The organism is Lactobacillus sp. ESL0263 (genome assembly GCF_003692845.1).
Lineage (GTDB): Bacteria > Bacillota > Bacilli > Lactobacillales > Lactobacillaceae > Lactobacillus > Lactobacillus apis.
This window is the reverse complement of sequence record NZ_REHL01000002.1, coordinates 115344-205174: the sequence shown is the minus strand read 5'-3', so window position 1 is coordinate 205174 and position 89831 is coordinate 115344. Positions and strand designations below refer to the sequence as shown.

Genomic DNA, 89831 nt, shown 5'->3' with positions numbered 1-89831 from the left:
TATTTAATCAGATCTTGTTCTCTTTGTCAAGAACTTTTTTCTGACCTTTATCGCCGGCCTGCCTTAGCAGCGTTTGTTATCTTACTAAACCTGCTAACTTTTGTCAACTGGTTTTGCTTGATTTTTTCTTTGTCCGACAGTGCTTTTGAGCACTTCGTCAAGAACAAATAATACTTTACTCCAATTGGTAGAACTCGTCAAATAATTTTTTATGTTCGGTATTCGAGGAGTACTAAATCAAAATTAGTTTAAGCTAATTACTAATATCATCATTATCTCTAATTATAATATTTACTTTAAAATAAAATATTCGTAATTTGTTCATTTTTGGGTTGGATTTTGCAATTTTATAGCAAAAAAATTTTCAATAAAAAAAGGTCGAAATCGACCTTTTAAGTTATTTAGATTAAGCTTTCTTCCTTAGTAATCTTTGTTTTACCATTCATATAAGGAACTAATACTTCAGGAACTGTTACTGTTCCATCTTCATTTTGGTAGTTTTCCAGGATAGCTGCAACTGTTCTACCTACTGCTAATCCTGAACCGTTTAATGTGTGAGCTAAGTGTAATTTGCCATCTTCATCACGATAACGAATTTGGGCACGACGTGCTTGGAAGTCAGTACAGTTTGAACAACTGGAGATTTCACGGTACTTATCTTGAGCTGGCATCCATACTTCTAGATCATAAGTTTTTGCACTAGTAAAACTTGCATCCCCAGTTGACAATGCAACTACATGGTATGGCAAGTTCAGTTTTTGTAATAAGTGTTCAGCATTCTTGGTTAATTTATCAAGTTCATTCCATGATTCTTCAGGCTTACAGATTTTAACCATTTCAACTTTTCTGAATTCATGCATTCTGATTAATCCACGAGTATCACGACCAGCTGAACCTGCTTCACTTCTAAATGCTGGTGAAAGTGCAGTTACATTAATTGGTAACCGATCTTCATGAATAATTTCGTCACGGAAGTAGTTAACTAATGGAACTTCTGCAGTTGGAATTAAAGTTAAATCAAGTGGCTTGTCAGGATCATCATTATCTACAATTGTGTAAACATCTTCACGGAATTTAGGGAATTGGCCCGTACCTTGCATTGATTCATCATTAACTAAGTAAGGTGGAATTACTTCTGTATATCCTTCTTTAGTATTTTCATCTAAGAAAAAGTTAAATACAGCACGTTCAAGTAATGCACCTGCACCTTTATAGTAAACAAAACGTGCACCAGAAACTTTTGCACCACGATCCCAGTCTAAAATGTCTAAATCAGTTCCTAATTCCCAATGTGCTTTTGGTTTAAAAGATAATTTAGTAGGTTCATGCCACTTACGTACTTCTTCATTAAAGCTTTCATCAGGGCCAATTGGGTCTGAATCATCTGGGAAGTTAGGCAATCTTAACAAAATATAATTTTGTTTTTCGGTTAAGTCAGCAACTTTTTCATCAAGTTCTTTGATTTCTTGACCAACTTCACGCATTTTTTCAATCGCAGGAGTTGCATCTTCTTTGTTTCTCTTCTTTTCAGCAATTTCCTTTGAAACTTTGTTACGCTCTGCCTTTAATTGTTCACTACGGTTTAAACCCTCACGACGATCGGCATCAATTTTTACCAATTCATCGAGTTCTTCAGGCTTAATGCCACGTCTACTAAGTTTGTCCTTAGCCCAATCAAGATTCTCGCGAATCACTTTAATATCTAACATAGTTTACCTCCACAAAAAAAGCCAATTCATCCCTCAAATTGGGACGAATTGGCTCTACATGGCTTCGCGGTACCACCCAGTTTCAACCGCGAATTTCGCAGTTGCACTTCATTAAGTTGGCGATAACGGTGCCGCATTGCCGTGTAACTATTAATTACCCACATTAATGGAATCTGGAAACGACTTCTATTCGCTTGCACCAAAATGCGAACTCTCTGAATCAGTCTTAGGACTCCGTGTTTTGAAATTATTTTAAGTCATTCCTACCCGTTTGGCAAATACTATTTTTAATTATATGAACATTTATATTTTAACCAAAATAAAACCACTATATTTATTGCAGCATCAAGTTAGCTCTTAACTGCAAAAAGGAAACCCAAGCATTTCTTGGGTTTCCTTTTATTTAACATTATTTACTACAAAAGCATTTGAGATATTTCCAAAACGAGTGGAACAACAATCACAAACAATACAGTCGAAGTTGTTACAACATTAGTTGCATATTGTACATCCCCGTGCGATTCACCTACAAGAATCGGTAAAACTGCTAAAGCAGGTGTAGCAGACTGTACTATCAAGGTTTGTTTTGCTAACCCCGTTAATGCTGGTCCCCAGCTTCCACCAGCAACAATTAAGATAATCATCAATGCTGGAACTAATACAAATCTACCAAGTAAAGCCCAAATTGTATCACGGTCGAGGTGAATAGACTTTAAACCAGCATCAGCCAAAATAATACCAATATAAATTAACGACATTGGTGTTACAATTCCACCAACCATGCCTAAGACAGCAGTAATCCAACTTGGGATTGGTACTTCAACTAGCAAGCAGAGCAAAGCAATTAAGAAACCTACTAGTGGTGCTGGAAGTAATTTCTTCCAGTTAAATTTTTGCTGTTTCTGTTTTTGTACAGTTGGATCATCACTGGAAATAAAGAAGACACCGATTGCCCAAGTTGAAACTGTATTTAATACGTAGTAAATCAAAAAATACGGCATACTTTTTTGACCAAACAGCGCAATATTTAATGGTAATCCAATAAAAATCGTATTGGCATTAGTAATCGCATTAATAAATGTCCCTCGTCTACCTTTTCGGATTCGTAAGACTTTGCACAGCAGCCAAGCAAACAAATAGCTTAAGGCAAAACAGATGATTGCATAAATCAGTCCACCAGTTAGGCCAAATAATTTTTCCCTCGTTAAATACTTTAAAACCGAAACAAAAATTGAAGCAGGTAAAGCAATATTCATAATCAAATACGAAATGTTACTTTTAAATTGGTCGCCAAGCTTGCCACTACTACGCAACCAATACCCTAATGCAATAACTAACAAAAGTTCGACAACACTAGTCAAAGATGTAAGAAAGGCTTGCATTTATTCTCACTTCCGATCGTCTGAATAAACTGGAGACCAGCGCAAAGCTTGCACTGCTTTTTCACCATCTTGATAATCGTTTTGATTAAGGTGGTCTTTAATTGCTTGGTTAGCTACAGCCTTTGCCACAGTTTGTGAAAAGACGTTTAGTTTTTCAACCGGTGGTAAAACTGCTGCTCCTGGCTTACTTGAATCAACAATTCCACCTAGAGAATGGGCAGCAACACTAATCATCTCATCACTCAAAATCTTAGCATTGACTGCTAATGCTCCTAGGCCAAGTCCAGGATATACTAATGCATTATTAGCCTGACCAATTTCATATTTTGTTCCTTGATATTCAACAGGATCAGCCGGGATACCGGTTGCCACCAAAGCCTTTCCTTTAGTCCATTGAATCAAGTCCTGGGCTTTTGCTTCAGCTAACTGTGTCGGATTAGACAATGGGAAAATAATTGGACGCTCAGTATGAGCTGCCATTTCTGTCACAATTTCTTGCGTAAAAGCACCAGATCTAGTTGAAGTTCCGACTAAAATGTCTGGATGTACTGCTTGCACAACACTCTTTAAATCTGTTAGTTGCTCCGGATGGGCAAACTCAGCCTTTTTTCTAACAAAAGGCTTCTGGGCGGGAGTTAAATCAGGGGTATCCTCAAATAGCAATCCCTGTTTATCAACCAGGTAAAAATGTTTTCGTGCTTCATCTGGTTTCATCCCCATTTGCAACATTTCAGCATATACTTGTTCAACAATCCCAGTTCCAGCAGTTCCGGCACCAAAGCAAACATATTTTTGCTCGGTTAGCTTTTGCCCACTGATTTTTAACGCGCCTAAAATTCCCGCTAAAACAATTACACCAGTTCCTTGAATATCATCGTTAAAAGTTAGGATTTGTCCGCGATAGTGTTTCAATAAATTGTCAGCATTGTCACGACCAAAATCTTCAAAGTGGAGGTATAGCCCTGGAAAAAGCTTTTCAACCGCCTGAACAAAACGATCAACAAATTGATAATATGGCTCGCCATTTATGCGCCGATGATGATTACCCAGATAAAGCGAATCACTCAGCAGCTTCTCATTGTTTGTTCCAACATCAAGTACTACTGGTAAAACACATGCTGGATCGACACCTGCCGCAGCAGTATAAACCATCAACTTACCAACAGAAATGTCGACACCTTGCGTGCCCCAATCACCTATTCCAAGAATTTCTTCACCATCGGTTACTACGATTAGTTTGATGTCTCGTCCGTCAGCCGCGTTTTTCAGGCTAGCCTCAATTTGATCAGGCTCATCAATAGAAAGAAAAGCGGCATTCTGTGGATTAACAAACAAATGACTATAATTTTCAATTGATTCCGCAATTGTCGGATCATAAACAATGGGCATAAACTCAGTTACGTGTTCACTAAAGATCTTAAAAAACAAAACACGATTTGTATTAAAAACAGTCATGAGAAAAATGCGCTTTTCCAAATTAGTCTTTTTCTCTTGGTATTGCAGATAAACTTCACGCGCTTGTTCCTCAAGCGTTTGCTGTTTTGGCGGCAGCATTCCTTCCAAATGATATTGCTCACGCTGCTCTTTAGTATAAGCAGTGCCACGATTCAAAAACGGATCATTTAATCTTGTTTGACCTATCTTATCCATTTTGGACACTCTCCCATCTGTGTAATAATATATTCATTTATTAACACTTTCAGAGTATTCCCTTTATGTAGCAAGTTCAAACAATTAGCTTACTTAAGAGAACTAACACTTTTTGCAGAATCAATTTAATGCTTTTTAGTTAGCGTAACTATTTTTATCAAAAAAAGTCTGGGAAACTGTATTTCCCAGACTTAAATTTAATGATCTTTCAGCCACTGTGCTTTTTTCAACACGTAATATTTTTCTTCGTATTTGAACAGATTACTAATCTGACTTAGGTCAACCGCATAAGCATAGTCAAAACCTAGCGTCTTGAGCAATTTTTGTGAACGCAGGTTCTGCTTAAAAGTGCCAGCCCAGATTTCTCTTTGTTGCAACTTTTTAAATGCAAAATCAAATAGTAAGGTTAACGCCTCTGTCATATAACCATGGCCTTCAAACGCACGATCAAGTAGAAAGCCAACTTCCTTGGTATCTAGCAGTTCTTTTTCGCTCGTTCCTCGTTCATATAGTTCGACCAAGCCGATTACTTCTTCTGTTTGCATTAGACAAACCGCATAACTATACTTGCGTGCAGCGTATTGACCAGCAGCAACTTCTGCTTGGGCAAAATTGTCATAGTGCTGAAAAGCGGCTAGCTGCTTGTAATAATCGTCCTGACCCCATTTTAACAATACTTCTGCATCAGTATTTTGAAAGGGTCTCAAAAACACCCGACTACTCATCACTTACCAACAATCTTGAGAAGCCAGTCCATCCCAAACATTAAGGCAAAACTATAGGCTGCAATTGTCCATGGTTTACCTAAAATAATAATCCAGAAATATGTCCAGAATTTCATGTCTGTCAATCCTGCTAATAAACACAAGACATCATCGGGAGCCATTGGCGCGACTATACAGATTGCAAAGAACCAGTTAAATTTTTTCTGATTTTTAGTCCATTTCATATACTTATCAAGGGTCTTTTCGGACACAATATGCAGAATAAAGGGCCTACCATAAAAGCGGGCTAAGAAAAAGTTGATAATTGAGCCAATGCAGACACCAACGTAGTTATAGATAAAGCCTGCTACGGGACCAAAGAACACAACCCCACCTAACAAAGACACTCCGCCTGGAATAATTGGAATAACCACTTGAATAATCTGGATTAACACAAAAATAACTGGGCCAATAATTCTTTTATCAGCCAGATATGCTTTCATTTTTGTTTGACTAGTAAAAATTCCTAAATTGTACCAGTAAATACATAATAAAATGATGATAATCCCGCTAACAACGGTCAAGATATTAATTAATTTTCGACTGGTTTTAGCTGACAGATGCATAGCTTACCTCCAATATTAGGGCTCATTTTACCAAAAAACTTAGTCTAATGATTAGTTTTTACGTCATTTAACTTAATAATTAAAATATTTTAACTTTTTTAAAGATTGCACTTAAATTTGCATCATGTAACTTAATGATAAACTAAAAAGAAGAAATTAAACGTACTAATAACTTTTATTTAAGTATAGTTCATCTAAACTATAATAAAATAGTAGCCTAAGTAATTGGGAGGAAACAGATAATGACTGAGATTTTAACTGATATCATCTACGATAAGCAAAAGCAATTAGCGACAGATATTTATTTGCCTCAAGGCAACTCAAAAACTGAAATTTTGCTATTTTGGCACGGTGGCGGTTGGTTCCGTGGCAATAAAAGTAATCTTAAAGAGTTATGCCTGATGGCAGCTGATCGTGGTTTTCTTGTTTTTGCACCTAATTATTCACTTGCTCCTCAAGCAACTTTTCCTGCTGCACATGAAGACAGCACTAATTTTGTTAAATGGCTATTAAACAGTGAGTATGTCGCAGAAGGAACACAAATCAGTCAAATTGGCGTTAGCAGCGGTGGTACGCTAGCCTTACTAGTGGCAGGAAAATATGGCTTTCCAACCGTTACGTGGTCTGCGCCCGTCTCATTCTCTAATTGGGTGAAAGATCATCCCACAGTTAAACCATCACCTCAGGCTCATAAAGATTTTGGAACAGAAGACTTGAATGAAATCAATGACTCATTTTACAAGTATTTTACTTTAACCTATGCCGGTTCACCAAAAATGAGCACGCTCAAATTAATCGATGCAGCGTCATATGATTACCACAATCTCCATCAGCTTTTAATGATTAATTCAACTGATGAATTAGCACCAACTAAATATCTGCTTGCTTTTACTAACTATTTAGCCAGTCAAAATCTTGGGATTGAACTCAAATTAATTCCTGGTAAACGTCATGCAATGGCGTATGCCAGCGAGTACATTGATTTTTCTTTGACATATCTCGAAAACAGTTTAATGCATAATCAGCAGTAATACCGGTTAATTAAAAGTTAAAATTAGTAGCTAGTGCAACTTTTTATTGAAAACGGTTTATAATAGAGTTTATCTATTTGTAACGTAGAAAAGTATCTTTTAAGGAGAATTAATATGGCTAAATATCAATCAGTCAATCCATATACCAATGAAACTTTTGCCAGTTACGATAATCCAACAGCTAGTCAAATTGAAGATGCAATCAACTTGGCAGATGCACTTTATCATAAATGGCGTCACGAGACTCCAGAAAGTCGCGCTGAAATTTTACACCAAGTTGCCGATGGCTTCCGCCAAAATGAGGAAGAAATGGCTAAAATAATGACTCTAGAAATGGGCAAAATGATCAACGAGTCCAAAGGAGAAGTTGAACTATGCGCATCAATTTGCGATTACTACGCTGATCATGGTCCACAGATGCTTAAACCACAACCGATTGAATCAAACTTGGGTAATGCTTATTATCTTAAGCAAGCTACAGGTGTAATTATGGCTTGTGAACCTTGGAACTTCCCACTTTATCAAGTCATTCGTGTTTTTGCGCCAAACTTTATTGTCGGTAATCCAATTTTATTAAAGCACGCACATAATGTTCCTGGTTCTGCCGCATTAACTGCCAAAATAATTAAACAGGCCGGTGCACCTGAAGGTAGCCTCATTAACCTTTACCCTAGTTACGATCAACTTGACCAAATTATTGCTGACCCTCGTGTACAGGGTGTTGCACTAACTGGTTCAGAGCGCGGCGGGGCCTCTGTTGCAGAAAATGCCGGAAAAAACCTAAAGAAATCAACTATGGAACTTGGCGGTAACGATGCCTTCATCGTTTTAGATGATGCAGATCCATTAGTATTAAAGAAAGCCTTAAGCTCTGCCAGAACGTATAACGATGGTCAAGTATGTACTTCATCTAAACGTATTATTGTGGTTAAATCACGCTATGATGAGGTTTTGCATGAACTAAAAAATGCTTTTTCAGTCTTAAAAGCGGGTGACCCACTCGACACTAGCACGACATTGCCACCAATGAATTCGGCTAGATCAAGGGATAAATTAAGTAAGCAAGTTGACGAAGCCATTGGCGCTGGCGCAAAAGTTTTCTACGAATATCCTAAGATTAATTCTGATGGATCATTTTTCAGACCTATTATTTTAACGGATGTTGATAAAAATAACCCAGCTTATGACCAAGAATTCTTCGGCCCAGTTGCAATTGTTTACGAAGTAGAAGATGAAGACGAGGCCATTGCACTTGCCAATGATTCAAGCTATGGTCTAGGTTCATCCGTCATCAGTGCAGATGTTAAACATGCACAAGAAGTTGCAGCTCAAATTGAGACTGGAATGACCGTTATTAACGGAACCTGGATTAGCTCTGGAGAATTACCTTTTGGTGGAATTAAAAAATCGGGTTATGGCCGCGAATTGAGTGATTTAGGTATGATGGCATTTGTCAACGAACACTTGGTAATTGATATGCCAACGGAATAATCTATTATAAATAAAAAAGCTGGACAACCATAGTGTCCAGCTTTTTTGTTACTCTTGTTTATATTTTTTGTACAGGTTATAACCCAATAAAATTGTCGTCATGACGCTTGATAAAATCAAGAAATAGGTCGAAGCACCTATCGAAACAGCATATAAAAGTAATTGACTAGTAATGTTCTTCAAGAAGCCTGTATTTGAAAGGGTGGTATTTGATAAGCGGAAAATTAGATAAATGAGGAAAAGTGACTCAATTATCGACAAAGCAAATGCAATATTGCAATTCTTTTTTGTATCCTTCAGCGTATTATAAGTAATCACAATTGGGAATAGGAAAATCAATAGCCAGATTACACAGACTTCGATTCCTGGCACCAAAGTGCTACTTGATGAAAATAAGCGTCCAGCCAGTCCAAATAAAACACGTGTAATTGACATTTTACCTGTGTATGAAATGTCAGAAACGGAAGCACCAGAACCAGTAAATAAAACAATTAGATTAATAATTGCCATTAAAATGACTAGCAGTTGGGTGTAATTAAAGTGCTTTTTGACCGTTGCAACTTCTTCTTCCACTCGCCTTTCGCCCTTGGAAGGCTCTTTGCCTTTTCTTTTAGACTTAACTTTTTCCTTAGACTCATCAACATTATTGAACATATTAGAGCCAAGCTGATTGACCTTTTCAGTTAACCGCTTATCGACTGTATAGCGCTCTATTTTGTCTGTTCGTACACATACCACATAGAGCCAGATAAATAATGCAAAAAAGCAAATCCAACCGATGCTACGAGAAAAACTCATAATCAGTAGCAATAAAATACCCAATAACAAAACAATCATACTATTGGCACGAATCCAATCGAGCATCCTTGCAACAATTATATTTTGCTTTTTAGGATAAAACTCTTGGCGGTAGTCTTCTCTTCTTGTAACAGTTCGCTCTGCTTCCTGGTTTTCTTTATTTTGAGGTTCGTGGGGGGCATCAGCAAAAAAGAGATCACGATATTTTTGCACATTGAAGTGACAATTAGGACAAATCGTATCCTCTGCTGAGATTTTCCTCCCGCAATTTGGACAAGTAGTCATAAAAAACATCCTTTGCTTGTAGTTAAATTAATACACTAATCATAAAACAAAAAAGGTGATAAAGAAAATTTCTTTATCACTCTTTTTAATGAAAAATCATTGTAAACCTTCAATTTTTGCTTTAAGTTCTTTGATTTCCGCAATTGTTGCATTAGGTGACAGCATTAAGCTATCCAATTTAAACTTAAGTAATTCAAGTTCATTTGCGATGCTTTTCTCATTTTCATTAACTGGTGGTTCAGAAACCAGCAATTTTTTACTCTTAATCTGCCACTCTTTCAGCTTAATTTGATTAACAAATGCTTGGTCATGAGATACCAAAATAATTGCAAATGGATAATTTGTGATGAATTCGGCTAATGCGTTAATTGACCCAATATCCAAAAAGTTAGTTGGCTCGTCTAATAGCAGCAAATTATATTGCCCGGTAATGATCTTAGCTAAATTAAAGCAGACCAGCTGTCCACCGCTTAAACTACTAATCTTTTGTTGTGCAAACTGCTTCAAATGCAAATCACCTAGAATCTGCATTGTTGAACTGTCATCAAACATACTGGTTTCATTAAGCGATGCAATCAATGTTTGATCAGTTTGTTTTACACAAATATTCTGATCAAAATAGCCAATTTTTAATTTGGGACTATAATACCCCACTAGTTCCCGATGCTTAATTTGTTTTAAAAAGACGGTTTTGCCTACCCCATTTTGGCCAGCCAATAACACTTTTGTTTGGAAATCTATGTTAATTTCATTGTCAATGGTAAAGAGATTACGCTTAAAAGCCTGAACTTTCTGCTTATTTAGTCTAATTGCTTTATCATCACTGATATCTGCAATAGCCTGCTTTTCTGTTCCATTTTTAAATGTAATAGAACGCCGAACCTGTGGCTTTTCGAGCTTAGCTTTCTCTCGGTTAAGTTTATTAGTCAGGTTTTTACTAGCCTTAATGACGCTGTTCTTGGCTCTTTGCTTACCCATTGATTTCGACCGCCAATCAGACGGCGACAGCCCTTTTTTATTCTTATTAAAAGTTCTTGCCTTATTGAGTTTCTGATTGGAACTAACTTGCAATTGATTAACACGTTTTTTTTGTTGTTCATACTCTTTTTCAAGAAAGTGCCGCTTATCAGCTTGAAACTGTTGAAATTCAGAATATGTTCCTGTAAAACCGCTGACTTTTTGCTTTTGAATGTACCAAATATTATTGCAAACTTGACTTAGAAAATTTTGATCATGACTAACTATTAAACACGCAATCTTGCTTTTTTGTAGTAATTGAACCAACCATTTTTGCTGTTTAACGTCCAAATTAGAAGTTGGTTCGTCCAACAATAATAAACCATTGGACATATTTTTTAATTTAGCAATTGCTAGTTCAATAGCCAATTTTTCTCGTTGTCCACCGCTCTTGTCCTTTGCATCGAGCAATTGGGGAACATAAGCAAAATTACAATTTCTGGTAATTTTGCCTTTAATTGTAAATGAATCGGTCATATCTTGTTGAGCAAGTATGTTAACTAGAGTAGTTTTGCCAACTCCGTTGTCTCCAATTAAACCGATTTTTTGACCTGAAGTAACATTTAAACTGTCAATTTCAAGTAATTTGGTAGCTGCAACGTCAATTTGTAAATGATCTATTTTAATTAATTCCACTTTAAACACCTCAATGTGTAAGTACGCTATTAATTTGCTTTTTTTGCCAAATTAATATCTTGCCTCGCCCCACATTGAGCCGATAATTAATTTTCCTGTTTGAAAAGTGATTTAATTATTTAGCTATCTGTAGAGCTTTATTGATTATTTACATCTCTTGACATTTCAGTTCTCCTCATAATTCTGTTAATAAGTTAATTAGCGTTATTCTAGCTTATCTTAAAAGTTTTGTAAAGCTAGTCTAAATATACAAAAAAAGATTGAACACTCAAAATGAGCAATTCAATCTTTTAAAATTCTATTGTTTAACTCGTTTACTCTTATTCCATTGCACGCCTTCATAAGTCAGTTTAACTGCTGCAGATAGCGTGATTGGCATAATGAAGACTAAAATAATTAGTCCGATAATTACAGTTAAAGCAACTTCAATTAAAGTTGGAATACCTGATGGAATCAATGCAGCGAAGGTACCACCTAAAATAATTGCAGCTGAAACAACAACCGTTCCGATAATACCACAAGCTTTAAGCATTCGTTCACTCGGCTTGCCTCCCTCAATTGCACGATAACGCGTCATCAAGAAGATACTATAGTCTACACCTAAGGCAATTAACAAAATAAAACCAAAGAATGGTGTATTCCAAGTTAACATGTCTTTGCCCATTGTTGCCTTAACTACCCATTCAGTAATTGATAATGAGCAGAAGTACGCAATAAGTAATGTACCCAAAATATATAGAGGTTGCAATAATGAACGAGTAACGAAAATCAATGCGATTCCGATACCAATCAACATAATTGCGGCTGTTCTGATAAAGTCCTTGTTAGCAATATCCTTAATATCAGCAATGTTTGAGCTTTCTCCACCCATTGCGATAGTTGCTTTATCAAGTCTTGTACCTGCTAAAGACTTTTTAGCCATTAAACTTAAGTCTTGCGCCTTCTTGGTTGCCTTGGTACTACTTGGGTTTGAACTAAAGACAATCATGATCATTGCTGATTTTTTATCAGGACTCAGATAGTTCTTAACCGAGGTTTGGAACATGTCATTCTTGATAAATTCCTTAGGAATATAGAAACTATCTGCTGCTGATGAACTAGCAAGTCCAGTAAGATAAGCTCCACCTTGGCCCAAGCCACTGTTAACTTCATCTAAACCGGAAGTCAACTTAGGAGTATTATCTGCCAACTGACCAGCACCGGAATTCAATTTTCCTACACTTGAGTTCAATTGACCTACGCTTGAGTTCAATTGACCAAGACTAGAATTAAGTTGACCTATTCCGCCGTTTAAAGTGGAGGCACCGCTACTTAATTGGCCTGAAGCTGAAGCCAGTCTACCAACACCTGATTGTAATTGACCCATCTGGCCAGAAACATTTGGCATTGAAGCTGAAGCTTGTGCCCATGATTTTTCAAGTGCAGCACCTGCTGCTTGCATTGCAGCCATCTTTTGTTGTGGTGTCAAGCCTGGAATGCTATTCATGCTTTGAGCCAAGTTAGCCTTGTAGCTCTTTTCCAAGGCTGCTTTAGTATTGGCTTGAGCTGAAGCAATGCCTTGAGAGCCAGCTGCTAATTGAGAATTAAGTTGGTTCAAGCCGCTAGTCATTTGTTGCGTACCACTTTGGAGTCTTCCAGCACCACCTTGCAATTGACCAGCACCACTTTGAAGTTGGCCAGTACCACTTTGGAGCTGTCCGGTACCATTTTGTAATTGACTTGTTCCACTAGCCAACTGACTTGCACCAGTTGATAATTGCTTACTTGCTTTACTTAGTTTGCTTAAACCAGCACGGGCTTGGTCGACACCCTTATTAACTGTGTTTAATTGGTTGTTAACATAAAGTTGATCAATTCGTTCTCCATATGGTTGAGTAACAGAAGTTACTAGAGAAACATCCCCAGAAGATTGAATTTGTCTAGTAAGTTGATCAAGCAGTCTTAAATCTGCTTCATTGTCTAATCTATGATCACTCTTGATATAAAGGGTTGATGGTTCTGCCATCCCCTTGGAGAAGTGCTTTTCAACTACAAGCATTCCGGCCTTTGCAGGGGTAGCATTATCAATTTCATCAGTATCATCATAATTAAGATGGCCTGAGTACATTAAAGCAAATGGTGTTACCACAACTGCTAAAACGACTAAATAAATAATTGGATGAGCCATAGTACTCTTAGAGATACCATGCCAGAGCTTATCTTCATGTTCACCAGTAAATTTCTTAACTGGCCAGAACATTTTTTCACCTAAAACAGCCATGAAGAATGGGTTCAGTGTTAACAAAACAACCAGTAGGATAGCGACACCAACTGCAACGCCAACTGCAGATTGGTAAATTGAGAATTTAGCTAAGCTAAGAGCTGAAAAACCAATTAAGATCGATGATCCTGAATACAAGATTGTCTTACCTGCTACCTTAAGTGCATCCTTCATCGCACCATAGCGATCAAGCCCATTACCCAGATTTTCTTTGAATTTATCATACAGTAAGATGTTGTAATCCGTTCCGATCCCGAACAACACAATAATCATAAAGACTTGTGTAAAGTTTGAAAATGGGAAGTTTTGATACTTAACTAGATTGGTAACAATCGAGAAAGCAGTGATAAATGAAACACCAACTGTTAACAAAGAAATTAGTGGTACGATTGGTGACTTAAAGACAATTACTAGAACAATGAAAATGAAGACAATGGTAATGACTTCAGTCTTCTTAATTCCCTCTTGAATTGAGTTCGAGAAGGCGTTCTGTAAAACATCTGCACCAGTAACATAGGTTCTGATACCTGCAGTTTTAACTGCCTTGGTCAATTCTTGCTCTACTTCATTAATTGGAGCGTGTTTTTTCGCAACGTTAACTTGTAAAATCCAAGTTGTCTTGTCTTTTGACTGTAGTTGCTTCTTGGTAGCGATATTATCGTCTGGTGCTAAGACCATCTTAATACCGTATTTATCCTGATTTTCTTTAATGCGATCAATTGTGTCATTAATTGCATTCTTATCGTCTGCAGTTAATTTGCCGTTTTTCTTATTAAAAACAACTGCAATTTGATAAGTGTTCTTTTGCTTAGGTCCCCAATCATTTTGAATTGATTGTGCAACCTCGCTTTGAACATCCTGTGGCAAGGAAATGTTTGAGTGCTCACGCGTTAACCCAGTAACGTCTGGCAGTGCCACAACAGAAATAATCAGAATTAAAACCCATGCAATAAATGAAAAAATATGATTTTTAAATAATTTTTGCACTCTGTTTTTCCTCTCTATTCTTCCAAAATATTTTCCGGCTGGACCAGTTTGATAATCATATCATGGTAGCCTTGATCAGCCTCGGTACTGGTTTCACCCTCAATCGACGCGGACACATCTAAAAAGATATAGCCCAAAACAGCGCCAATTAAGGAATGAAGCGAAACAGTGCTGTCGCTTCTTAAATTCAGTTTGTCAGCAAATGCAATTATGTTCATGATTTCCTTAGTAATTGCATCTTCCGGCTTATACTCATTGAGGTGATAAAGAATGCTAAATAATGCAGGATCGTTCAAAATAAAATTGCGAACGATATCTGCAAATTTCAATAATGCCTCCTTACCTGAAAGTCCAATCAGATTGTCAACTAACTGCTTACTTAGAATTTTAATCCTACTTGCACCAACAAGTGATAATAATTGCTTACGACCAGAAACATAGTGGTAAAGAGATTGCGAGCGAACACCAAGCTCCTTAGCTAAGCTAGGCAGCGTTGTTGCCGATAATCCTTTTTGACCAATCATTTCTGTTGCCTTAGCAATCACTTTATCAAGATCAAGGCTTCTTTTTTTAACCAACTTCATCCCTCCTTCTGACAGCATAGGAAACAATATAACACTACAAACCGCAGAATACAATCTACACACTGTAGATTAATTTAAAATTTTTTCCAATTTGACTAAAACCTTGATTTAACAGGATTTTTGCATTAAAAAAACCTCAAAAGCAAGTTAGCTCTTAAGGCATTTTTAAATTTATTTTATCTATTTAAAGAAATTGTTGACGACTTCTCCAAGTTTAGCAAACTTTTTATTTGAATTACTCCAAACGGCTACACAGTATGCTTGACCATTATTTTCAACAATAGCAACACTAGAACGATCATCACCAATCGCATATACAGTCGCGCCGTGAATCTTTTGTACTAATTTTGGCTTTTGTCCTGTTGCGTTTTGATTCAATGATCCAAGTGTCAAATTAGAATACTGACGACTTAGTGTTTTATTTTTGTACAAGTCATCCATTACAGCGACCATATCGTTTGCTGTTGTTTGAGCTAAAGGATTGGCTGTATATTTTTTACTAAATTTAGTGGAACTAGCCCCCATCTTTTTAGCCATAGCATTAACTTTTTGCGGTTTGACCTTGCGGAGTAAAACATTTCCTGCGGTTTTATTCCCCTGCATTAGTGTCTGCCTTAAAAAAGATGTTCCATAAGCTATTCCAGGTTGTAAAGCCTTTTCACCTTTAGCACGGTCCGACTTTTTGACCTTAATTGCTGAATGACTGGTAAGCTTGCCATGTTCTTCTTGATAAAAAACTGCCGCTAATAAAAATAAACGACCAGTTCCAGTAACACCATGTGCTTTAGTGGTATTTGCTACGCGTGCAAACTTGCCAGAATTAAGATCCTGAACTGCAACTTGGTAGCTCTGATCCTTTCCCATTAGCGTCTCAATCTGCTTGGACCAAGTCTGATCACTACCTGAGGCAATTTGAACATGAGTCGGATATTCTACTTCAGCAACTTTTGGTTCATGTGGCAGCTTACCCTTGCCGTGCTCTTTTTTAACACTTTGGCTTTGCCCCACAATTTCAACGCTTGTATTTTGTACCCGCCTTAAATTTAGCGAATAGAGCATAAAAGCAAGTAGCGTAGTAATTAGTGAACCAATAATGACCTTGTTTTTCATATATCTACCTCAATTAAAAGAAGTGGTGTCGTTTCATCAAGATGATCAGCCAAAGCATTAAAACAATTCCAATCAGTGAAATAAAAATCCAATCAGTTGAACTATGACCTACAGGTAAACTTACGTTCATGCCGTAAAAACCAGTTAGGATAGTGGGAATAGTTAGAACCAAAGACCAAACTGTCAAAAACTTCATCGTATCGTTCAGGTTGTTGTTCATCATATTATTGGATGTCGCAGATAAAGTTTGCGTAACCTGTTGCGAAATCTTCACCATTTCTGCGGACTGATTAGACTCAATTAGAACGTCATCTAAGCGCTCACGAGCAGGCTTGGTAAAATCAAGTTCTGAAAGTTTCAAACTGTGAAGCATCATCAAATTGGTTTGGATTGAACTAGACAGGTAAACCAAACTTTTTTCAATATTAGATAATTCAACTAAGTCCTTATTGTCGATATCGCCAGACAATTTTTGATCCAAAGTATTACGCTGAACATCTAACTGCGTAACTGCACGTTGGAAATACTGCGATAAAAACAGCAAAAATTTCATCAACAATTCTGTTACATCTTGCGCTAATGATAATTCACGCCTCATTGCACGGTCATTAAACTCGTCAAACACATAACTAGTTGATTCTGTATGGAAGGTAAAAATGTTCTCTCCGGATACTAAAAAGGTTACCGGGTGAGCTGTAAAGTGCTTGATGGTTTGCGTCGGCCAAATTGGCACATCGTAAACAAGCAAGTGAATATGGGTATGGGTATCATAATCATAGTGCGGACGTTCATGACGGTCGGAAATATAAGAGATCATATCGGGCGTGAAATTAAAATCATCTTGCAGTTTGTTACTGTCTTCTTCACTCAAATTGCTGATATCATACCACTTATATTTAGTTTCTACCGGAAATCTTTGCTCTTTGATCATTTTTCCCCATCCTTAGATTGGTAAGCTTTCTAGTTAAGCTGAAAGCTACTGATTTGCTTATATTATCTTACCATTCCTTTGCAAAACGACAACTAAAAAAGCAGGCTAAAAAGCCCACTTTTTTAATTATTTATATTTTTATTGCTTCCATGCAGCATCAAATTTTGTCTTACCAGTTTTAATTGCACTATTAACATTACGGTCCTTTTGTGCAGCAGATAAAATTGATTGCATAATTGGATTTAATTGGCTAAATACTGCATTAGAATTTTTAATTACAGGCACACTGTATAGTGAGTTAGTTGACAGAATATCCTCTAACTTAGCAGGTAACATAAACTCTTTATTGTCTTTATATTCAGCTGACTTCGTAGCGTCCTCATTAACTGGAATATAGCCAGTTTCTTTTGCCCACTTAATTTGGTTTTCCTTAGATGATAGGAATTTCATAAATTTGAATGCAGCGGCCTTTTCCATTGCGCTAGCGTGGCTAAACATATAGATGTCAGTACCTTGTTGCATTGTGTATTTACCAGGACGAGCAGCTACTTCATATTTAAAGCCCTTCTTAGCAGCTTGCTTAATCCAAGTTTCGGTTGATGATGAAGTAACAAACATTGCTAGCTTTTGGTTAGTGAATGGTACATATAGGTACTTATCAGAACCAGGCATTCTAAAGTAACCTGCTTTTTCACCTTTTACAAAGTAGTCTAAAACGCGTGAAGATTCCTTGCCAGTAAAGTCAACTTTGCTGGAGAAGTTTTGGCCTTCATTTTTCATGCCTAGTACGTAGTAGTTGTTAAGGTTATCAAAACCTGCACCTACAACCTTGTGATTACTCTTTTGGTAAATTGTTTGTGCAGCCTGCTTTAATTCAGCATTAGTTGAAGGTACCTTAGTGATACCGTACTTCTTCAACATGTCAGGATTGTAAATCAAAACTTCGATTGACTTGTTAAATGGAATACCGTATTGTGTACCGTTAATTTGGGCACCATCAAGCATACCTTGTTTAATTTCTGATGCAGCAACACTTCCCCAACCAACTTCTTTGTTATTAATGTAAGGAGTCAGGTTTACTAACATCTTGTTCTTAGCAGCACTTTGAAGCCAACCAGGATATGCCTGGGTAATTGTTGGCAAGTTCTTTGGTGACTGCATTGTAGAAGTCAACTTAGCCTGTAAATTGTCGTAATCGCCTTGTTGTTCAAGCTTAATTTTAATATTAGAATTTTTAGCTTCAAATTCTTTGGCAAGCTTCTTTAGCGTAGTTTCTTGTTGGCCTTGCATCCCGTGCCAGAAAACAACAGTCGTTTTCTTGGTTACCTTCGGTATCTTATTTGTGTCAGAAGTTGAAGATGATGACGACCCACCATTCGAACAAGCCGCAGTACCTACTAAAGCTAATCCAGCTACAGCCAATGCTGCCAGTTTTTTACCAAAATTCATTTTTGATTTTTCCTCCAAAATCGGTGTTTAATCAACAAGTTTCTTGTCAATTATTTTATTCTTGTCTATTGTATAGCAGTAAAAGAAAGATTACAACAAAAACATTCGCTTTTATCTCGATATTAATCTATTTTTGGAATTAAAGTTCGCTTTTGAAGCAATAAACTAGCTAATGACATTTTTTTGTTCTTCTTGATCAATTTTGGCAACAAAAAAAGACTCGTCCTAAAAGGACAAGTCTTGTAAATTTCTATTCTGCTGCGTATTTACCAGCTAAGCGGCCAAAAGTTAAAGCATGGCTAGCAGTTAAACCAGGAACATGATCTGGGTAGATACCCCAGAAGAACCCGCCAGAGCAGTTACCAGCTGCATACAAGCCTTCAATTACCTTGTCTTGCTTGTTGATTACTTGCATCTTAGTGTTAACTCGCAGTCCATCTAGTGTAGCTAATAATCTACCCCCAACAATCGCCCCATAATATGGTGCCTTATTAACTGGCTCTAAACGATAGCTTTCTTTACCAAAGTCACTATCTTGACCTTTGCTTACCATTTCATTGTAACGGTCAACGGTCTTTTGCAAGTTTTCTTTTGGTAAACCTAACTTTTCAGCCAGCTCTTCGATTGTGTCAGCCTTTTGAACTAAACCTTCGTTCAAACGATCATTTACTTCTTTACGTGCTTCTTCTCCAGTAAAGATTCCTGGGAAACCTAATCTTGAACAACCCAATGTATGGTATTGTTTGAGGCTTTCATCACTCATTGTTTCTTCTGTCCAGATCATTGCACTTAAGTAACCAGGCTGTTTTGAAGCAGCTGTCATTTGGAATTGATACGGTGCACTTTCGTTAAAGAAGCGTTCACCATTTAAGTTAACTTTTAGCATTGGATAGGAACCTAGCCATAAGTAACCTGGATCATCAGGAGGAGTCAAGTCAACTTCATAGAAGTCTTCCGCATTTGTTCCAACTGGAACTGCACCACGGTTGAACACAATTGAAGCAGGTTCTTCATCTTTAGCGGCGCCTACTTTCAAAGCAGCTACAATTCCTGAGCCATCGTCTCTTTGACTATCGGTATAAACGTTTGTTTTTAAGCCAAGTGGGTTCCATTTTTGCATTAGTGCTTGGTTAGAACCGTAACCACCAGTACATAGGATTACGCCTTTACGGGCTCTAAAAGTTGAAGTCTTCTTTGATTTCATGTTTTTCGCAACTAAACCGACAACCCGACCATTCTCAACAATTAGTTCTTCTAGCTTTGTATGCCAAGCAAATTTTGCGCCAAGCTCTTCTGCTTTAGCAATTACCCAATTACCATAACCCATTTGCCAGTACTTACCGTCAGGAGCAGTTGCTTCATTTCCTGTAGGAAAGGCACGGTTACGTTCAGTTTCGTAATGCGCATCTGGCGTTGCCTTAATGTAGGCACCATGGGGTTGTAAAACTTCATCATCGAGCCAATCAACCATTTCTGAACTGTTGTCTGCCCAAACGTTTAATAGACGCTGATCAACGTTTCCTTGGTTAAAAGTAGAAATAAAGTTAACTAATTCGTTACGGTCGATTTCAACACCGGCCTTCTTTTGTGCTTTACTGTGAATCGCAGCAATCGTTTCGCGGTATAAATAGCCAGCACTGCCCATTTTATCAATGACCAAAACCTTGGCACCTTTTTCGGCAGCAGCCGCAGCGGCCATCCCACCAGCGTTACTTGCACCAACAACGATTACATCATATTCTTGATTGTTCATAAAAATACTTCCTAACTACGTGATTGATCAAAGTGATTTTTAGCAATAACGGCTACTAAGGCCATAATTACTACAGTGATAATTGCAAAGAAAATGTACACTGCAACAAAGCCGCCCATTTTTTCTGCAATCAAGTTATTAACTGGCATTGCGAATGCACCAATTAAAAAGGCAATTGAGTTAATATAAGAAAATCCTTTAGCAAATGCTCTTCTACCTAAAGCCGCAGTCGCAATTGTCGTAATACCAGTTCCGAGGTATACATAGAAAACATCGTTAATCCCTGCGCTGAAGATTGCCAAGCCAGCAGAACGAGTATTGGTGGCAATGATTAGTAGTGCGTAAGAGATAACTGCTAGCAAAAGCCATGCTAAACTTGCTTTTTCGGCTCCATACTTATCACAAGTTGAACCAACTAATGGATTGAGGAAAATATCAAATAGCATTGCTGAAGTAACCATGAAGCCACCTGCAGCACCATCAAAGCCTGCAGAGACAGCGTAAGTTGGAAACATCTGATTTAAGACAGCTGGGAATTGTAACAAAATTACGATTACTAATAAAATCCAAAAAGTGGCTGACTTGAAGAGTTCATGATTAGAAACAGGTTTAACCGTTTCAGCTGAGTCGTTTTGTGCCGCCTGTTCATTAAAGCCATATGGCTTACGCCCTTCTTTTTCAGGTGAGAAGTTAACACCAAACAAAGCACAAGGTACACTTAAGACGGCTACAATCACAGCTAAAATTGTTAAGCTGCTTTGCCAACCAACCTTTTCAATTAAAACTGATAAAATTGGGCTCATGATTCCTTGGAAAACAGAAGTAATTGCCCAGCAAAGTCCAACCGCAAAACCGGCTTTTTCCGCAAACCAGTTATCAAGCAAAATACCAACTGGTGTAAACGACATAAATGAAATCGCAATCCCGATAATGATGGCAATAATGAAAAAGAGCCAAATATTGGTAAAATGCGGCATCAGAATTAAGCTGACTGCAACTGCCAAACTAGCAACTACATATAACAAGCGATTGTTTACCTTAGCCAAAATTTTGGGAACATTCGGCGTCATCACAGCCATTGTTAAAACCAAAACCGTGTAATAGTAAGATAAGGTTGAAACCTGAGTGTGTAGCGCTTGGCTTAATGGAGCTAAAAATGAACCCATTAAAACCATACTTGAGCCCAAACATGCTGCAGAAATCAAACCTATACAGCACATAACAACCCAAGGTCTAATATTCCTTTTTTGATTATTCATCAAAATCACCTCTAAATACTGATTCTTAAATATAGCTTGATATTACATCAATAATGAGGGTGTGATAAACTGAAAACCGAATGGCATAATGACAAAAAGGAATATTAGATCATGAATTCAACTCAAGTGAACTGTTTTTTAACTTTGGCTAAAACACTAAATTTCACGCAAACTGCACAAAAAATGTATCTCTCACAATCGACTGTTTCTAAAAACATCAAGAACTTAGAAAAAGAATTACAGGTAAAGCTCTTCAAACGTGGCTATCACCAAATCGCATTAACCGATAAAGGAAAGATTTTTTATAATCAAATGGTGCTTTCCACAGCTGAAATTAACGACACAATTATTAATCTGCGCCAAAGTAGCGCCATTATGCGTCCTAAAATCAAGATGGGCTACACAGATCTGCCCTTTGAAAAAAAGTGGTTACCTGTTGCACTAAGACTGATCAATACACAGACTAATCTTGAGCTAAAGCCCTTTTTCGTTGATCCTGGTCAAGAGCACAATATCAACAAGCTGATTTGCGATGGCAAAATTGATTTGATGCTTATGCAAAAAGATATTATTAACGAAAAAGATGAAACGCGTTACGTCGAAGTATTACAAAAAGGCTTTTCCGTTGTTGTTCCGCAGGGAGACAGCCTTTTTATTAAAAACAACATTGATTTTAGCGACTTGGCTAACCGCCAAATTTATTTGTGGAATGGACACGATAATTTTCCTGCAATTGAAAGTCTGAAATTTAGTTTACAAAGTAGTCCTTACGACATTAACTACCAAGAGGAAATTGACTCCTCGGTCTTAATCGCATATGTCCGAGCAAAAATGGGAATTGGCATAGTCCCTAGCATTTTATACAACAAAGACGATACCGATTTGCGCTATATTCCCTTAAAAACAGATCAAAAATTGTCTTATGGTATCTTGTCACTAGTCAACTCAGAAAAAAGAGCTAACATTAATATAGTCAACAAATACATTGCACAAGCCATTAATATTTCAAAAACGCAGTGGTAAAGCAAAAAAGGATTCGTCATCAAGACGAATCCTTTTTATAATCTTGCTATTTAGTTTTTATTGCTTCCAAGCAGCATCAAATTTTGACTTGCCTGTGTTAATTGCATTATTAACATTTTGTTTCTTTTGTGCAGCAGCGAAAATATTTTGCATAATTGGGTTTAATTGACCATATGCAGCTCCAGCGTTCTTAACAACAGGAACACTGTAGAGGTTCTTCATTGCGTCTTCCAATTTAGCTGGTAACTTAATCTTCTTGTTGTCCTTGTATTCAGAAGATTCTGCAGCAGCATTGTTAACTGGGATGTAACCAGTTGCGTTTGCCCATTTAAGTTGGCTAGTCTTTGAAACTAAGAACTTGATGTACATGAATGCAGCAGCCTTTTGATCAGCAGATGCGTGATTAAACATGTAGATATCAGTACCTTGTGACATAGTGTATTTGCCAGGACGTGGAGCAACATCATAAGTAAACTTGTTGCCTACACCTTGCTTAACAAAGCCTTCACCAGCTGAAGTACCAATGTACATTGCAACTTTTTGGTTAGCGAATGGTCCTGATAGGTAGTGTTCTGAACCAGCTACTCTGAAGTAACCGTCTTTGATACCGTCAGCATAGTAGTTGATAACTTTCTTAGAAGTTGCACCAGCAAAGTCAATCTTGCTTGAGAAGTCTACGCCTTCGTTCTTCATACCTAAAGTGTAGTAGTTTGATAATGAGTCAAAACCAGCACCAACAACTTTATGGTTACTCTTTTCATAAATTGTCTTGGCATCCTGCTTCAATTCTTCCATTGTTGTAGGAGCTTTCTTGATACCGTATTTCTTAAACATGTCAGCATTGTAAGTTAAAGTTTCAATTGACTTGTTAAATGGAATACCGTATTGAGTTCCGTTAATCTTAGCACCATCTAAAAGAGCGGTTTTAATATCAGAAGCCTTAGCACTTCCCCAACCAACTTCTTTGTTGTTAATGTATGGTGTCATATCTACCAACATCTTATTCTTGGCTGCAGTTTGTAGCCAATCTGGATAAGCCTGTGTAATTGTTGGCAAATTGTTTGGTGACTGCAAAGTTGAATTAATCTTAGCTTGCAAGTCATTGTATTGACCTTGGTTTTCTAACTTAACCTTGATCTTAGGATTATCCTTTTCGAATTCCTTTGTTAATTCCTTTAAGGTATCCTGTTGTACCCCGGTCATTCCGTGCCACAAAGTAATAGTGGTATTCTTCTTAACCTTGGTAATCTTAGATGAACTGCTAGATGATGACGAAGAAGAATTGCTTCCGCCATTAGAACAAGCTGCAGTACCTACTAGTGTCAAACTAACTGCAAAAGCAGCAGCAAGCTTTTTACTAAACTTCATTTGGTAAACCTCCCAAAAAATAAAAACTAAACAACAATTTTTTTGATTAACTAAAGCGTAATAGTTTGATTGCGCTTCGGTAAAATCCGTTCTCCAAATGGGTTCTCTTCCAGCTCCGGATGCAATGTGTGCACCGGAATTAAGTTTGCTGGTTGAACCTCCTTAATAATTTCCTTGAGTTCTTTTTCATCTGCGTGACCGGAACAACGCAAGCCTTTGAACTCAATCTTTTTATCTGATAAAGCTTGCAGGAAAGGCTGATAAGCTGGATCAAAATCACCCAGTGGCTCAGCGTTTGAGTGAATATATAATCCACCTTCCTGTAAGTCAGTATAATTACCAACTGCTTGCCAGAGGTATGCATGATTGTCATTTAGCAGTTCCTGATAAGAAACTTCTAGTCCCGGTTGCAAATCTGCAAATTTCTCTTCCCCTGGCAAGTAATAGTAATCAAATTCCTTGCCCAAGCTTTCCCTGAGCAAGTGCGCTCTTTGCGCATGCAAAACAACGCGGCGCGGTGAATCTGCAATAATGCGCAAGAGTCGCTCAACATTAGTAGGATATGTATTAAATGTAATTTGCCGCTCAGGGTTGTCTTTTTGCAATTCAACAAATTGAGCAGTCAGTTCATTTTCATTCTTTGGACCAGTGAATTCTTCACTTGATTGATCGTGTTTTTCTTCAGGCCAAGAAACACCGGTACCTTCAATAATCAGGGCATCACAGTTCTTAGCAGCTGCCAAAAATTCGTGTACCCAGTCAGGGTGATAACCGTGCAAGCGAATATCACCAGTATATGCAATTCGCTTATCTGGAGTAGTAATAATTAAACCTGTTGCACCATAAGCATCATGGTCACTCGGCCAAACTTCAAGCGTAATATTACCTACCTGAATTGGCTTGCGGTACTCCGCTGCAATAATTGGGCGAACGTAACTTGCTTCATGACCAGCAGCTGGTAATAAAAAATCACCGTGTTCGTTTAAAGCTGGCATCATCTTGGCAGTAAGTGGACCTGCATATAGCGGAATCTCAGGTGCCAAGAAATTCATTGCCTTACTATGATCAAGATGCAAGTGTGACATATAGGCAGCAGCATGTTCCCAGCGTTGATGATCAATTGGCTTTCCGGTAAGCTCAGGATCGTAAAAGTTAGGAACATCACCAATCAACTGATTTTCAATCAAAGTTTGATATTTTTCATCAGGCAAATCTAATTCAGGACGATATACTTCACCTAAATCAAACAAAACATGTGATTTGTTATAAGCCACTTCGATCATTGGTCCGCCAATAGTTGTTAGACCATTATAAAAAGTGATAGATGTCTTAGCCTTTGATGTCATTACGTACTACTCCCTTAATAATCCGTTTTCTAAAGATGAAATACAAAATTAAAATCGGTAAAACAGTCAGTGTTGCAGCTGCAAGTTGCAATTGTGTTTCGCTACCAGCATCAGAAGCAAAGGCAGACAGACCGTTGTTTAACAGTCTCATCGTGTCTTCGTTAGTAACAAGTAATGGCCATAAGAATGAGTTCCAGCCCGAAATAAAGCTCAACAAACCAACTGTAAAGAGTCCACTCTTTGACATTGGTACCAAAATTTTCCAAATGTAATCCCAGTCGCTTGCGCCATCAATCATCGCCGCTTTGTAAATCGTGGTTGAAATTGAGCCAAAATAGCTTTGTAAATAGTACATGTAGAAAATTGACGTTAGGAATGGTAAAACCAACCCAATGTAGGTGTTGAGCAAGCCGAGATGAGCAATTGTATTATAGTTAGTAAAAATAATTGCTTCACCTGGAACCATCAGGAGAGAAAGCATCACCATCTGAATAACACCTTTACCCTTGAACCGCAGGTTGACCATTGCAAAAGCACCAAGAAGTGAATTAAATAGACTGACAACAGTCGTAACTGTTGCTGTCAAAACCGTATTAAAGAAGTAACGACCAAATGGGGCTCTAGCAAAAACCTTTGCATAGTTGGACCACTCAAAATGGTGCGGAATTAATGTTGGTGGAATTGACGTTGTTTCCTGAAAGTTCATCAATCCGCCTAGTATCATGTAAATGAATGGGAAAACGGTGATGAAGGCAAAGATGAATAAGATAATATAACTGAAGACAACACCTAAACGAATCTTTTTCATTTAATTTTCTCCTATCTTCTTCATCATCTTACGTTGTAAGAACGTTGCAAATAAGATAATCAGGAACAAGACAACCGTCGCTGCCATTGCAACCCCTGGAGTACCTACAGTCTGGAACTTATTGTAAATGTAGAACACAGCAGTGGTACCAGAATTACCAACACCAGCAGCACCATTAAATAGCGCATAGACTGATGTATATATCTTGAAGGCACCAATGATATTCATTGTCAGCAAAAAGGCAATTGTTGGCACTAGTTGTGGCATTGTAATTCGCCAAAACTTGTCTTTGCCGCTAGCACCATACATATCGGCAATCGTGTAGAAGTTAGGATCAATGTTCCTAAGTGCACCCATCAAAATAACAATATTGAAGGCCAAAGAAGACCAAATACCGAAAATAATAATGGTTGTTAAAGACATTGCTGGATCATCAATCCAATCCGGTGCAGGCAAATGCACAGCCCGCAACAAAAAGTTCAACATCCCGTAATCGCCGTTGAAAATGTAACGAAAGACAATTCCGATTGCAATCGTTGACGTTACATATGGCATGAAAAAGGTGGTCTCAAACAATGCCTTATGTTTAACTTTGTCAAAAATGATCCAAGCTAGCATAATTGAAATTGCTAAACCAACTGGTACCGAAATTACGGCATAGAGTAAAGTGTTTTTAATTGCCAACCAAAACTCGGGATCATTAAAAATGTACTTATAATTATTGAGTCCAGTCCAAGTTAAATCGATTAGTGATCCACTTTGGAAACTCATGCCAAAGGCACGTAAAATAGGATAAATACTGAATAAAGTTACAAAGATAATTGTTGGTGCTAAATACAGCCACGCTTTTTTCTGATTGGTCTTCATTAGTAAACCCGCTCCCCATCAGGTGTAAATAGAAATACACGATCAAGTCTCATTTTAAGGTTAACTTGATCACCATGATTAACTGGTACTTCAAGACTAATCAAAGAGCGCGCTTGAGAGTCATCATGTGTAAATTTCAGTATACGTTCTCGACCAATTAACTCGACATCATCAACTTTCACGTTAAGGATACCGTCTGAAGCAGGAACAATGTTCTCAGGGCGAACGGATAATAAATATTCGCCATTAGGAATTGAGCGTTTAAAGCGTGATTCATCTAAATCGGCTAACTTGATAGTGAAGTCAGTTCCCTTCAATTCATCATCGGTCTTTGTTACCTTAAAGTTGTCAATTACAGGGTTACCAACAAAGTTAGCAACAAAATAATTATTAGGCTCTAAATAGAAGTTTTCACCCAAGTCATCTTGTTGAATAACTCCATCATTAAATAAAATAATTTTATCACCAATTGATAAGGCTTCTTCTTGGTCGTGAGTAACAAATAAGGTTGTAATACCAACAGATTTAACCAAAGAACGAATTTCTTCACGAATCTTCAATCTCAATCTAGCATCAAGGTTACTCAAAGGCTCATCCATCAGAAGAATCTTAGGTTCTTGCACTAACGCACGCGCAATCGCTACTCGCTGTTGCTGTCCACCGGATAAATTACCAGGCTTTTGATCAGCTAATTCAGTAATCTGCGTTAATTCCATATACTTTTCGGCAATTTTTTGCGCCTCAGGTTTAGACTTTTTGTTTTTGCCTACTATTAAAGGAAACATTACGTTTTGCAAGACTGTCATATGAGGATACAATGCGTAGTTTTGAAAAACGTAACCAATATGTCGGTCCTTGGGCTCGACATTTACTACTGACTTCCCGTCAAAAAGAATTTCACCTGAAGTTGGATTAAGCAAACCTGCTAAAATATTCAGAATGGTTGTCTTCCCACAGCCAGAAGGTCCTAAGAGACAAACCAAATCACCTTTTTTAACAGAAAAGCTGACATTTTTGATTGCTTCATGTCCATTATCATAAACTTTTCTGAGATTTTTCACTTCAACGAATTTGTTGTTATCCATTAATCTGCACCACTATATCTTGTATTGCTTAAAGTTTTTCTTCACTAATTTTATGATAAAAATCAGCTGAATACAACCAGTTTTATCTAATAAAAATTCGTACTTCAATAAAAAAGCACTTGCTTTTTCTTTCAATATTCGTTTTTATGGCTAAAACTACAAATTATTGACGCTAAATCATTCATAATGTTCTGCTTTTGTTAATCTTTCGATTCAACCTAATTGTTAACTAGACTTGCCAAGTCAACTTTGAAGCAATTTTTCCATAAAGTGCTTTTTTAATCCGAATATTAATTTTATCTTTTTTCACCTAATTCAGTTAATTAGGTATTTATATATATAAAATAAATTAAGGATAATATCATCTTTGACTGCATACAAAAAGCACACTCCCATGACTGTCGTTAGGAATGTGCTTTTATATCATGCATTTAAAAAATGCACTCAATAAACCCACTACAATATTTCATTCTATAGCTTACTAATAACTACAAAATAATCTGCTTGTCTACGATGTTATTGAAAATATAGTTTTGCATTTGCAATTTAATTAGTATGAACTATTAAATGAAGTTTAACTTACTCAATTCGGCATCATTACTTTAGAATAGTGCTGCTAAGCAGCCAAATAAGAAAATAAAGTTAGAAATCATTTTTCCCCTTCTTTCTGTGAAACCTATAAGTTTTAAAGAATACATATATTCATCATTTATTCATAAAGTGATGATAATATATCCCTTACAATTAAATAATAGTACTAACTAAAGATTAGTTTAGTGAATTGTTGGCTTATTTCACATTAACCTTATTCAGATAAGCCATTGAAAGGGGTAACTTGCAGTGAAATCTTTCGGAGAAACAATAAAAGAGATCAGAACGGCGCGCGGTATTACCCAATCTGAGTTAGCTGGCTCTTTAATTAATCGAACCACGCTCTCTAAAATCGAAAATTCATTTGAAGAACCTTCTTATGAAAATGCAACAAAATTGATCAAACGATTGGGTATCACTCAAATTGAATTTGATTACATAAGAAACGATTATCAGTTTAATGCCAAAGAACAAATTATTTTTGATCTTTTCAATATTGCCTATAATTCTGAAGTTAATAAAATAGCTTCTTTGCTTAACCGCTGTGAGCAATTTCCTAATGATCAGGAGATTCAAAAAATCAAAGTCATTCTAAAAGCATTTAATGCAAGCAGCTTACGCGAAGCACGTAGCTTAGTCATACCACTTTGGAAAACCCAGGTGTCCAAAACTGACAACTGGAATGTTCTTGATCTCTATTTACTTAACATGATTTTCTTCGTTTTTGACGATGATACAATGATTGGTATTTCAAATCGTGCTATTAAAACAATTGAAGAAAAATATCCATTTTTAAAATCGCTAGAAACCAATTTTGTTCTTAACAAAGCAGCCATATTGATGAACAGACAGAACTTTGATGATGCTGCAATGATATTAGTTAAAGCAATTACCTTGGCCAAAGCAACCTTTCGCTATGATAAATTACTAATGGCTAAAGGTCGACTCGCAATTTGCCAAAAAGATAAAAAAGAAGCACTTTATTGTTTAAAAGTGCTTAAAGAGATTGAAGCAGACGATGTCTATAATGGATTGAAAGATGAAATTGAGCAGTTTGATTCCCGCTTGTCTTAACGCGATTACAACAGACAAGACTAAAGACCGCTAATTTATTTAAGCAGTCTCTAGAAGGGTATATTTTTATTGTTTTTACAAAATAGAATTATATTTAGGAAAGCCGACTTTAATTTATCTGACTTTCCCACTGCCTAGCTAATCATCCTCCTTTACTCTAAATTCTAAGAGGGTGAATCACTACCATTTAAAAATGTTCCATTATTTCACATTTTGCGCGAAAAAAGCTTACTACATAATCAGTAGTAAGCTTTTTGATTTTCATTTTTAACTTGTATTTCGCGGTTAACCTTTGCGCGTCCATTTTGATAATTGAACGAAAAACCAGGTTGAACATTGAACAAATAAACATTAAAGTCGAGTGTGCCGTCAGTTGAAACGGCCTGCAGGTTAATTCCCCGTGCCATTAACTCCTCGCCACGAAATATTGGCGTAGCTTGGTAGATAACTCGCTTATTTTCTCTTAGTGCTTTTCGCACCCTACTTTCAAAAATAGTTTGAACCCTTTGGTTTGAATAGGCCGACTGCGTAAATAAATTTTTAGGATTATTCTGATCACCGGAAAGATTGCGTGGATTAAAATTACCCGCTTGATCAATTCCTGCGGAAACGGAATACGCAATTAGGTGCCCACGGTTATAAATTTGCGTCCCATTCCGTCGATTGTAATGCCAAGCTGTCGGTTGAACATATTGCTGAACTCGTAAACTATCATTAGCAACATTTCTTTTTTCCAAAAAGGCAGTGTTTGAGTGAGAAGTCCGATTTAAACTATCCAAGTTTGCATAAATAACGCGGTTAACGCGCCATGCATTTTTAATTAGCGTCGACTTATCATTATTCACTGTAATGTAGGCTTCATTGCCACTCTTAAAATCAAGCTTAGCTAATTTAGCGTAATCTTCTTGTGATAATCCACCATATACTTTGGCAGCTGGTTTAGCCTGATCAATTTTGTTTTTCTTAGCTGGTTCATTGCGACCAATTCGTTCGATTGTTTGGTGTCCACTAGGATCTGAACCACCTTTGGTTGAAACAAACCACAACAAAAAAAGAATGATAATGACAATTGCCCAAAAATCACTACCACTTGTTTTTCTGCTTTGCCGTCTTCGCTTGCGAGCCATTTAGTCAGTCCCTTACTTAAATAATAACTAAGTATAGCCAATCGAACTGCTGTTTGCAACAAAGGTAAATAAAAAAAGCAAAGATTGCTCTCTCTACTTTTTACTTTAAGACCTAGCCCATTCATCAAGCATATTTAAGAAGTAGCTTTCGGAAAGTCGCTTAATCTTACTACCATTCTTATTGTATTCCTGAGCTTTCTGCCATGCCTCGTTGTTTTTACTGAAAAAGTGATCATCATCAATAATCAAATAATTGGTTTCCGGAGTAACAATGGTTTGGGCTTGGCCGCCCATGTTATTAACCATTAAAGCTGCTTCATCATTATCCATGCCAATTCCATCTGCAAATGTGATCAGCTTGTTACTAATCGGATTGCGAAAGCCTAGTTCCCAGGCTTCAAGTTCTGCTTCAAGTAAATCTACGTTTTTGATTTTGCCTTGCGCCTCTGCCAAAAGTTCATCGGTAAAATGATCGCGAAAATCATCGTAAACCTTTTTGGTATCGATTGAATCAGCCAAGCCATGATGCTGCTCTTCTTCTGCAATCCCAGCACGTTGAATACAGTCTAGCAATCGGTTATGTTGGAAAGGATAGTACGCACGTGCAAGTCGCAAAACATCAACATAATCATTATTTAATGCTGGCAAATGGAATTTTTCCGTCAAATCATATAAAAAGTTCAAGTCAAAGTTAACGTTATAGCCAATAATAATATCGTCACCAATAAATTCACGAAATTCAGTCATCGCTTCTTTAACAGGCACACCTTCGCTAAGTAAAAGCTCGGTGGTAATCCCGTTTAATTTAGTTATAAAGGCAGGAACCTTATTTGATCTTGGGTAAAAGACTAGCTTATTAAATTCTGCAACAATTTCGTTATTGCGCACCTTGATCGCACCCAGCTCAGTCACATGGTCACGATAGGGATTAAGTCCGGTCGTTTCAATATCAAGCATTGTGTAATCAGAAATAAAGCTTGGTTTTTCTTCACCTTTCGCACGCAATTTATCCTGAGAACCCGTAACGTGCAAAACGCCATTTTTGACATAAATACTCATGCAATCTTCCTAATCTGTAACTAAAGCCTGCAATAAACTTGCAGTATCCGCATTTACGGCTGCACTTCTATCTTGAATGTCCAGCGGTAACATTTCTTGTTGATAATCCGCTGCTACATAAGTCCATTGTGGGAATTGTTGAACTAATCTGATGATTGGTTCAAATAATTGAGGGCTTGTTTCATCAACACCGAGCTCCAAAAAGACCACTTTTTCCTCTTCGTTCCCCGTTAAAAACCAGCGAAAACGGGTATTAGCGTCTGTATCTGGGTAAAAGTGTTCGTTTAACGGCATGTGAATCTCCATTGGTTGACCACACTGCTCACACTTCGGAACTAGCTTAGTTATGTCTTGCCCACTTTGGTAGGCTGTCAATATTTGCCGGACAACTTCTTGGTCACTTTTAGCACCATGATTAACGCCACTTGAACACTGCATCATCGTCCAGTCACCAAACGCATTGAAGATTCGATTTTTATTGAAATCAGCTTGTTCAAAAAAATGTCCAAAAGTTGAGGTAGCAATAAAAAACTTTTTTTCGCCAATTAATTCACGCAGTTTTTTCATTGCTGGACTTGGAACATAATTAAGTGAATATTTTTCAATTAATTGACTCCAAAATAACCATTGTTCAGCCCAGGAATCAAACTTGTGATCAAGAGCATCCCCAATTGAATTCACATGATATTTACTAGCAACTTCCGGAAAATCTTGCTCAAAATTTTCTGTTCCCAGTAAATCAAGTCCTTCATTTTTTGCCATTTTATTGCCTGCAGTGACAATCACAACATCCGCATCGTTAAGCAATTGCTGTGCTTTATTCAGATTTTCCATTAATTACTCTTTCTTATTTTCGGTCATACCCCGTGAAAGAGACATGACCATCTTCAAAATCAGCTAAAAAGATATCACTAGGATCATTAAAGCCAGCTTTTTTCACTTCTTCTTTCAGCCAGTTTTCATCCTCATCAATAGATTCAAGCACATCTTGATTGATTTGACCATCATTTATTAAAGGAAAACGGACATTTTTCTCATCAGTTTTAATTACAGTCAATTGCCCATTTTTTTCAAAAATACAGTTCTTTACTTTATCAACAGAATAGATTCCCTGACTACGTAATTTAAACATTAACTCATTGGCAGAAATACCAGCTTTTAAGCAGTTTTTTACTAAAACTTGTCCGTCCTTGATGATCTGAATCGGCTTACCGTCAATTAAACTGCGAATAAAATTACTGTGCTCACGCGCAAACTTCAAAATAAAGACTACTAATGTCCAAACAATTAGTACTAGTAAAAACTGTAAAACTGAAATGCTGGAATTATAGATTACACCACCGATAATCCCACCAAGAACATAGTTCTGGAGTTGATCAAGAGCAGTTGTCGGAGCGATATTGGTTTTACCAAAAACATTTATTTGAAAAATTAAAGTTAACACACCTAAAACGAATTTAATAAAGAGCTGTGTATAGTCCATCTCAATCTCCTCCTAATTCTTTATATCAACTTGATGATTAATTACATGCGCTTGTTTCAAAGAATAAGTGTTATTGTCATCATTTAGTTCTAACTGATAATCAATATCTTTTGAGTTGATCCGTACTATCAAGCCGTCTTGAAGTGTCGTCGAACTCACCAAAACATCACTATTAGGTACCCCAAAATCCTTGGCGACAGACTTAATAAACGGTGTAATTTGCTCTGATTGAGACTTAACCAGGTTGGTTTGAACGTATTTTTCATATTGTGTGCCACCAAATAACAGCAAGAACAATAACGCGATAATACCTAAATCACGGTAGCGGGTGTTAAACCGGTGCCGCAAATAGAGGACGGTAAAAGCAATCATAGCAACTGCTGCAACCGCAATTAGAATATACAAAATTGTTTTGTTAGTATTTTGATTCTGCTCAATATACTTAAGTGTATAAAAAGTCATAACATTCCCACCTTTTTTAAAAATAGCAGCTACCCAAAAGCCGGCAAGTAGTTGCGCTATAACTTCGTTTATGGCTTTATAATCAGCTTTTTTCACTAGCTAGCTGAGCAAATAAAGCCACCTAATTTAAGTATAGCAAAGACTCATCAGAAGTGATTGATTCAAGCTTGCTAGGTAAATTTAGCTCCAAAAGCATACTCTATTTCTTTTTGTCCTGTTTTGCTTTAACTCGTTATAGGCTAAAATAGAGATTGATTAATAAAAAGTAAGGAGAAAAACATGAAAACTGGATCCAAAATTATTACTTTAGACAACGGTTACCATCTTTGGACTAACACCCAAGGACAAGGCGACATTCATTTACTTTGCTTGCACGGCGGCCCTGGCGGTAACCATGAATATTGGGAAGATACTGCTGATCAACTTAAAAAGCAGGGTCTAGACGTTCAAGTAACAATGTATGACCAACTGGGATCACTTTATTCAGATCAACCTGACTATTCCGATCCCGAAATCGCTAAAAAATACCTGACTTATGAATATTTCTTAGACGAAGTTGATGAAGTTCGTGACAAGCTCGGCTTAGACAACTTTTACCTAATCGGCCAAAGTTGGGGCGGTCTTCTTGTTCAAGAATATGCTGTCAAATATGGCAACCACTTAAAAGGCGCAATTATTTCTTCTATGGTTGACGAAATCGATGAATACGTCGCTTCTGTTAACCGCCGTCGTCAACAAGTTTTGCCACAAACTGAAATTGACTTCATGCACGAATGTGAAGAAAAAAATGATTACGACAACGCTCGTTATCAAGAGGATGTCAACATTTTAAACATCAATTTTGTTGATCGTAAGCAGCCTTCTAAGCTCTACCACTTAAATGATATTGGCGGAAGCGCAGTATATAACGCTTTTCAAGGTGACAATGAGTTTGTTATCACTGGTAAATTAAAGGACTGGCACTTTAGAGATCAACTGAAGAAGATCACTGTCCCGACCTTATTAACTTTTGGCGAAGAAGAAACAATGCCAATCTCAACTGCTAAAACTATGCAAAAAGAAATTCCTAACTCACGTCTAGTAACAACTCCAGATGGTGGACACCACCACATGGTTGATAATCCAGATGTTTACTACAAGCATTTGGCTGATTTCATTCGTGAAGTAGAAAACGGCACTTTTAAAGGTGAATAACTGATTTTAGCCCAATTAAATTTAGCATTAGTAAAAGCAAGTAGTATTCTACTTGCTTTTTGTTATTTTTAGTTAGTAAATGTCATGTTATATTCACTCTATATTTTCATATACTAATTTGGTCTTAACTAATAAGTCATTTTCTTACTGATTTCTTAATAATGGTGGTAAGATAAACATGAAAAATAGTAACTGTTAAATAACAAGGAGCTGATAAAATGAGGTATTTTATAGCGGCTATGCTTATCATCAGTGGGTGTGCCTTTATTTTCGACTTGTGTTTTAGCCTTTACTTAACATTTAGTCAACATATTAAGCAAGAAAAATATCTTCGCTTTCAGCGTAAATTCAATACATTGCTTCTTTTAATCCCTGCAATGAATGAATATTCGACATTGAAGCGAGATATGCCAGGATTGCTTACATTACACGATAAATGCAAAGACTTTATTGACTTAAAACTAGTTTTTATAGACGATGCTTCGAGCGATGGCACTACAGAATTGCTAGATGAATGGGCACAATCTAATCCTGAAAATCTCTACATTATCCATCGCGTTAAGCCTAATGCACAGCAAGGTAAAGGACCGGCCCTGCAGGACGCAATTAATCATCTGCTTAAAATGAATTTTCCTGTAAAACAAACGTTAGTTGGAATTATTGATGCAGATAGTCATTTTGATAGTAACTACTTACACCAAGTAGTTACTACCTTTGAAAATTCTAATTATGACTTGGTTCAAACACGCGTAGATGTCTATAACACCGTCGACAATCTGACGATTATGCAGAACTTTGAATTATCCGTTTACAATGGTTTGTTGCAGATGGCACGTACTAATTGGGGCTCGGCTCTCGCATCAGGCAATGGACAATTTGTCACATTAACCATGGCGGAAAAAGTTGGTTGGTCTTCTTCTCTGCTTGAAGACTGTGAGTTTTCACTAAAGGGACTATTAAGAGGTTATTATGGCACCTTCTTAAATACTGCTGCAATTAGACAAGAGGGTATCACTAATCTTGGCAAGCTAATCCGTCAGCGCACAAGATGGTGTCAAGGTGGTCTGCAATGCCTAAAAATCTATGGTGGAAAAATTATCAAATCTGACCGGATGTCAGCTGGAGTTAAGGCCTTTATCCTATTATTTTTATTAGTGCCTTATATATCAGTTATCGTGGTTCCATCATCAATCGTGTCGGTTATAACGTTGATTGCTTATGCCAGATTCAATTTGGGGGCAAGCTTAGCGATTATCCTGACTCTGTTATTAACCGAATACACTATTAATGGTTTAATGATTAAAAAACAGTGGTTTGAAACTGGTTTTAGTACCGTTAACAACCCAATTGAGATTTTAAGAATTATTTTTAGTTTTGGTGTTTACCGCTGGTTATTATCATTTATCCCTTACCGATCAATTGGTAGAGAATTAATCGGCAATAATTCTTGGACCAAAACTAGTCATACTTAGACTTTATTTTAGCAAAATAAAAGCGCGCTCTATCTGGCGCGTTTTTTTCTTTATGTAATTGTACTATGTCATGGATTAATTCAATTAATTGAAGAAAGAGGCTTTTTGTTTCTAATTATCGTCTATTTAACAGCTACCTAAAGCCTTAAATACATGAAAGCACAAGCACTAGCTATCACTATATTGACAAAGCGCCGCAAGCTTGACTTCCATATAAAATAGTATATATACTGAACCCAACAAAAAACCACTTAGGGAGCGTAATAATGCACAACAGATTAGCAGAATTTAGACACTTAGCCGGAATATCACAAGAAAGTTTAGCCACTGTAACTGTGTGTATCAGTAGCTTATATTAGAAAGATAGAAAGTAATAAGTCTAAAACCAATGTAACCATTAACATTGCATACAAATTAGCAAAGTATTTTAATACAGATATTGAAACACTATTTGATTTAGATCTTGACAAATATTAATAAAAACAGCTCTAATCGCATTGATTTAACAACCATCTAAAACAGTGCCTGACGTTCAGGCGACACACATTAAGTTCTAATCATCATTTATTTAACAACCATCTAAAACTCGCAGTGGATTCCTTGACCTCATTTCTATGTTCTAATCATCATTGATTTAACAACCATCTAAAACTCTTATCCTAACTAGTCATGAGATTTGGGAGTTCTAATCATCATTGATTTAACAACCATCTAAAACGACCTCTCAATCACAATTCGTGAGTTAATCGTTCTAATCATCATTGATTTAACAACCATCTAAAACTACCGGTTTGGACGAGAACGCAGGAGACTTGTTCTAATCATCATTGATTTAACAACCATCTAAAACTGATGATTTCAATCACTATTTAAACCTTGCGTTCTAATCATCATTGATTTAACAACCATCTAAAGCGCTGATAGCCTTGATAGTATTGGTAATCGTGTTCTAATCGCATTGATTTAACAACCATCTAAAACCCAATTAATGAAGTATCTCAAAGACATGGGGTTCTAATCATCATTGGTTTAACAACCATCTAAAACTTAATGTTCATTTCTTATAAATATCACTCCGTTCTAATCATCATTGATTTAACAACCATCTAGAACCGATTTTTTATCATCAAATTTTAATATAGCAGTTAGTACCAATCGACTAGATCTTGATCTATATAATAACAAGTAATATTTTTAGATATTTTCAAATTTTGAGGATTAGTAAATTCAAGAAAAATCACACTTGAATTTACTTCCATAGCAAGATTAGCTACCTCTTGCCATTCCTGCTCATCAAAATAATGCGCTACATTACAAAAAATACAGGAATTGTCCCCAAATCATAATTCTGATGAATTTTTAGAACAGTTTCTATTGTAGCATATGGATTGGTTAATACACTCCTATCAAAATGAATTTCCAACAACTTTAATAGCTTTTTCAAATCTTTGTTAAAGTCAATGTCCATAGGAAGATCTTCTAGTAAAAGTGAATCATGCAATACAGCCCCTAGGTTATAATAAGCTTTAAAGGCTTTATTTCTGTTTTCTTCGTCTATAGTCTTTACATAATTATTAACTACAAAAGTTAAATATCTTTTTGAAATGTCTTCACTAAGCAATAGGTCACCTACAAAATCAAAAGTTTTAGTTATTTCTAGAGAATTAAAGTCTCTATCGCTACAAAGCAGCAAACTGTTTTCTTTTTTAAATCCCTGAACTAAATCACGATATGCAATTGGACTTTGTAAAGTAATAACTGTTACTCCTGAATCTGGTAAAGTCCACTTTTTGTATGTCAAATATGACAGAATCATAGAATCACCGTCCGATCAGAAGTATTGCGCACGTCTTCGACGGGCTTTCCGACTAAGAAACGCATATCATTATATTGTTTCTCTGTTACCATTAGTGATTGAATCAGCCCACCATGAGGCAAGAAATTTTCAACCCGCTTTTCTAAGAATTTTGCAGTCTGCCTAGTTACACAAACTCTTACATAAACAGAAAACTGTACCATTACGAAACTGACGGTACTCTTTTCTTTCTTGAGCAGTTTCAGTTGGTACGTCAAACATTATCATTAAGCGCATTATTCGGTACCTCATTAGTTAAACTTATCTCCATTTCTGGTAAGGCATTATTTTCATTATCACTTAGGAACTTCAAACATCCTCTTACATATGTTGTAATTGCATTAGTTAGAATCGTTTTTTTACCATTAAAAATAATTTCTAAACTTAAAAGTTCTACTAAACCATATTTTATATCTGGCGTTAATTCCTGAATCTTTTCGTGTGCCTTTACCCAATAATCGACAAACGGACGAAAAGGTTCCATTAAGTCTCAAACTAAATTAAATTGATTATCATTTGAGCAATGATGAATGCCAAAGTAAGACAGGTAACCATTTACAGCAATTTCCCGTGTAAAACTTGAAAGTAAAATAGCATAACCATAATCTAAAGCCGCGTTTACCGCACTAGTATCTCGTCTAACAAAGTCTTTATTAAATAAAAGCATGAAATATTTACGTGCAGAACTTGCCTCACGATTGGTCACGTCATTTAGTTCCAACTTATCTAACTCAGCTTGAACAGTATCTGTCTTTAATTGATAATTGCTCAAAACAGCAATTTGATTTTTAATTTTGGTGCTAACAATTTTAGTCCACAATAATTCTTTTTGACTTTGATGCCAATTAAACTGTAGTTTTAGTTTATTAGCATTACGTGCCCCAGGGTAATAATCAACCGTTTCTGTAACTGGATTATACTTTTCATCAACAAAAAAACTACTTTAGTTTGATTTTGAGCTAATTTACTAATTAATGCACTTGTAATCACTGCCTGCGTTGTTGAAACAAGTAGCAAATTAATATCTTCAATTGGAATTTGGTTAATGCCATCATGCGTTTGCACAATCATCATATTCATTGAGTAGGTTAACTTGGCATGTTGTGTGATAATGCCTGATCTCCATCCCATACAATTCTCCTTGTATTTTCCAAAATAAATGTTAAGATGAAGTTGCTGGGTAGCTCCCAGCAACTAATCATTATTGATTTAACAACCAGATTTAAAATCAAACGACATATCATTTAAGATATGAAGTTTCAACGCGGTATTATTACCGTCCTGCCTCAGCTCTATAGCGGAGGTTTTTTTGTGCATAAAATTCTGAAAACAATTTTTTAGTCCAAAAATCAGTCCTGCTTAGTTTTTATCATCAAAGAAACACTGATTACAGCAATAATCAAAAGTTCAAATGCTGACACACCTATTCCAGATCTTGAACCTAATTTTTTTGCTACAAGACCTCCAAAAAGGTAGCCCAAAGAATTCACTCCAATTAGGACGGTTTTATATATACTCGTAACTCGTCCAAGATACTTTTGCTCAACATGCTCCTGTCTATTAGTGATTATGCTAATGTTAATAATTGATTTAATGATTGAGATAAATGCAATGGCGACAGTTAATATTAGTAAATTTTTGTTTAATGCAAAAATTACTCTGAAAAGGGCAGCCATAAAAACTAGCATGGGTAGCAGTAAATTGAAGCCAACCCTTTCATTAAGTCTATTTACAATCAAAGTACCTATTAAAGCACTGACAGCCGCAATTGCTGAAATAGTACCAATACTTTCAGAAGAAAGGCCAATTTGTGCACGTAATACTATTAAACTATCGTTATCAAAATTCGCTGATGCAATATTAACTAAAGCAGTCAAAATTAGTGGATATAGTACAGAAGGAAGCTTAATTGTATAGCTCAGTCCTTCTTTTATGTCCGCAGTTACCGTTTTACCCGCTGATTTAAGAGTTGAAAATTCATTAGAAGCATTAGATACAGTTTTTACTTGTATTTCTTTTTCTAATAAAAGGCTAGTTAAGTAGAAAAATGAACAGATTGCAATCAAAAGACTGTGAGAAACAAATTTATATAGCACTCCACCAACAATCGGTAGTATAAAATTCGTCGCATACTGTATTCCATAGATCAGACTGTTTAATTCAGCAAAATCCTTTTTTTCGACTAAGAAAGAAACGAATGTAACTTCTGATACCGTATTGAACGCATTAGTAATACTGACTACCAGAGAAACTATATAGATAATTAAAATCATGAATTTTACCGGCAAATTCATTGCTAAAGCACTTGTCAGAACAAGGTAACTAATTAGTCTAACTAAATCACTAACGATAAGAACTCTTTTTACATCAAGCTTATCTATTACTGCTCCAACAGGAAGCCCTAAAACTAAAACAGGCAGTGTTTGGATTACGGAAATAATTGATAAATGGAGACCATTTTTTGTAATATCAAGTACCATCAAAGGTAATACAAATGCCATTAAAGCACTACCCAGATTGTCAGTAATCACTGATAAAAGATATAATCTATTATTCCTACTTCGTAGCATGGTTTTCATATGAACAAGCAGATGCTACTCCTTTACTTAAGATAAATAAAATTGATTTCTATGCGCAAAATAGAGGGCTAGTTAAACCTAACTCTCTATTTTTCTATAAATTCGTAATTTTTACTCTTTTTTCAAATAAGCCGGTTGGCGATTGAAAAATTAATACTGCATTAGATGAAAGAACCACACCAGCAGCTGTTTGCATTACTCCAAATGGTGTCTTAATTCCTAAGTTCTTCAAATCAGAAGCCATCAGATTATCATGTAATCCATTTAAGATATTAGTTATGGTGTGCTTCTTATCTTTAACTGTTAAGTTAATAAATTTTGTTCTACCATTATGTAACCCTAATCTAAAGTTGTTTGTATCAAATAATGGTAAATATAGGTCAACTTTAGACAAGATTTCATCATAAGCATTCACTAAGAGCTGGTCTTCGTTATCTTCTTTTTGATTCATATTATCAGTGACAATTTTCATAGTCTCTTGTGACAAGGTAAGCTGTTTTGCATTAACTTGGTAGCTAGCAGAATACAGCATGAACTTTTTATCGCCGTCCACTACAACTTGCTTAAAATGAACATGGTCTTTTATTATTCTGAATCCTTTAAGACCTCGTTTAGGCTTTCCACTTTTATCGAGCATAATTAAAGACTCAAGAATTTTATGTAGTTCATAATTATACTTTCCCTGCTTTTTAGCTTGTTGTAATCTAGCTAAAAATCGCATCGGTACTCCAACAACTCTATAAATGTCTTCCTTAGTCTTTTCAATTTTGACAATAACCATATATGCATTTGCATTACCACTATAACCACCATAAATTGTCGGATCCAAGTTTTTACCTTTCGGAATCAACTTTCTAGTCTTTTTACGATCACGTTCTTGACGTGGATAAACAGTCATATTAAACAATCCACTATTTTCGGTAGTCGTTTCGCGGGAAACCAACATATATTTATAGTTATAAGCTTTACAAAGTCTATCAAAAATATCTGGGTGTTTAAGAAAGACTACTCTATCACTATTATTTTCTAGAATTTTTTCTGGAGCCTTACGTTCGTTATTGTCTTTCTGTAGCAACGGCCATAAAAAGTTAAAACCCTTAAAATTGTTAATAGCCTCTCTTTGTAATTGAGGATCTTCACTAAACTTTTTATATTTACCGTAGACAAAAAATGGGCGGTACTTAGGATAAACTTGATATAAAAAGTTGCCACAAACAATTGATAGATAAGCATCAATTGCGTGATGATAATCATTAACTTCTCTACTTTTATACAGATTTAGTCGTTGGCGTAGTGCCGAGTTATCTCTCGCCCTAACTGTAATAATTTCTGAATCAGGATATTTATTTTGTAAAATAACTGATACTAATTTAATTATCTGACTCGTTTCCACTAATTGTCTGTTAATGAAGCCTTCTTTTTGGTATTTGCTTAGTTTATCAGGGTCCAGAATCAAATTATTAAGTTTGTACTTGCTTATTAGGCCGATTGCTTGCCATTGACGCCATAGTTCGTTGATTTTTATATTCAAATCGGCAACAACATCGTTGCCAAATCTTTTATACGGGACATCATCAGCTTTTTCTGCGTTTATTGCTTTAGCAGTCAGTACACGATTATCTAATGAATCATCCTTAATAAATGCTTGTGGCAAAATGTGGTCAATATCATATTTCGAAGATGACGATAACTCATCAACATCAATTTTCTCGCCCGTATATGCATCACGCCCTGCCTGCATGAAATACAAGAAGTATCTATCTTTCACTAGTTTTTTGCTTTTAATTGCATCCTTCAGGGCATCGGTTAAGCTCTGGTCAATAAGTTCACTGTCAGCATCTTGATAGATCTTAAGTAACTGACTGCCTCTAATTTGGGATAACTTCGGATTTTTTTGTGGTTCACGTGTATATTCAATTGTAAACTGAGCTGGTGCGGCTCCAGCAGCTTTAACTACATCTTCCACAACTTTAACAACTTGCCTAATCGCCTTTTTATTAGCTGGTGAAGTGTAAGCGTCAGCTAAAATTTCTTCTACTCCGTTTTCCTTAGTTATTTGTTGATTCTCTTGGGCAATTGCACTCTTAAAATCAGGCTCTGTGATAATTTTTGCAAAGTTCTTTTGACTATCCCAAAGCTGCTCCATGACATTTTGGCCATTTTGATCACGTAAACCAACTAATAGCTTTTTCGAAAGTCTACCCCAACCTTGCAAACGCCAATTTGATAACGCCTTAAATTGATCTTGAGATAACCAACTAATTTCATGTAGTTTTTCTTGAAAAATCTTATTATCTTCAAAGATTGAGGAATATTCAATTATCTTCTCAAAGTCCGAACTATATTTAGGATCTTCTAATTGATCAGAAAATACTTTTAAGCCTTTTAGATGATAGTAACTTGATAAACTAGAGTTGAATTTAGCTGGGTCTGCTAATCCATCAATTTTTACAATCATTATATTTTCATGTTGCTTGATATAAGTAATTAGTGCTCTAGTAGTAACCGTCCGCTTATTTTTAAATAAGTTGTTAAAAATATTCTGCTTAAGACTTACGCTTATTTTCTTTCCATTAATTCTAAGATTATTTAATTCATTTAAGACTTCAAATCGTTGATAAAGTAAACTATTTGCAGGTAAAACGTCTTCACCTAAAAGATATGTGTCTTTAATAGTCATTCGCTTAATAAAACGGTTAGCTGATTCTTGTCGATCTATTTTTTGCTCAAAATTCCAAGGCGTAATTTGTCCAGGTTCTTTTCTTACCATCCAAGCAAAATTCTTACCAGAAGTTTCCTCTTGATCCTGCGTAGTAACCATCGGGCCAACATAATACGGCACTCTAAATCTAACTAGTTCATCTAATTTGTATGGCGCCTGCTTTCGATGATCTTCAACAGGATTCTCAGTAGCTAGAAACGGATAGTACTGACTTTGGTTAGCAATAATCTTATCTAACTCAATTTGATGCAGCTGAAATGGAATAACACCGTTATCATTGGTGCGTTGCTTAGGCATAAAAGTATCAGTTTCAATTTCTTGTAAAATTTGATTAGCCGCCTTGGAATCATCAAGATTTTCTTTAACTACTTTATAAAAATCTTCTTTAGTTAAAGCACCATCTTGCTTAAATTCAGCCTTGGCTTCTAATAAGTGACCATGACGATTATTAACATACAAGTCATAAGCAAGCCGTAATGTTTTAGCCTTTTGTCGATCTGCTTGACCATCAATCACTATTTTTAGTAATTTATAATCACATCTATGCTGATTGTACTTGTTTACCATTGATGCAGATAAACTCCTACCTTCATCAACAATAGTACTCAATGTAATTGAACTAAATAACTTTTTAATTTCAACAATAATAGTTTGGTCATCTTCATCTAGTTCTGGGAGTATTGCATCCAATTTTTCATCTGCATCCGCATCACTAAGTTTAAATTCCCATCTTGCTTTATCGCTTTTATCGATTTCTTTAGCCAGGATAGTTTCAAATTGCGTTTTATAGCCCATAATGGCATTGGCAATCTGCTTAGACACATTTTTTGCATTTTTATCAGTAGAGGCCGGTAACAATAACGCAATCTTTTTGACTTTATCCTTTTTATAAGTCGTTTTGTCTGGGTCCTTACCCTTGATTACCTCTTCAACAGCATGTGCATTTTTTAAGTTTAATTCTAGCTTTTCGCAATCTTCATCCGCTTTATTATTAAAAGCATCATTAATTGAATTTAATACTGATACTACATCTATTTTAGAAGCTTCAAAGTTTTTTACAGGCGTATCCTGTAAAAAATTGCCACGGTATTTAACAATGTGGTGCATTGCCAAAAAAACTTCCCGTAAATCAAATTTACGATTTTCTGTCATTAAGGCTTGACGCAGATGGTAAATCGTCGGATATTTCTGATAAAACTTTGCATCTTCCTTGGCAGTTGGAAAAACAATTGCAGCGTATTTTTGTCGGTCTTTATCAAGGGGGGAAACCCATGATTGATGAAGACGAACAAAAAATGCCGGATCAACTTCAGCCATTGGCTCCGCAAAAATCTCTTCTAGCAATCCTAAACGCCATTTTCTTCGCTTAAGACGACGGCGTGTAGTTCTAAAGCCGCGACGATCTGCAGCGGAATGTCCCTCTTCAAATAAGTGTGAACCGATTGCAGTTTTACCACGTAATTTTAAAAGTGCATTCTTCTTATCAGCTACAGCCCACCCGCATGAGTTTGTCCCGATATCGAGACCTAATATGTAGTCACTCTTTTTTTGACTCATTTTCTTCTCCTAAACAAACTGTAATTACTATAATAATACATTAAAAAAGCGGCTTAGTCCTTGATTTTTTAAATACGAAAAATGATGGCTTAATTAGCCATCATTTAGCAAAAAATACTTATTTCGATTTTTCTTTAATTGTTTCTGCCGATTTTGCCAGCAATTTTTCTTCTTCATCAGTTAAAGCCAATTGGACTTGTTGAACTATGCCATCCCTACCAACGATTGCTGGATATGATAAGTAAGTACCGTATTTCTCTTGGTAATTTGAAACTGGAAGCTCTGTGCGTGCGTCACTTTCAATTGTTTCAACTAATCTAGTAACTGCTGCTGCAATCCCATAGTTGGTGTATTGCTTACCCTTATAAACAGTTTGACCGCCAAACTTAATTTCATCATTTAGGTCTTCAAGCTTCCACGGCTTGTCTTTAACCAACTCCGTAATTGGTTGCTCCAAAACTTTAACAGTTGACCAAGCAGTAAATTGCGAGTTGCCATGCTCACCTAAGTTAAAGCCTTCAACTGAACGAGGATCAACGTTCAACCTCGAGCCAACAGCTCTTTTCATTCTTGAAGTATCAAGAAGTGTACCCGTTCCAATGACATGCTTTTTAGGTAAACCAGTCAATTCTTGATACATATTAGTAATTGCATCAACAGGATTAGTAATTGCGACCAAAATGCCATCAAAACCACTCTTTTTGATTGAAGCAGCAATGTCCCCAATTCGTTCTCTATTATAGTTTAATTCCGCAAACCGCTCGCCACCAGCTTCTAAACTAATGTTACCAAAAGCACTAATAATAATATCGGCATCTTTTAAGGCAGAATAGTCATTAATTACAATGTTGGTGTGATGCTTCAAGTTAGCCATTGCATCTTGGAAATCAAGCTCATCCGCAGTGACTTTTGCCTCATTTACATCAATTAAAACCAAGTCATCAACCAAACCTGAAACAAGTAATTGATGTGCTACTGTGCTACCAACATGACCATCACCTATGATACCGATCTTATTACTCATGATATTTGTCCTCCTAGAAAGTAATTTAAGGTATTATCTAAAAAATTTGTTATCTCTCATTATAGCTGTTTTCTATTAAAGATGAACTTAAATTTAAAAAATAATTAGATTATATAACGAAGTTTCAGCAAAAATTAAAAAATGATTTCAACCCTTTTTATCTTTCATGAACTATACTAAGCATTAGGAGGTACATTATGAGACAAATAAAAATTGGTAACACTAACTTTAGTGCTTCTGCAATCGCATTTGGGATAATGCGGATGAACAAGCTGTCAGTTGATGAAGCTGTTAAAGCATTAGAAACTGCTCATGACACAGGAATTAACTTTATTGATTCTTCAGACATATATGGTCATGGCAAATCAGAAGAAATTTTTGGCGAAGCTTTGGAAAAGTCCTCACTTAGTCGTGATGATTTTTACATTCAATCAAAAACCGGAATTTTTGAGGATGAATCGCAAAACTACAAGACAACTCGCTATGACTTTTCAAAAGAACATATCATTAAAAGTGTTGATGGCATTCTTTCTCGCATGAAAATTGACTATTTAGACAGCCTACTTTTGCATCGTCCAGATGCATTGATGGATCCTGCCGAAATTGCAGCTGCGTTTGATGAACTGCAAAAAGATGGTAAGGTGCGTCATTTTGGTGTGTCCAACTTTAACCCAATGCAAGTCGAATTATTGCAAGCAGGTTTAAGTCAAAAATTGCTGATTAATCAATTGCAATTGAGTGTCATGCACACTGGCCCAATTGACTTTAACATCCACACTAATATGACCGATGCTCGCAGCATTGACCACGACCGCGGTGTCTTAGACTATTCACGCTTACACAATATGACAGTTCAAGCTTGGTCGCCATTCCAATATGGTCAAATTGAAGGTAACTTTATCGGCAACCCTAAGTTCCCAGAAGTTAACGACGCATTACAAAAATTAGCAGATAAAAAGGGCGTTTCCAAAAACGCAATTGCAGCTGCCTGGATACTACGTCACCCAGCAATTGGTCAGGTAATTATTGGAACAATGACACCAGAACACATTGTTGACAGTGCTAAAGGTGCAGACATCTCACTAACAGCTCAAGAATGGTACGATATTTACCTAGCTGCTGGCAATGACTTGCCTTAAATTAATAGAATAAATACTTGATAAAGCAAAAGTGTCCCCCATAATAGTTAGACTTCAAAGTCGACTATTGGAGGGCACTTTTTATGATTTAATTACTTGTACTTACAACAAAACAAATGGCATTTGAGTTATATTCGTTGTAATGTGAGACTCCTAATCCAATTCCAAAATTTCCTAGATTAGGCTTCTTCAAATGATCTCTATGGGCATTTCCAGCCTTAGCATCTTCATAAACAAACTTGCGAAAAGCATCTTGAGCCATTTTTTGAGGAGCATCATAGGAAACTATGCAGATTAATTCACCACCAGGTTTTGAACCGTCATGACTGAGCTCATTGTATTTGTCAAAGTGCTGTGCTACTTGCATACCTCTAGAAACGTTATAATCATAATACTTAGTGGTATAAGTTATCTTAGTAGATATACCTTGCTGTGTACGCCACTCATTAACTAATGATTCAAAGTACTTACCTGTATCTTCGATAGTAGTCTTATCAAGTGAGGTACCTGATGGAAACGGATTGTCTTTATTCTCTTCTTCTTCAATACTCGTATTGTCAGAAGGATTATCCCAGTTGTCAGATGTTGGTATGCCTTCATTTTCTTTTGGTTTTGACTTTTGTGTGTCACTGGCCTTAACCCAGTTATGATACTTAAGTCGGTACCATATATGTCCATCACTGTCTGTATATGTTTCATAGACGCTTTGCTTTCCAATCAGTGTATAAAGTGAATTGTCACCATTAGGCTTTGTATAAAGCTCAGCGTCATATTTCAAGTAAACTGAAAATAAAACTGGATCTTTATCTTCTTCAGGTACAATTACTGCGTTATTTGTTCTAATATAACGGCCTTTACCAATTCTATAGTATTTTTTACCCTTAATTGCCTTCTTGCTCAAAGCACGTAAATACGTCCCTCTTTTTAGAACAATTTTGCCCTTTCTTTTGCCAGATATGGAATAAACATAAGAATTCTGTCGTAATTGTAATCTAGGTGAAGTGGCTGCTGATATCGTAACTGCACTATATGACAATGCAATTAGACCTAATCCTAATGCAAATCCTGCCGAAATGGTTGTCAAAAGTTTTTTCATGGACATCTTACTCTCATCTAAAAGCTCTATATTCCATATTCTAAACAATTAATAAATAGAAGTCAGAAAAACTTTTACTTTTGTCAGTCTCTTTTACGCTGATAGCTATTGGGAATATTTAGTTTTTTACGATATTTCGCGATTACCCTCCTACTCAAAGTAACACCGTGATCCGCAAAATGTTCGACTAATTGCTGATCACTTAATGGCTGCTGAGGACTTTCTTGATCAATTAACTTTTGCAAATCATACTCAATTCGTGCCTGAGATAAATCGGTCGTAACTTTGCGTGGAAATAGAATTTTTAAACTAAAAATTTTATTCTGACACTGGATGTACTTGTCCTTTATTGCCCTACTAATCGTACTTGGAGCTAAGTTCAATGCATTAGCCGCATCCTTTAAGCCTAAAGGTTTTAATTCTTGCGTTTGCATTGTAGTTAAAAATGCTCTTTGATATTCACCAGCATATTCTCCCAAGCGAAGGATAGTTTGTTGCCGCTGGTCTATTGCATTTTTCATTTCTAAATAATCTTGACGTTGTTGCGAAAAATATTTACCTTGATCAGATTGTGTTTTTAATTCCTTGTAAGTTTTTTCATCAAATAGTAATTCGGGAATTTGTGACTTCGCTGTTTCAATTGTTAGTCGTCCATCTTCAACTTTAAAAATCAAATCAGGTAGCAAATATTGAACGTTTTGCTCAGTCACATATTCACTTGCTGGTGTCGGATTTAGTGTCTGAATGTTAGCTAGTGCCTGAGTTAATTGACTAGCCGAAAAATCTGACTGCTCCCATTTTTGTGGATCCGCAAGTAATTCCAAACTGTCAGAAAGTAAAATTTGCATTGCAGTTTCATCAAAGTTCTCTTTTTGACGAGCTTGAATTAACAGGCATTCATTTAGACTACTTGCACCAACCCCACATGGATTTAAGCTTTGTAATAGTACTTTTGCTTGCTCCAAATCTGCAAGTGAAAATTCTGATGCTTGAGCAAGTTCATTTAATTTGACGCGTAGGTATCCATCATCATCCAAATTATAAATTAGTAACCTAACAGCACTCTTTTCCCTACTACTCCAGTCACTCATCCTTACCTGTAATAAAAGATGATCGGGCAAGCTTTCACTTTCAGTATCACCAATCCATTCCAGGCTATGAGTTTCACTCTTAGATTCAGCCAATGAAACAAAGGGATTACTCTCGCTTAACTCCTTCATTGCACTAACCAAATCATAGGTGCTATAAGATAAAACAGTTAGGTTTTGCTGAAGTTTAGGTGACAAAAAAAGCCGCGTAACTAACTGCTCTTTCGGTTTTAAGACCATTTTTTGCAATCTTGTCATCGGCTTTTCTCCTTCTAATTTAGTAAATAACTATATTACTTGTATTCTAGTTATAAATAATAGCGCTTTCTATTGCAAAAAACTAAAAATATTTTGAAAAATATTTTTCCTATGCGAAAACACTAATTAATAAGCCTTTTGCACTGCCGCATATATTTAGATTCAGTTGACACATTTTTATTAATATTTTATGCTGACCATGTTAAAGGTTTGGAGGTAATTTGATGATTTCTAGTCAACAATTACAGCAGAATAACCGTTATTACTATAGCTACTATAGATAAGGTCTAAGTTCATCTAGATGAATTTAGACTGAAAAGTTTGAATTTATCTATGATGGCTATAGCTTTTTGAGTGTAATTAGTCACATAGGTTTCTAAGTGGCTAATTATTAGAGCAAAATAGTACTAATAATTAATTTACAAATCAGTTAATGATACCCACTTAGAAATAAGTGGGTATTTTTTATGGAGGATTGCAAAATGCAAATCAAAAAATTAATGGCAGGATTAAGTTTAGCTGGATTACTATTATTAGGAGGCTGCAGCAATAATAAAAAAGCTGATAATAGTTCAAATGTAAAACATGTTGGTGTTTTACAAGTCGTTCAACACCCTTCTTTAGACAAAGCATACAAGGGCTTTAAAAAGGGGTTAAAGGAAGAAGGCTATGTCGAAGGCAAAAACCTTAAGATTGATTACCAGAATGCACAGAATAATCAAGATAATCTGAAGAGTATGAGTGAAAAATTGGTTAATGAGAAATCCGATTTAATGCTTGGTATTGCAACTCCTGCTGCTCAAAGTTTGGCAAATGCTAGTCAAGATATCCCAATTGTGGTTACCGCAGTCACCGACTTAAAGGCAGCTAAGCTAGTTAAGTCCGATACTAAACCTGGGAAAAATGTTACTGGGACCACTGATATGGTTTCAATTGAGAGACAGATTAAGCTGCTTCTATCAATTGTTCCCAAGGCTAAAACAATCGGTATTATGTACAATGCCGGGGAGTCAAATTCAAAAATTCAAGCAGATCTAGCTACAGCTGTCCTAAAAAAAGCAGGAGTCAAAGTTTTAATTAAGACAGCTAATTCAACTAACGATGTTCAACAAGTAACTGAAACTTTAGCTTCAAAGGTTGACGGTATTTTCGTTCCTACCGACAATACTTTCGATTCCGCTGCAGACGTTGTTGGTAAAGTTGTTAAAGAAAAGAAAGTGCCACTAGTGGCAAGTTCAGTTGATCAGGTTAAAACTGGTGGACTTGCTTCAATCGGAATTGATTACGAATTACTTGGCGAACAAACTGGAAAAATGGCAGCTAAGATTTTAGCTGGTAAAGCTAAGCCAGCTAACATGCCAGTTGAGAAAGCTCATGACATGAAGTTAGTTGTCAACAAGAAAATGGCTAAGGCACTTGGAATTGATCCTAATTCCATTAAAGCCCCTAAATAACTGTAAGAAGTATAATTCTGGCCGCTGATATCAGCGACCTTTTTATTCGACTAAAACACTCTCCTTCCCTTTTTCCAGATACAACTATTACAAAACTTGACTTTTTCTTCTTTTTTTCCTATAATTTTTTCATCAAGGTTGGAGGTATTTGATAATGAATATTTGTCAAAATTCACAACTGAATAACCGTTATTACTTTAGCTACTTTAGATAGTGTTTGAATTCATCAAGGTGAGTTCAAACAAAACGCAAGTTTGAGTTTATCTATGATGGCTAGAGCGATTTGTTTACGGGTTAGCCACATAACTTTTAAGTGGCTAAGCGCAACTATTAAAATTACAAAATAATTTTTGTGATACCCACTTAGAAGTAAGTGGGTATTTTTTTATGGAGGATTGCAAAATGCAGATCAAAAAATTAATGGCGGGGCTAAGTTTAGCCGGATTACTCTTATTGGGTGGATGCAGCAATAATAAAAAAGCTGATAACAGTTCAGAAGTTAAGCATGTGGGGGTTTTGCAAGTTGTACAACACCCATCCCTTGACAAAGCATATGCTGGATTTAAAAAGGGTCTCAAAAAAGGTGGCTACGTTGAAGGTAAAAACCTTAAGATTGACTACCAAAATGCCCAAAATAGTCAAGACAACTTAAAGAGTATGAGTGAAAAACTTGTGAACGAGAAGTCAGACTTAATTCTTGGAATAGCAACTCCAGCAGCACAAAGTGTGGCTAACTCAACTCAAGATATCCCAGTAGTTGTAACTGCCGTAACGGATTTAAAAGCTGCTAAGTTAGTTGATTCAAACGCAAAACCAGGCAGAAATATTACTGGTACAACCGACATGGTTTCAATTGACAAGCAAATTAAATTGCTTTTATCAATTGTTCCAAAAGCTAAAACAATTGGTGTTATGTACAATGCCGGTGAATCAAATTCAAAGATTCAGGCAGATTTAGCAATCAAAGCTCTTAAAAAAGCTGGTGTAAAAGTAGTAGTTAAGACAGCTAATACAACTAATGACGTTCAACAAGTAACTGAAACTTTGACAGGAAAAGTTCAAGGCATCTATGTTCCAACTGACAATACTTTTGCTTCAGCTGCTTCAATCATTGGTAAAGTTGTTAAAGAAAAGAAAATTCCGTTGGTTGCCGGCTCAACCGACCAAGTTAAAACTGGTGGTTTAGCTTCAATCGGTATCGACTATGAATCACTTGGCGAACAAACAGGAAAAATGGCCGCTAAAATTTTAGATGGTAAAGCTAAACCTGCTGATATGCCAGTTGAAAAAGCAGAAAAATTACAATTAGTTGTTAACAAAAAGATGGCTAAAGCACTTGGAATTGATCCTAATTCCATTAAAGCCCCTAAATAAATAGCAGAAAGGTAGCGTGAATGTAGAACAATGTTAAATACTTTTTGGGAATTACTTCTCTCAGCATCCTCACAAGGATTGCTTTGGTCACTAATGGCCATTGGCGTATACTTAACTTTTCGGATTCTTGACTTGGCCGATATGACCGCAGAAGGCAGTTTTCCCTTGGGCGGAGCAATCGCCACAATGTGTCTAGTTAAAGGTGTTGACCCCTTTATAGCTACACTAGCAGCTTTTGGCGGTGGCTTAATTGCAGGACTAGTGACAGGAGTTTTAAATACTAAATTACGAATTCCATCGTTATTGGCCGGAATCATCACAATGACTGGTTTGTATTCGATTACTTCAAGAGTCATGCAAAATGCCGCTAATGTTTCTCTCTTAGGTAAAGAAACAATTTTCTCAATCGCGCAAAAATGGGGCTTATCCAGAAATAATGCAGTTATCGTTATGGGATTAATCATTGCCCTACTAGTAATAGCTTTACTTGTAATTTTCTTCAGAACTGAAATTGGTTTAGCAATGCGTGCAACTGGTGATAATCCACAAATGAGTGCCGCAAATGGTATCAAAACTGAACAAATGAAGATTTTAGGTTACATGATTTCTAACGGTTGTATTGCTCTTTCCGGTGCGTTACTTGCCCAAAATAATGGTTTTGCAGACTTAAACTCTGGTGTAGGTACCCTAGTTATCGGTTTAGCTTCAATCATTATCGCAGAAGTTCTTGTACGCAACTTGCCAATCTGGGGACGTTTACTAACTTTAGTCTTGGGTGCAATTATTTACCGCTTGATTTTAGCGCTAGTTTTCCAGATGAACGTTGAACCTGCAGATGCCAAATTGGCTTCTGCCTTAGTTCTAGTTGTTTGTCTTGTATTACCTAATTTCCATTTACCGCGTAATCTAAAGGGAGGAAAAAATCATGCCAGAAGTACTAAAGATTAAAAATTTACACCAAACTTTTGAAAGTGGCACCGTTAATGAAAACAGAGTGCTGCGCGGCGTTAATTTAGATTTAGAGGCTGGTGATTTTGTTACCATTATCGGTAGTAATGGTGCTGGTAAATCCACTTTACTAAACAGTATTGCTGGAACCATTCCGGTCCAAGAAGGACAAATCATTTTAAACGGAACTGATATTACCAAATTGCCTGTTACCAAGCGTGCTAAAAATATAAGCCGAGTTTTTCAAGACCCTAAAATGGGAACAGCAGTAAGATTGACAGTAGAAGAAAACTTAGCCTTGGCAATGAAACGTGGACAAAGACGTGGCTTTCGTCCGGGAGTTAAAAAGCAGGATCGCAAGTTCTTCAAAAAACAACTCGCTCAGTTAGGACTTAACCTTGAAAACCGTTTGGATACAGAAATTGGTTTATTATCAGGTGGTCAACGTCAAGCAATTACATTATTAATGGCCACATTGCAACGGCCAGATTTAATTTTACTTGATGAGCACACTGCTGCTCTTGATCCCAAAACTTCAATTACAGTAATGGAATTAACTGAAAAGCTAATTAATGACCAAAAGCTAACTGCTTTCATGGTTACACACAACATGGAAGACGCTATTCGTTACGGTAATCGACTAATTATGTTGCATCAAGGAAAAGTTGCAGTTAACTTAGCAGGTGAAGAAAAGCAAAGCTTAACAGTGCCTAAGTTAATGGAATTATTCCAAAAGCAAGTTGGTGCTGAAGTTGAAGACGATGCTATGTTACTAGTATAAGAATTCTAAAATAAAAGCTCTGGAATAATATTTTCAGAGCTTTTTATTTTTACTTCAAATCAAAAAATGATTAGTTAATATAAGTTATTGTGCTGAAATTACATAAATTTTATTGTCAATTTAAGCCTTTTATGCAATCTTTCTACTGCTGTCTTTTGTAGCCCAATATCAGTTTGCTTTTTGTTATTACAGACACTATGTATCTACACGACAAAATGGAGAAAAATAAATTTTAGTATTAAAAAGGCAACTAACTTTATTTAAAGCTAGTCGCCTTATGTGTTTATTTATATTTTAGAAGCTGTGATCTCATCGAATTCTGGATAAGTTATGACTTCCAAATTGTTATTTACTACTTTTGATAGTTTGAATGCAAGTAAATGAACTGGAATTGTCATAAATAGAGCTGCAAACAGTTCATTAACATTAATCTTCAGGTCTAGTACCTCGTCTTTTGGATTTAAAACCTTATTCTTAGCAATGACTGTAATATGCTCAGAGTGTAGCCTCAGGAACTTTTCTAGTTTTTGAGATCTTTCTTCCAACTTACCTTGCGGTTCAATGAAAATAAAGTGATCAGAATTGTGTAATCCAATATATGGTCCATGCATATACTCTTCAAGCTCTTTTCCTTGAGCAGTAATATGATCTGTTTCCGTCACCTTTGTTTCACCTTCACGTGCTACACCATATGCTGCTCCATAGCCAATGAAGAAGAGTCTCTCAATATCAGTATTTTGTTCTAAATATTGGTTTGTCCATTCTTCTGCAAGGTTCACAACTGAGGGTAAATTATCTGCTATTATTCCTAGTTCTTTCTTATCCTCTTCATAAAGATCCTTTGCTATAGTACCAGTTTGGTAGGATGCTTCTGCTGCAAACAGGATAAGTAACAGAATTGTGATACTATAGCCCAGTGTTACATATGGCATCTCTTCAATTCCAAATCCCATCGAAATCATTGAAGCGTTTGTTTTAGCAATTGGGCTTTCCAAATCACTTGTCAAAACAAAAACGTCTATGTTTTTATCCACTAGTTCTTTTACAACTTTAATTGTTGATGCACTGTGCCCACCCTGTGAGATAGCAATATAAAGAATATCATCCCTAAAATTGCTGTGATAGTTAGCCGCTATTGATGGTTCTTCTACATAAACAGGAATACCCAATCTTTCAGTCATATATGGTACTGCTCCATAAGCAGCGTTAGAACTTGAGCCTGTTGCAAACAAAACAATTGAACTATATTTATCTTTGTTTGCCTTGTATTTTTCAACAAGCTTGTCCAGTAATTGTTGATAATTATTCAGTATCTTACTGTAGTTCTCTGCTTCTGACTTTATATAATATTCCATACTCTTCATAACAATAAATAATCCCTTTTATATTCCGTCCGAGAAATCATCATTCTCGTTTATTTCACTTGTATCGTCATTTTCAAAAATTTGTGCAGTTTTCCTAGTAATATCAACTAAGTCCTGCATAAATTCTTCTTTATTTTTATATTCTTTGTATGTAGTTTCTAGTAACGAACTCAAATTACACCCAGAAACTACACCAACTTTTTTATTTTTATATGCTATTTCGGCAGCCTTTTTGTATGGTGTTCCACCAACTAAGTCTGTAAAAATAATAACTTCACCATCATTTATTTGTTTGCTAATCTTTTCGTAAAGATCTGCCTCGCTCATTTCTTTTGTAAAATCAATGAAATTTTCTTCTTTTTGTGTACCTACAAAAAGTTCCAATGAATTTTGAAGAGATGAGGCAAATTTACCATGACCAACAACAATAACTTTTGCTTTATTCATTTGTGCATTTCGCTCCAATTACATAATTCCTAACCATGAACATGCAATACACAGTACAAAGACTATCGCAATCAAAACAATTGGTGAAACTTCCTTTTTCTTAAGTAGCCAATATAAGAAGAAAGTAAATCCTAATGGCAAAATGTTTGGAAAGACTTTATCAAGAAAATCTTTCTGTAATGAAACACTGCCTATCTTTACCTTTAAAGACAAGGTAACGTACGAACTTATCAATGCACCAATTACTGTTAATCCCATAATTGAGGCAGATTTAGAAATGATAGTCGAGTTTTCTTGAATTACATCAATTGCTTTTGTTCCCATGTCATAACCTAAGTGGGCAAAAGGAATTCGACATAAGAAGATTGCTAAATAAACTAAGAAGAAAATAATCGGTCCTAATGGGTTGCCCTTAGAAGCAAACGAAGCACAAATTCCACCAACAATTGGCATAATAGTGAACCAGTAGATTGCATCTCCGATTCCAGCTAAGGGAGCAAATAATGCGTTTTTCAATCCACTAATCGTTTTTCGATCAACTCTTTTTTCTTCCATACTTGTTAGTAATCCCAACAAAATGGAAACAAGTGGAGGACTAGTATTGATAAAGTTCATATTGTCGACCATTGCTTCCGACATTGCTTCTTTATCATCACCAAAAATTTTCTTCCAAATTGGTATCTGACTCCATGTCCATCCTGGAGCCTGCATACGTTCATAGTTAAATCCTAGTTGGAATAAGGACGCTCTTAAGCCTAACTTGGTAATATCACTTTTGCTAACCTTGGTATATTTCTGATTTGCCTTAGATTCCATCTTCGCTACCCCCATTTTCTCTAACTTCATCTATCTGAGCTTGTAGCTTCTGGTTTTGTTTATTATTAAAGAAATCAATCATTGCGAAAACTGCTCCAATAACTGCAGCAGGCAGTACATTAGAATAGTTTATAAAGCTAGCGACTACAAAGCCTAATAGCAAATATGGAACATAATTTACTCTGAGTAAAACTTTTAATAGCATTGCAAAACCAACTGCTGGTAAAACCCCACCTGCTAATTCAAAGCCATGAATTAACCAAGTTGGCATTGCTTTGACAAGTGAAGCCATAGGTGCTTGAGCAGCATATGCTGACAAGAAAATAACTACGAAAAATGTGAGTGCCATTACTACAACAGAAAACCCAATAAAACGATTGAACTTTTTGGTGTCTGCGTTTTCTGCTGCCTTATCTAGTCCTGGCATAAAACCTGAAAACAACGAATAGTACATTAAAATGATGTATTGCATCAACATTGCAAATGGTAGCGAAAGTCCAACAGCTGTGGCCGGTGAAACACTGGTTGTATGCGCAATTACTACTGTCATAATTCCGCAAACTGCTGGGTTTGGTGGCTGTGTTCCACCTGCATTAGTTAAACCAGCAAAAGTTAATTCAGCAATTCCCCCTGCTAATAATCCTGTCATAGGGTCGCCAAGAATCACACCAGTGATGGCACAACTAATGATTGGCCTAAAGATGTAGAGAGCTTCAGTGTATGAATCGACACCTGCAATAGCACCGAACACACTAAGCAAAATCCCTTGAAGTAAAGTTATTTGCATTTTTATCTCCTATTTAAAATCAATTGGTGTTTTCTTTTCTCCAGGAACATCCTGAATATAGGTATTAACGTTAGCATGCACCAACTTCATTAAATCGTCCTTATCTTTTTGATCAACATAGACTTTGTCTGTAACTTTTTCTTTTCCAGTTGAAAAGTGCATATTACCAACGTCTATTTCTTTTATTGGCACTCCCCCTTCGACCAACTTAACTGCATCACCTGGTGTTTTGACAATAATAAAAATTTTCTGTCTAGGTGCTGCTTTTCCAATAATATTGATGGTTTTTTCAATTGTAAAAAATCTCACCTGGGCACCTGAAGACTCAGAAGTACTTTTCATTAGTTTTTGTTGTAAAGGATCATTTGCTACATCGTCATTTGCTACTAATAGTAAATTAGCTCCTAAAGAACTAGTCCAAATTACACCGACTTGTCCGTGTATAAGTCTATTATCAATTCTTGTTAATAAAATATTTGGTTCACTCATCGACTTTTCCTCCTATAATTATGGTCCGGACCAATTAACTAAATAATAATTGAAAGCGGTATCAATGTCAACATCAAGTTTTAAATAATACTATATTTTTGCTATACTTTAAGTGAATAAATATCCGTATATTGGTACGGACCTATAATTTGGAAGGAAATATGAACGAAAACACTACAGAGCCAAAATATCAAAAGTTGGTTAAGCGAATAAAAACCTATATTCAGGAAAACATGAGAGCTAATCAAAAAATATTGAGCGAGCGAGAAATTGCACAGCGTTTGAGTATTAGCAGATACACTGTACGAAAAGCCCTTGATGAACTTGAAAAGAAAGGATACATTTATAAAGTTCATGGAAAAGGAACTTTTGTATCTGAAAAATCTGTTCCAACCGCATTAAATGAAATCTATAGTTTTACCGAGCAGATGGAGCAGCTTGGTAAAAAGCCAAAGATGGAATTACTAGAGTTTAAGGTTTTTACGCCCAATCAGGAACTTGCTTCTAAACTCCATGTTGTTAGTCAAGACAAAGTAATTAAACTCAAATACCTTCGAACAGCAGATGATGTTCCAATGATGATCGAAGAAACCTATCTTCCGTATTCTAAATTTCCAACACTGACAGTTGATGCTCTCTCTAAAAATTCACTCTACTCAATTATGAAAACTGAGTTTAATCAAAGCATTCATGTTGTTAGTGAATCCATGAGAGCCAGTCTAATTTCTTCAAATGAAGCAAAACTGTTAAAAGTTGAAGATGGTTCTCCCTGCCTCAATGTGAGACGAACTTCGTTCAATAAGTTAAATGAACCAATTGAATTCACTTCCTGTATTGCCCGAGGTGACCAGTTTGTCTACAATTACAAATATATACATCAGGATTGATTTCTTTTACTGTATGCAAAAACCCTACTGCTAAATAGCGGTAGGGTTTTTATATTTCATTATTGGTCAGTATGGTTTTTCTTAATTATTAAATTTTTTACTACCTAATTTCATATGGAAGTTAGGATCTTTTGGTGAATTTGGATCAAAGCCTAAAACAGTTGGGACAATTGATGCCATTACTTGAAGCAACATTGGGAAAATAAAGGTTTCAAAATCTTGAGGTACATCTACGTCATAGCCAAAGTGATTACCGTTGTTGCTATCTGAAGTGTCAACCAAATACAAATTATTCGTCCAGTCACCAAGTACTTCAATCATTTTTTCACAACGTGGCTCAGTGCCATTGTCCAAAATTATAACCGTAGCCTTCTCATTCATTGCATTATAAATGCCATGAATAAACTCATCAAAATCATAACCAGTTACAGGGAGCCGACAAGTTTCCAATACTTTCAAAGCACCTTCCAAAACATCTCCATACAGCATGCCTGGTCCAACAACGCGTAGATTATCCATCTTCGCTAATTTTTCTTTATGTTCTTCGACCCAGTCATAAGCTCTTTGGTATGCATGAGGGAATTGATCTAACGTAGTATTCAAATCCTTTAAGTCCTGGTCAAATTGATCTTGACTTAAGTTGCCATTTGCCAAACCAATGTAGTCAGCTAAAAGCAGCAAATTGAGCTTAGTTGAGTAATAGCCCTTTGTTTTAGCCCCAGCCTTTTCTTCTCCAATATTAACTGTCAAAACTTCATCAGCAATTTGGTCAATGTAAGCATCTTTTTCTCCAGCCATTGTGCCAATAACACATCCAGCTTCTTTAGCTGTTTTCATTGCATCAAATGTACTAAAGCTACTACCACCTTGGGAAATACCAATAAGCAAAGTGTGAGAATTATCACCGACAAAGAAATCTGGAGTAAGCATGAATGGATAAAATGCTAGTACTTCAACGCCAGAACGCTTACGCATTAATGACTGCATTTGCAATCCAGAATGATAACTAGTACCTGAACCAGTAATGATAATCTTTTTAATATCTCTTTTTGCTACACTTGCAAAAAGTTCTTTACTTCCTTCGACAATCTTCTTTAATTGATCTGGTGTGCTTGAAATATATTGTTGAATTAAATTCATTTTATCTCCTTATAAAATTCCAATTACGTGTAATAAAATACCTAAAATCAAAACTCCAATAGTTAGTTTTGAAACACTGACTTTCTTTCTGATTAAGCAAAAGACAAGCAAAGTAGTTAATAGTGGCAATAATTTTGGCATAATTTGATCAAAAATGGTTTGCAGCTTGACTGTCGCACCAGTCATTGAGAACTTAAGTGGTGTAACAACTGGTAACATAGTTGCAACCATTCCACCTACTACCATCATGCCAATAATACCAACTATCTGCATTATTTGATCCATGACGCCATTTTTCTGAACTTCGTCCAAAGACTCGACGCCCCATTTATAACCGTATTTTAAGCCAAAAATTCTTATTAGAGTTGCAGGTAAGTTATAAAGAACAAAGAAGAGAATTGGTCCTAAAATACTACCTTGCTTGGCAAATGAGGCACCAATACCAGCTGCAATGACACGGAAAGTGCCGAAGAGAATTGAATCCCCGATTCCAGAAAATGGAGCCATTAAAGCTGCTTTAACAGAGTTAATTGAATCTGGGTCAATTGCTGAAGGATTGTTTGCATATTGCTCTTCCATTGCAGAAGAAATTCCCATAATCATTGGTGTCATAGCAGGCGTACAATTGAACAAAGCCAAATGACGCTTTAATGCAGCCGCTCTATCCTTTGTGTTTGAATATAGCCTTTTAATTGCTGGCTCCATTGCGTATGCATAACCAATGTTCTGCATTTTCTCGTAGTTAAATCCACCTTGCAATGCAAATCCTCGCCAGAAAATTGAACGTAAATCTTTTTTAGTTAGTTTTTTGTCAGTCAAAATCAATCGCCCCCTCAGTTAGGTTGTCTTCTGTTTTCTCAGATTTAGTTTCATCCTTGCCATTCGGCTTTTTACCATTATTACCAAACAAAACGATAATAATTGCCATACAAATTGCAAGCACTGCAATTCCTGTGATATCTAATTTTAGATATGCACATAATAAGAACCCCAAGAAAAAGAAAACAAATAGTTTCTTTGAAAATAACATATCTAGCAGTAGCGCAAATCCAACGGATGGAAGTAAGTTACCTGCTACAGTTAATCCATCTAAAATCACCTTTGGAATAGCATTAATAATCAAATTAATCTTTGATGCTCCCAATAGCATTGCTAAAAATGTTGGAATAAATGCACTGAGGAAGAACAGAACTGTTGTTGACAATAGCATTAGATTGATTCCTCTAAAGTTAGCGGTCTCGGCATATTTATCTGCTTTATGGGAAAACCATAAGTTAACTACTCTAACCAAAGTTCCTAAGTTAGCTGCTAAAACTGCCACTGGCACCGCAATAGTTAAAGCAATTCCAATTCCCTTATGAGAAATTATTGCTAGCGCAGTTCCAATTACACCACCGGTAACATAATCAGGTGGTGTTGATACACCGATCCCAGCAATTCCCATCCAAATAAGTTCTAGCTGGGCTCCAATAATAATACCTTGCTTAATATCTCCTAAAGCAAGTCCAACAAAAACACTTAGTACAATTGGTCTGCCAAATAAAGTTGCACCCAAGACACGTTCATCTAGGATACCTATTCCGGCAATTAAACCAATCAATAGAGCTTGTACCATTAGTCATCACTCCTTAAGTAAATCATCGAGATCTAGTTTCTTATCTCGAGGTAGCATTCTAAAATCTAGTTCAACGCCCAATTTCTGAATTTCTTTTAGGTCCTCAATATCTTGATCAGAAACTGCTACATAATCATTTAGTTTCTTTTTACCTTCTTCAAATTTCAAGCCACCCACATTTAATTCTTTAATTGTTCCATTTGAATTTTTTATTAATTGTAAGGCATCCTGAATATTTCTGACTAAAACCAACACCTGTGCCTTTTTAGCAGAAGCAAATTTTTCAACGATTGGTCCAGATTCAGCAACACTACGAATATATAAAGTTACTCCTGCAGGCTTGGCCAAGTTTAAAGCCATTGCCTTAACCTTATCTTTCTGTGCTTCATCGTTTGCTACCAAAATCGTATTAGCTCCTGAATTAGAAGTCCAACCGATTGCAACTTGTCCATGTAGCAAGCGCTCGTCAACTCTTACTAATTTAAGCATTATTCTCAACCCCTTCTCTTACTTTTTCACCAACATCAACTATTCCTGCTATCCCTGCATTTTTTAATTGATTGACAAGATCACTTGTACTTAAGTCAGCTGAATCTGTAGTCAGTAATGTTAAAAGCATTGGCAAATTAAGCCCTGAAAGCAAAGTAAAATGATGTCCCTGCAACAAGAGCTCCATAAAAATATTAGTTGCACTTCCACCAAACAAGTCTGTTAATACAATTAAATTCGACTCATCAACAGAGTTAATCATCGCTTCAATTTCTTCTTTAGCTTTAATCGATGATTTATCTTTAGTCATCCCAAAGCAGTTAACATTTTTAATTGGCCCAACAATTAGCTCAGCCGTTTTTTTAAATTCATAGCTCAAATTGCCATGAGTAGCTAAAATAATATCTTTCACATAAAATCCTCCCTTTTTGCTTTTAATTTCTTTCAAATATCTAAAAGCAAAAAGTGTGCCAAGTTAGTGTGCATGAAACTAGTCATGCACAATCAAGTCCCTAATATAAGCGGTTTCAGGGTCATTGATTTTAATTGCAAAACTATTTTCCAGCACACTATTATATTTTTTTAGAACACTAAAGCAGCTATCCCTAACAATTAATTTGTTATCGCCGTTATATTCTTTAATCTCATTTCCTCGAATAATTCTTTCAATCATGTTGGCAATATGAACATATAAAGATATTTGTACTCGATTTGAAATTTTCTTGTTTAAATCTTGCTGAACTTCTTGAATGTACTTACCAATAACATTCATAACTTTGTTAGGCGAAATAATCGTTAAGGAATCCAAAATTCGATCTAATGAAAAGTTCTTAATTAACTGTTTTTCCCATGCCTCAAGGTTATCTTGACTAGAATATGGTTTTAGAACAGCTTCTAAGTCTTTGATTTTTTCACCAGTCATTATTTCTTCAAGACCAAAGTAAGGTATTCCTTCAACATCAGGATTATCAATTCCTACAATCGCAACAACATTTTTCTTCTTAAGCAAATCTGAATCTTGGTAATTAACTAGCTCCTTATAGTCATATGCTTCCACTTGCATATTCACTAAACCATGAAAACTCTGGCTTAAAATGTTTTTTATTCTCTGTGCACTACCCATTCCTGTCATACATGTAGTTATGATTGTTGCAGGAATTGATAATTTTGGAACACATAGCTTACTTTCAATTGTATTTTTAGGTAAATTGTCCTGTATTGTTTGTAGATCTTTTTTCAACATTAATTGGTTACCGATTTCAAGCATAATGGACATACTGACATTATTAATTACAAGTAGTTCACAATCGCACTCATTTTGGATAGGTTCAATAATCGATTCCAGTGCACCCATGTCCATCAGAACGACCAGACCTTCTTGTGGATTAATCCTTTTAATTAAGTCTTTCAAATAACTAATCATTTCAGTTCTGGAAACGTCTGGTTTCAAATCAACTGGAGTATAAATTGCATTTTGTAAAAAGTGATTACAAGTGTCACTCATACTGCTGGCAGTGGCATAACCGTGTGCAACTAAAATAGCTGGTATCTGTGGTAAAACCGTCAAATCATTATTAGAAATCAAAATTGCCAACCAAATGCGATCACATTTTCTCAAGCTAACTTCAAAATGCATTTCGATTAATGGAGCCAATTTATCAATTATCTGTATTTCTGGGCTGAAGAGTTTATTAACTAAACTAAGATTCATGTCTTTAGTAAAATCAATACTTGCTTCATTTCGCATTAAATAGTAAATATAGATTGCTAAATCGTATAGAGATAAGTTTTTAAGATTTAAAAAATCTATCTGAGCCACATCAAAAATACTTGTTATCGCATCAGTGTAATCTGCAATAATTGATCGTTCTGTACTATAAAGCGAATACAGAATTTCGTGAGTTTCTTGTTGAACAATTTCATAATAAGGTTTCCTTTTTTTAACATTACCTAGCTGTAGTTGATCTAGCCTTTGCCACGAATATGACATTTTTGAAAAAAACTCTTTATCATCAATACAAATATGATCTTTTTCCGTATCGTCTGGATGAAAAATTAATTTGTTTTTTTCCTGTGTCATTGCAAAGTTAGTTGTACGTTGCTGTTTTAAAATACTACTTGGTAAATCACCAATCTTAATCTCAACTCGTTGCTTGCTTATAGCTTGTGCATATTTTTTAGCCACAATATTTTGAAGCAAATTCTTTAGTTCCCCAACATTAGCTTTAAAATGGCAATGATTAATCAAACCAATACACTGTTTTGAAATTTCGATATCACAATTAATTCTTTTTGCTTGCTCAATTAGTAATGTAGTCGTTAAAGCTCTTTTCTCATAGGTCCCTCTCTGATCAAGTGTAGGCAGCTTAATTTTTATTGGTATTCTGCGTAAAAATGTATTTAAGAAGTTCTTTTCTTTTTCAGTTGTTGCAAAGTATAGTCTAGTTCTACTTTCGATTTTTTTAGCGTCATTACCAACCGGAGAATATTTCCCAGTGTCTAAATATGTGAATAACTTTTCTTGTCCTTCTGGACTTAATCGATGTACTTCGTCTAAAAATAAAATCCCGTCGTTAGCTGATGCAAGTGCCCCTGCCTTATCACTGTCTGCTCCAGTAAACGATCCTTTTACGTAACCAAAAAGAACACTAGACAATAATTCTGGGTTATTAGCATACTGCGCACAGTTAATAACGATCAATTGTGCATCAGTATTTAAAACACCATATGATTTTGCGTATTGAAATAATTTTTTGATTAAAAAAGTTTTACCTGTCCCAGACTCACCAAAAATGATTGCTGGCAGACCTGCAGGCGGATATAGTAATGATGCTTTTAGTTGCTCAATTACTTCTTTTAAGCTTCCATTCCAGCCGATAATTTCTTTCCAAAGGTCATCTTGATATTCATTTTTGAAGTCTTTAATACTATCGTAAGTATTAGTAGAATATGTGTTTTTGTCAAAACGCAGATAAATTACCGGTCTTGTGTTAATTTTAATTAGCTTTTTTCTTTTATATAATTGATTGAGTTTTTTACTTATCACCGAACGCTCAGCATCAGTTTTTTCAACGACAAAATTCGTTGTTGGTGCCTCCATCAAATCATAATTTCTCATGAATAACTGCGTTTGTCGTTTGACCAAGTCCAATATTTCAATTTCTAAATCACTCATAATTTCATGCCTCCCTTTTCCTAAAATGTATCACATGATTAATTAATAAATTTATCAGCTTTTATTTATCATATTTAAGAATACTTTTCAAATTACATTAAGCTTATATCCTTTCATATCAAGCAAAAAGAATTTGGAAATTCCAAATTCTTTTTAATTGATTATCAATTTTTTAATAGCAAGGAACTATTTTTGTTCTTTCTCTAATTCTGCTATCTGCTTAGACATTTCTTGAATCTGGGAAATAGGAATCGAAGTGTCAGCCATCATTTCATCTCGCTTGTATCTTAACAAGCTTAATTCAGCGCTTGTATCCTTGCTTGCTGTATTTGGCAACAGTAACTTGCCTTTAGCAATTTGCCACTTTGGAAAATTCAACTCGTTTATGATACTTTTATCATGCGTAACGATTATTACGGAAAAAGGATAATTTTTTAGAAATGAAGTTAATGCTGTTACAGACGAAATATCTAAAAAGTTATCTGGTTCATCAAGTATTAGCATATTATGTTCACCTAACAAAATTTGAGCTAACTTATAGCACACTAATTGTCCCCCACTCAGGCTTGATACTGACATATTCAAGCAATTACCTAAGTGTAAGTCGCCCAATAGCTGCCTAGTAGTCGTTTCATCAAAAACAGTACTTTTTTTGATTTCATCACCGACTTTTTTAGAGTTGTTAACCTCACTTATAACATCTTGTGTAAAAAAGCCTATTTTTGCTTTAGGATTTATCCACTCAGCTAATAAATTGTTTATCAATTCAGTTAAAAAGAATGTTTTTCCACAGCCGTTTTCCCCAGTCAAAATAATTTTCTCTTTATTCTTTATTTTTAATGTTTCATCAATTTTGAAAAGCTCTCTATTTTCCCGATAAATAGTTTGTGCATCAATTCTTAACAAATTGTCTTTTGCCTTCAACTCTAAGTTAGAGACTTTAAAATTATTCAATGTAATTGGATGCCGCGTAACAGGTTTTTTTAATTGACTCATTTCGCGATCTATCTTTTTAGACATAACTTTGCTTGAGTGTAACAACTTTTTTTCAATTTTATTCGAGTCCTTTATTTTCCAATCAGACCAAGAGATATTCTTTTTCTTTTTAGTCGCACTATGTCCTTTACTCTCCAGTTGCCTTTGTATTTTTCTTAAGTTGTTAATTTTCTTTTTCTTTAATTGATATTGTGTTTCTTCACGACGTAAGTCATCTTCTTCCTTTTTTTGATACTCAACATACGTGCCTTTAAATTCATTGACGCTATTATCTTCGATATACCAAACGGTATTTACAACTTCTCTAAGAAATTCTTGGTCATGGCTTACGATTAGCACCGGCTTACTGAAACTATTAAGCGTCTCAACCAACCATTTTTGTTGAACAATATCTAAATTAGCTGTCGGCTCATCAAGTAATAACACAGCTTGTTTACTTTTATTTACCTTTTTGATTGCAGAAGCAATAGCTTCTTTTTCCTTTTCTCCCCCACTTTTTCTGTCATGATTTAAAAGCTGTGGCACCATATATGTATCACAAAGCCTTACTATATTTTCTTTTATGTCCATTGTGCTTGGTTGTTTATTAATTATTCTTAACATAGTAGTCTTGCCAGAGCCGTTAAGTCCTATTAAGCCTATTTTTTGGTGTTGAGTGATGCTTAAGTTGGTAGCAGTGAATAGTTCTTGGCCATTATTGTTTACTTGTAGATTTATAATTTTTATATATTCCATAACTAATCTCCTTACATGTTTAGCGTAAAGACTGATATGCAAGTATATTTAAAGTTTCGATATTTTTAGTAAGACACGTTCAAACTCACCACTGAACTTCGTTATAAAGAAAAAAAGATCAATATGTTATTAACATATTGATCTTAGTTTTTTATTCAGATAAACAAAAAATTATCGTATGCGGTAAGACAGTCTAGTAAGATTGATTGGCTCACAAAGACTAGCAAAAGATGGTGCATCTTCTATATCAATATCTTTAACATTTAAATTCAAGTGCATATTTAATCTTTTGCTAATCATCTTTATAATTCCTTAATTTTTATTGTTTATTATACACGTTTTATCACAATTAGGTACTAATTTTAATAAATTAGTATCTTCAAAAATAGTACTTTTTGGCTTAGCTTACTTTGTGATGGATAACTTTGTTTCCCCTGTTAAGTCCTTATACTCATTAACCTTATTGCCAGCAATATAAATTCTAATATCAAAAGTCTTGAGATTTTGTGGCTTTACTAACAAATTATTGCCATCATTAATGACTATAACTTTACCTACTTCCGTTCCATAACTGTCAGTTAAACGAGCTTCTATTTTTCCATCTCCTGGTTCGAAAACATTAATAGTTGGATGCTCAGTAAAATCATACATCGTTTCATTATCAAATTCACCTGTTATGATAACTGAGTTAGGCCGAGCTAACACTGGTAAAGTTAGTTCGTCGAATTTTTGTTTATACCATCTTCCACTTTCATAAGCTTCTCCAGTCAAAATACTAATCCATTTTCCTTTAGTTTCAGGAACATAAAACTGAGCTTCTCCCTGGTCATTAAAAATAGGAGCAACTAATAGATTACTTCCTAACATATATTGCATATCCAGATCTTCCGTACCTGGATCATCAGGAAATTCTAAAACCATTGAACGTAAAATTGGAGTTCCGTGAAGATGGGCTTCCAAAGACATCCCCATCAAATAAGGTAATAATTTCAGCTTAAGATTTGTAAATTTTTTGGTGTTTTCTACTGCTTCTTCACCATATAGCCAAGGAACCTTATAAGTGGTTGAACCATGATAGCGTGAATGTGAACTTAATAATCCAAACTGCGTCCAGCGATTATATAAATCAGGTGTTGCATTTTCTTCAAAACCAGAAATATCATGTGACCAGTAGCCAAAGCCACTCATTCCAAATGATAATCCACTACGTAATGTCTCGGCCATGGAAGAATAGTTAGATGATGAATCACCACCCCAATGTACGGGATAGCATTGACTGCCAACTGTGCCTGAACGAGCGAATACCAATGCTTCTTTTTGTCCTTTAACTTCAGCGATAGTATCAATGACAATCTTGTTATATATCAAAGGATAGTAATTATGCATTTTTTCTGGATCAGATTTATCAAAATATTGCACATCTTTTGTTGGAATTCTCTCTCCAAAATCTGTCTTAAAAACATCAACACCTTGATTTAATAGCTCCTTTAGATATCCTTGATACCACTTAACCGCATCAGGATTCGTAAAGTCAACTATAGCCATACCGGCTTGCCACTTATCCCATTGCCAAACATCACCATTAGTTTTTTTGATGAAATATCCCTTTTGGGCGCCCTCCTCAAATAAACGTGACTTTTGGGCAATATATGGATTTATCCAAACACAAACTTTTATTCCTTTATTATGGATTTTATCAAGCAATCCTTCAGGATCAGGAAAGATGTCCGGATCCCACTCAAAGTTACACCATTCAGTTGGTTTCATCCAGCAACAGTCAAAATGGAAAACAGACAGCGGAATATCACGTTCCAACATACCGTTTATAAAACTCATTACAGTCTTTTCATCATACTTTGTTGTAAATGACGTTGTTAACCATAAGCCATAACTCCACGCAGGCAGTAGTGGAGGTCTACCTGTCAGAGCGGTGTAGTGATCTAAAACTTCTTTATTATCTTTTCCACCAATAAACATATATGAAAGTTCTTGACTAGGAACAGAAAATTCTACTCTATCAACCTGCTGAGAAGCAACTTCATATGAGACCTTTTCTGGTGTATCTACAAAAATTCCGTAATTTCTATTTGATAAATACAACGGAATATTTTTATATGATTGTGTTGTTTCAGTTCCGCCGTCTCTATTCCAAATTTCAACCTCTTGTCCATTTTTAACGAAGTTTGAAAAGCGCTCACCGAGTCCATATATTTTTTCACCCGGTTGTAACACAAAGGAATTAGATACATGAACATGACCCTGAGGATCAAATATTCTAGCAACTGATCTATCTATTACCTCTGCTCTAAATTTACTATCATAATAAAAGTTAAATTTGACCTGACTCCCTCTTATTATTTCAAGAGAAGTTTTATCAGATATAAAAACAAACTTATCTTGTTGCTCTACTATCCTTGGCTCAAAATCTACATCTTTATTTAATTTAAAATTAGGGCCATGGTCTACTTCACCCTTGAAATTTATAATTTTTATATCAATTATGTTTTTACGAGGAGCTGTAATTTCTACAGTTAGCATGCCATCATCTAACGTCATGCCAGGATCAGTTATTTCCTTAAAAGGAAGCCAAAGAGTTAATTTGCTCTTTTCAATTTTATAATCGTATATACTCTTGCCATAATCAACTGAAAAACCATCTCGAATTAACCAGTTACCATTTAAATATTTCATGATTATTCCTTATCTTCTAAGTCTTTGCCATTTGATCTAATTACTTTTTTATACCAATAGAAGCTGCGCTTGGGAATACGCTTTAGACTTCCATTTTCTTGATTATTTTGGTCAACATATACAAAACCATAGCGTTTAGAATATCCGTTTAACCAACTTAACAAATCAGTGAATGACCAGGCACAATAGCCCAAGATATCTACTCCATCTGTAATGGCTTCTTGCATCGCAATAATATGATCAGCTAAATATGAAATTCTGTAGTCATCGTCAATTTGGCCGTTTTCTATTTCATCATGAGCTCCCAATCCATTTTCAGTAATCATAATTGGTAATTGATATTTTTCATATACTTGTCTAAGTGTGATTCTCAGACCCGTTGGATCCTTTTCCCAGCCCCACTGTGTTTTATTAACATATGAATTTTCTACGCTATTAAACATAGCAATCTCTGGTTCATCAGCTCTACCTTCCTCAGGCTGCATTAAATAAGGATCAGTCTTATCAAATTTTTCTTGTTTTGACGACTCGGTAACTTTTTGTATTCGATTCTGTTGGAAAGTTCCTCCATGATAATAGTTGATTCCAAGAAAATCAGGATGGGCTTCAGGATCTTCTAAAATCTTCTGTTCTTTTGGCGTTATTTCAGGCATAATGCCTAATTTTTCAAATTGCTTCTTGCAAAAAAATGGATACTTACCCGTGCAATATACATCCAGCCACCAATTATTGTTAAAATCATTAGCGTTTATAGATGCAAGTACATCTTCTGGGTCTGATGTTTTTGCATAAGTTGGGCCATAGCCAAAACTAGGTCCTATCATCCCATCAGGGACCATTTGATGAAAAAGCTTGATAGCTTCAGCGTTAGCAACATTTATGTGATGATTGGCCAACATCATTAATTTAATACTATGTTTCTTGGGTGGATGGGTTCCCCAGCGATAACCCATTGATGTAAAAACATTCTGCTCATTTATTGTTACCCAATATTTTACTTTTGTACCGAATTCTCTAAACAAAAGTTTGGCATAGTTTTTAAATGCCTCAACGGTCTCAGTAGATTCCCAACCATCATATTTTTCCTGTAAAGCCAATGGAAGATCCCAATGATACATAGTTAATACCGGCTCTATCTTTGCATTTATGAGTTCGTCAATTAAACTATGGTAAAATTGCAAACCTTTTGCGTTTACCTTTCCTTCTCCATCAGGAATGATACGACTCCAAGAAACTGAAAAGCGATAGGCCTTTAGTCCCATCTTTTTCATTAACGCTATATCTTCCTTATATTTATGGTAATGATCTACAGCTATATCTCCGCTAGTTCCTTTATAAGTATTACCTTTTTCATGTGAATATACATCCCAAATTGATTTGCCCTTACCATCTTCACCAGTGGCGCCTTCTATTTGATATGCGGCTGAACTTGCTCCCCATAAAAAATCTGTTGGAAAATCGTCTAATTTCTTATGAAACATTATTTTTGCTCCCTATATAGGCCCAATATGCTCCGTAAAGACTTGCATCATCAAAAAAGTGACAAGGTTCTACTATGGTTTCGAAATCTCTCCAATTTGGAATTCCCGCTAACTTAGTATTAAGTAGTGGTATTAGTTCACTATTTTGACTAATACTTCCACCAATAAGAAATTTTTGTGGGTTAAGGGTACATACAATATTAAAAATACATATAGCAACGTATGTAGCCCAATGATCAACTATTTTCTTAACTTGTGGATCATCTAATTCAGAAAAAATTTGATATTCTTCCACTAAATCATTTGGAATACCCCTCATTTCTGAGTAATCAGCAATCAACGCCTTAGTTGAAGCTAAAAAGTGCTCACTATCATAGCCATGGCCTGTATAATCACAGACCATCATGCCAAACTCTCCTGCTGAGTATCCTATGCCACGAAGTAATTTATTATTAATGTAGATTGCTCCACCTATACCATTTCCTAAAGTCATAACTACAAAATCATGAACATCTTGAGCATTTCCGTTTAATTTTTCTGCTATTGCTGCACAATTGGAATTATTTTCTATAAATATCTCTATGTCCTTATCAATATAACGATGAAAGTCTTCAGCAATATTGTGTCCGTCTAAAATTCTTAGTGATCCAGCACGAATGGCAACATTGTGTTTAACATCAATAAATCCTGGAAAACTAATACTAATTGCTGTAACATCAAAACCACTCTCTTTTACTATTTTTGCTAAAGAGGCATAAAATGTATTTGCAGAGGCATTTGAAATTTGATATTGACCTTTACCGGTCAAATTATCATTTTTATCAAAAAAGCCATATCTTATATATTTTTGTCCAACATCTACTGTTAATACTGTCATTTCCGTATCACCTATTATGGTTAGTTAGTTTAATTTACATACCTTACCATATAGAATAATACCATTTAAGATCATTGTAAACACTTTCAGCAAATCTTGTTTGAACAAATCTTCCTAATACCTTTATAATAAAAGTAAAAAAGGGTAAACAAATATGGTAATGAATAAGCAGGCGATGCGTAAAAGTAACGAAATTTCCGTCATAAAGCATGTCATAAATTACGGACCTATTTCTCGCAGCCAAATTTCTAAAGATCTTTCAATTAACAAAGTTACAATTTCTAGTATTCTAGATGATTTATTAAACAAAAAATACGTTAAAGAAATTGGTGAGGGCGAAAGCACTACAGTTGGTGGTAGAAGACCTCTACTTGTTTCTTTTAATTCACATTATGGATATTTTATTAATTTAGAATTAGGCAACAAATCCCTTAAAATCATGGCTACCCTAGCCAATGGCTACGTTAATCGTTTCGAAGAAATAGCTCTTACTAATTCAAATCCAAACATCAAGAACCTATTAAAAAAGAAAATTACTGATTTTATGATAAGTGATACTGAAAAAGGACTACTTGGTATTTCTTTAACAGTACATAAAAAAGAGCAGTTAATAAGTGATTCATTAGTTTCATGGTTGAAGGAAAACTATTCAATACCAATAATTGTTGCAAATAACGCCGATGCAGCAGCAATTTTTCAGCGTGATTTTTCTTCAAATAATGAAATGAAAAATTTGATTACTGTAGTTATAGATGAAAATATTAATGCTGGAATCATTATTAACGAAAATCTTTACACTGGCTTTGGCAATAATGCTGGAGACTTAAGCGAAATGCAGTTCTTGTTGTCAAACGATGATTCCCTTGCTTCTTTTAATCCAAATACCTACTGTTCGCAAGAAGCTGTTTTAAAGAGTATTTCTAAAAATGAGGGACTGAACAATCTGTCAATCCAACAAATAGCGAAGTTATACTTTAAAGGAAATCATCAAGTAAATAAAGCTATTTTACAATTTGTTAAGTGTTTATCCCTTGTTCTTAATAACCTTATTGCTACTTTTTCTCCTCAAATGGTGATTCTTGACTCTACTCTATTAGAAAATATTCCCAGCTTATTAATCCAAATAAAAAATAATTTACCAATTTTAAAAAAGCATAATACTCAATTACAAATAGCGCGAAAATCAAGATTTGCTCCTTTACTTGGTGGCTATTCATTACTCTTGAGAGAAGTTTTTGAACTTGGTGACAAAAGACTGCGTCTTATACCGTAAACGTAGTCTTTTTTTAGTTTGACAAAATCGATGAAAGGGATTACATTATTTATGGTTAGTTAGTTAACTTTACATACTTGTTTAATAAATATAAATCTTTTAGGAGGATTTTTATAATGCATAACATAATGACAATTGTGCAGCAAAAGTTAATGCCCAAGCTAGCAAAAATAGGTAATTTAAAATATATGGTCGTTCTTAGAGATGGTATGATTATTACCATTCCTTTTACGATTTTTGGCTCAATATTTATGATTATTGCCCAATTACCCATTCCCGGTTGGGCAAATATTATAAAGCCTTTCGCACCAGCTTTAAACGCTTGTGTTACGGTAACATTTGGTATCCTAGCATTGATAGTAGCAATGGGTATTAGCTATCAAGCTGCTAAAGCAAACAAGATGGATCCAATGTCTACCACTGCTGTAGGTACCATTGCCTTTTTAATGGCAATGCTAAATAAAAATTTGGCAATAGATCCTGCACAGCTTGGGTCTGGCGGTATTTTCACAGCAATCGTAATCTGCATCTTGGTTGTAGAAGTAATGAATTTCTGTATAAAACATCACTGGGTAATTACTTTGCCTGACTCTGTACCACCTGCAGTTGCTAACTCATTTTCATCATTAATTCCTGGTGCAACCGCCCTGCTAGTCGTTTGGCTAATTAGAGTAGTATGCAATATTGACATCAACAGTGTTATCACAACCATTTTCAGTCCTCTTGTTGTTGGACTTTCAAGTATTTGGGGAGTTGAATTAGCAATCTTTCTTGTTTGCTTACTTTGGTCAGTTGGTATCCACGGCACCAATATTGTTGGTAGTATTTATACTCCTGTATTTTTAACATTTTTAACTCAAAATATTAACGCAGTTGCTAAAGGTCAGGCTCCTACTAATATTACTTCAGAAGGATTTTTAAACTTTGGTATGACAATTGGTGGTACTGGCGCTATTTTAGGTTTAGTACTTTGTATGTTTACTGCTAAAAGTAAAAGATATAAGGCTATGCGTAATTTGAGTTTAATGCCTGCAATCTTTAATATTAGTGAGCCTATTATGTTTGGTGTTCCAGTTGTCTTGAACCCAACCTTAATGATTCCATTTATTCTGACTCCTATGATTCTTCAATTCATTACCTACTTCTTAATGAAATTCCACATTATTGGTATGATTGTTGCCCAAGTTCCATGGACAACGCCAACCATTATTAGTGGTTTTCTAATGACTGGTGGAGATTGGAAAGCTGCTGTATGGCAAGCAATCGAATTAGTACTAGCTGTTTTAGCATATTACCCATTCTTTAAATCTCTTGATAAGCAAGCTGTGAAAGAAGAACAAGAACTTAAATAATAAGTCGCACTGATTATAAGCAAAAAGGCCAAAATTCAAAAAGAATTTTGGCCTTTTTAATTAACCGTATCCTCAATACTGCTTTGGAAATCCTCTTCATATTTCAGTCCATGTATGCAAGCTAAAGGAATATTAACTCCGCGTTGACCCATTACTAAGCCTGCAGCAGACGCCAACATGTCACACAGTGTTTCAGCAGTTCCGGCAGTTTCATTAATTCTTAAACCTTTTAGACCATACAATCCGACAGCTATTTGGTTTGCACCCTTTTTATCTTTCCTTCCATCACTATCAGTGATAATCACACCAACTTTAACACCTAATTCTTGTAAAAAAGTTTGGCTAATTTTTTGCGCAGACGCATCACAATTTTTCGGTAAGGTAATTGCAGTATTATTTTCGCCCTTATCCACTCCGCCACTAGTCAAGCAAAGTCCATTAGGTAACCATGCCCCAATATAGCCATCATCCATTTCTAGCCTTTTGCCAGTTGGATCCCCAGTTTGATCAATTATCACTTGAATTAGACGAGAATCCTTTCTTGGAATTTGTTTCTGAATTTTCTGTGCTAAAGCAGAAGGTACTATTTGTTTTAATTCAACAATATTACCTTCTGCCAACGAGCATATTTTAGAAGCCACACAAATAATATCGCCATTGGACACATTAAATTTCTCTTTTTTTATAGTTTTTGCCAATACCTTTGGCAAATCACACACTGTAGTAATTTTTGGTACACCATTAAGTCCGTTAATTGTAATCATCTTTGTCCCTCTACAATATTTTTCGCCTTCTAATAACGAAATATCATTTATATAAAAATAAAAAGTTTCACTCACAATTGCAAGTGAAACTTTTTTAATATAAATATTTCTTTACTGCCTCTTTAGGATCCATCCCCGCACGAATTTTCAATTCTAATTCAATCGCTACATCAGCAATGATTGATTGGGGATCAATCACCTTATAAGGATGATCAGGAGCTTTTTCTTGGGCTAAAGAAAGTTCAGTGCAGCCTAACAAAATAACGTTACAGCCGTACTCATCATGCATCTTACGCAAAATACTATGATATAGTTCTGCGTCTACTATACCCTTTTGCTTGATATTAGTATAAATCAGTTCAGTAACCATCGGCTGAATCTCAGGCCCACCTAGTTCTACCTGACGGCCAACTGCCGTAATTTCATCAACATATAAATGATCATAAATTGAACCTTCAGTCGCAATTACACCAATTTTCTGTTCATTAGGATATTCTTCAACAAACCGGTGCACTGCAATCCGCATCATATGCAAAAAAGGAACATCAGTTAGACTAGCAAGGTCATCATAAAAGTAGTGTGCTGTATTACACGGCATAATAAAGAAGTCAGGACCTAATTGTGCCTGTTGTAAAACATCCTCACGCAAATTGATGAAAAAGTTTGGTTTAGAATGGTCTTTAATATAGGCTGTTCGATCAGGTATTTGGGCGTCATTAACCAAAACATAATTTAAATAGTCTTGGTCTTTAGTGATTTTAATTCGATGGTTAAGTTGTCTTGCAAGACTTTCTGTTGCAATTGTTCCCATACCACCAAGAATTGTAAAAAAGTTTCTCATTTTTGCGCTTTTCTCACTATTTAAAGTGCTCGTTCTGTCCTTCCAGCTCATTAATCATTTGCTGGGCTACATTGATGTCAGAAGGATAAGGAGTATTGACTCCACGAACTTTTTGGAAGCCATCTTCACCCTTACCACAGATTAGAACGACGTCACCATTTTTTGACATACTAATTGCATCATAAATTGCTTTTTGTCGATCTAATTCAATTGTGACATCAACTTTGGAGTGATCAATTCCCGCGTCAATTTCCTGGCAGATCTCCATTGGATCTTCAAAGCCTGGATCATCAGTTGTCAAAAAGGCCTTGTCAGCATATGCATTCAAACTCTTACTAAAACCCGGACGTCGTGAAATGCCCTTATCACCAGGTGCACCGACGACCACTATGATTTTTGGATTATCAAATTCGCGTTGCATGAAGCCCATTAAAGCCATCATTGATGCTTCATTATGAGCATAGTCAACAACTACCACACCATGATCCTTAGTAACTTCAGTTTGCATTCTTCCGGGAACAGATACTTGGCTTATACCTTTGGCAGCAGGATCATGTTCCATACCTGCCAAGCCTGCACCAATAACTGCTGCAGTTCCGTTGGACTCGTTAAAATCACCAAGCATCTTCAACTGATAATCACCAGCTATCTTAAGCTGCTTTGCCTTGTCACTTACACAGAGAACTTGAAACTTCGTACGAGCCATATCAAGTTCTTCGGTAGAAAAGCGGAAGTCAATTGTTTGCTTTAGGCTCGGATTGGTGAACTTTTCATCAGCAAATAGGTAAATACTATCGGGATCTGTTGTTGTTGTAGCTGCTGCGTAGACTTCATCAAAGTGGGCTGTTTGCGCATTGATAATACACTTGCGCGCATTAACCAACAGCTGCAACTTACAATGTAGATAATCCGCAAAGTTTGGGTGTTCATTTGGTCCAATATGATCAGGCGAAATGTTCAAAAAGAAGCCTAAATCATAAGTTAAGCCAAAGACACGGTTACGCTTATAAGCCTGACTAGAAACTTCCATTACCAAATGAGTCATTCCGTTATCAACTGCTTCACGCATATCACGGAACAAATCAAGCGACTCCGGCGTAGTTAAACTCGACTTAAAAGTATCTTCTGGCTTTTGACCAACAACATTGTTAACAGAAGAAATTAATGCAGTACGTCCACCATTAACTTGATCTAGCATCCCCTTTAAAAAGTAAGAGGTTGTTGTCTTGCCCTTAGTTCCAGTAATTGCAATTACATACAAATCATCTTGTGGAAAACGGAAAAATGCCGCAGATAGCAATGCCATTGCCTTTGAAACATCGCGAACAATCAGTGCGTGCATCCCTTTGCCTTCTGGGTATGGCTGTTCAGCCACATAACAGTTAGCACCATTATCTTTTGCCATTGATAAATAAGTTGGTCTAAAACCGGCACCTTTGCAGAAAAACAAGGTGTTGGTTTTAATATCACGTGAATCGTATGACACATATTCCATTTTTGTCATAACAGTATCTTGAACTGCGCTCGATTTAAGTAAGTGATGTTCTTTTAATATTAAAATACAGGTATTTAAAGAAATACTCATGCTATACCCCTCTATTTGTTATCTAGTCAAAATTATAACACAGCTAGGCTAGAGATTTTGTATTCTTTGGGTCTAATGGCAAACAAATGATAAAACGTGTCCACTTATCGTCGGATTCACAGCGAATCTTGCCATGGTGCAAGTCGACTATGCTCTTGGTAATAGCTAAGCCGAGTCCAGTTCCACCAGTTTGAGTATTCCGCGAGCCTTCCATACGATAAAAACGCTCAAAAATTTTCTTTAAAGAGTCCTTGGGAATGCGCTCACCGTTGTTTTCTACCCGTAATTCAACCTCATTGTTATTAACTAAATTGGCAATCAAGTTTATTTGGGTAGCACCGGTACCATATTTCAAGGCATTAGTAATCAAATTATTATACACACGCACTAATTTTTCTGGGTCAGCTTGAATCGTCAAGTCTTTGGGTCTTGTTTCAATATTAAAAACAACCCCCTTTTCATCTGCTTCAAATTCAAACCCAGCTGCTACTTGTTCAAGCATTGAAAAAATATGCAGGGAGGTCAGGTTCAAACTAGTATTAGTAGATTTTAGCGTTGTATATTCAAGCAAATCATGTGCAAGTGACTTCATTTGTTCTGCTTTAGAATACGCAATGTTAAGGTAGCGTTGCTGTTCTTCTGGATCGTCTACACCAGATTTAAGCAAGCCGAGATAACCGATAATTGATGTTAATGGCGTCCTAATATCATGTGAGACGTTGCTAATTAATTCATCTTTTGATTGCTCAATTGCCCTTTCTTCATTAATTGCATTTACAGTACTGTCAACTAAAGAATTGATTGAATCAATTACCTTTTGTAAATCGGTTTTCACTTTAAACGAAATAGTGTGGTCAAAATGACCTTGAGCAATATAGTGCAGCTCTGAAATAACATGGCGCAACTGCATTTGATGATAACGCCTAATTAAACGCCAATATAAGACAATCAAATCGCCGATGCCCATCATGACCAAAAACGTATTTTGCCAGGACCATAGGTGCCGGCCCCCAGCAAACGTGATTGTTTTTTTCAAAAAATAAATACCGTTTACTAAGTTCTTATTTTGCAAAATCGTTAAATTGATCAAAATAACAATGGATAAATTGAGCAATAGGAGTAGCACAATTGTAATCACGCCTTCAGCAAACAGTTCACTTTTTTCCGTAGCTGTTAACTTGACATGTTCTTTATTCATTTTTATTTAGGCCTCAACCTTATAACCTACACCCCAGACAGTCTGGATAACGTCTTCACCGCCAGTAGCTTTTTGAATTTTGTCACGCAAATGCGAAACGTGGACCATTACAGTCTTGGCCGAGACAATAGATTCCTGTTGCCATACTCGTTCGAAAATTTCGTCGGCAGAAAAAACACGATTTGGGTGACTAGCAAGTAAATACAAAATGCCAAATTCCAAGGCCGTTAACTGAATATCTTTGCCATCAATTGTTTTTACTTCGTGTGAATCACGGTTAATAACTAGAGGCCCGATTTCCAAAACATCCGGTTCGTCATCCTTAACTTGTTTTTGACTACGACGTAAAAGTGAACGTACCCGAGCCATTACTTCAAGCGGATTAAATGGCTTTGAAACGTAGTCATCAGCACCAGTAATTAGGCCTTGAATTTTATCCATGTCGCCGGTTTTAGCTGACACAATAATAATTGGAATATCAGAGTCCTTTCGAACTTCTTTAATTACATCAATTCCGCTCATACTTGGCATCATTACGTCCAAAATCATTAACGAAATATCAGGTGTAGTAGTTAATTTAGTGATAGCTTCTTTACCACTATATGCTATAACCGGAGTATAACCTTCATTCTTTAGATAAATACTCAATAATTCAACAATTTCTTTATCGTCATCGACTACTAAAATTTTCATAGGGCTTTGTCCCTTCTTTTTATTTATTAATTATTGTGAATAATCTCTACCACTTATAGTGTAGCAGACTCTATAATTCATATTTTAGCTAATTTTGTTACAATCACCTAACATTCACACATAACTTATCTTTTTATTAAAAAAGCTGGGTACTTGGCCCAACTTTTAGCTAAAATCATTTATTCCATTTAAGTATTTAATTACCCATTGCCGGTCAAGAAAGCCAATAAATTTACCATCATGATCCTGAACTGCAACTTTTTCTGCATTACATAAAAGGCTGAGTACTTTAGCCAACTTTTCGTCAGCGCTAATTGTTGGAAGCTGCTCGCTTTTTTGTCCATGGTCTTCAGCCAGTCGATTGAAAAGGATTGCTTGCCTTACAGGAGTTTCGTAAATATCCTTGCCCAAACTGCCACGGAAAAAGTCTTGGACGAACTGATTGGCCGGATGACGCAAGATTTCATTGGGCTCACCCACTTGAAGCAGCTCGCCATCTTTCATGATTCCAATTCGATCCGCTATTTTAAGTGCTTCGCTCATATCATGGGTGACAAACACAATTGTGTTATGTAAATTTTCATGCAGGTCGACAACTAAGTCTTGTAAATTAGTTCGAGATAATGGATCAAGCGCACTAAACGGTTCGTCCATTAAAACAATTGGCGGCTGAGAAGCAATTGCACGTAAAATACCTATTCGTTGTTGCTCTCCGCCAGATAATTCACTAGGATAGCGAGAAGAATAGCTTTTAGGATCAAGTCCTACTTCGGTTAACAATTGCTCAGTTTTCCTTTGCTGCTTCTTATCCTTGCGCCGACATTCGCCCTTAATTTCTGGAATTAGCGAGATGTTTTGAGCAACGGTCATATTCGGAAATAATGCAATTTGTTGTAAAACATAACCAATATTCCAACGCAATTTCTGTAAATCATATGAAGTAGTTGGTTGCTCATTCACCAGCACTTGTCCGGTTGTAGGGTCTTCCAATCGGTTAATCATCTTAATTGATGTTGTTTTACCACTACCTGAATTTCCAACTAAGACGAACAATTCACCCTGCTTAATTTCGAGATTAAGGTCATTAATTACTAACTTATCGGCAAAAGATTTTTTTACATGTTCAAATTTTATTGCTGTCGTCATCTTAATTCTCCTTAATCAAATGATGCTTAACCAAATATTGGTGTGCAACTTTGCCAGGATCAACGTTTTTTACGTTAACTTCATAGTTCATTTCCTGCATTTCTTTTTCAGTAATCTTACCGGCAAGCTTATTTAGGCTTTGAACAATCTTTGGATGTTTATTGGCAAAATCTATGCTCATTAAAGGCGCACCCTGATAAATAGGAAAATTATGTTTATCATCCCGTAAAATGCTCAAGTGGTATTGTCGTAACTCACTATCAGTAGAATAGGCATCAACAATATTGACCTTATTTTGTTGAATTGCTTGGTAACGTAGTGCTGGTTCCATTGATTTAACAGGAAAGTCAATATCATAGAGCTTTTTAATTCCTTTAAAACCATCACCACGATCAATAAATTCCATGGTCATTCCACCCTTTAATTGAGACTGAATTGGTGCTAAATCGCTGATTTTATGCAGATGATGCTTGTTCATAAACGAAGTCTTTACTGCTAACGCATATGTATTGTCGTACGCCATTGGCTTTAACAAAGCTAACTTGTCTTGCTGTTTCATTAATTGCCGAGCTTTTTGATAAGTTTGCTGTTCGTCAAGCCCGGAAGTTGAAATTGGCTTTTTAGCAAAAGTCTCTAAGATTGTTCCGGTAAATTCTGGATAAATATCGATTTTATTATTTTTAAGTGCGCTATATAAAAAAGTAGTCTTACCAAAATTCGGCTTCAAAACAACTTTAACGTGTGCATCGCTATCTTCAATTAATTCCTTATACATATTAATCAAGATTTCTGGCTCTGAACCAAGTTTACCTGCAATAGTAATTGTTTCCGTGTGATTCTCCACAGCCTGATAAATACCTGACCCTGCTAGGAAAAACAGACAAACTGCAAAAACGCCTAAAGCCTTTTTCACAGATGCATGCTCAAGCCATTTAATTAGAGCGCTCAAGCAGATTGCCAGCGCACCTGAACAAACCGCACCAATAATAATCAAAGCAGTATTATTGCGATCAATTCCCAGTAAAATAAAACTACCTAGACCACCTGCACCAATTAATGCAGCCATTGTCGCCGTTCCAACAATTAACACCAGTGCAGTTCGAATACCAGAAATAATTGTTGGTAAAGCTAGAGGTATCTCAACCTTGCATAACTTCTGCATCCTTGACATGCCGAAGGCATTTGCAGCTTCTTCTAATGCCGGATCAATTCCAGTTAGGCCGATATAAGTGTTTTGAAAAATTGGCAGTAATGCGTAGACAACAAGTGCAATTACTGCTGGAACAGTGCCAATTCCAACAAGTGGAATTAATAATCCTAAAAGAGCTAGCGAAGGAATCGTTTGTAAAATACTAGTCACCTGTAAGAGAAATTCCGCCGCCTTTTTGTGCTTCGTTGCCCAAAAAGCAAGCGGCATGGCAATTATCATCGCCAACAATAGCGAAACAAGCGAAATTTGTAAGTGCTGTAAGAGTGCTACCCACAAATCGCCCCTGCGTTCGCTCAGAATTTGAAGTATTTGGTTCATCACTAATTTCCTTTTATTAATACCACATGCATGCTAATGCTGAATATAGTATTTTTAACCTATCATTATAATTTTATCTTTGTATAATGATAACACAAACAAGTGTTCTAAGCCAAATATCTGCTTTACGGTATTTCCTTTATTTGAGCGCTTTTTATGAGCATACAAAAAATCCCAACCTCTTCTAATAAGAGATTAGGATTTCTTAATTTAAGACTATTCGATTTCCTTTTTACCAGTATATAACTCGTAGTAATAGCCTTTTTCTTTCAATAGTTCTTGGTGATTACCAGCTTCAATAATGTGACCATGGTCGAGAACCAGAATCAAGTCAGAATTAACAATTGTCGATAACCGGTGGGCAATTACAAAACTAGTTCGTCCAGCCAACAGGTTATCCATTCCGGCTTGAACAAGTTTCTCAGTTTGAGTATCAATACTTGAAGTTGCTTCATCCAGAATCATTACTGGCTCATCAGCAATCATTGCTCGTGCAATACTTAGTAACTGCATTTGGCCTTGAGAAAGGTCTCCACCATTACCATCAATTACAGTCTTATAACCTTCATCTAGATTATGGATGAATTCATCAGCATGCGATAAATGCGCTGCTTGGTAAACATCATCATCACTTGCTTCCATATTACCAAATCTGATGTTATCCATTACAGTTCCGGTAAACAGGTGAGTTTCCTGCAAAACAATTGATAATGAATGACGCAAATCATCCTTCTTGATTCTACTAATTGGAATGCCATCGTAGGTAATTGTTCCTGAATTAATCTCATAAAACCGATTAATCATATTGGAAATAGTTGTTTTACCCGCACCAGTTTCACCAACAAGTGCAACTTTCATTCCTGGTTTTGCATCAAGAGAAATGTTATACAAAATTTGTTTATTTGGTGAGTAGCCAAAGTTAACATTGTCAAACACAATGTGACCTTTGACAGTTACTTGCTTAACAGATCCATCTTTTTGAGGAACATTCCAGTGCCATGCACCCTTAACGTCGCGATCCTTAGTGATAGTTACATCACCATCATCAGTTTCAACCGGTTCATCTTCCAAATCAAAAATTCGTTTAGCACCAGCCAAAGCCATTACGATTGAGTTTAATTGTTGCGAAATTTGCGCAATTGGCATTGAGAACTGTTTTGCTAGTTGCAAGAAGGCACCAATCACACCCAATGAAATTGGTGCGAGGTGGTTAAGTGAAACGGCACCACCAATAACTGCAATTAAAACATAAAGTAAGTTACCCATGTTACCCATAATTGGGAACAAGACAGTAGCGTATGTATTTGCTTTACCAGCTGCATTTTCTAGAGCATGATTGTAAGTTTCGAACTCTTCTTCAACTTCTGGTTCATGACTGAAGACCTTGATAACTTTCAGTCCATTAAGCATTTCTTCGTTATAGCCGTTAACTTGCCCAAGTTCTTTTTGTTGCAATTGGAAGTAGTGCGATGAACGAGAAGTTAGGAAACGCACAATTCCCAGTGAGAGCACAAACATCACTAAAGTGAAAATTGTTAACTGCCAACTTAAAGTAAACATCGCCACTAAAGCGAAGACAATGTTTAAAGTTGAGTTCATAAATTGCGGAATTGACTGGGAGATCATTTGCATTAATGTATCAATATCGTTTGTATAACGACTCATGATATCGCCATAGTCATTTTCATCAAAATATGAAATTGGCAATTTTTCCATGTGCTCAAACATTTCATTACGTACCCGATACTGAACCTTTTGAGCTAAAACAGCCATTAAGACGGCAAACAGGTAACTAGAAATAAAACCAATTGCATAAAAACCAAACATCACCACAATTGCTTGCCAAAGTGGACCAAAATTTGGATGTGCTTGTTTTGTTAGAGGAATAATATAAACATTAATTAACCGTTCAATAAATAGTGATCCAATTATGTTAGCCCCTGCCGACAAAATAATGGCGATGATAGATGTAATAAGCATCCAAGGACTAGTATTTGCGATTAACTTCAATAATCTAAATAAGGTAGTAGTTCGCTGCCCCTTCATTTCTGCATTTTTATTTGTCACTGCTTTATCCAAATTCATCACCTACTTCTTTTGTTCTTCTTGGAATTTAGCAATCGAGCTATACAGATCGTTACGCTTCATCAACTCATCGTGGTTACCAATGTCTTGAATGTTACCATCATCCATTACGATAATTCGATCTGCATCCTTAATTGAAACAATTCGTTGGGAAATGATAATTTTAGTCGTATCAGGCATTTCTTGTGCTAGCGATTCACGAATTTCACGTTCCGTTTGCGTATCAACTGCCGAAGTCGAGTCGTCCAAAATTAAAATCTTTGGTTTCTTCAAAAGTGCTCTGGCAATAGTAATTCTTTGCTTTTGACCACCAGAAACGTTGTTACCGCCTTGTTCAACCATTGTGTCGTATTTATCAGGCATTTCTTGAATAAAGTCATCCGCATGGGCAATCTTTGAAGCAGCTAAAATTTGCTCGTCAGTTGCATTCTCATTTCCCCATTTCAGATTGTCCTTAATTGTGCCAGAGAATAACACGTTGTTTTGCAAAACAACCGCAACATTATCACGTAAAGTCTTTAAGTCATAAGATTTAACGTTATGTCCAGAAACACGAACTGCACCCGAGTCCGTATCATATAAACGCGGAATCATTGAAACTAAAGTTGATTTTGATGAACCAGTTTTACCAATGATACCTAGTGTTTCACCAGGCTTAATTTTTAAGTTTATATCATGCAAAGCATAATTCTTATCATCCGGATTGTACTTAAAGTTAACGTGATCAAAGATGACTTCACCATTAGTAACTTCTTTTAATGGCTTACGTGGGTTTTCAATAGATGGCTTCTCATTGATTACTTCAGCAATTCTTCGACCACTAGCTGCTGAAACTACCAGTTGGGTAAAGATCATTGCTAAAATATTCAGACTGTTTAAAACAGAGTTTGAATATGAGAACATTGAAATCAATTGACCGGCTTGTAAAGTACCACCAACGATTTCCTTTGCACCAAACCAGCAAATTGCTAAGTTTGAAATATTCAAAACAGCTATCACAACCATTGAGTTAAGTGACATGATTTTTTGTGCTGTTGAAAATAGCTTATAAATAAAGCCAGACGACTTCTTAAACTTAGTCGTTTGCTCATCTTCTTGAACATATGTCTTAACTTCACGAATACCACGGATGTTTTCACGAACTACCTGGTTCATCTGATCGTAGCCCCTAAAAATTTTAGGGAAATATGGGTTAGCACTTTTAATAATAAGTGCCATGATAATCACGAAAACAGGAGCAATAACGACAAAGATTAACGACAATCTAGGGCTGATGATTAGAGACATAATGATTGAAACAATCAACATCATTGGTGCTCTAACAGCAATTCTGATCAGCATTTGATATGCCATTTGAATGTTGTTAACATCTGTCGTCATTCTAGTTACAAGACTGGAGCTGGAAAATTTATCGATGTTTTCAAACGAAAAGTCTTGAACATGGTAAAACATATCTTTTCGCAGATTAGCAGCAAAACCTGCCGCAGCGTGAGCGGAGAAATAGCTCGCACCTGCACCTAAAACAAGTGACACAATTGTAATCACGAACAACAGCAAACCTGTTTTCATGATATACGGCATGTTACCCTTCATGATTCCATTATCAATTAAAATACCAACTAAATATGGTATCAGCATTTCAATGATAACCTCACCAATAACAAAAAGTGGGGACAGCAAAGATTGCTTCTTGTACTGCCTAATTGATTTACGCAGTGTATTAATCATTAAGTACCTCTTTCTATCCACGGGAAAATAGCTATTTCTCGGAGTGCAAATTTTAATTTAAAAGGATAAATAGACTTAAAAATCTATTTATCCTTGTAAATATATAGTTATTTAATTATAGACCTTTTTTTTACAAAAAGCACCTATTTGTTTGTTGTCGCCGGATTAAAAACTGAACCAATTATTTGGAAGTGACGACGGAATACCCAACGAATTCCATATGCTGCAGCTGCAATAATAATGTTAGCTACTCCAGACAAAACAGGATTAATAATTCTTAATGCTGGAATTGCCAATACCCAGAAGCAAGCAAACAGAATTACCAGCATCAGAACAAAGCCCCAAATCAGTTTTGACCAAGGAATTTTTCTGTTCTTTCCAGCTGAAGGTAAAACCCATTCATTATATTTGGTCATGAAGACACCCATTACACCACCTACAAGAACTAGTGACAAAATTCCCATTTGCGAATTATTCTTTGAGTTTGGCGTAAAGAGTGCAATAACACCAAAAATACCAACAAATAATGCAATATATAAAAGTGCACTATCTACTGCATATTGCCAAAATGGAATATCAGCTGCAGTCTTTTTCTTTGGCTTTAACATATCAGCTGCCTTGAGTTTTGGTGCCATGCCATAAAAAGTAGAAGCTGGTTGACCATGGCGTTGAGCAACAACTAGGTCAGCCAATAAATCATCAACCCGTTTATTTGCATCTTCAGCGCTCATTTTGCCTTGAGTTTCTAATTCTTTTTGCAAGCGATAAATGTAATCAGAGTTCTTATTACTTAACTGCTGACGCAGTTGCTTCGGATTCATTTCCTTCACTTCATCGTCTTTGTTTTGACTCTCAACTTTTTCTTTCAGCTTTTCTTGCTTATTCGTATCTATTTTTACTTCTTCTTCAGTTTTCTTTTCAGCCATTATCTTTTCCTAAACATTAAATCTAAATTCAATAATGTCACCGTCTTCGACTTCGTAATCTTTTCCTTCAAGGCGCAACTTGCCGGCTTCTTTAACCTTTTGCATTGTTTCATATTTGTCCAAGTCAGCAAATGAAACAACTTCAGCACGGATAAAGCCACGTTCAAAGTCTGAGTGAATTACACCAGCAACTTGTGGGGCTTTCATGCCTTCATGGAAAGTCCACGCACGTGTTTCTGGTCCACCGGCTGTGAAGAAAGTTCTAAGTCCTAAGATATGATATGCTGCTCTGATTAAGCGGTCTAGTCCTGACTCACTGACACCTTCAGCCTCTAAAAATTCAGCTTTTTCATCATCATCAAGTCCGGCTATTTCTTCTTCAGTAGCAGCTGAAATTCCTAAGCACTCAGCATTTTCACTTTCTGCATGCTTTTTAACGATTTGGAAGTATTGATCACTTTCAGGATCGGCCATAGAGTCTTCAGCAATATTGGCAACATAGATAACTGGCTTAGCTGTCAATAGGAACAAGCCTTTAACAATTTTTTGCTCTTCTTCATTGAAACTGATTGAGCGTACGGCCTTGCCCTCTTCTAAAACTGGCTTAATTTTTTCCAAAACATCAAGTTCAGCTTTAGCTTCCTTATCTTTTTGTTGTGCAAGCTTCTTTACCTTGTCAATTCTACGGTTAACTGCATCCAAATCAGAAATTGCCAATTCCAAGTTAATGGTATTGATATCCTCTTCTGGATCCACCTTACCAGTTACAGAGGTAATGTTGTCATCTTCAAAGGCACGTACTACATGAACAATCGCATCTGTTTGACGAATGTTCTCTAAGAACTTGTTACCAAGCCCTTCACCTTTTGATGCACCCTTAACCAAGCCTGCAATATCAGTAAATTCAAAAGTTGTGTGAACAATTTTTTTCGCAGGTACTAATTCCTGAATTCGTGCCAAACGCTTATCAGGTACTTCGACCATCCCTACGTTTGGTTCAATCGTGGCGAATGGGTAGTTAGCCATTTCGGCCCCCGCCTTAGTAATTGCGTTAAATAAGGTTGACTTCCCAACATTTGGCAATCCAACAATACCAGCAGTTAATGACATCTTTATCCTCTTCTTTTTACTTCTAAATTAATTATTATCTTGATTAAAATTTGGTTGGGCAATATTTTCCTTTGGTACAAAGAATTCATTTTTCTTATTTACAGGATCATTTGCCTTAGTTAAAACTTTTTTGAGATTATGTTCAAACTTTGATCTCGGCATCATTACAATGTGACCACAGCCCATACACTTTAAACGAATGTCAGCGCCCAAGCGCAGGATTTCCCATTCATTCACTTTACAGGCATGAGGTTTTTTCATCAAAACTGTATCTGCCAAGTTATAAGTGATTGCCTTATTCATCAAGATCAACACCCAAGATATCGAGAATTCTGTTCAGCTCATCGACTGAAGAAAATCCAATTGATAAACGACCGTTACCTTTTTTGCTTTCGGAAATATTAACTTTGGAACCCAACTTATCAGATAATTGATGTTCGCTTTCCCTAATAAAGGCTGACTTCTTAGTCGTCTTCTTATGAGGCTTCTTTGCGTTAAGACTAGCTACAAGTGCTTCTACCTTACGAACAGGCATCCCCTCTTTAACTACTTGCTTGGCAACCTCATCAATTTTATCTTTGTTTTTTAGCCCTAGCAGTGTTCTAGCCTGACCCATTGAAAGGTCACCATGCTGCAGAAGGTGCTTGGTTTTGCTAGGCAAAGTAAGTAAACGCAGGTAGTTGGCAATATATGGACGTGACTTACCCATCCGTTTTGAAACTTCTTCTTGTGTTAAACCCAAATTCTTTTGCAGCATTTCATAAGCTTGCGCTTCTTCTAGCGGTGTCAAATCCTCACGTTGCAAGTTCTCAAGAACAGCCACTTCCATCATTTGACTTTCTGTAAAGTCACGTACAATCGCTGGAATTGTTGTTTTCTTGGCTAACTTGGAAGCACGATAACGACGCTCACCCGCAATAATTTCATAACCATTAACGGATTTACGGACAATAATTGGTTGAAAAACGCCGTTTTCCTTAATTGAATCTGATAATTCTTTCAGGGTTTTATCGTCAAAACTCTTACGCGGTTGATAAGGATTGGGCCTAATATCGCCAAGATCAAGGTCCTTGATTTCTTCTTCAGTTTCTTCAATCTGTGGCTCATCTTCAAACAA

At 36.0% G+C, this 89831-nt stretch carries 74 protein-coding genes, 2 pseudogenes and 1 CRISPR repeat array (1 of these 77 only partly in view); of the genes and pseudogenes, 15 read left to right on the top strand and 61 right to left on the bottom strand.

What is annotated here, in order from left to right; translation table 11 throughout:
• Positions 1 to 401 precede the first annotated feature (401 nt).
• The 5 genes from serS to F5ESL0263_RS01390 all read right to left on the bottom strand — a co-directional run bounded on the left by serS (position 402) and on the right by F5ESL0263_RS01390 (position 6071).
• Entirely contained in the window at positions 402 to 1709 is a 1308-nt protein-coding gene (gene serS, locus F5ESL0263_RS01410; RefSeq protein ID WP_122034297.1) for a serine--tRNA ligase, read from the bottom strand.
• Between the two features lie 416 nt (positions 1710 to 2125).
• On the bottom strand, positions 2126 to 3091 hold the full coding sequence (locus tag F5ESL0263_RS01405) for an AEC family transporter (protein ID WP_122034296.1): 966 nt from the start codon (positions 3089 to 3091) through the stop codon (positions 2126 to 2128).
• A gap of 6 nt (positions 3092 to 3097) precedes the next feature.
• The gene (locus F5ESL0263_RS01400; protein ID WP_122034294.1) at positions 3098 to 4741 is read right to left on the bottom strand and encodes a malolactic enzyme; all 1644 of its coding nucleotides are present in this window, start codon (positions 4739 to 4741) and stop codon (positions 3098 to 3100) included.
• A 197-nt stretch (positions 4742 to 4938) separates the two neighbouring features.
• The gene (locus F5ESL0263_RS01395; protein ID WP_046306063.1) at positions 4939 to 5466 is read right to left on the bottom strand and encodes a GNAT family N-acetyltransferase; all 528 of its coding nucleotides are present in this window, start codon (positions 5464 to 5466) and stop codon (positions 4939 to 4941) included.
• Positions 5466 to 6071 (bottom strand): TVP38/TMEM64 family protein, encoded by a 606-nt coding sequence (locus tag F5ESL0263_RS01390; RefSeq protein ID WP_122034292.1) that lies wholly within the window; start codon positions 6069 to 6071, stop codon positions 5466 to 5468. Before F5ESL0263_RS01390 ends, F5ESL0263_RS01395 begins: the two co-directional genes overlap by 1 nt.
• 242 nt (positions 6072 to 6313) lie before the next feature.
• Between F5ESL0263_RS01390 and F5ESL0263_RS01385 the strand changes: the two genes are divergently transcribed.
• Positions 6314 to 7102 (top strand): alpha/beta hydrolase, encoded by a 789-nt coding sequence (locus tag F5ESL0263_RS01385; protein ID WP_122034290.1) that lies wholly within the window; start codon positions 6314 to 6316, stop codon positions 7100 to 7102.
• A 114-nt stretch (positions 7103 to 7216) separates the two neighbouring features.
• Positions 7217 to 8593: an NAD-dependent succinate-semialdehyde dehydrogenase gene (locus F5ESL0263_RS01380; RefSeq protein WP_122034289.1), complete on the top strand. Its 1377-nt coding sequence runs from the start codon at positions 7217 to 7219 to the stop codon at positions 8591 to 8593.
• A 48-nt stretch (positions 8594 to 8641) separates the two neighbouring features.
• On the opposite strand, the gene F5ESL0263_RS01375 is transcribed toward F5ESL0263_RS01380, so the two are convergent.
• The 9 genes from F5ESL0263_RS01375 to F5ESL0263_RS01335 all read right to left on the bottom strand — a co-directional run bounded on the left by F5ESL0263_RS01375 (position 8642) and on the right by F5ESL0263_RS01335 (position 21662).
• On the bottom strand, positions 8642 to 9676 hold the full coding sequence (locus tag F5ESL0263_RS01375) for a zinc ribbon domain-containing protein (RefSeq protein ID WP_122034287.1): 1035 nt from the start codon (positions 9674 to 9676) through the stop codon (positions 8642 to 8644).
• A 96-nt stretch (positions 9677 to 9772) separates the two neighbouring features.
• Positions 9773 to 11329: an ATP-binding cassette domain-containing protein gene (locus F5ESL0263_RS01370; protein WP_147441549.1), complete on the bottom strand. Its 1557-nt coding sequence runs from the start codon at positions 11327 to 11329 to the stop codon at positions 9773 to 9775.
• Positions 11330 to 11627: 298 nt separating this feature from the next.
• Positions 11628 to 14576: an MMPL family transporter gene (locus F5ESL0263_RS01365; protein WP_122034283.1), complete on the bottom strand. Its 2949-nt coding sequence runs from the start codon at positions 14574 to 14576 to the stop codon at positions 11628 to 11630.
• 14 nt (positions 14577 to 14590) lie between these two features.
• Positions 14591 to 15154 carry a TetR/AcrR family transcriptional regulator gene (locus F5ESL0263_RS01360; RefSeq protein ID WP_122034281.1) on the bottom strand — a complete coding sequence of 188 codons (564 nt, stop codon included), beginning with the start codon at positions 15152 to 15154 and terminating at the stop codon, positions 14591 to 14593.
• Positions 15155 to 15340: 186 nt separating this feature from the next.
• Positions 15341 to 16270 (bottom strand): serine hydrolase, encoded by a 930-nt coding sequence (locus tag F5ESL0263_RS01355; protein ID WP_122034279.1) that lies wholly within the window; start codon positions 16268 to 16270, stop codon positions 15341 to 15343.
• 13 nt (positions 16271 to 16283) lie between these two features.
• Positions 16284 to 17201 (bottom strand): magnesium transporter CorA family protein, encoded by a 918-nt coding sequence (locus F5ESL0263_RS01350; RefSeq protein ID WP_122034277.1) that lies wholly within the window; start codon positions 17199 to 17201, stop codon positions 16284 to 16286.
• A gap of 138 nt (positions 17202 to 17339) precedes the next feature.
• The gene (locus F5ESL0263_RS01345; RefSeq protein WP_122034275.1) at positions 17340 to 18650 is read right to left on the bottom strand and encodes an extracellular solute-binding protein; all 1311 of its coding nucleotides are present in this window, start codon (positions 18648 to 18650) and stop codon (positions 17340 to 17342) included.
• A 250-nt stretch (positions 18651 to 18900) separates the two neighbouring features.
• Positions 18901 to 20403, bottom strand: a complete 1503-nt coding sequence (locus F5ESL0263_RS01340; protein WP_122034273.1) for an FAD-dependent oxidoreductase — start codon at positions 20401 to 20403, stop codon at positions 18901 to 18903.
• Positions 20404 to 20414: 11 nt separating this feature from the next.
• Positions 20415 to 21662: an MFS transporter gene (locus tag F5ESL0263_RS01335; RefSeq protein ID WP_122034271.1), complete on the bottom strand. Its 1248-nt coding sequence runs from the start codon at positions 21660 to 21662 to the stop codon at positions 20415 to 20417.
• Between the two features lie 111 nt (positions 21663 to 21773).
• Here F5ESL0263_RS01335 and F5ESL0263_RS01330 point away from each other — a divergent pair, with 111 nt between their 5' ends.
• Positions 21774 to 22685, top strand: a complete 912-nt coding sequence (locus F5ESL0263_RS01330; protein WP_122034269.1) for a LysR family transcriptional regulator — start codon at positions 21774 to 21776, stop codon at positions 22683 to 22685.
• Positions 22686 to 22742: 57 nt separating this feature from the next.
• Here the strand turns inward: F5ESL0263_RS01330 and F5ESL0263_RS01325 are convergent, their stop codons facing one another.
• The 5 genes from F5ESL0263_RS01325 to F5ESL0263_RS01305 are packed head-to-tail and all read right to left on the bottom strand — an operon-like array spanning position 22743 to position 28159.
• Positions 22743 to 24053: an extracellular solute-binding protein gene (locus tag F5ESL0263_RS01325; protein ID WP_122034267.1), complete on the bottom strand. Its 1311-nt coding sequence runs from the start codon at positions 24051 to 24053 to the stop codon at positions 22743 to 22745.
• A gap of 50 nt (positions 24054 to 24103) precedes the next feature.
• A complete protein-coding gene (locus F5ESL0263_RS01320) occupies positions 24104 to 25399 on the bottom strand; it encodes an MBL fold metallo-hydrolase (protein ID WP_122034265.1) in 1296 nt (431 codons plus the stop codon).
• Positions 25383 to 26207 (bottom strand): carbohydrate ABC transporter permease, encoded by an 825-nt coding sequence (locus tag F5ESL0263_RS01315; RefSeq protein ID WP_109715108.1) that lies wholly within the window; start codon positions 26205 to 26207, stop codon positions 25383 to 25385. Before F5ESL0263_RS01315 ends, F5ESL0263_RS01320 begins: the two co-directional genes overlap by 17 nt.
• Positions 26208 to 27074 (bottom strand): carbohydrate ABC transporter permease, encoded by an 867-nt coding sequence (locus F5ESL0263_RS01310; RefSeq protein ID WP_122034263.1) that lies wholly within the window; start codon positions 27072 to 27074, stop codon positions 26208 to 26210.
• Positions 27074 to 28159 (bottom strand): ABC transporter ATP-binding protein, encoded by a 1086-nt coding sequence (locus F5ESL0263_RS01305; protein WP_122034261.1) that lies wholly within the window; start codon positions 28157 to 28159, stop codon positions 27074 to 27076. Before F5ESL0263_RS01305 ends, F5ESL0263_RS01310 begins: the two co-directional genes overlap by 1 nt.
• A gap of 840 nt (positions 28160 to 28999) precedes the next feature.
• On the opposite strand from F5ESL0263_RS01305, the gene F5ESL0263_RS01300 reads away from it, so the two are divergent.
• The gene (locus tag F5ESL0263_RS01300) at positions 29000 to 29824 is read left to right on the top strand and encodes a helix-turn-helix domain-containing protein (protein ID WP_122034259.1); all 825 of its coding nucleotides are present in this window, start codon (positions 29000 to 29002) and stop codon (positions 29822 to 29824) included.
• A gap of 239 nt (positions 29825 to 30063) precedes the next feature.
• Here F5ESL0263_RS01300 and F5ESL0263_RS01295 read toward each other — a convergent pair whose 3' ends face one another.
• The 5 genes from F5ESL0263_RS01295 to F5ESL0263_RS01275 all read right to left on the bottom strand — a co-directional run bounded on the left by F5ESL0263_RS01295 (position 30064) and on the right by F5ESL0263_RS01275 (position 33955).
• The gene (locus tag F5ESL0263_RS01295; RefSeq protein WP_122034257.1) at positions 30064 to 30951 is read right to left on the bottom strand and encodes a DNA/RNA non-specific endonuclease; all 888 of its coding nucleotides are present in this window, start codon (positions 30949 to 30951) and stop codon (positions 30064 to 30066) included.
• Between the two features lie 105 nt (positions 30952 to 31056).
• Positions 31057 to 32010: an exonuclease domain-containing protein gene (locus F5ESL0263_RS01290; RefSeq protein ID WP_122034255.1), complete on the bottom strand. Its 954-nt coding sequence runs from the start codon at positions 32008 to 32010 to the stop codon at positions 31057 to 31059.
• A gap of 9 nt (positions 32011 to 32019) precedes the next feature.
• A complete protein-coding gene (locus F5ESL0263_RS01285; protein WP_122034253.1) occupies positions 32020 to 32844 on the bottom strand; it encodes a Sir2 family NAD-dependent protein deacetylase in 825 nt (274 codons plus the stop codon).
• A 13-nt stretch (positions 32845 to 32857) separates the two neighbouring features.
• Positions 32858 to 33493, bottom strand: a complete 636-nt coding sequence (locus tag F5ESL0263_RS01280; RefSeq protein ID WP_101138703.1) for a DUF421 domain-containing protein — start codon at positions 33491 to 33493, stop codon at positions 32858 to 32860.
• A gap of 12 nt (positions 33494 to 33505) precedes the next feature.
• Positions 33506 to 33955 carry a DUF3290 family protein gene (locus F5ESL0263_RS01275; protein ID WP_109715102.1) on the bottom strand — a complete coding sequence of 150 codons (450 nt, stop codon included), beginning with the start codon at positions 33953 to 33955 and terminating at the stop codon, positions 33506 to 33508.
• A gap of 279 nt (positions 33956 to 34234) precedes the next feature.
• Between F5ESL0263_RS01275 and F5ESL0263_RS01270 the strand changes: the two genes are divergently transcribed.
• The 3 genes from F5ESL0263_RS01270 to F5ESL0263_RS08765 all read left to right on the top strand — a co-directional run bounded on the left by F5ESL0263_RS01270 (position 34235) and on the right by F5ESL0263_RS08765 (position 37098).
• Entirely contained in the window at positions 34235 to 35149 is a 915-nt protein-coding gene (locus F5ESL0263_RS01270; protein ID WP_122034251.1) for a proline-specific peptidase family protein, read from the top strand.
• A 218-nt stretch (positions 35150 to 35367) separates the two neighbouring features.
• A complete protein-coding gene (locus F5ESL0263_RS01265) occupies positions 35368 to 36621 on the top strand; it encodes a glycosyltransferase family 2 protein (RefSeq protein WP_122034249.1) in 1254 nt (417 codons plus the stop codon).
• Between the two features lie 333 nt (positions 36622 to 36954).
• Positions 36955 to 37098 (top strand): helix-turn-helix transcriptional regulator, encoded by a 144-nt coding sequence (locus tag F5ESL0263_RS08765; protein ID WP_122034311.1) that lies wholly within the window; start codon positions 36955 to 36957, stop codon positions 37096 to 37098.
• Between the two features lie 7 nt (positions 37099 to 37105).
• Positions 37106 to 37734: a CRISPR direct-repeat array (repeat unit 36 nt; unit sequence GTTCTAATCATCATTGATTTAACAACCATCTAAAAC).
• A gap of 32 nt (positions 37735 to 37766) precedes the next feature.
• Here F5ESL0263_RS08765 and csn2 (F5ESL0263_RS08760) read toward each other — a convergent pair.
• The 7 genes and pseudogenes from csn2 (F5ESL0263_RS08760) to F5ESL0263_RS01225 all read right to left on the bottom strand — a co-directional run bounded on the left by csn2 (F5ESL0263_RS08760) (position 37767) and on the right by F5ESL0263_RS01225 (position 46358).
• Positions 37767 to 37943, bottom strand: coding sequence for a type II-A CRISPR-associated protein Csn2 (gene csn2, locus F5ESL0263_RS08760; RefSeq protein ID WP_122034247.1), 177 nt, complete (start codon positions 37941 to 37943; stop codon positions 37767 to 37769).
• A complete protein-coding gene (gene csn2 / locus F5ESL0263_RS01250; RefSeq protein WP_122034245.1) occupies positions 37928 to 38437 on the bottom strand; it encodes a type II-A CRISPR-associated protein Csn2 in 510 nt (169 codons plus the stop codon). The genes csn2 (F5ESL0263_RS08760) and csn2 (F5ESL0263_RS01250) overlap by 16 nt, the downstream gene beginning before the upstream one ends.
• Positions 38434 to 38713, bottom strand: a pseudogene (gene cas2, locus F5ESL0263_RS01245) (CRISPR-associated endonuclease Cas2). Before cas2 ends, csn2 (F5ESL0263_RS01250) begins: the two are co-directional and overlap by 4 nt.
• Positions 38691 to 39607: pseudogene (cas1, locus tag F5ESL0263_RS01240) on the bottom strand (type II CRISPR-associated endonuclease Cas1). Before cas1 ends, cas2 begins: the two co-directional pseudogenes overlap by 23 nt.
• Before the next feature lie 218 nt (positions 39608 to 39825).
• Positions 39826 to 41046, bottom strand: a complete 1221-nt coding sequence (locus tag F5ESL0263_RS01235; RefSeq protein WP_255409595.1) for an MFS transporter — start codon at positions 41044 to 41046, stop codon at positions 39826 to 39828.
• A 103-nt stretch (positions 41047 to 41149) separates the two neighbouring features.
• On the bottom strand, positions 41150 to 45334 hold the full coding sequence (gene cas9, locus F5ESL0263_RS01230; protein ID WP_122034242.1) for a type II CRISPR RNA-guided endonuclease Cas9: 4185 nt from the start codon (positions 45332 to 45334) through the stop codon (positions 41150 to 41152).
• Positions 45335 to 45452: 118 nt separating this feature from the next.
• Positions 45453 to 46358, bottom strand: coding sequence for an L-lactate dehydrogenase (locus tag F5ESL0263_RS01225; protein ID WP_122034240.1), 906 nt, complete (start codon positions 46356 to 46358; stop codon positions 45453 to 45455).
• Between the two features lie 197 nt (positions 46359 to 46555).
• Between F5ESL0263_RS01225 and F5ESL0263_RS01220 the strand changes: the two genes are divergently transcribed.
• On the top strand, positions 46556 to 47497 hold the full coding sequence (locus tag F5ESL0263_RS01220; RefSeq protein WP_122034238.1) for an aldo/keto reductase family oxidoreductase: 942 nt from the start codon (positions 46556 to 46558) through the stop codon (positions 47495 to 47497).
• A gap of 88 nt (positions 47498 to 47585) precedes the next feature.
• Here the strand turns inward: F5ESL0263_RS01220 and F5ESL0263_RS01215 are convergent, their stop codons facing one another.
• The gene (locus F5ESL0263_RS01215; protein ID WP_158593009.1) at positions 47586 to 48593 is read right to left on the bottom strand and encodes an SLAP domain-containing protein; all 1008 of its coding nucleotides are present in this window, start codon (positions 48591 to 48593) and stop codon (positions 47586 to 47588) included.
• A gap of 83 nt (positions 48594 to 48676) precedes the next feature.
• Entirely contained in the window at positions 48677 to 49939 is a 1263-nt protein-coding gene (rpoN, locus tag F5ESL0263_RS01210; RefSeq protein ID WP_122034234.1) for an RNA polymerase factor sigma-54, read from the bottom strand.
• Between the two features lie 482 nt (positions 49940 to 50421).
• On the opposite strand from rpoN, the gene F5ESL0263_RS01205 reads away from it, so the two are divergent.
• From F5ESL0263_RS01205 to F5ESL0263_RS01190, 4 genes are all read left to right on the top strand, one after another.
• Positions 50422 to 51393 (top strand): ABC transporter substrate-binding protein, encoded by a 972-nt coding sequence (locus F5ESL0263_RS01205; protein ID WP_122034232.1) that lies wholly within the window; start codon positions 50422 to 50424, stop codon positions 51391 to 51393.
• Positions 51394 to 51795: 402 nt separating this feature from the next.
• Positions 51796 to 52767 (top strand): ABC transporter substrate-binding protein, encoded by a 972-nt coding sequence (locus F5ESL0263_RS01200; protein ID WP_122034230.1) that lies wholly within the window; start codon positions 51796 to 51798, stop codon positions 52765 to 52767.
• 30 nt (positions 52768 to 52797) lie between these two features.
• Entirely contained in the window at positions 52798 to 53715 is a 918-nt protein-coding gene (locus F5ESL0263_RS01195) for an ABC transporter permease (RefSeq protein ID WP_122034228.1), read from the top strand.
• Entirely contained in the window at positions 53693 to 54496 is an 804-nt protein-coding gene (locus tag F5ESL0263_RS01190) for an ABC transporter ATP-binding protein (RefSeq protein WP_109715082.1), read from the top strand. The genes F5ESL0263_RS01195 and F5ESL0263_RS01190 overlap by 23 nt, the downstream gene beginning before the upstream one ends.
• Before the next feature lie 287 nt (positions 54497 to 54783).
• On the opposite strand, the gene F5ESL0263_RS01185 is transcribed toward F5ESL0263_RS01190, so the two are convergent.
• The 5 genes from F5ESL0263_RS01185 to agaB are packed head-to-tail and all read right to left on the bottom strand — an operon-like array spanning position 54784 to position 58399.
• Positions 54784 to 55851, bottom strand: a complete 1068-nt coding sequence (locus F5ESL0263_RS01185) for an SIS domain-containing protein (RefSeq protein WP_233558437.1) — start codon at positions 55849 to 55851, stop codon at positions 54784 to 54786.
• A gap of 27 nt (positions 55852 to 55878) precedes the next feature.
• Positions 55879 to 56307, bottom strand: coding sequence for a PTS sugar transporter subunit IIA (locus tag F5ESL0263_RS01180; RefSeq protein ID WP_122034309.1), 429 nt, complete (start codon positions 56305 to 56307; stop codon positions 55879 to 55881).
• Positions 56308 to 56325: 18 nt separating this feature from the next.
• Positions 56326 to 57123 (bottom strand): PTS galactosamine transporter subunit IID, encoded by a 798-nt coding sequence (gene agaD / locus F5ESL0263_RS01175; RefSeq protein ID WP_122034224.1) that lies wholly within the window; start codon positions 57121 to 57123, stop codon positions 56326 to 56328.
• Positions 57113 to 57910, bottom strand: coding sequence for a PTS galactosamine transporter subunit IIC (gene agaC / locus F5ESL0263_RS01170; protein ID WP_074425998.1), 798 nt, complete (start codon positions 57908 to 57910; stop codon positions 57113 to 57115). The genes agaD and agaC overlap by 11 nt, the downstream gene beginning before the upstream one ends.
• 9 nt (positions 57911 to 57919) lie before the next feature.
• On the bottom strand, positions 57920 to 58399 hold the full coding sequence (gene agaB / locus F5ESL0263_RS01165) for a PTS galactosamine transporter subunit IIB (protein WP_074425999.1): 480 nt from the start codon (positions 58397 to 58399) through the stop codon (positions 57920 to 57922).
• Between the two features lie 161 nt (positions 58400 to 58560).
• On the opposite strand from agaB, the gene F5ESL0263_RS01160 reads away from it, so the two are divergent.
• Positions 58561 to 59286: a GntR family transcriptional regulator gene (locus F5ESL0263_RS01160; protein ID WP_122034222.1), complete on the top strand. Its 726-nt coding sequence runs from the start codon at positions 58561 to 58563 to the stop codon at positions 59284 to 59286.
• An 81-nt stretch (positions 59287 to 59367) separates the two neighbouring features.
• On the opposite strand, the gene F5ESL0263_RS01155 is transcribed toward F5ESL0263_RS01160, so the two are convergent.
• The 10 genes from F5ESL0263_RS01155 to F5ESL0263_RS01110 all read right to left on the bottom strand — a co-directional run bounded on the left by F5ESL0263_RS01155 (position 59368) and on the right by F5ESL0263_RS01110 (position 72485).
• Positions 59368 to 60426 (bottom strand): SIS domain-containing protein, encoded by a 1059-nt coding sequence (locus tag F5ESL0263_RS01155; RefSeq protein ID WP_122034220.1) that lies wholly within the window; start codon positions 60424 to 60426, stop codon positions 59368 to 59370.
• A 9-nt stretch (positions 60427 to 60435) separates the two neighbouring features.
• Positions 60436 to 61245 carry a PTS system mannose/fructose/sorbose family transporter subunit IID gene (locus tag F5ESL0263_RS01150; RefSeq protein ID WP_074426002.1) on the bottom strand — a complete coding sequence of 270 codons (810 nt, stop codon included), beginning with the start codon at positions 61243 to 61245 and terminating at the stop codon, positions 60436 to 60438.
• Positions 61238 to 62041 (bottom strand): PTS sugar transporter subunit IIC, encoded by an 804-nt coding sequence (locus F5ESL0263_RS01145; RefSeq protein WP_122034218.1) that lies wholly within the window; start codon positions 62039 to 62041, stop codon positions 61238 to 61240. Before F5ESL0263_RS01145 ends, F5ESL0263_RS01150 begins: the two co-directional genes overlap by 8 nt.
• A 6-nt stretch (positions 62042 to 62047) precedes the next feature.
• Complete coding sequence (locus F5ESL0263_RS01140; protein WP_074426004.1) at positions 62048 to 62530, bottom strand: PTS sugar transporter subunit IIB; 483 nt, start codon at positions 62528 to 62530, stop codon at positions 62048 to 62050.
• On the bottom strand, positions 62523 to 62942 hold the full coding sequence (locus F5ESL0263_RS01135) for a PTS sugar transporter subunit IIA (RefSeq protein WP_122034216.1): 420 nt from the start codon (positions 62940 to 62942) through the stop codon (positions 62523 to 62525). The genes F5ESL0263_RS01140 and F5ESL0263_RS01135 overlap by 8 nt, the downstream gene beginning before the upstream one ends.
• A 78-nt stretch (positions 62943 to 63020) precedes the next feature.
• On the bottom strand, positions 63021 to 65705 hold the full coding sequence (locus tag F5ESL0263_RS01130; RefSeq protein WP_122034214.1) for a sigma 54-interacting transcriptional regulator: 2685 nt from the start codon (positions 65703 to 65705) through the stop codon (positions 63021 to 63023).
• Between the two features lie 186 nt (positions 65706 to 65891).
• Positions 65892 to 67436, bottom strand: coding sequence for an ATP-binding cassette domain-containing protein (locus F5ESL0263_RS01125; protein WP_122034212.1), 1545 nt, complete (start codon positions 67434 to 67436; stop codon positions 65892 to 65894).
• A 405-nt stretch (positions 67437 to 67841) separates the two neighbouring features.
• The gene (gene yicI, locus F5ESL0263_RS01120; RefSeq protein ID WP_122034211.1) at positions 67842 to 70127 is read right to left on the bottom strand and encodes an alpha-xylosidase; all 2286 of its coding nucleotides are present in this window, start codon (positions 70125 to 70127) and stop codon (positions 67842 to 67844) included.
• Between the two features lie 2 nt (positions 70128 to 70129).
• Positions 70130 to 71608, bottom strand: coding sequence for a glycoside hydrolase family 1 protein (locus tag F5ESL0263_RS01115; protein ID WP_122034210.1), 1479 nt, complete (start codon positions 71606 to 71608; stop codon positions 70130 to 70132).
• On the bottom strand, positions 71598 to 72485 hold the full coding sequence (locus tag F5ESL0263_RS01110) for an ROK family protein (RefSeq protein ID WP_122034209.1): 888 nt from the start codon (positions 72483 to 72485) through the stop codon (positions 71598 to 71600). Before F5ESL0263_RS01110 ends, F5ESL0263_RS01115 begins: the two co-directional genes overlap by 11 nt.
• Positions 72486 to 72639: 154 nt before the next feature.
• Between F5ESL0263_RS01110 and F5ESL0263_RS01105 the strand changes: the two genes are divergently transcribed.
• Together F5ESL0263_RS01105 and F5ESL0263_RS01100 are read left to right on the top strand one after the other, a co-directional pair.
• A complete protein-coding gene (locus F5ESL0263_RS01105; protein ID WP_122034208.1) occupies positions 72640 to 73758 on the top strand; it encodes an ROK family protein in 1119 nt (372 codons plus the stop codon).
• Between the two features lie 116 nt (positions 73759 to 73874).
• Entirely contained in the window at positions 73875 to 75110 is a 1236-nt protein-coding gene (locus F5ESL0263_RS01100) for a PTS sugar transporter subunit IIC (protein ID WP_122034207.1), read from the top strand.
• A 56-nt stretch (positions 75111 to 75166) separates the two neighbouring features.
• On the opposite strand, the gene F5ESL0263_RS01095 is transcribed toward F5ESL0263_RS01100, so the two are convergent.
• The 13 genes from F5ESL0263_RS01095 to F5ESL0263_RS01035 form a co-directional block, all read right to left on the bottom strand.
• Positions 75167 to 75874: a coenzyme F420-0:L-glutamate ligase gene (locus F5ESL0263_RS01095; RefSeq protein ID WP_122034206.1), complete on the bottom strand. Its 708-nt coding sequence runs from the start codon at positions 75872 to 75874 to the stop codon at positions 75167 to 75169.
• A gap of 94 nt (positions 75875 to 75968) precedes the next feature.
• Positions 75969 to 76715, bottom strand: a complete 747-nt coding sequence (locus tag F5ESL0263_RS01090; protein ID WP_122034205.1) for an aspartate/glutamate racemase family protein — start codon at positions 76713 to 76715, stop codon at positions 75969 to 75971.
• A gap of 16 nt (positions 76716 to 76731) precedes the next feature.
• A complete protein-coding gene (locus F5ESL0263_RS01085; protein WP_122034203.1) occupies positions 76732 to 78300 on the bottom strand; it encodes a UDP-N-acetylmuramoyl-L-alanyl-D-glutamate--2,6-diaminopimelate ligase in 1569 nt (522 codons plus the stop codon).
• A gap of 43 nt (positions 78301 to 78343) precedes the next feature.
• On the bottom strand, positions 78344 to 79498 hold the full coding sequence (locus F5ESL0263_RS01080; RefSeq protein WP_074426012.1) for a cell wall metabolism sensor histidine kinase WalK: 1155 nt from the start codon (positions 79496 to 79498) through the stop codon (positions 78344 to 78346).
• 6 nt (positions 79499 to 79504) lie between these two features.
• Positions 79505 to 80191 (bottom strand): response regulator transcription factor, encoded by a 687-nt coding sequence (locus F5ESL0263_RS01075; protein WP_046305986.1) that lies wholly within the window; start codon positions 80189 to 80191, stop codon positions 79505 to 79507.
• 165 nt (positions 80192 to 80356) lie between these two features.
• On the bottom strand, positions 80357 to 81337 hold the full coding sequence (locus tag F5ESL0263_RS01070; protein ID WP_122034201.1) for an ABC transporter ATP-binding protein: 981 nt from the start codon (positions 81335 to 81337) through the stop codon (positions 80357 to 80359).
• Position 81338: 1 nt separating this feature from the next.
• On the bottom strand, positions 81339 to 82865 hold the full coding sequence (locus F5ESL0263_RS01065) for an ABC transporter permease/substrate-binding protein (protein WP_122034199.1): 1527 nt from the start codon (positions 82863 to 82865) through the stop codon (positions 81339 to 81341).
• A gap of 216 nt (positions 82866 to 83081) precedes the next feature.
• On the bottom strand, positions 83082 to 84950 hold the full coding sequence (locus F5ESL0263_RS01060) for an ABC transporter ATP-binding protein (RefSeq protein WP_109715077.1): 1869 nt from the start codon (positions 84948 to 84950) through the stop codon (positions 83082 to 83084).
• Positions 84951 to 84953: 3 nt separating this feature from the next.
• Positions 84954 to 86678 carry an ABC transporter ATP-binding protein gene (locus tag F5ESL0263_RS01055; protein WP_122034197.1) on the bottom strand — a complete coding sequence of 575 codons (1725 nt, stop codon included), beginning with the start codon at positions 86676 to 86678 and terminating at the stop codon, positions 84954 to 84956.
• Between the two features lie 143 nt (positions 86679 to 86821).
• Complete coding sequence (locus F5ESL0263_RS01050) at positions 86822 to 87604, bottom strand: DUF1129 family protein (RefSeq protein ID WP_122034195.1); 783 nt, start codon at positions 87602 to 87604, stop codon at positions 86822 to 86824.
• A 9-nt stretch (positions 87605 to 87613) separates the two neighbouring features.
• On the bottom strand, positions 87614 to 88714 hold the full coding sequence (gene ychF / locus F5ESL0263_RS01045; RefSeq protein WP_074426017.1) for a redox-regulated ATPase YchF: 1101 nt from the start codon (positions 88712 to 88714) through the stop codon (positions 87614 to 87616).
• Between the two features lie 27 nt (positions 88715 to 88741).
• Positions 88742 to 89017, bottom strand: coding sequence for a DUF951 domain-containing protein (locus tag F5ESL0263_RS01040; RefSeq protein WP_122034193.1), 276 nt, complete (start codon positions 89015 to 89017; stop codon positions 88742 to 88744).
• A protein-coding gene (locus F5ESL0263_RS01035; RefSeq protein WP_122034191.1) for a ParB/RepB/Spo0J family partition protein crosses the window boundary here: on the bottom strand, positions 89010 to 89831 show its 3' portion. The gene runs 66 nt beyond the window's last position; 822 of the gene's 888 nt are visible here — the last part of the coding sequence; its start codon lies off the right edge, out of view — the gene reads right to left on this strand; it ends in the stop codon at positions 89010 to 89012. Before F5ESL0263_RS01035 ends, F5ESL0263_RS01040 begins: the two co-directional genes overlap by 8 nt.

Bases quoted from the DNA above. Each gene is read 5' to 3' on its own strand.
- F5ESL0263_RS01160 (WP_122034222.1), top strand. From the start codon at position 58,561: ATGAACGAAAACACTACAGAGCCAAAATATCAAAAGTTGGTTAAGCGA.
- F5ESL0263_RS01215 (WP_158593009.1), bottom strand. From the start codon at position 48,593: ATGAAAAAACTTTTGACAACCATTTCGGCAGGATTTGCATTAGGATTA.
- F5ESL0263_RS01340 (WP_122034273.1), bottom strand. From the start codon at position 20,403: ATGAACAATCAAGAATATGATGTAATCGTTGTTGGTGCAAGTAACGCT.
- F5ESL0263_RS01040 (WP_122034193.1), bottom strand. From the start codon at position 89,017: ATGAATAAGGCAATCACTTATAACTTGGCAGATACAGTTTTGATGAAA.
- F5ESL0263_RS01100 (WP_122034207.1), top strand. From the start codon at position 73,875: ATGCATAACATAATGACAATTGTGCAGCAAAAGTTAATGCCCAAGCTA.
- F5ESL0263_RS01400 (WP_122034294.1), bottom strand. From the start codon at position 4,741: ATGGATAAGATAGGTCAAACAAGATTAAATGATCCGTTTTTGAATCGT.
- F5ESL0263_RS01310 (WP_122034263.1), bottom strand. From the start codon at position 27,074: ATGAAGACCAATCAGAAAAAAGCGTGGCTGTATTTAGCACCAACAATT.
- F5ESL0263_RS01185 (WP_233558437.1), bottom strand. From the start codon at position 55,851: ATGGAATATTATATAAAGTCAGAAGCAGAGAACTACAGTAAGATACTG.
- agaC (WP_074425998.1), bottom strand. From the start codon at position 57,910: ATGCAAATAACTTTACTTCAAGGGATTTTGCTTAGTGTGTTCGGTGCT.
- F5ESL0263_RS01220 (WP_122034238.1), top strand. From the start codon at position 46,556: ATGAGACAAATAAAAATTGGTAACACTAACTTTAGTGCTTCTGCAATC.
- F5ESL0263_RS01375 (WP_122034287.1), bottom strand. From the start codon at position 9,676: ATGACTACTTGTCCAAATTGCGGGAGGAAAATCTCAGCAGAGGATACG.
- F5ESL0263_RS01325 (WP_122034267.1), bottom strand. From the start codon at position 24,053: ATGAAGTTTAGTAAAAAGCTTGCTGCTGCTTTTGCAGTTAGTTTGACA.
- F5ESL0263_RS01115 (WP_122034210.1), bottom strand. From the start codon at position 71,608: ATGTTTCATAAGAAATTAGACGATTTTCCAACAGATTTTTTATGGGGA.
- F5ESL0263_RS01110 (WP_122034209.1), bottom strand. From the start codon at position 72,485: ATGACAGTATTAACAGTAGATGTTGGACAAAAATATATAAGATATGGC.
- F5ESL0263_RS01155 (WP_122034220.1), bottom strand. From the start codon at position 60,426: ATGAATTTAATTCAACAATATATTTCAAGCACACCAGATCAATTAAAG.
- F5ESL0263_RS01200 (WP_122034230.1), top strand. From the start codon at position 51,796: ATGCAGATCAAAAAATTAATGGCGGGGCTAAGTTTAGCCGGATTACTC.
- F5ESL0263_RS01190 (WP_109715082.1), top strand. From the start codon at position 53,693: ATGCCAGAAGTACTAAAGATTAAAAATTTACACCAAACTTTTGAAAGT.
- F5ESL0263_RS01390 (WP_122034292.1), bottom strand. From the start codon at position 6,071: ATGCATCTGTCAGCTAAAACCAGTCGAAAATTAATTAATATCTTGACC.
- F5ESL0263_RS01125 (WP_122034212.1), bottom strand. From the start codon at position 67,436: ATGGAATATATAAAAATTATAAATCTACAAGTAAACAATAATGGCCAA.
- F5ESL0263_RS01295 (WP_122034257.1), bottom strand. From the start codon at position 30,951: ATGGCTCGCAAGCGAAGACGGCAAAGCAGAAAAACAAGTGGTAGTGAT.
- agaB (WP_074425999.1), bottom strand. From the start codon at position 58,399: ATGAGTGAACCAAATATTTTATTAACAAGAATTGATAATAGACTTATA.
- csn2 (WP_122034245.1), bottom strand. From the start codon at position 38,437: ATGATTCTGTCATATTTGACATACAAAAAGTGGACTTTACCAGATTCA.
- F5ESL0263_RS01225 (WP_122034240.1), bottom strand. From the start codon at position 46,358: ATGAGTAATAAGATCGGTATCATAGGTGATGGTCATGTTGGTAGCACA.
- F5ESL0263_RS01270 (WP_122034251.1), top strand. From the start codon at position 34,235: ATGAAAACTGGATCCAAAATTATTACTTTAGACAACGGTTACCATCTT.
- F5ESL0263_RS01080 (WP_074426012.1), bottom strand. From the start codon at position 79,498: ATGAATAAAGAACATGTCAAGTTAACAGCTACGGAAAAAAGTGAACTG.
- F5ESL0263_RS01290 (WP_122034255.1), bottom strand. From the start codon at position 32,010: ATGAGTATTTATGTCAAAAATGGCGTTTTGCACGTTACGGGTTCTCAG.
- F5ESL0263_RS01305 (WP_122034261.1), bottom strand. From the start codon at position 28,159: ATGGATAACAACAAATTCGTTGAAGTGAAAAATCTCAGAAAAGTTTAT.
- F5ESL0263_RS01055 (WP_122034197.1), bottom strand. From the start codon at position 86,678: ATGATTAATACACTGCGTAAATCAATTAGGCAGTACAAGAAGCAATCT.
- F5ESL0263_RS01145 (WP_122034218.1), bottom strand. From the start codon at position 62,041: ATGGTACAAGCTCTATTGATTGGTTTAATTGCCGGAATAGGTATCCTA.
- F5ESL0263_RS01205 (WP_122034232.1), top strand. From the start codon at position 50,422: ATGCAAATCAAAAAATTAATGGCAGGATTAAGTTTAGCTGGATTACTA.
- serS (WP_122034297.1), bottom strand. From the start codon at position 1,709: ATGTTAGATATTAAAGTGATTCGCGAGAATCTTGATTGGGCTAAGGAC.
- F5ESL0263_RS01335 (WP_122034271.1), bottom strand. From the start codon at position 21,662: ATGAATAATCAAAAAAGGAATATTAGACCTTGGGTTGTTATGTGCTGT.
- F5ESL0263_RS01195 (WP_122034228.1), top strand. From the start codon at position 52,798: ATGTTAAATACTTTTTGGGAATTACTTCTCTCAGCATCCTCACAAGGA.
- F5ESL0263_RS01275 (WP_109715102.1), bottom strand. From the start codon at position 33,955: ATGACTTTTTATACACTTAAGTATATTGAGCAGAATCAAAATACTAAC.
- F5ESL0263_RS01105 (WP_122034208.1), top strand. From the start codon at position 72,640: ATGGTAATGAATAAGCAGGCGATGCGTAAAAGTAACGAAATTTCCGTC.
- F5ESL0263_RS01345 (WP_122034275.1), bottom strand. From the start codon at position 18,650: ATGAATTTTGGTAAAAAACTGGCAGCATTGGCTGTAGCTGGATTAGCT.
- cas9 (WP_122034242.1), bottom strand. From the start codon at position 45,334: ATGAGTCAAAAAAAGAGTGACTACATATTAGGTCTCGATATCGGGACA.
- F5ESL0263_RS01180 (WP_122034309.1), bottom strand. From the start codon at position 56,307: ATGAATAAAGCAAAAGTTATTGTTGTTGGTCATGGTAAATTTGCCTCA.
- F5ESL0263_RS01355 (WP_122034279.1), bottom strand. From the start codon at position 16,270: ATGAAAAACAAGGTCATTATTGGTTCACTAATTACTACGCTACTTGCT.
- rpoN (WP_122034234.1), bottom strand. From the start codon at position 49,939: ATGACAAGATTGCAAAAAATGGTCTTAAAACCGAAAGAGCAGTTAGTT.
- F5ESL0263_RS01320 (WP_122034265.1), bottom strand. From the start codon at position 25,399: ATGACATCAAAGGCTAAGACATCTATCACTTTTTATAATGGTCTAACA.
- F5ESL0263_RS01090 (WP_122034205.1), bottom strand. From the start codon at position 76,715: ATGAGAAACTTTTTTACAATTCTTGGTGGTATGGGAACAATTGCAACA.
- F5ESL0263_RS01085 (WP_122034203.1), bottom strand. From the start codon at position 78,300: ATGAGTATTTCTTTAAATACCTGTATTTTAATATTAAAAGAACATCAC.
- F5ESL0263_RS01130 (WP_122034214.1), bottom strand. From the start codon at position 65,705: ATGAGTGATTTAGAAATTGAAATATTGGACTTGGTCAAACGACAAACG.
- F5ESL0263_RS01065 (WP_122034199.1), bottom strand. From the start codon at position 82,865: ATGAACCAAATACTTCAAATTCTGAGCGAACGCAGGGGCGATTTGTGG.
- F5ESL0263_RS01235 (WP_255409595.1), bottom strand. From the start codon at position 41,046: ATGCTACGAAGTAGGAATAATAGATTATATCTTTTATCAGTGATTACT.
- F5ESL0263_RS01350 (WP_122034277.1), bottom strand. From the start codon at position 17,201: ATGATCAAAGAGCAAAGATTTCCGGTAGAAACTAAATATAAGTGGTAT.
- F5ESL0263_RS01395 (WP_046306063.1), bottom strand. From the start codon at position 5,466: ATGAGTAGTCGGGTGTTTTTGAGACCCTTTCAAAATACTGATGCAGAA.
- F5ESL0263_RS01075 (WP_046305986.1), bottom strand. From the start codon at position 80,191: ATGAAAATTTTAGTAGTCGATGACGATAAAGAAATTGTTGAATTATTG.
- F5ESL0263_RS01070 (WP_122034201.1), bottom strand. From the start codon at position 81,337: ATGACGACAGCAATAAAATTTGAACATGTAAAAAAATCTTTTGCCGAT.
- F5ESL0263_RS01050 (WP_122034195.1), bottom strand. From the start codon at position 87,604: ATGGCTGAAAAGAAAACTGAAGAAGAAGTAAAAATAGATACGAATAAG.
- F5ESL0263_RS01060 (WP_109715077.1), bottom strand. From the start codon at position 84,950: ATGAATTTGGATAAAGCAGTGACAAATAAAAATGCAGAAATGAAGGGG.
- F5ESL0263_RS01140 (WP_074426004.1), bottom strand. From the start codon at position 62,530: ATGCTTAAATTAGTAAGAGTTGACGAGCGCTTGCTACATGGACAAGTT.
- ychF (WP_074426017.1), bottom strand. From the start codon at position 88,714: ATGTCATTAACTGCTGGTATTGTTGGATTGCCAAATGTTGGGAAGTCA.
- F5ESL0263_RS01280 (WP_101138703.1), bottom strand. From the start codon at position 33,493: ATGGACTATACACAGCTCTTTATTAAATTCGTTTTAGGTGTGTTAACT.
- F5ESL0263_RS01330 (WP_122034269.1), top strand. From the start codon at position 21,774: ATGAATTCAACTCAAGTGAACTGTTTTTTAACTTTGGCTAAAACACTA.
- F5ESL0263_RS01095 (WP_122034206.1), bottom strand. From the start codon at position 75,874: ATGATTACAATTAACGGACTTAATGGTGTACCAAAAATTACTACAGTG.
- F5ESL0263_RS01380 (WP_122034289.1), top strand. From the start codon at position 7,217: ATGGCTAAATATCAATCAGTCAATCCATATACCAATGAAACTTTTGCC.
- F5ESL0263_RS01315 (WP_109715108.1), bottom strand. From the start codon at position 26,207: ATGAAAAAGATTCGTTTAGGTGTTGTCTTCAGTTATATTATCTTATTC.
- F5ESL0263_RS01265 (WP_122034249.1), top strand. From the start codon at position 35,368: ATGAGGTATTTTATAGCGGCTATGCTTATCATCAGTGGGTGTGCCTTT.
- F5ESL0263_RS01385 (WP_122034290.1), top strand. From the start codon at position 6,314: ATGACTGAGATTTTAACTGATATCATCTACGATAAGCAAAAGCAATTA.
- F5ESL0263_RS01405 (WP_122034296.1), bottom strand. From the start codon at position 3,091: ATGCAAGCCTTTCTTACATCTTTGACTAGTGTTGTCGAACTTTTGTTA.
- yicI (WP_122034211.1), bottom strand. From the start codon at position 70,127: ATGAAATATTTAAATGGTAACTGGTTAATTCGAGATGGTTTTTCAGTT.
- agaD (WP_122034224.1), bottom strand. From the start codon at position 57,123: ATGGAATCTAAGGCAAATCAGAAATATACCAAGGTTAGCAAAAGTGAT.
- F5ESL0263_RS01285 (WP_122034253.1), bottom strand. From the start codon at position 32,844: ATGGAAAATCTGAATAAAGCACAGCAATTGCTTAACGATGCGGATGTT.